The organism is Kordia sp. SMS9 (assembly GCF_003352465.1).
Taxonomy (GTDB): domain Bacteria; phylum Bacteroidota; class Bacteroidia; order Flavobacteriales; family Flavobacteriaceae; genus Kordia.
Window position 1 is genome coordinate 942058 of record NZ_CP031153.1, and the last position, 115343, is coordinate 1057400.

The window sequence follows — 115343 nt, forward strand, 5'->3', positions numbered from 1 at the left end:
ATTCTTCGAACGAAGTATTGTGTTTGGTCAATATTGCAAATATTCGCGCCAAGCTAAAACGCTATGGAAATGCATTGGACAGTTTTAATTCCGCTTTGAAAATTCTCAATGAAAAAGAAGCACCATTTTCGCCTCAAGATAAAGCTTCATTGTTAAGTTCACTTTTGGGAAAAGTGTTGTGTCTTGCTGAATTGAAACGATTTGACGAAGCCGAAGAAACGTATAAAAAAGGCATTGCGATTATTGATGAAGACTACAAAAAAAGCGTTGCGATTGCCGAAAAAAATAACTTAGAGATTTTTAAAGCACGTTTTAATATCAATTTAGGGAAAGTGTATTATGAAAAAGGAGAATATTTTAAATCGTTAGGCTTTTTACAAGAAGGAAAAGAAAAGCTGAAAAAAGCTGGCTTACAAAATAACTTATACATCACCGATTTTTACATTGCGCAGAATTTAAGCAAACAAGGAAAAAACGAAGAAGCTATGTTGCTTTTGGATGCCATTTTTAAACGTGCTGGTGAAGATAGTTATACCGACAGAATTGAAGAAATGTACACCTTAGCAGGTGATATTTCAAAGATTCAGAACAATAAAGAAAAGGAAGCTTTTTACCTCCGTGAGTTAAAAGATATTCTCCAGAAAAAAAGCGAAAAACAATCCGCAGCAAAAGATTTGTTATATGAAGATGACATTAAAAAATACGAGCTAGAAAATAAGAAACTTGCCAACGAAAACACCCAAAGCTTAGCAGACAAAAAAGTCATTATGATCGTTTCTATCGTGTTGGTTGGTTTGTTGATGATTGGATTTTTGGTGTATCACAAAAGAGCTAAATTAAAAGAGCAGAAATTTTTAGCCATTATTGATGCTATTTCTAAAAAGGCAACCGAACCAAAACCACTAAAAACCACACAAAATTCTGCTATTAAAGATGAAAAGGCAAAAGCAATTTTAGAAAAACTCTCTGCATTAGAAGAAACCCACTTTTACCTTTCGGAAAACGCCACCTTGCACAATACTGCAAAATTGCTTCAAACCAATACAACCTATTTATCTAAAGCCTTAAATGCTGTTAAAAAACAATCGTTTAGTCAATACCTCAATAAACTTCGCATTGAGTATGTGTTGGTGAAATTGAAAGAAGATGCGGTGTTTAGATCGTATACCATTCATGCCATTTCTAAAGAAATTGGATATAAAAGCGCCACTACTTTTATTAAAGAGTTTAAAAACAAAACAGGCTTAAATCCGTCGTACTACATTAAAAAAATTAAAGGTTAGCGCATTCATTTTGTTTAAATTTATAAATATGAACACGCTTCTGTTGTACTGAACATTGAAATATTCATACTTTGAAAATAAGTCTAACTTAAAAAAACAATTGTTATGAATTTAAAAAAAATTACACTTACAACACTGTTCTTATTTTGTATTTTCAACATAAGCGCACAAAACGTACAGTCAGCTGGTTATAATAATGTAGATATGCTTCTAACAGTAGCAGACTCCTTACAATACCAAAAGTTTGAGCTGACAACTGGAACTGACACGTATTATGCAAAGCCTTTTAAAAATTTGTTCATTAATATTGATCTTGATTATCAACCGACAGAAAATGTTACTAGCTATTTTAGATTAGAATTTAAGTTTACCAACCCTGAAAATGTTGGTAATGTTGGCACAACATCATTGGGAATTACCGCGCCAGTATTGATTCCACCTGTTAGTAAAAAGAAAGCTGAAAGAAAAGGTCCTTCAAATAGTTATACCTATCCATTCACCGCCGAAGTAGAATATCCTATTTTACCTATAACTTACGATGTAAACGTTAAACTATTGAAATACGCTACACAAAGGGATTATATAGATAAAACTCCTAATTTTAAGGTAAAGGATTCAATTAGTTTTTCGTTAATCGCAGAAGAATTTACGCCAAACCCTAATGAATTTGTGGTGGTAACTACGTATCCGAACCCAATTACAAATCAAATTACTATTATGTATGCTGAAAGTGGCACACAAAATCCAACAGCTGCACAAGAACCACTTGAGGTGGCTATTTTTGACAACACTGGCAATCCTGTAAGTCAACACACACTAATGAGTACTAGCTTCAACGACACTAGTATTTCTTATACGATGGACACTTCTCAACTTCAACCTGGCACCTATTACTTTCAACTCACACGCGCTGGTGAAACCACTATTAAAACTATTATAAAACAGTAATCTAAATTACAGTTAAAATAGCAAGCCATCTACACAAAAATGTAGATGGTTTTTTTATGTAAAAAAATGATTTATACAATTTTATAAATCTGAAAATGCTTCTCTTGTTTTGAGGAATATGCTCACATATCTTTGAGTTGTTCTTGATCGAGACAGGTCGCTTCCGAAAAACCTTAACAGAGTAGGAAATAATTAAATACATATCATTACTATGAAAAAAATCATTTTAAAACCACGTCATTTTATCCTTGTCTTTGCATTACTTGTAGGATCGTTATTCACAATTGGTTGTCAATCGGAAGATGTTACTAATAAAGACGATATACAGATTGAATCTACGACAAGCAAACGCGCTTTGGATCCGAATATTCCTTATGAACCAGACTTTACACCTCCCAATATTCCGAATCCTCCGATGATTGACGAACATTGTGTGGTGAGACTTGCCTATTTATCATATTCTGAAAGATGTCCTGAAAATGCCAGTGTTGTCAATTATTGGATCGGCGTTTTACGTTCACAAAGGTTCGAAGGATTGGCTGTCGGATTTATTACGGCTCCAGGAAATTTACAACGATGGGATCACCGTTATCGATCTTTTTTACACAGAAACAATATTACAAGTCACCAAATCAGTAAAACAGTATACATTGCGTATAGAGGCCTTTTATTGAGAGAACCTGATGTAAACGGCGGTGCTTACTGGACCAACGTTGAAAGAAATGTAGGACTTATTAATGTCGCACGCGGTATTGGAAATTCTCCTGAATTTGGAAGACGATTAAGTAGAATTTCAACAGAATGTAACAACGCAGCAAATCAGTGTACCTTTTAAATTATACCAATGTAATTATATCAAATCAAATTACGAACAGATAGTTCACAGCGGAATCCGAAAAGCTTGTAGAGTAGGAATAGTTTTAAAAATGCATCAATCATGAAAAAACGAAAAATTCAAAAGTTGGGTATCAACAAATCTGTAGTTTCTCAGCTTACCCAACTACAAATTACGGGTGGAGAAACACATTGTTGCCCAACAAACGTTCATACTTGTGCTAATACTTGTGCCAATACGTGCGCAAATACATGTGCAAACACTTGCCCAGCAGGTTGTGGTATTACAGGAGAATGTGGATCAGGAGGAGAATTATCCAGAAATTGTCCATTTCATCAAGTACCAAATTAAGGTTTTTTATTAATTGCGATTGAATGATTAGGGAAAGGCTGTCAATATATTTTGATGGTCTTTTCTACGTTGAAACGTACTGTAAAAAAAGAAGCTCGATCATCCGACCGAGCTCTCTTTTTTTATTAACCAACCAAAACTTTAATTATGAAAATCTTAAAGTTGCAAAAGGAAACCACTCGCTTTTGCACTGCAAATATAAGATGAGAATTTTATTATGCAAGCATAGTATTTTTACTTTAACACAATTTTTGTAATTAGAAATGTATTTCATTAGCAATTCTTAGTGAATATTCAATAGAATGTGATTTTTGTTGAGTATTTCTCAATATCATCTTACATTTCAAGTAAAACAAGGCATAAAAAAAGCCCGATCCTACGATCGAGCTTTTCTTTATTTATTAACCAACCAAAACTTTAAATTATGAAAATCTCTTTTCTTAAAGTTGCAAAAGGAAACCACTCGCTTTTGCACTGCAAATATAGAACGAGAATTATACTATGCAAGCATAGTATTTAACTTTAACACAATTTTTGTATTCAGAAACGTATTTCATAGAGTGTTTTTACAAAATTTTCAACATTCTTTTACTTTCTTTGAGAAATCAGCAACAATTTTACAATTTAACGGATTGGTGTTTTTAGATTATTTTAAGATTTTATAGCCTTCTAAGTTGCTAATTCCCCAATTTTTAAGCTCTTCTTTACTCCAAAGTGCCGGAAAAAAGATTCTTTTTTGATATTTTGGATGCATATACTTCTGCCAATCGCTTCCACCAGTAGCTGCTGCATTGCCTTTTTCAGAATTGATATATTTTGCCGCTGCATTGTAATGGTGCATTACCCAACTAATATTTACCGTATGATCGTAATGACGCATCGCATTGATTAAAGTTTTGTCATTTTGATAATCTCTTGGTAATTGCTTGAATTTTGTCCACAAATTGATCGTATTGTATTCTTTCATCCATGAAATGAGCTCTTTTTTGTATTTCTCATCAAAGTTGATCATCAGTTTGCTTCGCTTTCCTGTTTTATGATCGTTTCCTGCAACTTGCCAATACATATTGTTATACGCGTGTAGATACGGAGTTTCACGATCAATTGTGGTTCTAAATCTGTAATCAATCAAATTGATAAGTTCTGTGGAAGCAATTTCAATTTTTCGATATTGAACCGATTGAAAACCACTAGCTGGCGTCAATGCATCACGGAATTTAATGTATTGCTCCACTTCCATGCCTTCGCCCATAATATCAAACGAATTGGAAAGCAGATCAAAATAACGACTGATGCGCATTAAATGCATGACAAATTTTTCTGGTAAAATGTGCTCCGTATGGGCAATTTGTTGCATTTCCCATAGAATCATCTTAAAAATCAATTCGTTTACTTGATGATAGATAAGGAACACCATTTCATCTGGCAATTGTGTCCGTTGGGTTTGCAATCCTAAAAGTGCATCGAGCTGAATGAAATCCCAATATTTCATGGGTTCGGCGTGTAATAATCCTGAAAGATGTACGTCAGGATCTTGTCCCATATCCAAATATTTTTTGTCTATGGCAGCGAGTAATTCTTCTCTGGTCATGTTGTTGTTTTTTGGGAGAGAAAATCAAATAAAAACGTACACTTCGACTCGGCTCAGCGTACGTTCTTATTTGTTATATATTATAAAGTTCCGCGTGCGGCTTGTTCTCTTTCAATCGCTTCAAACAATGCTTTAAAGTTTCCTACACCAAACGATTGTGCGCCTTTACGCTGAATGACTTCAAAGAACATTGTGGGTCTGTCAACAATGGTTTTGGTAAAGATTTGCAATAGGTATCCTTCTTCATCACGATCAATTAAGATTCCATGTTTTCTAAGTTCATCTACATCTTCATCAATATCGCCCACGCGCTCTAATAAATCATCATAATAGGTTTCCGGAACGTATAAAAATTCTACACCGCGTTCGCGCATTTGCGAAACCGTTTCTATAATATTATCGGTTGCCACGGCAATATGTTGCACGCCTGCACCATTGTAAAAATCTAAGTATTCTTCAATTTGCGACTTCTTTTTTCCTTCCGCTGGCTCGTTGATAGGAAATTTGATACGTCCATTTCCATTGCTCATCACTTTACTCATCAACGCGGTAAAATCGGTAGAAATATCATCGTCCGTAAACGAGATAATTTGCGCAAAGCCCATTACTTTTGCATAAAATTCACACCATTCTTTCATTTTCCCCCAACCGACATTTCCAACCATGTGATCAATGAATTTTAGTCCAACTGGTTTGGGATTGTAATGCGATCCCCATTTTTGATATCCTGGCAAAAAGATGCCGTTGTAGTTTTTACGTTCTACAAAAATATGAACCGTTTCTCCGTATGTGTAAATTCCTGAACGTACTACATATCCGTTTTCATCTTCTTCTTTGGTGGGTTCCATGTAGGGTTTTGCGCCTCTTTTCGTCGTTTCTTCAAAGGCTTTTGTGGCATCTTCTACCCAAAGTGCTACTACTTTTACGCCATCGCCGTGTAAATCAATATGTTCGTTGATTTCGCCACCTTTTCCTAATGGAGTTGTTAAGACTAAGCGAATTTTATCTTGTTTTAATACGTACGAAACTCGGTCTGTCAAACCTGTTTCCAATCCTGCGTATGCTTCCGATTGAAAACCAAACGCCGTTTTGTAAAAATGCGCTGATTGTTTTGCATTTCCAACGTATAATTCTACATAATCAGTTCCTAAAAGCGGAAGAAAATCTTCTGCTTCTTCAAATAATTTTTTGAGTCCGTATTCGGTATTTTGTAAATCTTTTAAGTTTTTTATTTCTGCTGCCATGTTTTTATTTTTTTGTGCTTTCGCGAATTCGTAATTGTATGTTGTATCGTGTAAATGAAATCGAATATTTACCACATAGCGCGAACATGCGTTGCAATATTAGTTGTGTGTTGTTTCATTTTAAATTATTCTAACCAAGATTTAAAATAGTCTTCATCGGCAATTTTCATCGCTTCTTCGGTTACTTGTAACGGTTTGAATGTGTCTACCATCACCGCCAATTCTTCTGTTTCCGTCTGACCGATACTGCGTTCTACTGCTCCAGGATGTGGACCATGCGGAATTCCTGCTGGATGTAGCGAAATGTGTCCAGCATCAATATCGTTTCTACTCATAAAATCACCATCTACATAATATAATACCTCATCGCTGTCAATATTGCTGTGGTTATACGGCGCTGGAATGCTTTCAGGATGATAATCATACAATCTTGGCACAAATGAGCACACTACAAAAGCGTCTGTTTCAAAGGTTTGGTGTACTGGCGGCGGTTGGTGGATGCGTCCTGTAATGGGTTCAAAATCGTGAATGGAAAACGCGTACGGATAGTTATAGCCATCGTAGCCAATAACATCAAACGGATGCGTAGCGTAGATCATTTCAAAAATATCGCCTTGCTTTTTCACTTTGATGAGAAAGTCTCCTTTTTCGTCGTTGGTTTCTAGTTCATAAGGTCTTCTGATGTCACGTTCACAGAATGGTGAATGCTCTAAGAGTTGCCCAAACCAGTTTCGATAACGCTTTGGTGTGTAGATTGGTCGGTACGATTCTACAATGAACAAACGGTTGTCGTCTGTATCAAAGTCTATTTTGTAAATGATGCCGCGTGGAACTAATAAGTAATCTCCATATTTGAAATCCAAATTTCCAAGCATGGTGCGGAGTTTCCCTGTTCCTTTGTGGATAAAAATGAGTTCGTCTGCGTCTGTATTTTTGTAGAAATATTCACGTGTTGATTCTTGTGGAGCAGCCAAAATGATGTTGCAATCACTGTTGGTTAAGACTACTTTTCTGCTTTCCAAATAATCGGCTTCGGGCGGCACTTGAAATCCGCGGAAGCGATAAGATTGCATATTATTGGCTTTCGCAACTTTCGGTTTCACACTGTATTGCTTGCGAATTTCTTTTACTTGAGTTGGTCGGTGTTCGTGGTAACTATTGGTAGACATTCCGTCAAAACCAATCGTTCCAAAGAGTTGTTCATAATATAAATCGCCGTTGGGTTTTTTAAATATCGTGTGGCGTTTTGGTGGAATATTTCCTAGTGTATGATAAAAAGGCATATTGTTATTTTTTTTTGGACTCGTAAAAAATGCTGTGATAAGATATAGAAAAATGTGAAGAATTGCGTTCACATTTAGCAAAAAAACAACGCTGTCTTATTCAGGATTTCGCTTGATAAGATAGTGTAAATGCGCTAGTAAGTCGTTCCAAAAAGGTTTCACTTTTAATAGTTTAACAGATCATTTTTGATCATCTGTACACAAATATCGTAATTATTTGCTGATTTTTTGTGATTGAAGTCATGTTTGGGATTTATTTTGTTGATTGCCTGTGTCAAATTCAATATTTTTAAAAGGAGGCTTTCTTCATTTATGTTCAATACTTTATTTTTTGTATTTTAAGAGAAAAAACATCATATGCTCGATGTAATAGATGGTATCATAACTGATATTAAAAATAAAGCAATTGAAATTGGTCAAGGAATTGCTAAAATAGCAGAAATACTTAATCCAGTAAATCATGCAAAATACAATTCAACTTTTATCCTAAAAGAAACATTAGATCAAAAACGGAAAATACCTGGAACTCCTCAAAATTCTTCCAATTCTTGGAGTTTTGCTGCTGGAATCGATTACAAAAAACGATCAAATCATGAGAAGCACGCCGAACTATTTGGACTAAAAGATACAGGAAAACAATTTTATTTTTATTTGAAAAACGATGGTACTTCTCACTGGAAAATCAACGGAAAAACGCCTAAAACTGGTTCTCGATTCGGTGGAAGCAAAGCATTATCATACAATCGCAAGCGAAAAGGAGAATACGTTGACCTTCCTGCCTTTGACATGATTGCTTCAAGTGCAGACCGAGTAATTGCCAAGGCAAAAGATACAGATGTTTATTTTATGGCAATTCCAACGGAAGTGTATTATCATAAAACAGATAAAGGTAAGTTTTTAAAGTTGCGACAGTCTTTATTCAAACTCGATCCTGAATTATACAAAACAAACAGTATAAATGATATTATTAATACACTAACCATAAAAGATGATGACTATGAACATTTAGCTACAGTTCGTTTTCCCTTTTTTAAAGGTATATTTAAGGCTTTTAATGATACTTTTTTAAAAGTAATACTTACTTGGTTTACCTTGAATTTTCCTTTGCCTATTGTTATCGGATCCTTTGCTGCCACTTCTACTGAGAATTTCACACAACATCTTTTTGATCAAATTCCTGTAACCATTCCACCATTTATATGGATCGAAATTGACACAAGACCTTTTATGCAAAGTAAACCTTTCAATAAAAAATTCACCGACAGATATAAGGTTTACACACATGTACATTATAGAGAAGACGACGGTCCTTTAAAATTTGACGAGTATCGAAAGTCTATCGCATATCATAAAGTTCTCAGTATTGGTGTTGGGTTATCCCATTTACATGAACAGTACGAAGCTATTTATGGAGGTGAAATAGACGCACTTCAGAATGATGAAATTATGCTTGGGAATAGCCATGACACTTGGTATCGGTTTGCTAATGGACAATTTAGAGATGCTGGCGGTTGGATTGATGGAACGTGTATTTATTATTTATTAGTCCAAAATAAACACATCCGTGATGTTCCAAAACGCACTACTGATCCCAATTCTAAATGGAAAAATGTCTATTCTGTATTATGGGCAGATGAGCAATTTGGTTTTACAGAACGTTGGCGATCTGCTGAAATAGAAGATAACGAATTTAGCACACCGTTAAGTGTATATCATTTATTGAAAGTAGGAAAGTATCAAGATAAAATTACAGAAGCTTCTTTTTTCTCACCATTTAAAGAAGGCTTGATAAGAACGTTTAGTCGTATGACTGTAGCGCGTCAAATCGTTGTTGTCAATGGATTTGATAGTAGAACAAAACAGCACGAATTGTACACCTATCATTTGGCATGGGGAAATATTGACACACGCTGGAGAAAACGTGTGTTGGATTTTGCGCCAACTTCAAGAAAAGAGCATTTTTCAAGAGCAAAAACTTCTTATTTTATTCCTTCAAGAGTCAGTATTCGTGAAGATATGACGATTTCTATTGAAGGTGGAAAAATTATAGATGGTAAATTGATCAAAGGTTTTTGGGTGCAAAAATATTTACCTGCTGATAATGTAGAACGTGATACATACAATCATCATTGGGATTTTTTGTCAGAAAATGCATTTAACTTTCGAAATACACTATTCAGTCATTTTGGTGTGCTGTCGAAGGTATCTTCTCGAATTCAATTTTACGAAACAAGATTTCCTACTCGTGAAGATGCTACTGTGGTAAAAAACCATTTTAGCGCATCTTTTTTAGATAAGCAGAATGAATTTATGCCAGAAACTGATCAGTTACAATGGAGAGAAGCTGGCAAGCGATTAACAAGCATGACAGGTTCTGGTACTTGGGAATTTGTTCAGGGATTTTTTGGAGGACTACTTGGAATCTTTACAGATCCAGGGCAAACATTTAGGGACTTTCAAAACTATTTTTCGGAACGAGACATTAGCAAACCAAACCGAAAACCTATTTTTTCAAAATATCTGAGGTTACAATTTACAGATGCTGGACATTTTGGAGTTATTGCCACACATTTTGATAAACGAGAAGATAAAAATGTAACCATGGATCGTTATAAAAACGGACGCCTTAAAAAAGTGCGTTTGGAATTAGAAGCCAATCCAGGAAATACCAAAGTTTCTGTATCACTAAAGCGACATTGGTATAATTTTCCTGGCTTTCCAGCTCCTGCGCAAACACCGATGAGTCCACCCGAAGTAGAATTTACTACTTTAGTAGTCGTAGAACAGAAGGAAAGCTGTATTCTTAATATTTGGATTGGTTGCGCTCGCGATATTACACTAAAGAATATCGAAACTTTTGACAGCAAATATGGAAAACGCATTGTAGCTAGTAATGCTAAAAAAGGAGAACACTACAAAAGATGGTTGAAAGCTAACTTATTTAAAATGCACATTGGTATTCGTAGAGGCGCAAAAGTACATACAATAACAGAAACCTTACATGATGCTATTGACTCAGGCGGAAGAAATATTCGTTCTAATGCTCCGCATAGTTCATTGAACCGACCGCTTTTTATGTTTAATGTACAGATTAAAGTAGGTAAATTTTACGGTAAAATACTCAAACATCATCTCACAGAAAATAACAGGGTGATGCATGGACATAGTATTTGGTTTGAAGGTGTAACAGGTTTGGTGAATATTGCTGCAAAAACGGCCTTTGAAAAGCATCCTTTTAAAAAATGATGATGAAATATAGTTCTATAATAGAATTTAAAACCAAAATCCAATACTGAAATAGAGTTGATCTTGTTCTTCGTCTGGTGTCCAAGAATATTTGACTTGCAACGGACCAAAAAAGGTTTCCATTCCATAGCCAACTGCATATCCACTAAAGTCTGGATCGGTAAACCATTCGCCATTGTCAAAGATGTTGTTTCCAGCATTGGCGTAGTTTGCCGTGAAGTTTACATGATGTTTGGAAAGAAAATTATAATCTAAGGTAAGCGTTCCTTTTACAAAACTATCGCCTGCAAAACTGAGAAAGTCATATCCTAAAAAAGAAATGTAATTGTTGATAAAGTTGTTTCCAAATCCACCTAATACATAATCCAAAGAAGTGGTTCCAGGTTCGCCAAGTTTAAAACCGCCTTCCGATGAAATATTTAACGAAATATTACTGAATAACGGCGTTGCATAGCCAATTTTAGCGCTGGCGAGTGAAAATGGTTCAAAGTTTTTGTTGTAGTCTGAAGAATAAAGATACCAGTGAAAGTCTCCTGAAAAGAACAACCCATCCGAAGGAAAATATTTGTTGTCGTAGGTGTCTAATTTTAAAAACGCAAAGGTGCTTAAAAAGTCGCTGCGTTCAAAGATGGTTTCTTCCTGATTGTCATCACCAATGGTTTCTGAAGCAATTTTTAAACGTTTGTGTTCGCCACCAACGCCAAATACAAATTCTTCTCTAACTACCGTTTGGAAATACAGTTGATTGGTAAAGTCGGACACTTCTATGTCAATTCTGTTCAAGTTTGGATTGGAAGTATTGTCTGAAACCAAATCAAAATTCACACCACGTTCAAAGGTATTGAAACGTGATTTTATACCAATACTCCAATAATACCCTTTGTCAAGATAGTATTCAAAATTGTAACGAATGTTGTCGCCAATGATAAAATCGAGCGATGCTACATCATTTTGAAAGAATATTTTTTTCTTCGTTACATTGATTAAGCCAGCCGTTTTGTATACATCATCGTAATGTGCCGCTAACCGCAAAAACATGGTACTTGGTCGTTCTCGCAAATTGAGAACCATGTCTTGTGTACCATCTTCATTGTTCCATCGTTTGTAACGAATTCCTGTAAAGTTTCCTGTTGCCGCTAAATTCCCAATACCTTCCGTAAATTTTTTGAACGGTATTTTGGCAGGTGTTTTGAAACGAAGTTTTCCACGCACATACGAACGCGGAAAGTTTTCGCTCCCACGCAAGTGAATGTAATTAATCACAATAGAATCTTTGGCTTTTACAGGTACAATATTTCGCTTTTGTTGTTGCTGTGCCGCGATGGCTTTTAAAGCTTCCAACTGCACTATTCCTGCCGCTTCTCCTCTATCAATAAGTTCACTACCTTTATCGAAATCAATCACCGAGAAACCATTGATATTTGGGCGAATATATATGTCAGTTTGGGTGCGCTTGATTTTCATATCATTGATCGTACGGAAGTTATTGATTTGTGTTAGAATGCCTGTTGCCGATTGTAATTTTTCGCGTCCTGCCAAATCATCTTGTACATCTACACCAATAATAATGTCTATATTTTTTTCTTTTATTTCATGAATCGGATAGTTGTTTGTTACACCTCCATCAATCAGCAACCGATCGCCCATCGGAATAGGTTCAAAGAGAGATGGAAATGCGCCACTTGCGGTAATAGCATCCGGTAAATAGCCGTTTTCTAAGATGATTTGTTCGCCTTTTTCGATGTCGGAAGCAATACAGAGAAACGGAATTGGCAATTTTCTAAAATCGTCCACATTTTCTACATGTAAGAGCAATTGTGCTAGTTTGTTATATACGTTTTGTCCTTTGGAAATAGATGATGGAAAGGTCACTTTAAAGTTGTTAAACGGCAATGTGATTGCGTAGCGTTCTGCGTCTTCTTTTTCGTAAAATGTTTTGGCAGAACGCGGTAATTCATCTTGAATTAATAAATTTAAGTCTGTTTTTTTAAAGATGGAATCAATTTGTTTTCCTGTATATCCCGAAGCGTACAACGAACCAATGATGGCACCCATACTCGTTCCGCCTACATAATCCACACGAATGCCCAAACTGTCTATAATTTTGAGCGCACCAATATGTGCCAATCCTTTAGCACCGCCGCCACTCAACACCAAACCAACACGTACGTCTTGCTGTTTAGACGTGTCTGTTTTTTGTGCGAATGCAAGAGAAACACTCAATATTGTTATGCAGATGAACATCCATCGCTTCATATCTTGGCGCTATTTTTTTTGAAAGTTATCATATATTTTTTTTGCTCTGCTATTGCCTACAACTGCCGAAATTTCTTCGAGTGATGCTGCCGAGATTCGCTTGACCGATTTGAACTTCTTTAATAATTCTACAATGGTTTTTTCACCAATTCCCGGAATGGTTTCCAACTGTGAATTTAACGCAGAATTGCTTCGTTTATTTCTGTGGAATGTAATTCCGAATCGGTGTGCTTCGTTTCGTAAATGTTGTATGATTTTGAGCGATTCACTTTTTTTGTCTAAATATAACGGAATGGAATCACCTGGATAATAAATTTCTTCCAAACGCTTCGCAATTCCGATGATGGCTATTTTTCCACGCAATCCTAACGCATCTAAACTTTTTAACGATGAGGAAAGTTGCCCTTTTCCACCGTCAATTACGATGAGTTGTGGCAACGGTTGTTCTTCTTCTAATAAACGTTTGTATCGGCGATATACGACTTCTTCCATCGACGCAAAATCGTCTGGACCAACTACGGTTTTTATGTTGAAATGTCTGTATTCTTTTTTGCTGGGCTTTCCATTTTTAAAGACCACACATGCTGCCACAGGATTGCTTCCTTGAATGTTAGAGTTGTCAAAACATTCTATGTGTCGCGGTTCTTCCGAAAGGCGTAAATCCTTTTTCATTTGCGACATGATGCGATTGACATGTTTGTCTGGATCGGTCAGTTTTATTTGCTTGAACCGTTCTTGTCGGAAGTATTTTGCATTTCTAAGTGATAAGTCTAAAATACGTTTTTTGTCGCCTAGTTTTGGAACTGTAATTTTAAATTTTTCGCCTACTTCTACTTCAAAAGGTACGTAGAGTTCTTTGGAATTTGTTTGGAAACGTTGGTGGATTTCTGTGATTGCTAATTCTAGTAATTCCTTGTCAGTTTCATCCAGTTTTTTCTTGATTTCTAGCGTGTGCGAACGCACAATAGAACCTAACGAAAGTTGTAAAAAGTTGATATACCCAAAGCTTTCATCTGAAATGATGGAAAAGACATCAACATTGCTAATTTTTGGATTGACAATCGTCGATTTTACTTGGTAATTTTCTAGAATTTCTATTTTTTCCTTGACTTTTTGTGCTTGTTCAAATTCCATTGCTTCCGCGTGCGCTTTCATTTGCGCTTTGAATTGATGCAATGAATCTTTAAAATTTCCTTTGATAATTTCTCGGATTGCGACAATTTGGGCGTCGTAACTTTGTATGGTTTGATAACCTTCGCACGGTCCTAAACAATTGCCTAAATGATATTCCAAACAGACTTTGTATTTGCCAGCGTTTATTTTTTCGTGTGATAAATCGTAATTGCAGGTTCGCAACGGATAGAGTCCTTTGATCAGATCGAATAGTGTCCGAACCGTTTTCATACTGGTGTATGGACCAAAATATTCCGAACCATCTTTGATCATTTTTCGCGTGGGAAATACGCGTGGAAAACGTTCATTTTTGATACAAATCCACGGATAGGATTTGTCGTCTTTTAATAATACATTGTATCGTGGTTGGTATTTTTTGATGAGATTATTTTCCAGTAACAACGCATCTGTTTCCGTAGCTACCACAATATGTTTGATGGATTCAATTTTTTTGACCAACACACGTGTTTTTCCGTATTCGTGTTTTTTCGTAAAATATGAAGTTACGCGTTTTTTTAAATTTTTTGCCTTTCCCACATACAACAACTTTCCTTCTTTATCGTAGTATTGATACACACCAGGATTGGTTGGTAAGGTTTTGAGTTGTAATTCTAGGGTTTCGGTCATTTGGTAGTATTGAGTACTGAGCTATTAGTATTGAGATTTGTCTGTTTGTATATACTCTTGCATGATTTAAGAGTACACACAAAGTTAGGTGCATTTATTCCAAAAACAAAAGCATAACTAAATTACAATTTTTATTTTTGTGTTAAAATTAAGTTTATGTCAAAATCTGCCTTACGGAAGCAATATAAAACGATGCGAAATCAACTTTCTGATGAACAGGTTGATGATTTTAGCATGGCGATTGCCAATAATTTGTTGCGACTTCCGATTTGGGAAAAACAGTATTATCATTTGTTTCTCACGATTGCCGAACAGAAAGAGGTTGATACCGAGTTTATTTTGAATATTCTTTTAGGGAAAGATAAAGATGTTATCCTTTCTAAAAGTAATTTTGAAGATCATTCTTTGACACATTTCCTACTTACAGACAACACCGTGATTAAAAAGAATGCATATAACATTCCTGAACCTGTGGATGGAATTGAAGTGCCTTCTACCAAAATTGACGTGGTTTTTGTTCCGCTATTGGCGTATGATATAAATGGACATCGCATTGGGTATGGAAAAGGCTTTTACGATCGGTTTTTAGCCGAATGCAAAGATGATGTGATTAAAATTGGTTTGTCTTTTTTTCCACCAGAAACAACGGAATTCAGTACAGATTCAACAGATATTCAGTTGGATTTTTGTGTGACGCCTGAGCGATTTTTTGAGTTTTAACTAAATAGTATGATAAAATTAGTTCGTTTTATATTTTTAATTTCAAGTTATCACACATAAATTCTTAAATTTACAAATGTAATTTACTACAAAAATACTTCCTAATGAATAAAACTGTATCAAATCTAATTATTGGAATAATCAGTAGTTTAATCGCAACAATCTTATTGACTTTTTTTTCTTCAAAATTTGTTTCTTATTCATTTGAAATCCCTGTTTGGTTTTTAGTGGTACTAATCTTAATTTTAACCTTTACAATTACACTAATTGCTGTTTATTTTATTAAACGTCCAAAGAATGTCTTTTTACTATTATCCCAATCTATTCATAAACCTTTCTTTGGTATACTTACAGATAATATAATTATTGAATTGGAGTCTAGAAATATTAACGTTATTGTTATGCCTCCTTTAAGATCTTTATCTGTCGAAAGTCAGCATAAATGGTTAAGTAAAATTTTAAATGAAAAGTCTCTTTATTCCGCAGGGTTTATGGTAGCAAATGTTGATCCTGACAGAAAAAAAGTTTTTAAAAATTTTTGTAAAAAATTTAAAAAACCAATAATATTTTTAGATTCACAACCTCCTTTTGACTTACGTGATTATAATGATAAAAGTATATTTGTTGGAGTTGATCATAGTTTTGGAGGAGAAATGGCTGCTAAAGGAATGATTTACGAATTCGAGAAATTAAGAAAAAAAACTTTCAACGTTTTGGTAATCGCAACTAGGATTGTACCTGAAAGACAAAACTCTTTCAAAGAGTATTTTGATAAGAATAAAACTAAAGTTAACGTTAAGGTTATTGATACTGGTGATTTCTCAAGAGAAAGTGGGCGTAATATTTATAAACAATTTTTAGTTGATAATAATCCTTTAGACTATCAGGGTATTTTTTGTACTAATGATGAAATGGCTCTTGGAGTATTAGAATGTATTAATGAATTTAAAAATTTCCCTAAAGACAAGGTGATTTTAATTGGTTATGACGGAATTGAAGAAGCTATTTCAACTATTAATAATTTAGAAACTCCATTTAAGAATACAGTTAGTCAAGACACAAAAAAACTTTCAGAAATAGCCGTTGAAAAATTCATCAATATAAAATCAAGTAATTTCTCTAAATCCAAACATCTAATCAGGCCAAAACTTTATAAAAGTATTGAATAAATACGCTAATTCTAATTTATTCTTTAGGAGCTACCATTACTGTTTCTTCTACAACTTCTTTGTTTTCTTCTTTCTTCTTTTTAGGAAATGCTTTTTTGTTGAAGATGATCAATAAGGCAACTCCGACGGTAATGGCAGAATCGGCAATGTTGAATACAGGATCAAAGAATGTTAGGCGATCGCCACCCAACCACGGCATCCATTCGGGCCACGTGGTGTCGATTAGTGGAAAATGCAGCATGTCTACCACACGTCCGTAAAATACAGGTGCATAACCGCCTTCTTCGGGTAAGAAGCTTGCTATTTGCCCTTCACTTCCGTTAAAGATAACTCCGTAAAATACTGAATCAATGATGTTTCCTAACGCGCCTGCAAAGATGAGGGAAACGGCAATGATTAAGATCCTAGAACTGTGTTTTTTGACCGAATCGTACAGCCAATATCCAATTGCGGTGATGGCAAACAAACGGAATAAAGTAAGGAATAGTTTTCCATAACTTCCTGGAAGCTCTACGCCCCAAGCCATTCCTCTGTTTTCTACAAAAAGAATTTCAAACCAATCAAATACGATGATTTTATCGCCGATTGCAAAATTGGTTTTGATATATATTTTACTGATTTGATCAATGAGTAAGACCAAAACAATGATTCCAATAGCTTTTTTTAATGACATGTGTCGTGTAATTTCCCTAATTGTCCGCTAAAATAAGAATATTTTATCCTTTATTCGAAGAATACGTAATCTTTCCATTGTCTGCTTTTAATTCTACTTTTTTTCCTTTCTCATAAAAGACAATTTGTTGGTCTGACGCGGTTTCAAAAGTGGGTAATTTTTGTTTGATATAGTGAATGTCTCCTTTTTTGGTTTGGATGATGGCTTCTCCTTCCAATTCGTTCAAAGTGTAGTTTCCAGAAATCAATACTGCCCAGAATTTTTTGTAGTTTCCTTGCACATAGACTTGGGTTTCGTCACCTTCTAGCTGTACCTTGAGTTGCTTGGGAATGTATACATTCATCGTAATGGCAAATACTTTGTGCGCGCTAAGTTTGTCGTTTGGAAGCTGAAAATCTTCTGCCAGTTCGCAGGAAAGCTGAAGTTTTTTGTTTTTAGTGGAAGTAATGACATTGACATCTCGATAGTATTCGCCTTCCATGTGCGTTTCAATCTTTAGTACATTTTTGTTTGTGCTGTAGATGTTGAGCTGAAAGATTTTTGCCGTATGGATACGAATTTCTTCTACATCATTAATTGCTATGGTTTGTTGTGTTGTTTTTTGGGCGAAGCAACCACAATGCATAAATAGAAATAAAGGTACTATGAATATTATTTTTTTCATTTTTAGACTTACAGATTCTATTTAGAAAGCATCTCGGCTGCGCTCAATGTGACAAACAGTTGGTTTTAGACTCAAGAATAACGATTTTTTATATTGAACTCGTTAGTTTGCCTATTCAACTAAACTACTAAACCAAAAAAAAGCGCCCAATTGAGCGCTCTTTTCACTATATATGAGTGTTTATTTTTGCATGTTTTTAGCTTCAATGCTTAATGTAGCATGTGGCACTAATTTTAGACGCTCAGGATTGATCAATTTTCCAGTCACTCTGCAAATTCCATACGTTTTATTTTCAATACGGATGAGCGCATTTTTAAGATCGCGAATGAACTTTTCTTGACGAATGGCTAATTGCATGTTTTTTTCTTTCGACATCGTGGTTGATCCTTCTTCAAAAGCCTTAAATGTAGGCGAAGTATCATCTGTACCATTGTTGTGATCGTTCATATACGCACTTTTTAAAAGTTCTAAATCTTTTTGTGCTTGATCAATTTTATCTTGTATGATTTGCTTGAATTCTGCAAGCTGCTTGTCTGAGTATCTAATTTTAGTTTCTTCCATGATCTCTATATTTTTTTAATAAACAATACGGTATTTACTTCATCGAAAGCAATTTCTGTACCGGTATCTAGTTGATCTACAAAGTCTAATTGGTCTGTGAGTGTCTCTGTGGTGAGATAGTCCAAATTAGTATTGATTGCATCCACTAAATGTTCATCTTTTTGTAGCGTTACATGGATTTTATCCGTGACTTCAAACCCTGAATCTTTACGAGCGTTTTGAATTCTGTTGACAAGTTCTCTTGTAATTCCTTCTTTTCGCAATTCATCAGTTATGGTAACGTCTAACGCGACGGTAATTCCTCCCGAATTGGCTACTAACCAACCTTCTATATCTTGCGAAGTGATTTCCACTTCTGCTATATCTAATGTACTACTTTTTCCGTTAATTTCTATAGAGATTTTGCCTGTTTTTTCAATTTCGGCAATTTCTTCTTGTCCAAACTGCATAATTGCACCTGCAGCCGCTTTCATGTCTTTTCCAAATTTTGGTCCTAACACCTTAAAATTAGGCTTAATTTGCTTGACTAATATTCCCGATGCATCGTCTAACAATTCTACTTCTTTTACGTTTACTTCCGACTTGATTAATTCGGAAACAGCCGTAATTTCAGCTTTCGTTTGCGCATCTAATACAGGAATCATAATGCGTTGTAATGGTTGACGCACTTTGATCTTTTCTTTAGCTCTTAACGATAATACTAAGGAAGATATTGTTTGTGCGTTTTCCATTTTACGCTCTAGCGACTTGTCAATGAACGATTCGTCAAATTTTGGAAACTCTGCTAAATGTACACTTTCAAAGTTTTCTGTAGCTGTTGCTTTGGTTAAATCTTTGTAAAGTCTGTCCATATAAAAAGGAGCAATTGGCGCGCCAAGTTTTGCAACGGTTAGCATACACGTATACAACGTTTGGTATGCAGATATTTTGTCGTGTTGATAATCGCCTTTCCAGAATCTTCTTCTGCTTAATCGCACAAACCAGTTACTTAAATTTTCTTGCACAAATTCTGAGATCGCTCTTGCAGCTTTTGTCGGTTCGTAATCTGCATAGCTTTCATCTACATATTTGATGAGTGAATGCAGTTCTGAAAGAATCCAACGATCTATTTCTGGACGTTCGGCTACTGGAATTTCGTCTTCGCTGTAGCTGAAATTGTCAATGTTTGCATAGAGACAGAAGAATGAATATGTATTGTATAACGTTCCGAAGAATTTACGGCGAACTTCTGCAATTCCATCCAGATCAAATTTTAGATTGTCCCAAGGATTTGCATTGGAAATCATGTACCAACGTGTGGCATCTGGACCATATTGATCAAGCGTTGTAAATGGATCAACAGCGTTTCCGAGACGTTTGGACATTTTTTGACCATTTTTGTCTAACACCAATCCGTTGGAAACTACATTTTTATAGGCAACCGAATCAAATACCATGGTACCTATGGCGTGCAACGTATAAAACCAACCGCGTGTTTGATCGACACCTTCGGCGATGAAGTTTGCAGGATAGCTTTCGTTGTTGTCAATCAGTTCTTTGTTTTCAAACGGATAATGCCATTGTGCGTACGGCATTGAACCTGAATCGAACCACACATCAATTAAGTCACTTTCACGCTTCATCGGTTTTCCGGAAGGTGAAACTAGTGTAATTTGATCTACGATGTGCTTGTGCAAATCGACTTTGTCGTAGTTTTCTTCAGACATGTTGCCGACTTCAAAATTGGCATATACGTCTTTATTTTCTACGCCAGCATCCATCGCTTTTTGAATTTCTGCTTTTAATTCTGCCAACGAGCCAATGATCAATTCTTCTTTACCGTCTTCCGTACGCCAGATTGGTAGTGGAATTCCCCAATAACGTGATCGCGATAAGTTCCAGTCGTTTGCGCCTGCAATCCAGTTACCGAAACGGCCTTCACCTGTTGATTTCGGTTTCCAGTTGATGGTTTGGTTTAAGTCGTACATTCTATCTTTTACATCTGTGATTTTTATAAACCACGAATCTAACGGATAGTATAAGATTGGCTTGTCGGTACGCCAGCAGTTTGGATAACTGTGGACGTATTTTTCAACTTTAAATGCTTTGTTTTCTGTTTTTAGTTTGATGGCTAATTCGACATCTATTGATTTTTCGGGAGCTTCGCCATCGGCATAGTATTCATTTTTTACATATTTCCCGCCAAATTCGCCTAGTTCTGGTCTGAAACGACCTTGTAAATCTACTAAAGGCACCAAATTGTCATTTTCATCTTTTACAAGTAGCGGCGGAACTTCTGGTGTTGCTTCTTTGGCAACTTTTGCATCATCGGCACCAAATGTTGGCGCAGTGTGTACGATTCCAGTTCCGTCTTCCGTGGTAACGAAATCACCAGAAATTACTCTAAACGCATTTTCTGCATTTTTATAAGGAAGTGCGTAGGTGAGTAATTGCTCGTATTTGATGCCTACTAAATCGGTTCCTTTATGTTCACTTGTGATGAAATAAGGTATTTTTTTATCGTCTTGTTGGTAGGCTGAAACTTCTTCTAAGGTTTCTACTTGCGTGAATTTTTTACCCGCAAATTGCTTTCCAACCAAGTTTTTAGCCAATACTACATTTATAGGTTCAAACGTGTATTGATTGTATGTTTTTACAACCGCATAGTCAATTTTTGGTCCAACCGTTAATGCTGTGTTTGATGGCAATGTCCAAGGAGTTGTCGTCCACGCCAAAAAATGCACATCGCCTTCTATGCTTTGCAATGTTGCAGGTAGTGTTTCTTGGATCGCTTTGAATTGTGCTACAACAGTTGTATCAGTAACATCTTGATAGGTTCCAGGTTGATTTAATTCGTGTGAACTTAATCCTGTTCCTGCTTTTGGTGAATAGGGTTGAATGGTGTAGCCTTTGTACATCAATCCTTTGTCGTAGATTTGCTTTAACAACCACCACACACTTTCCATGTATTTCGGCTTGTAGGTAATGTATGGATCTTCCATATCTACCCAATATCCAGCTTTTCTGGTCATGTCGTTCCAGATATCTGTGTAGCGCATTACCGCTTCTTTACACGCTTCGTTGTATTCGTTTACAGATACTTTTGTACCAATGTCTTCTTTGGTGATATTGAGTTCTGATTCCACTTTCAATTCCACGGGAAGTCCGTGTGTATCCCAACCTGCTTTCCGTTTTACTTGGTATCCTTTGAGCGTTTTGTAGCGACAGAAAATATCTTTGATGGCTCTGGCTAATACGTGGTGAATTCCTGGTAATCCGTTTGCGGATGGTGGTCCTTCAAAAAACACGAATGATTCGGCACCTTCGCGCGAAGTGATACTTTTTTCAAAGATGTCGTTTTCTTCCCAATAGTTGAGTATTTCCTCAGCCACTACGGGTAAGTTTAGTCCTTTATACTCTGTAAATTTATTAGCCATTTTTTCTGCTCTGTATTGAATTTGCGAAATTAATGAATTTCATTGAATTGTAATGTGTTAAATAAAAAAAGACCACTTGGTTTTTCAAGTGGTCTTTTGTATTGTGTATGATTCTGATTTAGTTAATGACTAGTTTTTTGCTAATTTTTCCGCCTTCAGAATAGATACTTATTACGTATATACCACTTGCAACATTGTCAATAGGAATTCGAATGGTTTTTTCATCGACACCTTCTGTTATGGTACTTATTTGTTGCCCTAAAAGCGTATGCATGTCAATACTTTTTAACGCAAAGTTTGTATTATTTGTAATTACTAATTCGTCCGTTTTTGTATCTGTATACATTATGATTCCTTCTTCTAGGATAGCATTGTTGATACTTAATGCATTTTCTGGTTTGAATACCAAGGAATATTTATCATTGGTTTCTCCTAGCGCAATTGATACTTGGAAATCGCTTTCTCTTAGATTGTGTGTAGCTCCTGTGTAATTATCTTTAATGTAGATACCGACACTTTCGTCTATATTTTCGAGTGCATCTATCATGATGGTTCCACCACCGACAACTCTTGACACCAAACCAAGTGGCACTTCTCTGTCTAAATGTAAATTTTCTACTGCTTGAATGACATATTTTTCACTTTCAAGTGCCCAATACATATCATTTTCGGTAACTCCAATTGATTCTCCTTCGTATCCTAAATCGACTCCGTCTGTGGCATTTCTATCAAATGCGAGTAGTATTTGACGATGGAAACCTGCAGAATTCGTGTATCCTAAACGAATTTTTTGTCGATTGTCTGGACGAATACTCGCTGGTAAAGCTTCTGAATCAAATTCTAAATTTATTTCTTCTGAATTATTTTCAAATAATCCTGGATCAACGGATTCATCTCCAGTTTCTCTTAGAAAGATAGAAAATGTAGAATTCGGGTTTTCTCTAAGAAATACAGATGGATCTCCACGTTGCGCATTGTTGAATTCAACAGTAGTTGTAACACCATTTCCTGGATTTGTATCACCTTGCACAAAGAAACCTTGTCCAACTGGAATGAAGCGTCTTGGTGTTTTGGTTCCTGATCCTGTTTGACTTACTGATGGATGCGACATTGCTGGCGTTCCTCCACTTAATGTGTACGTAGCATATCCGCCTTGATAATCTAAAAGGGTGTGTGTGCCACCGCCCCAATGTTCCCAGAAAAATATGGTTCCTGAGGTAGCATCGTTTGCAATATTATCGTTAATGAAGTCGTCTGCATCTAAAGGAGATAAGTAAGGGTTTCCTACCAAGTATAAGTTTCCGTCATCTAAAGGTCCTACGGTGATGACACCATTGTTTGGTTTTCCTCTGAATACGTAGTTTTGTTCTTCTAATTCGTCTAACGTTGTTGAAACTCCTTTCATGGTGTATCCTTCTCCTGGTGATATGTTGCCTGTGTTTCGAACAAATTGCCACGCGCTGTAATCTTCATCAGCACCATTTACATATTTAAAAATCCATTCAGAACTGATGGTTAATGGCGATGTGTCACCGTCGTCTGCTGTGGTCCATGTAATGGCTGCTGGTGCACTTGACGTTGTACCATCATATAATACAGCTCCTAGTGTGAAATCTTGATTGTTAGCTGTCGTATTGATAGCACTTACTGGTGATGACCAATAATTATATGTATAGGTGCTTGCCGTTCCTTGCTGATCTTTTTCTACATAACCAGCACTTGTAACGTCTAAATCACTTCGTACAGTTTGCCTAAATTGACTTTCTCCGTTTAGGTCTATCACTCCATCTAAATTTGTATACCATGTATTGATAAGCTCAAATCCTGTTCCTGCGGTAATTGCATATGGAGATGTACTTGTCACCACCGGATTTGTACCTGTCATCGTGAGGGTAGCACCAGTATCTACTGTTAATCCTAAAGTTGAATAGTTTGCGCTTGCCGTCACATTATCTCGGATTTGCACAATAGACCAATTGATACTGTTTGCAGAAGGCGTATCCCACACCGTTCCAAATTCCCAAGTAGCATCATCTGTCCAGTTTCCATCTGCCACACTTACATAAGGCATTGGAGCTGTTTGCGGCACAAGACTTCCAATATTTTTCATGAAAAGTGTATTCGTATTCCCTGTTAAGTCTTGGATACGATTTCCAGTAATGGATGATATATCATAGTATCCTACCAAGGAAGACCAAGCTAAATTGGCTCCTGAGGTAAAGTCTTCAATATCCTTAGGAATTACAGATCCACGAACGTTACTCCCATTTTGTATGATTTCTTGATGTACCATTTCTCTGAGTTGATCTTCCGTTAAGGCAACATCGAATACTCTTATTTCGTCCACAAATCCTGTGAAAAAGTTCACATTATTAAATGTCCCTATTCGGAAAGGGTTTGTATTTGAGGCAATAGGATCTATTCCACCACCACCAATACGGAAACCATTTAAGTAGAAGTTTGCCAATGATGTACTTGTATTTACTATGATCGCAAAATGTGTCCAGTCGGTATTGGTATCTGAACCTACCCTTGGAATTCCACCAGTTACACCTTCTTGAATGGCTAAAAGTCCTCCACTCAAATAAAATCTGTACTGACCGCTAACGCCCAACATTTCTTGTATTGATATTGTTACAGGCTGTCCAGGGTTTCGAATCCAACCCATGACAGTATAGCTAGTTAATGAACGAGTTATTGGAGATTTGTCCTCTACAAAATCATCTACACCATCAAAGAATAGCGCGTTAGATCCTGTAACTGTTGTCGGTTCTCCTAACGTAAAAAATTGGCCATCGTCTAAGTTTACTCCCGTAAAGGTGAGCACACCTCCCACATTGGTTCCTTGATAATTTTCATACGCTGCAAAGGTATCAGTATCTGCAATGTATAGTTCTAAATCGTCTAAGTTTGATAGTCCGCTGCTACTCATATCAAATTCTAGTTCAACAGTTCCAATGTCGCTTGTACTTTCATGTGCATGCCATATTTTATTGAGCATACCCGCAGTACGTACAGGAAGTGTTGAGGTTTGAATAGTTTCCCCAAGCCCATTATTTCCAACAAGTAAGTATGTTAGGTTTGAATCGAATGAACCTGATTCTTTTGTCATTGTTAGTATGTCTTCTGGCCCTCTGTTAACGCTGGTAGATTGTGTTTGTACAAATTGTGAGTTATCGTCTCTAATAACTCCAAATATATTGTATCCATATCCTGCATTGGCACTACCATCCCAAATTATGGTTCCGTTAGAATCTACATAGTCCTTACTTGTTCCTGTATATCCAAATGCTGACGTTCCTGTTCCTGTAGTCCAGAAAAACTCATTGGCTCCTAAAGTGATTCCGTATTTTAGTGCTAAATACGATTCTACTCGTTCCATTTCGGCGGTAGACAAATCTCTATCATAGATAACAACTTCCGCAATGTCTCCATTGAATAAGAAGCCTGATCCTGTATTCACACTTGCTCTTCTAGCACCAATCAAAACATCAGATGCTATTGCACCATTGGAAATTCCTTCGTTGGTGGCTGCTGGATCTAAAACACCATTTAGATAAGGTGATAGTCTTGTAGAACTGACACCAGTATCTGATATGACACCTGCTGTAATTTTTGGTTCAACACGACCATAGATCGTTCCAAAACGTGTAGATGTGTTTGGTGAATCTGCATTATTTCTTCCAAGTGTGTGATGTAATACTTGATCCGTTACTCCAAACCAAACTTGATAGTTTCTGTCAAATTCATCTCCTTTTGAAACAACAGTTCCAAAGCTATTAGTTTGCACTACGGTAATAATAGTCATTTCATCTGTGAGTGGTTGTAAGTCTAATTGTGATGGATTTCCAAGATTTAGATATTGTGCTCCCGAAAATCGTAGTGTTGGATTAAAGTTTAGTCCATTACTGACAAGCTGCGCATCCGTAGTACCTTCGGAAGCTGCTGTAAAACCATTTGGTGATTGATCTGTCCAACTCGTTACATCGGTTCCTGATACCGTCGTTCCTACATTAGCTTTCATCCACAATTGTAAGTTGGTGGATATATTTCCTGGGCTTGGCACAGGCACTACTCCATCTGCTGCAATATTAAAAGAAAATGTTTGTTCTGCTATGTCAGGATCGTCATTCGCAATAATGATTTCTCCAGTAGCTGCACCTGCAACTGTAGGTTCATATTGTATTGTAAATGTAGTTGATTCTCCTGCTGATAGTATTAAATCTAAGGGTTGTGATAGGATGGTGAAATCTGTACTTGTTCCCACACCAAAACTAACAGGATCACTCGGCAATGTTAAATTGGTTGTCGTTCCATCATTGGTGATGGTAAACGTTCGAGTTATGAAACCTCCTGAAAGGAAGACACTCCCAAAATCTGTATGATCTGCTGTTGACGGCACGTTGATAGAACCATCTGGTATTTCCACAGCATTTCCTTCCACAACAATATCGGGAGGTAAAGAAGAGTTTATGATATTAACTGTATAATCCTCTACTTCTCCAAAAAGATACGATTCACATGCATTAAGAATAGTACCTCCATCTCCTTTCATTTGCACACGCATTCTTGTATTTCCTAATGTCGCAGCAATTGGAATTGTAAAATTCCCCGACACAGGAGTAAATGTTGTAGGCGCATCATTAAAGACTCTTTCACTCACGGCAAATACTCCATCTTGATTGTAATCAATCCATACAGAAAGTGCTTCTGCAAAAAAGCCTCCTGTCCATGTTTTTGTGATATTGATTGAATAGGTAGATCCTACATCCAAATCCGTAGGTGTTACAGATGTTGTAAAATCACTATAACCAGTAGCGGGCACACTAGCAGTTACATTAATCATTGTATTTAATTCCACTCTACTAATATATTCTGCTGTGGGATCAGGAGCTGTAAAACCCGAAGGTGGAACACAATATTGCGCACTCGCATAAGTGATGCTTAGCAATAACGCTAATAATGAGTAGGTTTTTTTCATAACTAAAGTAATTTAGGCAAGGTAAATTTATTCAATGTTAACTTAATTATATTTTCATGGTAGTATTAATCCATTAATTTAGATGAAAACTATGAATTAATCGGCATAAATATCGTAAAATTTTAACTTCTCTAAAAATCTGTAGTCTATTTCCTAACAAGCAAGACTTAAAAATTATAATTTAAACTGAGGATTAAATTTCTACCAGGCGCAGATATGCCCGAAGAATATACTCTGTAGCGTTGATCCGTAATATTTTCAAGAGAAGCCGTGATATTAATTTTCTCGTTGACTTCAAAATTTGATTTCGCATTGAATGTTACCCATGAAGGTGAGAAAGGGTTTCCATTTTCATCCGTAGCATATAAATACGCTTTGTTCCGTTCTGAAGGCGCTAAATTATTGTTGGTAATGGAACCGTTAAAGTTTGTAAAGATATCAAATTTTAATCGGTCTCCTTTGTAGATAAAATGCACATTTCCAAAAATAGGCGATACATGTCGTAATGGAACTCTAGTCCCGTCTGCCTGTTCTTCTTCTCCTCTTGGAATGGTAAGATCAGCGCTAACTTTTGTCCACTTGTCAAATTTTGCTGCAAAGCCAAATTCAAAACCGTATGTAAATACTTTTGAAGCATTTTGAATGGCTTGCACATTGCTCAATTCACCATTGTACATGATTTCCGTTTCACCATTGAGATTGAAATCTTTTCGAATTAAAGCATCGTCTAGCAAGGTATAGAATGCGGTAAAATTCAAATCAAAACTACTTCCAATTTTTTTCTGTATACCAAATTCTGCACTGTATGCATGCTCTGGAGTTAAATTAGGATTTGGCACAATAACTGAACCTGGTTCTGAGTCAAACACTTTTCCAATATCATCAATATTTGGTGCTCTAAAAGCCGTGCCTATGTTTGCGGTAATTTGCCATTTATTAGGCAACCAACTGAATCCGACACTTCCTGTAAATGCGCCTGTGTTGGTATTTGCTTCCGTGAATGGAAACGGGAAAAATGTAGTATCAAAATCTGCGTTTATAAGAATATGATTGTAACGCAACCCAGATTGTAAGGTAAATTTGGGATTGGGTTTGTATTCTAAACTCGCGTATGTTGCCATAGATTGCCAAGTAGCGCCATCGGGATAACGAGAAGCCGCATCTACAATTTCTCCTGTCGTAATGTTTTGGTTAAATCCATCTGAATGTACTTTATTGTAGACATATTCAAAACCGTAAAATGTTTTGAGTTTTGGGTTGAAGCGTTTTTCAAAGTCTAAACTAGACGAAATTGCATCTACTTTTTCTTTGGTGACACCTAAAATGATATCTTGAAAATTACGCCTGTTTCTGCTTTCTTCAAATCGTTGATAGGCATTGGTAAATTTTACATTATCGTAGTAAGTATTATTCCCTTTTTTCTGAGTTTGAAAATTCGCCATAAACCATCGTTGCGGTCCGTAATACCAATCGCCATAACGCAAGGTGTCATCGCGATATTCGATCAAACGATCGTATCGAGGAAAGTCTGACGTAGTTGAGTAATGCAAGCCCAAATCAAATTCCCAAATATCATCTGAGATCAATTTTATACGTTGCGCCAAATTCATTTGGTTGTATCCTGTAAATCGTTGATTGATTGGGTTTGAGTTGTTAATGACAACATCTTGTCCGTTGATGTTGGTTACATATTCTGGTCGCAAGTAGGCATCATTACCATTTCTTCCCATGCGCAAGTCCTCAAAATCGCTATAAGTGACACTCGTTAAAAACGCCCATTTTTTGAGTCCGATATTGATATCAAAATGTCCTGTTTTTTCATTGTTAGCCGTCGCATAACGCGTGTTGGCATTTCCTGAAATCCGTGTTTCTTCATTCCATGAAAGTTTGGGTGTTTTTGTGTAAAAGTTCATCACACCACCAATAGCGTCACTTCCATAAATAACGGAACCTGGTCCCAAAATGACTTCGGTATTGTTTACATTAAAAGGATCAATAGATATGACATTCTGCACATTTCCACCACGAAATATAGCATTGTTCATACGCACACCATCTACCGAAAGTAGCAGTCTGTTTGTAGAAAATCCTCTAATCATAGGACTTCCGCCACCAAGCTGACTTTTTTGTACAAATATTTTTCCGCTGCGTTCTAGTAAATCTGCTGCCGTTTGCGGTGTTGTATACGCAATTTCTTTGCTATTGATGCTGACAATTTTTTTAGGGATTTCCTTTTTATTTTGTTGCCATTTGGAAACTGAAATCACAATTTTAGATAACTCAGCCGTTTGTTTTACCAAGTAAACAATGTTTTTATTTTGGAGAATTTGTTGCTTTGTGAAGGTAACTGGCAAGTAGGAAATATGACGAAAAGTGATTTTCTCAGTATCTGAAAACTGACTAATATCAATCTTACCGCGAGCATTAGTAATGCCTCCTTTTGATTGATCAGCATTGTATACGTTCACGTTAGAGATGTTTCTATCGTTGACAATGTCTTTTACTTGAATTTCTTGACCAAAAAGAACTTGCGAAAAAATAAAAGCGACGATACCGACAAAACCTTTTATTTTACTTAAATACCTCATGTAACACTTCCATTGATTTTGGTTGCCTAAATCCCTGCAAATGTAATTTAAAATATTGAATGAATATTGCTAGAATTTCATTTCTTCTTTGCGAGGACAACTTTATGGTATTCTGCGCATCAAATTTTATGCCTAATAGCTGTTTGAAACATGTTAAATTTTCGCCCTTTATGCATTCGTTGAGCGTATTGTGATCAAAGAATTGCCCTTCTTGCAAATCGAAATATTCTTTGTGTATATTTTTTATTTCTGGAAAGAATCCAAAATACTTTGTTAAGTTGGTTAAAAATGCAAGGTGAAAGTTGGCTATTTCATCATGCACATCGAGCCACTGTAGCGCATTTTCTATAAATTGAAATAAGGCTTCGTTTTTTTCTTCTTCTTGAATGGAATAGTTTAATATTTCTGACAAGAACAACGCAATGGCACTTTTGTCTATTTGTGTGTGAATGGAAACGTATGGATAGACCGTTTTGACATCTTTTATGTATTCTAAACTGCCTTTATTTTTGTGATTGGCAACAATTTCAAGCTGCGTCAATGGTTGAAAATACGCAATTTTCAACTTGCCTTTTTTTGATTTGAGAATTCCGCGGAGTAAATAACTTTTGATACCATCAGAAGCCGTAAAACATTTTGCAATGACACTTGAATCGCCATATTTTATGGTAGAAATGACAATGGCTTTGGTGGTGACTAACATTTAACGAACAATCATCACTTTGGTGACTTTGGTTTCCGTACCATCTTCACTCGCAATTAAAATAAGATATACACCCGAAGCGACTTTGTGTCTTCCAAAGGCTGTTAAATCCCACAGTAAGGTTCCACCTTCCGCAGTCGCTTCAAAGACCAAGTTTCCTTCAATATCAGTTATTTTCACGTTGGCATTATTTGTTAATCCAGAAATGTTAAGATTTCCATTGAAGCCTGGTCGTACAGGATTTGGATACGCAAATACGTTGTCTAAACTTTCTTTTGGTGCAGTTGCCGTTCCTTGAAACGATAGCAATCCTTTTGCCGTGGCAATGTATACACGTCCCGATTCGGAATCAATTTCAATATTATTGACTGTATTTGTTGGCAAAGGCGAATTGTCTTTGGTGAAATGTGCAAGCGTTTCGGTAGCATCAGGCGACATGTAAAATACCCCAGAAGCCGAAGTCGCAATCCATTTGTTATTAGAACCGTCTACTTCAATGTCGGTTACCGTTTGTTCAAAAAGTAATTCTTTTGGCACACCATCTTCATCTACAATAATGATATCGTTGGATTGTGGATCGCTGTCATCAAAAATACCATCAATGCCAAAATATACACGAATTCCTCGTACGGTTCCAATCCACAAATTGCCAGATTTGTCTACGCTCAGCGCTCTCACATCCGTTGATGGCAAATTTCCTACTTCTTCCTCACTGATCGAGGTAAAACGAGAACCAGCGCTCCGTGTTTCATCAAACAATAAAACACCGTGATTTTGAGTCGCAATCGCTTTTAAGCCACCTTCACTAATTTCAATTTTAGACAATCCATTTTCTCCATTTAGAGGATCGCTAATCGCTTCCAAAACTGTATACGATTCCCATTGACCGCTACTTCGCAACACTTTGATTCCGTTGTCAACTTTAGAGTTTAACACCCAAAGATCTCCATTTACATCATATTTAGTTTCTCCAATTCGTATGTCAATGTAGGTTGGCACTCCAATATCAAGCGATTCCAAATCACTGTTGGTTGTGTTTAATATTTCTACTGGAGCATTGTCTTCCATTTTTAATATTCCCGAGAAAAAAGAACTTAAAAACACCTGGTTAGTATTTGCTGGATTTACCGTGGCATGTACAATACTTTTTGCATCAAAGTCTGGCGTATATGGAATGTTTGTCCAAGCCAAATCTTGCAGGTGACTTACACCTCTGTCATCTAACGGATACGGATCATATCCTGCGGTGTAGTCGCCATATACTACCCAAAGTTCATTTGGAATTGCTGTAATAGAAAATGTATTGTTTAGCAAAGGTCCGTCGGGTAGTATTTGATTTGCTGTAATGGGCATTGGAAATGTAGTTTCTAATATTCCTTGTTTTTCTGTGCCTAAGTATAGGGTATTTCCTAAAAGCAATGCAGAATTGAATTCTAACTCTGGATATTCTTCTAAGGTTTGAACGTTCACTACTTCATTAAGGTCTGCGTCATATATGTGAACTTCTTCATTGTGCACAACCATCATGTAGTTTTCCATTGCTTTAAAGTCTTCTAAAGGCGTTGCATATTGTGGAATTTGCGATAAGAATGAAAAAGCTGTACCATTAAATCTAAGCATTCTTCTAGTTAAAGTAATAGCGTATAAGTCTTCTCCAAAAGCGAGAACACCTCTCATATCAAACGTATTGATACGTTCCCATTCTGCAAAATCAATCAAATTATCATTATCAACAACCGCCCTAAATACGCCTATTTTTGTTGCTGCATATATATATTCTCCAAAAATAGTGGTTTGTCGTACTTCTATTTGACTTCCGTTGGGACCAATAAAATACGTGTCTCCAAATTCTAATGCATTGATATCATACAGTGAAATTCCAAAGTCTGTAGAAAGATATAAGGTATTGTTGTACTCTAAAATGTGATTAATGTTTTTTTCGTTGGGCGGAATGGTAGGCTTGTCAATAATATCTACTACTTTATTGATTTCTTCCGTATTAGGATCAAAAATTTCAATAAGTCCATTACGGTACCCAAGCACATACTTGTCTCCTGATTGACTGTAAAATGCAGTGCTTATTTCTTCTCCAGAAAGTCCATTGATAGTAGAATACTTAGCAATTTCATTCGTTTGCAAGTCATAAGTAAAGAACGAATTATCTGAAGCACCGTAAATTTTATCTGAACTTTGCGATATGTCAATCACTTTGTTATAGGAATAATGACCTAACCAAGAATTGTTAGCTGATTGTCCGTGCACCAAAACAGTACAAGTAAGCAATAACAAATACAAAATTTTCCTCATTCGTCTTTTTATTTTAATGTTGCTTTTGGGGTGTGCATGTGAACCAAATACATGGTTCCGTGGAAGAAAAACAACACTCATTTTAAAATATTTCACCAAATATATTTAATAATAACGTAAATGAATTGCTTATCATATATTAATGTCATAAAAAAAGCTTCCTACCATAGGAGTAGAAAGCTTTTTAATTATATTTTGAAAAATGTATTAGATAACTCCTTGTGCAATCATAGCATCAGCTACTTTTACAAAACCAGCAATATTGGCTCCTTTAACGTAATCAATAAATCCGTCATCATCTTTTCCGTATTTTTCACAAGCTGCATGAATATCTTTCATGATTTGCTTTAATTTTTCATCAACTTCTTCACGAGTCCAGCTGTAACGTAATGAATTTTGTGTCATTTCTAAACCAGACGTAGACACTCCACCTGCGTTTGATGCTTTTCCTGGTGCGAATAATATTTTGTTGTTTAAAAATATTTCGATCGCTTCTGGCGTAGATGGCATATTTGCACCTTCACTCACACAAATACAACCGTTATCTACCAATGTTTGCCCTTCTTCTCCGTTCAATTCATTTTGAGTAGCACATGGCAATGCAACGTCACACTTAATGCTCCAAGGTCTTTCTCCTTTGTGGAATGTTGCTGATGGATATTCATCTACATATTCGTGAATTCTTCCACGTTTTACATTCTTGAGCTCCATGATGAACGCTAATTTATCAGCATCAATTCCGTCAGCATCATGAATATATCCTGAAGAATCGGACATAGTGACTACTTTTGCTCCTAATTCCGTTGCTTTTTCTACAGCATACTGGGCTACATTTCCAGAACCTGAAACAAGTACCGTTTTTCCTTCAAACGATTCTCCTCTAGTTCCTAACATGCTTTGTGCAAAATACACATTTCCGTATCCTGTAGCTTCTGGACGAATTAACGATCCGCCCCAAGTAATTCCTTTTCCTGTAAGTACACCTGTAAATTCGTTGCGTAATTTTTTATACATTCCAAACATGTATCCAATTTCGCGTCCACCAACTCCGATGTCTCCCGCAGGTACATCTGTATCTGGCCCAATATGTCTAAATAATTCCGACATAAATGCTTGGCAGAAACGCATAATTTCAACATCAGATTTTCCTTTTGGATTAAAATCTGAACCACCTTTTCCACCGCCCATTGGAAGTGTTGTTAAGCTGTTTTTAAATACTTGCTCAAATGCTAAGAATTTAAGAATACTTAGGTTTACACTTGGGTGAAAACGCAATCCTCCTTTGTAAGGACCAATTGCAGAATTCATTTGAATTCTATATCCGCGATTTACTTGAATTTCTCCACTATCATCTACCCACTGCACTCTAAACATAATGACGCGCTCAGGCTCCACCATTCTTTCAAGTATCTTTGTTCCTTTATATTTTTCCTTACCTTCAATATAAGGGATTACAGCTTCCGCAACTTCCTGAACTGCTTGTAAAAATTCAGGTTCGTGTCCGTTTGTCTGCTTTACCAAGTCTAAAAAGTCTTTTACTTTTGCTTCCATAAACGAAGTTTGATTAACAAATTTTTATTAATATCATTATTTGACTGTGCAAATATACATTTAATTAAAAAAAAACAGTCTTTTTTTTACAATTTGACAATTATCTAACGTTTTCGTATATGATAAATTTAAGTAGCTTCATTACTGCTGTTCCGCATTAATAAACATTAGATAATACGGTTTTTGTTTTTTTGTTTTAAGGGTTTTTATATATTTGCTGTATTGCCTCATATAAATACTGGTTTATAACATGTTAAACAGAATCTGCCCTATCTACCTACTTTTCATGCTGATGTGTGTCGGGACAGTTCATGCTCAATTCGGATTTTCTCACGAAATCGGATTTATCATTGGACCAAATGCATTCCAGTCAGATTATGGAGAACGAAACGACTTTGAAACCAATATTGGAAATGTTGGAGCTGAATTTGGTATAGTTCACTACTTAAACTTCTCATACCGCGCTGAATGTAACTGCTTTACGCGATACACCTATTTTAATGACCATTTTAAAGTACGAAATGAATTGACCTATACAACGGTGAATTTGGAGCATTTTGGTCGTTATGTAGCTGATAATAAAGTATCGTTAACCGCACAGCAGTTGCGCGCCATGAATGGAAGTACGCGTGTTTTAAATTTAGGAACACAATTGGAGTTTTTCCCAAGAAGTATCCGTGAGTTTGAAAGCGGCGGTTATTTATTAGCGCCTTATGCAGCTTTAGGAGCACAATATCACTATTTTACACCAACTGTGCAGTCTGACCTAGGAAGATTGTTAGATCCAGGTGTATTGCCCGTAAAATATCAAAATGCATTCCAAAATGAATCAGGTTCTACTTGGTCTGTGGTGGCAAGTGTCGGAACACGGTATAAATTTACGGAAACATCCGATTTACTACTTGATTTACGTTGGAGGTATTATTTCTCAAACTGGGTGGATGGTTTGAATCCTGATGAAAATTTATATCCTGAAAACAAAGCAAACGACTGGAGTTTTGTCGTTAGTGTTGGGTATATTTATTACTTGAATTTTTAAAGAAAGACCTTATATATTAAAAACGCCATTCTGTCGAGAATGGTGTTTTTTTATGTGCCTATTTTTTTATTTTGAAAGTGCTTGCGCCAAATCTGCAATAAGATCATCTACATCTTCAATGCCAACGCTTAGGCGAATGAGTGAATCGACCACACCTGTTTTTTCGCGTTCCTCTTTCGGAATACTTGCATGCGTCATACTTGCGGGATGACCTGCCAACGACTCTACACCACCTAACGATTCTGCCAAAGTGAACACTTGTAAATTTTCTATAATTCTAATTGCCTGATCGTAATCGTTTCCTTTGGTGACAAAAGAAATCATTCCCCCAAAATCATCCATTTGCTTTTTGGCAATTTCATGATTCGGATGTGTTTCAAATCCTGGCCAATACACTGTTGAAATTTTCGGATGCTTTGCTAAATATTCCGCAATTGCTTTTCCATTTTCACAATGTCTTTGCATGCGCACATGCAAGGTTTTAATACCTCGTAATGCTAAAAAACTGTCCATTGGTCCACAAATAGCGCCACTCGCATTTTGAATGAAATACAATCGATCCGCAAGTGCTTTGTCTTTTACAATTAACGCGCCCATAATTAAATCACTGTGTCCGCCAATGTATTTGGTAACAGAATGCATCACAATATCAGCTCCTAAATCTAATGGGCGTTGTAAATATGGCGTGGCAAACGTATTGTCTACCGCTACTAATAAATTGTGCTTTTTCGCAATAGCAGAAGTCGCTTCAATATCAATAATATTCATCATCGGATTGGTAGGCGTTTCAATCCAAATTAGTTTGGTGTTTTCGTTAATATACGATTCAATACCCGCCGCATTTTCCATGCCAACAAAATGAAATTTGATCCCAAACGCTTCAAAAATTTTAGTAAACAAACGATAGGTTCCGCCGTACAAATCATTCGTAGAAATCACCTCATCACCCGATTTTAATAATTTCATTACAGCATCAATCGCCGCCAAACCCGAACCAAAAGCGAGTCCGTGCGTTCCGTTTTCCAAACTTGCAAAGGCGTTTTCAAGTGCATTTCGAGTCGGATTGTGCGTGCGTCCGTACTCATAACCTTTGTGTCCGCCAGGTGTACTTTGTGCAAAAGTGGATGTTTGATATATCGGCGGCATCACACTGCCATAGGCTTTGTCTGGTTCTTGTCCGCCGTGAATAGTTTTGGTATTGAATTTCATAAGTTTGGTGTCTGTGCTACAAATTTAACTTTTCATTTATAAGTTTTCAGATTATAGATGTACCTTTAACGATACTTAACTTTTTTATTAAAATGACGCATAAAAATAACAACTTCGCTATTTTTCTCCTGTTCACGTTTGTTTTATTGAGTACACAAGCATTTTCTCAAAATTTTACAAAACAAGATACCTTGCGTGGCTCTATTACGCCCGAACGTGCCTGGTGGGATTTAACACACTATCATCTAGACATTAAAGTCGATCCAACCGAGAGAACTATTTCAGGAAGCAACACGATTCAGTATAAGGTAGTAAAAAAAGGGCAAAAAACGCTTCAAGTTGATTTGCAACCGCCACTACAACTGACGAAAGCAATGCAAGATGGTGTAGAATTGCAAATTAGGCATGATGGAAATGCGCATTTTATTTATCTAGATAAAAAACAAGAATTAGGAAAAGTATATAGCGTCGAAGTTTTTTACGAAGGAAAACCAAAAGTTGCCAAAAGACCACCATGGGACGGCGGCATTACGTGGTCCAAAGACGCTAACGGATTGCCGTTTGTTGCTTCTTCCTGTCAAGGATTGGGTGCAAGTGTTTGGTGGCCGTGCAAAGATCACATGTACGATGAAGTAGACAGCATGAAAATTAGCGTGAATGTTCCTAAAAACTTAATGAATGTGTCTAACGGACGCTTGATTGGCGTGGACGAAAAGAAAGATGACACGAAAACCTATCATTGGAATGTGTTAAATCCAATTAATAATTATGGCGTGAATATTAATATTGGCGATTATGTACATTTTGGTGAAAAATATAAAGGCGAAAATGGCATGCTAGACATGGATTATTATGTACTGCGCGATAATTTAGAGAAAGCGAAAGTGCAATTTAAAGATGCCGCGCGTACTATGGAAGCGTTTGAACATTGGTTTGGACCGTATCCGTTTTATGAAGACAGTTACAAACTCGTGGAAGCGCCGTATTTGGGCATGGAACACCAAAGTTCAGTCACGTATGGAAATGGCTATAAAAACGGCTACAGAGGTTTCGATTTAAGCCGCACAGGTTGGGGAATGAAGTTCGATTTTATCATTGTGCATGAATCAGGACACGAATGGTTTGCCAATAATATTACCAATATTGACATTGCCGATATGTGGATTCACGAAAGTTTTACGGCGTATTCTGAAAATTTATTTTTAGATTATTTTTATGGGAAAGAAGCAAGTGCAGAATATGTAATTGGAACACGCAGAAGCATTGCCAACGACCGACCGATTATTGGAATGTACAATGTAAATCATGAAGGTTCGGGCGATATGTATTATAAAGGCTCCAACATGTTGCACACCATTCGTCAACTGGTTCGAGATGATTCGACATGGCGCAGTATTTTGCGAGGTTTAAACAAAGATTTTTACCATCAAACAGTGACCACACAACAGATTGAAGATTACATTAGTGAAAAATCAGGCATCAACTTATCAAAAGTATTCGATCAATATTTACGAACAACAAAAATTCCTGTATTGCGCTACAAAAGAAAAGATAACCAATTTGTATATCGTTGGGAAAATGTAGTTGATCATTTTGACATGAAGGTACAATTGGCACTGAATAACAAACTAGAATGGCTTTCACCAACAACCGAATGGCAAACAAAGAAACTTTCTGCCGAAGTTGCAACCGTAGAGCTAAATCCTAATTTTTATGTGATGCTAGAAGAAGTAAAATAATTTTTTAGCATTCTGTTAGCGCAAGTCTCAGCCTTGTGCTAGCTATCTATAATTACTTCCCAAATCTGGACGGTCTTCATAAAAATCTTCGAAAGTTTTATCCGTAGTATAATCATCTGTTAAGACTTTGTATACTGTAAAAATTAAAAGTCCTTGACCAAGTACAACCAAGAAAAATACAAGACCAAAAGGCATATTCATGGTGGCAAAAATAGTCACAGTGATAAGTATTAGCGTCGTAAGGCCTAATAAAAACATTGCATTGATTTTCATAACTCTTTTTTGTTTACAATTTAATAAAAAAAGTTAAACAAAACAACTTTTAGCCGTTAGCGCGAGTTTGAAACTCGCGCTAGCTAGCAGCAAAGTTATCTATCATATATCATTTACAAAATCCGAAAAAACTTGTTTGTGTCGTTCCAAATCCATGTTTGGAGATAATGCTACACGAGCAATATAATCTTTGTCACCTTCTTTTGTCGTTCCTTGTGTAGATGTTGCGGGAATCGTCCAATAACAGCCTTTTAGTTGTCCGTAACTCACACAATACTTACTTTCATTTGGAATTTCGGTAATCATCATGTGGATGAGTTTGTGATTCAATTTTCGTTTGTATGCTTCTCTTTCTTCTTCTGTTTCGCCTTTCGTCGGAAGGTCTAATGAAAATACCGAAGGTGTAAATCCTTCTGCTGCCAACTCTTCAGACACGAAATTGATGTTTGCTGTTGGTAAGATTTCTTCAATAAAATTGACAAATTCGCGTGTGTTTTTATATGCATCTGCAATGCGCTGAATCATAGAAGGCATTTGCTGCGCTAAAATTTTATATTGTAATGGAGTTGCCTCGTTATCGCAAAGCAATAAGTGTTTTTCTATTTTGTCAAACAACGTCGCTGCTTTTTCATTTCCAATACAGTATCCTGCCGTACACAAACCACCACTTGGAAATTTAGATCCGCTCATATAAGCAATAGAACGAACGGTTGATAATGTATTTCCTTCGCTTAAAAAATGTAAATTTGGACAAAACGTTTGATCTAAAATAAATACAGGTGCTACGGCAGTTGTGCCCGAAGCTGTTGTTCGTTTTTTATCTAATGTTGCTTGCAAAGCTTCCAAATCGGGAACTTCCAAACGTGGATTTGTTGGAATTTCTGCAATGATATACGGAATAGCATCATCTGCTGCCACTTCGTCCAAAACTGTATTGAGACTTTTCACCATCTCATTATTTCCATCTACGAGCAAATCGACAATCGCAACATTATCAATGCAAGCTGCTACACGTCTTGCTTGATCGTTGGTACCGCCATAACAATTGGTTGGCACAATGAATTTTATGTCTTTTCCTGGATGGTTTTCCAACGCATCATCAATCAATCCCATCATAATGGCATATTGAATAGACAATCCGCTAGAACCCACTAAGGCTTTCGTCTGTACATCTGTGATTTCTCTAATCGTATCCGTGACTAATTTTTTATCAGCTTCTAAAGTATGTAAACTTTCGTTAGAAGACTCGCCGATAATTTCTTTCAGTGCAACTAAACAATTGGCTGGCGTTATCGCAACTGTTTCACGTCTGCGCACATGCTGAATTTCAGAAAGGTAACTTTCGTCCTGTTCATTGTTTGCAATCAGCACACTTCCTAAAGTATCATGTATTTTTACGATAAAGTCAATATTTACAGTAAAGTTAACCGATTTAAATTGATCTTGTGAAGTTACTAAAACGGTACTTCCGTCAAACGCAGAAATACCTGTAAGCGTTGCTACTTTTTCAAGTTCAAAACGATAACCATACACATGTTTGATGGTTTCCACATCAAATCCTGTGGGCAGTTCGTCCGTGTAAATAATTCGTGTTTTTGTGTTTGACAGCAAGTTTTTTCTCAAAATTGCCAATACAGGAATTGTATCCGATTGAAAGCTAATGATGTTTTCGGGTTTGAGATTGTTCAACTTTGCAATTGTCCATTCCAACACACACGACAATGGATGACCTAAACGAATATAATCGTACGCCGTTGGCAATTCATTCAGTGTATGTGCTGAAAAATCATTTGCCAAATATAAATTTTCAAATTCCTCTAAAAATTCAACTTTAGCGAGTTTTTCGTGGTAAATATCCAATCGATGCGTTGTGAGTCGCGTCCAATCAGAAGGTATATTATGTAATACATTTTGTATATATGTGAGCGTTTTATGGCTTTCCATTCAGTTTTTCATTTGTAGCTGGTAAATATACAGCAAATTAGATTTTTTTTAGGTGTTATGAGTCGTGGTAAATTATAGATACTTTCTAAAAAATATGTTAAAGATACACGCGTCAGTTTCCTATGATTTTTTCTATAAAAAAACACTTGTTGAAGTGTAGTTAAAAGCTGTATTTTGAATTTCTACGATAGAATTCGCATTAAAATTACTCTTTTTTATCAGAAATGAATTTTCTTTGCAAAAGTTATACTAAACAAACCTCTTTTTAAAATCTGAATCCCGTGAAAAAAATATATCATTTAAGCACGTGCAACACTTGCCAACGCATTCTAAAAGAGTTACAACTATCAGACGATGTTGTGCTTCAAGACATTAAAACAGAAGCGATGACAGCGGAACAACTGGAAGAAATGCAAACACTTTCAGGAAGTTATGAAGCGTTGTTTAGCAAACGTGCGCGCTTGTACCGAGAAAAAGATTTAAAAAATCAAAACCTAACAGAAGACGATTATAAAAAATATATTTTAGAGCATTATACCTTTTTAAAGCGTCCTGTACTATTGGTAGATGATCAAATTTTTATTGGAAATACTGCCAAAACCGTCGCTGCAGCTAAAGAAGCACTTGCCTAATGCTATCTAAAAAAGCGTTTGCCTTTGTTGCTGCCTTTATGGTGCAAGTTTTTTATGGAGTCACATTCACATTTGCTTCCGATGTCATAAAAGGTGGCTACATAAAACCCTTCGGATTTATCTTATTGCGCGTCGCAGGCGCAGGATTGTTGTTTTGGTTGTTCAGTTTTTGGGGACCAAAAGAAAAAATTGAACCCAAGGATTATAGAACGTTCTTTTTAGGCGCCGTTTTCGGAATTGCCATCAATATGTTGTGCTTTTTCAAAGGTTTTGAATATACTACGCCGATTCACGCTTCCGTCATTATGGTGGTGGTGCCAATTATCGTATTGATCTTGTCTGCTATTTTTCTAAAGGAAAAAGTAATTCCCACCAAAATCATTGGAATTGTGTTAGGACTTTCGGGCGCGGTTGTGCTTAGTATGTACGGTAAAGCAACAGCAGATTCAACCAATATTCCATTGGGAAATTTCCTTGTATTTATCAATGCCGTTTCGTATAGTATTTACATCATTATCATTAAAAAACTCACCTACAAATACCATCCGATGACTTTTATCAAATGGTTGTTTTTGTTTGGAACCATTTTGGTATTGCCGTTTGGGTATTCACAATTAAGTGCGGTAGATTGGTCCACATTTTCGCCTTACATATTTTTTGAAGCCGGATTTGTAATTGTTGGGGCTACTTTTGCGACATATCTACTAAACCCACTAGCATTGCGCGAATTAAAAGCTTCTACCGTAACCACATTTTTGTACTTGCAGCCTGTCATTGCAGGAATTTTTGCCGTTATTGTAGGTAGTGATTCACTAGATTTGGTTAAAATTGTTGCTGCAGTTTTGATCTTTGCTGGCGTTTATTTGGTTACCCTAAACACAAAGAAAGCACGTAGATGAGTTATGCATCGCCCATTTTTTATAATACTATCAACGATATTCCTTCTGAGTATTGGGAACAATTAGGTTGTGGTACAAACACCTATTATACGCCCGAGTTTTTACGTACGTACGAACTAGCCAACGACGATATTGTATTTCGATACATTGTCATTGTGAACGCTCAAAAGGAAGCCGTTGCTTTTGCTTCCACACAAGTTGTGACGATTCCCATAGAAACCATTACGCAAAATATTAAAATTTCGGAGCGACTCAAAAGTGTCATCCATCGTTTATTTTGCAACAGTTCGCTCAAAATTATGTTCTGTGGAAATATTTTTTTGAGTGGCGAATACGGAACGTTTATCAAGAAAGATGAAGACACAAACGCGCTTTTTCACGAATTGGTAGCAGCGTTGAAAACCGTGATGAAAGATACCAAAAGACTGCACGGCGTTTTTGTGAAAGATTTTAAAGAAACATCACTAAAACTTACCGATCAATTGAAAGATTATGGCTATGTTCCCATGAAAGTGGAGCCCAACATGATCATTACACTCAATCCTGAATGGACCTCTTTTGACGATTATAAAGATGCTTTGAAATCGAAGTACAGAGTTAAAGCGAACAAAGCCGATAGCAAAAGTGATGCGCTTACCGTCAAAGAATTTACCTATCAAGAAATTGATCACTACAAAAGTGAATTGCAAGCCTTGTATGAAAACACGATTGCCAATGCCAATTTCAATGCACAAGTGTTGGATTTGGACACCTATATTTTACTCAAAAAAACCTTTGGTGATCAGTTTATTGTAAAAGGTTATTTTTTGGATGAAAAACTTGTCGGATTCTTATCTGCCATGCGCAATGGAGACAATCTCGACGCGCATTTTATTGGTTTAAATTATGATTTGAATAAAAACTACGCCATTTACCCAAGAATCTTAAACGATTATGTCCGTTTGGGTATTTTGCATGAAGCAAAACGCATCAACTTAGGCAGAACCGCTTCCGAAATAAAAAGCACACTCGGCGCCAAACCACAAGATTTGACCTGTTATTGTCGTCACAAAAGACCTTTGCTAAACAGTTTGATTCAACCTTTTATCAAGAATATTAAAATTAAAGATTTTAAAGAGCATTCGCCGTTTAAGGGAAAGACTGCTTAGCTTGTGCGATTTTAAAACGCGCACAAACATCAAAATTCAAATAATATAATCCGTATTCACAAAATTAGAAGCTCTTGTCTGTAATAATTCGTTTAAAATAGCATTGTTATAGTCATTGTCTTTGGAAGCGACAAAGGTTCTGATAGAAAACGAACGTAACGCATCATGCACGCTTAATGTTGCAACCGCAGAATCTTTTCGTCCCGTAAATGGATATACGTCTGGTCCACGTTGACACGAACTGTTCAAATTTACACGACATACCAAATTCACCAAGGTATCAATTAAGGGTGCTAAGGTTTTAACATCTTTGCCAAACAAACTCACTTGCTGCCCATAATTTGATTCCGCCATATCGTCCAATGGTTGTTCAATATCCGAAAAGGGAATCACAGGAATTACAGGTCCAAATTGCTCTTCTTCATACACGCGCATGTTTTTGGATACAGGATATAAAACAGCTGGAAAAATATAATTATCGGTTATTTCTCCTCCTTTTTCATTAATGATTTTTGCGCCTTTTTCCAACGCATCATCAATCAATTCTTGAATGTACGCTGGTTTATCAGGTTCTGGCAATGGTGTTAATTTGGCACCTTCTTCCCAAGGATTTCCAAATTTTAATGCGTCTACTTTTTCTGAGAATCGCTTGTTAAATTCTTCAATAATAGCTTCATGCACATACAATACTTTCAATGCCGTGCAACGCTGTCCGTTAAAAGAAGTCGTTCCCGCAATACATTCGCTGATTGCCAACTCTAAATCGGCATCTTTCAACACAATCGCTGGATTTTTTGCTTCCAACCCTAACACCATGCGCAAACGGTTACTTTTTGGATGTACACTTTGCAACGCATTCGCAGATTTACTATTTCCAATCAACGCCAACACATCTACACGACCATCTTTCATAATTGGAGAAGCGACCGTTCTTCCACGTCCGTATATAATATTTACCACACCTTTCGGGAAACTATTTTGAAACGCTTCCAACAACGGAGACAATAATAAAACGCCAAATTTTGCAGGTTTAAAAATCGTCGTATTTCCCATGATAATCGCAGGAATCAACAAGGCAAACGTTTCGTTGAGTGGATAATTATATGGTCCAAGACATAAAACTACGCCCAACGGTCCACGACGAATGTGCGCATGTACGCCACCGTGTTTTTCAAACTTCGCACTGTTGCGATCCATTTGTGTATAATCTTCAATGGTATCGTAAATATATTCTACAGTTCTATCGAATTCTTTTTCAGAATCGGCTAAATTTTTACCAATTTCCCACATGAGCAATTTGACTACTTCATCGCGCTTGGTTATCATTTGCTCTACAAACTTTTCCATACACGCAATTCGATCTACCACTTTCATGGTTGGCCATAATCCTTGTCCTTTGTTATATGCGGAAACTGCTGCGTTTAACGCTTCTAAAGCTTCCGTTTCGCCTAAAGTTGGAATGGTTCCTAACAAGGTTTTTTGGTATACTTCCGTAGAAGAAATCGTGGAATAGACTTCCGAGGTTTGTCCTGTCCACTTTTTCAATTCGCCATCAACGAGATAGGTATTTTGTGTAATGGTTTCTGTAATTTGATACTTTTCGGGAATGCTCATTAGCTTTTTTATTTTCTTCTTTTTCGATATAAATTTACTCAAAAAATAAGTTTAATAACTTGAATTTCAGTTTTTTGTGTCAACACTCACTTTTTAGTAATGTATTGTGATATTTTACTTGATAATCGAGATTTTCAGCGTCATGAAGATTTTACACCAAAAACTGAAATAAATCAGGTTTATCGTTTAGATAATCGCCATAGAAGTTACGCAATTTCATTTTCGTAATTAAGGCATCTAAATCTTCAGCGTGTTGCAATTGCAAACCTACAACGGCCGCACCATTTTCACGATTGGTCTTTTTGGTGTATTCAAAGTGTGTAATATCGTCAGTTGGACCTAAAATCTCTACTACAAATTCGCGTAACGCACCTGCACGCTGTGGAAATTTGATAATAAAGTAATGTTTTAAATTAGCATGAAGCAACGCGCGTTCTTTGATTTCAGCCGTTCGCGTAATGTCGTTGTTGCTTCCACTCACGACACACACCACATTTTTACCTTTGATTTCATCAGCATATTGCGATAATGCACATATACTTAATACTCCAGCAGGTTCTACAACTATTGCTTGCTTATTGTATAAATCTAAAATGGTTTGACACACATAGCCTTCATCAACGGTAACCATTTGGTGTAAATTTTCTTTGCAGATCGCAAAATTCAAATCGCCTACACGTTTGACAGCAGCACCGTCCACAAAGTTTTCAATATTCTTCAACCGAGTATTTCGTTGTTTTTCGATAGAAGTTGACATAGAAGGCGCACCTTTGGGTTCTACACCCATAATTTTCGTTGTAGGAGACAACATTTTGAACACGGAAGATAAGCCTGCAGATAAGCCGCCGCCGCCAACAGGTACAAATACATAATCAATTGGAGTTTCGAGTTGCTTCAAAATTTCCAATCCGATCGTAGCTTGTCCTTCAATCACTTTTTCATCATTAAACGGATGAATAAAGGTTTTGTTGAGTTGCTCTGATTGTTCTCTTGCCGCATGATATGCATCATCAAAAGTATCACCTATTAAAACCACTTCCACGTATTCTTCACCAAACATATTGACCTGTTCAATTTTTTGATTTGGTGTTGGCGTTGGCATAAAAATCGTGCCTTTTATCTGCAATAATTTACACGATAATGCCACACCTTGCGCATGATTTCCGGCACTTGCACATACAATTTCATTTTCAATCTGAGTGTTTGTCAAAGATGCCATTTTGTTATACGCACCGCGAATTTTGTACGAGCGGACTTGTTGTAAATCTTCTCGCTTTAAATAGACATTACAATCGTATTGCTTAGAGTAGTAATCATTATAACTCAAAGGCGTTACCGAAGCAATGCCTTTGAGTGTTTTCGCAGCGTTTTGAATCGCTGCTAACGTTGGAGCGTATGTTGTAGTGGTTGATTGCACAATGTGTTTTTTATATTATTTTTTCAAAAGTTATTCTCGATACAATTTTTATCTTCTTGATGATGTCAATCTGATAAAAACCACTCGAACTGACGTTTGATTAATTATCGTTTACCTTTAAATATGTATGCGTCACTTCGAGTGAAATTCTGAAAAAATTTTGTATCGAGAAGTGCTTGATTGTTCTAAATTTATATATAGTTTCATAGCTGTTCTCGATACTATTTTCTTTATTTCGACACGCTCAATGACAGAAAATCACTCGAACTGACGGATTCAGTATTGAAACTTAAAACAGCCTAACAAGTTTGTCTCAATACTCAATACTAGTATCTAACATCTTACATCTAAGCCACGACAGCTTTATCTTTCTGAACGGTTGTTTTTATTGTTTTCATGGCTGTCATCGCTGCACGTAAACGCTTTCCAACCGCTTCAATTGGGTGATTTCTGATGGCATCATTTACAGCGATTAAATCTAAATTATCAACTGAATTTGAGGCTGCAAATGGTTTCCCGATTACAGAAGTATTAACTGTTTCCATAAAGGGTTTTAACAAAGGTTTTGCGGCATGATCAAACAAATAACAACCGTATTCTGCCGTATCCGAGATTACTCGGTTCATTTCAAATAATTTTTTTCTAGCAATGGTATTCGCGATTAATGGCAATTCGTGTAACGATTCGTAATACGCTGAATCTTCTATAATTCCTGCGCTCACCATCGTTTCAAATGCCAATTCTACACCTGATTTTACAAAAGCTACCAACAAAGTTCCATGATCAAAGTATTCTTGTTCAGAAATATGATCCGTAGTCAAAGCTGTTTTTTCAAACGCCGTTTCGCCCGTTGCTTCACGCCATTTTAAAAGGTTTTTATCGTCATTTGCCCAATCTTCCATCATCGTTTCAGAAAAATGTCCTGAAATAATATCGTCCATGTGTTTTTCAAACAAAGGCTTCAAAATACTTTTGAGTTGTTCTGACAAGCCAAACGCTTTTATTTTTGCAGGATTAGACAAGCGATCCATCATATTAGTAATTCCGCCATGTTTCAAGGCTTCCGTGATGGTTTCCCAACCTAATTGAATGAGTTTTGCTGCATAATTTGCATCAACACCATCTGCGACCATTTTATCAAAAGCCAAAATAGAACCTGTTTGCAATACGCCACACAAAATGGTTTGTTCGCCCATTAAATCGCTTTTTACTTCTGCGATAAACGACGATTCCAACACACCAGCTCTGTGTCCGCCCGTCGCCACTGCATACGCTTTTGCTTGATCCCAACCTTTGTTTTCTGGATCGTTTTCTGGATGTACCGCAATTAACGTCGGAACTCCAAAACCACGTTTGTATTCTTCACGAACTTCCGTTCCTGGACATTTTGGCGCCACCATGATTACGGTGATATCTTCACGAACTTTCGTGCCTTCTTCCACAATATTGAAACCATGTGAATAGCTCAACGTCGCTCCTTTTTTCATCAAAGGCATCACAGATTTTACAACGTTTGTATGTTGTTTGTCTGGCGTCAAATTTAAGACTAAATCTGCCGTTGGAATGAGTTGTTTATAGGTTCCTACTTTGAAACCGTGCGACGTTGCGTTTTGGTATGAATTGCGTTCTTCATCAATGGCTGCTTGGCGTAATGCATACGAAATATCCAAGCCAGAATCGCGCATATTTAATCCTTGATTTAGTCCTTGAGCGCCGCAACCGACGATGACTATTTTTTTGTCTTTGAGTGCTTTCACGCCATCTCCGAATTCGGAAGCATCCATAAATCTACATTTTCCTAATTGTGCTAATTGTGCTCGTAATGGTAAGGTGTTAAAGTAATTTGACATGACTTTTTGTTTTTTGGAGTCTGGATTCTAAAACCTAGAGTCTAGACTTTTTTTATTCTATTATTTTTTATTTCAATGTTTATATGGAATCTGTCTAGAGTCTTGACTCTAGCATCTTGAATCCTTTTTAATGATTAATTGCTTCCAACATTTTCGATATTTTCATTTCTTCTTTGGAAACCGCAATGCGTCCTGAACGTGTAAATTGCATGATGCCGAACACGCTGAGTTCTCTGTATAAAAGTTCAATTTCTTCTTTGCGACCTGATTTTTCAATGACAAAGAATTGTTTGTTTACCGTAACAATTCGCGCATTGCTGTCTTTGATGATGTTTTGAATTTGTCGTTCTTCAAACAGCAAGTCCGATTTCATTTTGAAAATACACGATTCTTGGTAAATGATTTCATCTTCGGTATGATAATACGCTTTAATGACCTCAACTTGCTTTTCTATTTGCCCGATGATTTTCTTCATTTGCACTTCCGTGAGATTTACCACTAAAGTCCATTTTGATACGTTTTCAATTTCAGAAACCGACGAGTTAATGCTTTCAATATTGATATGTCTTCGCTGAAAGATCGCTGAAATTCTGTTCAACAATCCGATGTTATTTTCCGTGTATACCGAAACCGTAAATTGTTTGCTTTCTTGTTCCATATTAACTCAATCTTATGTCTGAAACCGATGCTCCTGTTGGGATCATTGGAAAAACGTTGTCTTCTTTTTCTACACATACTTCTAAAAAGTACGCTTCTTTACTTTCCATCATTTCTTGTACCGCTTCCGCTAATTCGTCTCGCTTCGTAACACGTCGAGCGTTTAAATAATACCCTTTCGCGATCGCTACAAAATCTGGATTTGTCATTTCGGTAGACGCATAGCGTTTGTCAAAAAACAATTGTTGCCATTGACGCACCATTCCCAAGAAATCATTATTTAACACCACAATTTTCACGGCGGCTTTTTGCTGAAAGATGGTTCCTAATTCTTGAATGGTCATTTGGTAACCGCCATCGCCACATACACAAACAACTTCACGTTCGGGTGCTGCCATTTTTGCGCCAATTGCTGCTGGCAAGCCAAATCCCATCGTTCCCAATCCGCCAGAAGTAATGTTACTTTTTGTCTGAGTAAAGTTTGCATAACGACAGGCAATCATTTGATGCTGACCAACGTCTGAAACAATCGCAGCTTCCCCTTTACTTTGTATATTAATTTCTTTCATCACTTCGCCCATGGTCAATCCTTCTTTTGTAGGGTGCAAGTCGTTTTTGATGACTTTTTCATATTCAATCGCATACAAATCGTCAAAAGCACGTCTCCAAATATCATGTGATTTCTCTTGGATGAAAGGTAAAACCGCAGCCAAACTCGCTTTTGCATCACCCAAAACGGCAACATCAGTTTTTACATTTTTATCTACTTCCGCAGGATCAATTTCGAAGTGAATTACTTTTGCTTGTTTTGCATACGTGGCTAAGTTTCCTGTAACACGATCATCGAAACGCATTCCGATGGCAATCAACACATCACATTCATTCGTTAATACATTTGGCGCATAATTTCCGTGCATTCCTACCATTCCGACATTTAGCGGATGTTCGGTTGGAATCGCTGAAACACCTAAGATTGTCCATGCAGCAGGAATTCCTGCTTTTTCAATAAACGCTTTAAATTCTTGTTCTGCTTTGCCTAAAATCACACCTTGTCCCCAAACTACCATTGGTTTTTTTGCTTTGTTGATCAAATCTGCAGCAGCTTTTAAAGAATTCTCGTCTGTTTCAGGCACAGCTTTGTAACTTCGGATTCCTGTGCATTTTTCATACGCAAAGTCAAATTCTTCAAATTGTGCATCTTTGGTAATATCGATCAATACTGGTCCTGGACGACCGCTTTTGGCAATGTAAAAGGCTTTTGCCATTACTTCTGGAATTTCAGAAGCTTTCGTAATTTGATGATTCCATTTGGTTACTGGCGTAGAAATTCCGACAATATCCGTTTCTTGAAACGCATCACTTCCCAACAAATGTGAACCCACTTGTCCTGTGATGCACACCATCGGCGTGGAATCAATTTGTGCATCAGCAATTCCTGTGATTAAGTTGGTGGCACCTGGACCTGAGGTCGCAATTGCCACACCTACTTTTCCAGAGATTCGTGCATAACCTTGCGCAGCATGTGTTGCTCCTTGCTCATGACGTGTTAATACATGATGAATTTGATCTTGGTACTTATACAATTCGTCATACACAGGCATAATGGCACCGCCAGGATACCCGTATAGCGTTTTTACACCTTCTGCCAACAGGCATTTTATGATCGCTTCGCTTCCTGAGAGACGTTCTGTTTGTTGTGGTGTTTCTTGTGTTGTTTGTATGGCTTTTGTTTCCATATTTTTTATGTTTTAGATTCCTGCTTTCATTTCGACTTCTCTCAATGAGCACGCAGGAATGACAAAAGAGTTCTTATTAGAATTCATCAGTAACACAACCTTTGGAAGCTGATGAAACTGTTTTTGCATATTTGTATAATACACCGCGTTCAAATTTGAGTGCTGGTGCTTTCCATTGTTTTCTACGTTCTTGAAGTTCTGTTTCATAGACTTCCAATCGTATGGTGTTCGTTTCTGCATCAATTGTGATGATATCGCCATCTTTTACCAATGCTAGTGTTCCGCCTTCTTGTGCTTCTGGTGTGATGTGTCCGACGACAAAACCATGTGTTCCTCCAGAAAAGCGTCCATCCGTAATGAGTGCGACATCTTTTCCTAAACCTGCGCCCATGATTGCGGCAGTTGGTTTTAGCATTTCTGGCATCCCTGGTCCGCCTTTTGGTCCTTCATACCGAATGACGACCACATCGCCTTTTTCTACTTTTCCGTCTCGGATTCCGTCATTGGCTTCGTATTCGCCTTCAAATACTTTGGCTTTTCCTATGAATTTTAACCCTTCTTTTCCTGTGATTTTTGCGACACTTCCTTCGCTTGCCAAGTTTCCATAGAGCATGCGTAAGTGTCCTGAGATTTTGATTGGGTTTTCCACAGGTTTGATTACATCTTGCCCTTCTGCTAAATCCTCTACATCTAGTAAGTTTTCTGCGATGGTTTTTCCAGTTACGGTCATACAATCGCCGTGTAATAATCCTTTTTTGAGAAGATATTTTAATACTGCTGGAATTCCGCCAACGGCATGCACATCTTCCATTAAGTATTTTCCGCTAGGTTTTAAGTCTGCTAGAAATGGCGTAGTGTCACTTATTTTTTGAAAGTCTGCTAGTGTAAAGTCTATTTGTGCAGCTCTCGCTATGGCGAGAAAGTGTAATACTGCGTTTGTAGATCCGCCGAGAATCGTTACCAATCGCACTGCATTTTCTAGTGATTTTCTTGTAATGATATCGGACGGTTTGATGTCTTTTTCTAGTAAAACGCGCATGGCTTCACCAGCTGCAACCGATTCTTCTTTTTTTGCATCACTCAACGCAGGATTTGACGAATTGAACGGCAAGGTCATTCCTAATGCTTCTATGGCAGAAGCCATCGTATTTGCCGTGTACATTCCGCCACAAGCGCCAGCACCTGGACATGCTTTTTCAACAATGTTTTGGTATTCTGTTTCGTCCATCGTGCCAGCTACTTTACTTCCCCACGCTTCAAAAGCTGAAACGACATCAAGTTTTTTTCCATTGTGACAACCTGAATCAATGGTTCCGCCATAGACCAAAATACTTGGGCGATTTAAGCGAATCATTGCCATGAGTGCACCAGGCATATTTTTATCACAACCAACAACCGTAATTAATCCGTCATAGCTCATGGCTTGCACCACCGTTTCCATAGAATCGGCAATGATGTCACGTGACGGCAATGAGTAACGCATTCCAGGTGTTCCCATCGAAATACCATCACTCACACCAATTGTGTTAAATATGAGACCGACAATGTCTTCATTTTTGGTTCCTTCTTTTGCCAGTTTTGCCAAATCGTTCAAATGCATGTTGCACGGATTTCCTTCGTATCCTGTACTGGCAATTCCGATGATGGGTTTAAAAAAGTCTTCTTTTGTTAATCCGATCGCGTGTAGCATCGCTTGTGCCGCAGGTTGCGTAGGATCTTGCGTGACTGTTTTGCTATATTTATTTAGGTTGTTCATAGTTATATCGCTTCTGATAGTTTTTGAGAGCGTTCACAAAGTACTTCTTGTTTGTAGAGTTGCATCAACTTGTAACCGAGAGACGCTTCCCACGAAAGTGGAAATGTATAATCATCTAACGACGCTAATCCGACAACTTCTGCTGCCGTTCCTGTAAAGAAAGCGCTGTCTGCTTGTTTGAGTTCCTCTAATGTAAAGTGTGTTTCTGCTACCGGAATTCCTTCTTCTTTACAGATTTCGATAATCGTAGAACGTGTAATTCCTGCCATGATGTGTCCGCGTTTTGGCGTATAGAGTTTGCCCTCTTTTTCCATGAATACGTTGGCGCCAGAGCATTCTGCTACATTTCCGTTCATGTCTAACAATAATGCTTCGTCATAGCCTGCTTTTTTAGCTTCATTTGTGGATAGAATGGAGTTTGTATAATGTCCTGTAATTTTTGCTTCTACAAAGCACGATTTTGGGTTTGGTCGTTGAAAACGAGATGTTTTTACTTTTAGAAGTTTGTCGCCCATGTATTTTCCCCATTCCCAACATTGAATCGTTAAAAACGATTCTTCAGCAGTTAGCAAGCTCATGTTGGCTCCTGTTACCAATATTGGACGAATGTAGGCGTCTTGCAGGTTGTTTTTTTCTAGTAAATTGTAGGTGATGTCTACTAATTCATCTACCGTGTAATCGCATGGAATTCCCATGACTTGGGCGCCATATTTTAAACGTTCGTAATGTTCGGCAGCTTTGAAGACTTTTGCGCCAAATTTTGTTTTGTAGGAGCGGATGCCTTCAAATACACCGTTTCCGTAGTGTAATGCTTGACTGTACAGGTTTCCTGAAGCCTTTTCAGGATGCATATATGCGCCGTTGTGGTAAATGATGCTGTCTTTTGTATAATACATGTTAGTGTGATTATGATTCGAATTTAATTTATTGTGATTCTTTTGTGAATTCGGTTTTAGAATTTCGCCTAAAACCAATTGTTATTTTTTTGATTTAATTTACTGATTTTCAGTATTTTATTTGTTGCTAAATACAATGCTCAACGTTTGATATTTTATTGTTTATGAAAGCTGAATATTGATTTCGCCTTTTAATATTCTTATTATGAGATCCCGCTCTACAGCGGGATTTGTTCAACTTGCAGTTTTAAGTGCATCCTTCGGATTTCTTAAAAACATTATCAATTTATATTCCTGCTTCTTGTTCAAACCCTCAGAATGTTTCATGAGATCCCGCTCTGCAGCGGGATTTGTTCAACTTACAGTTTTAAGTGCATCCTTCGGATTTCTTAAAAACATTATCAATTTATATTCCTGCTTCTTGTTCAAACCCTCAGAATGTTTCATGAGATCCCGCTCTGCAGCGGGATTTGTTCAACTTACAGTTTTAAGTGCATCCTTCGGATTTCTTAAAACTGAGTTTCACTAAAAAAGCCTGTATCGCAATTGATACAGGCTTTTGTTTTATACAGCACATCGTATCAACTCAAGTGGAGTTCATAATTATAATGACGATGACGATGATGCTGATGCTGATTATTTTGTTCATTTGTTTATAGTGTTTTGTTTTCGTTTTTTGAAAGACTATTCTCGATAGATTTTTTGTTTATTTCGACTGCGCTCAATATGACAAAAAACACTCGAATTGACGTCTTTCAAAAGTTTCACTAATAAATAAAGCCTTCCCGATTGAGGAAGGCTTTGTAAATTTTATAGTTAAAATAGCATCGCGTTCCTCATCGTAGTGATTGAATCACAATAATGTTGTTGACAATGATATTTTGTATTTGTTTGTTCATTTGTTGTATCAAATATTGTAAAAGTTTTTTTGGATTCCTAATGTTTTGTTGAAAATTGTTGTTGATTTTTCTGTCTTTGCAGGAGATTGTCTACAAAGTCGAATTGGTTTTTGTTACTAATCTTAATATAAGTCTGAATCATTTGTACTTAATACAAAACCCAAATCATGTACTGATAAAATACCCGAACGAAAATCAGATAACCTCGAACCTACATAGTATATCAATTCAGAATTAGGTCTCGGATCAATATCAAAAGTATTATCATAATAATAAATAATTCTAAAACTTCCATAAGGAGAATATAGATTAAAAAAAAGTAATCCTTTTGATTCATCCTTTCCAACAAATTCAATATCATAAACTCCACTAGATAATGCCATGATAGTTTTATTAAAATTACATATCTATAAAAAATAAGAATTTTATTTCATAAATAAATGAAAATACTTATTTCAGCCTACACTCGCGGCAAATCATTCTCATCCTTTAGTGGCAAATTAGAAGTTCCCATTAAGAACGCATCCACATGATGTGCGGCTTGGCGACCTTCGGAAATTGCCCAAACGATAAGCGATTGTCCTCTGCGCATATCGCCCGCCACGAAAATACCTGATTTGTTAGTCGCATAGTTTTTAGTCGTCGCTTTGATGTTGGTTCTGAAATCCATTTCTAAGTCAAATTCTTCAACTAAAGTTTTTTCAGCACCTGTAAATCCTAACGCAAGTAAGACCATATCACATTCCCAGAGTTTTTCTGTGTTTGGAATTTCATTGAGTTGTGGGCGTTCTCCTTCTTTGTAAATCCATTCGACTTGTACGGTTTTTAATCCTGTAAGATTTCCATCAATATCACTGATAAATTTCTTGGTTGCAACACTAAAAAAACGTTCCACGCCTTCTTGATGCGACGAGGTTTCTTTGAGTTTCATGGGCCAATATGGCCACGGTTGATGCGCAGGTCGTCCCACCGTTGGTTTGCTCAATATTTCAAAATTTGTCACAGATGTTGCGCCGTGACGATTGCTCGTTCCAATACAATCCGAACCTGTATCGCCACCGCCAATGACAATGACTTTTTTGTCTTTTGCCGAAATGATTTCCTCAAAATTTAGCAAACCTGCTACGTATTGATTGTTTTTCTTTAGGAAATCCATCGCCTGATACACGCCTTTAGCGTCAGCTCCATCTATAGGTAATTTTCTACGAATGGTTGCGCCGCCACAGAGTACAATGGCGTCAAAGTCTTCTTCTAGTTGCTTCGCGTTTACATTCACGCCTACGTGTGCATTTGTTTTAAAAGTAATTCCTTCTTCTTGTAGCACTTGCACGCGTCGATCAATAACCTGTTTTTCCATTTTGAAATCGGGAATTCCGTAGCGCAATAATCCGCCCACTTTTCCATCGCGCTCAAAAACAGTGACTGAATGCCCAGCGCGATTGAGTTGTTGTGCCGCTGCCAAACCAGCAGGTCCAGAACCTACGATGGCAACTGATTTTCCCGTTCTTATTTTTGGTGGATTTGCCACAATCCAGCCTTCCGCAAAAGCGGTTTCCACAATATTTTTTTCAATGTTTTCAATGCTTACCGGATCTTCGTTGATGCCTAATACACAGGCTTCTTCACATGGTGCAGGACATAAACGTCCTGTAAATTCGGGAAAGTTGTTTGTTTTGTGTAGTATTTCAGCCGCTTCTTTCCATTTTCCACGATAGACTTTGTCATTGAAATCGGGAATGAAATTTCCAAGCGGACAACCACTGTGGCAAAACGGAATGCCGCAATCCATACAACGCGCGCCTTGTTCTTGCAGTTTCTCCGTTTCGAGCGCAATGGTAAATTCTTTATAGTTTTTGATTCGCTTTTTAGGTGCTTCATACGCTTCATCTTGGCGTTTGTGCTCCATAAATCCTGTTATTTTCCCCATGTTTACGCTGTTTGAAGTTGTTCTTTTTCTAATCGCACTAATGCTTTTCGGTATTCTTCTGGCAATATTTTAATGAATTTTGGTAGATAGTTTTCAAAGTTGTCTAAAATTCGCTTTGCCAACGGACTTTCTGTTGCTTCATCATGATTTTGGAGGAGTTGTTTTAACTGTACTTTATCTTCCTCCAATTCCAATTTTTCAAGATTGAGCGTTTCTGAATTACAGTTTTGTTTGAACGTCTTTTCAGCATCCAACACATACGCGATTCCTCCGCTCATTCCTGCACCAAAATTGCGTCCTACTTTTCCTAGAATGACCGCAATTCCGCCTGTCATATATTCGCATCCATGATCGCCAATACCTTCTACAACCGCTTTTGCACCTGAGTTTCGTACACAGAAACGTTCGCCTGCTTTTCCATTGATATAAACTTCTCCCGAAGTGGCTCCATAGAGCGTTACATTTCCTGTAATAATATTGTCTTCAGGAATAATCGTAGACACTTTCGGAACTTTTATGATGAGTTTTCCGCCAGATAATCCTTTTCCCAAATAATCATTGGTGTTTCCATGAACGGTCATGCGAATTCCTTTGGTGGCAAACGCTCCAAAACTTTGTCCCGCAGACCCTTTAAAATCTATGTTGATCGTATCTTCAGGCAAACCTTCTGCACCGTATATTTTGGAGATTTCATTGCTCACAATGGCGCCGACAGCTCTGTCCATATTCGTAATATCGAGCTGTAAATCTGTTTTTTGTCTTCTGAATAATGCTTGATGCGCTTGCTTGATGATTTTAAAATCTAAGTGTGTTTCGAGTTGATGATCTTGTGTTTCTGTGTTATACAGTTTTACCTCATCTGAAACTTCTACTTTGTGTAGAATTGGTGTTAAGTCAATTCCCGAAGCTTTGTAATGTTCGATGGCTTTGTTACGGTTGAGTTTGTGAACTTGCCCCACCATTTCGTTCACTGTTTTAAATCCGAGTTTTGCCATGATTTCGCGTAATTCTTGTGCTACGAAATACATGTAATTCACTACGTGTTCTGGCTTTCCTTTGAATTTTTTTCGCAATTCAGGATTCTGCGTAGCAATTCCGACTGGACAGGTATTTAAGTGACATACGCGCATCATAATACAACCTGAAGCCACTAATGGCGCTGTAGCGAAACCGAACTCTTCTGCACCTAACAGACAGGCAATTGCTACATCGCGCCCTGTTTTGAGTTGTCCGTCACATTCCAACACGACACGATTTCGCAAATCGTTCATGACCAAGGTTTGTTGTGCTTCCGCGATTCCTAATTCCCAAGGCAAACCTGCGTGTTTTAGTGAGGTTAATGGAGAAGCGCCAGTGCCGCCGTCAAATCCAGAGATGAGAATGACATCTGCTTTGGCTTTGGCGACTCCAGCAGCAACCGTTCCGACACCAATTTCTGAGACTAGTTTTACATTGATGCGTGCTTCTCGATTTGCCGCTTTTACGTCGTATATGAGTTGTGATAAGTCTTCGATGGAATAGATATCGTGATGCGGCGGCGGCGAAATAAGTCCAACATACGGCGTGGAATTTCTCGTTTTGGCAATTTCTGGATTTACTTTTGGTCCAGGTAATTGTCCGCCTTCGCCAGGTTTCGCGCCTTGTGCAATTTTGATTTGAATTTCGTTTGCGCTCGTCAAGTAGTTAGAAGTCACGCCAAAACGTCCAGAAGCTACTTGTTTGATCGCAGAGTTTTTCCAGTCGCCTTGCGAACTTTTGTAGAAACGTTCTTGATCTTCTCCGCCTTCCCCAGAATTAGATTTTCCGCCGATTCGGTTCATGGCAATCGCTAGATTTTCGTGTGCTTCTTTGCTGATGGAACCATACGACATTGCGCCTGTTTTGAAGCGTTTTACAATTTCCGTCCACGGTTCTACTTCTTCTATTGGAATTGGATCAAATTGGTCAAATTCAAATAAACCTCTGATTGTCATCAAGTTTTTTGATTGATTGTTGATTAATTCCGAATATTCTTTGAAAGTGGATGCTTTGTTCGTTCGCACCGATTCTTGTAGTTTGGCTACCGTTAACGGATTGAACATGTGTTTTTCTTGTCCACGTCTCCATCGGTATTCGCCGCCAACTTCAATCGTGGTGTTGATGTCATTTTCTTGAAATGCTTTTTTGTGACGTTTTACAATTTCTTGTTCTATTTCGCGCAAGCCAATTCCTTGAATCCGTGTGGGCGTGTTTGGAAAGTATTTTTTGACTGTTGCTGAATTGATTCCGATACATTCAAATAGTTGCGATCCACGATAGGAATTTAAGGTTGAAATCCCGATTTTGTTCATGACTTTTAGAATGCCTTTTCCGATTGCTTTGTTGTAGTTTTTGATCGCTGCCAAATATTCTAGCTTTGTAATATCGCCATTTTTGACTTGTTTTTCCACGATTTCATTCACGATATACGGATTGACCGCGCTTGCGCCAAAACCAAATAGTAAGGCAAAATGATGCACTTCTCTTGGTTCAGCCGATTCAATGATGAGACTTACTTTGGAGCGTTTTTTCAGTTTGTGCAATGCATGATTTAAGTATGAGCAGGCTAATAATGCTGGAATTGGCGCGTGTTTTTCATCTACATATCTGTCTGATAAAATGATGATATTTGCGCCGTTTTCAATTGCTTTGGACGCTTTGTGCATGAGGTTTTCTAACGCAATTTCCAGTTCGTTTAAGCCGCGATTTACTTCGTACAACATCGAAATAGATTCTACCTTAAAATTCGGATTGCTATCGTAGTTTCGGATTTTGTCTAAATCGTGCTTGGAGATGACTGGATTTTGAATTTTGAGTTTTTTACAGTGTTCCGCATTGATGTCGAAAAGATTCACATCGCTTCCCAAGGTTAAACTGATGTCTGTGATCAATTCTTCACGCACACCATCTAACGGCGGATTCGTAACTTGTGCAAATAGTTGTTTGAAATAGTTATAGATGAGTTGTGGTCTTTCCGAGAGAATGGCGATTGGCGTATCGCTTCCCATGGAGCCAATCGGTTCTTTGGCGAGTTGTGCCATTGGCCGAATGATGATGTCTAAATCTTCTTGCGTGTATCCAAAGACAACTTCGCGTTTTTGCAATTCAATTTCTTTATATTTGATCGGTCCTTTTTTGGCTGATATTCCGCGTAAATGCACTAAGTTTTCGTTCAACCATTTTCTGTACGGATGTTTTGAAGCGATTGCTTCTTTTATTTCTTCATCATTGACAATTCGTCCTTCATTCATGTTTACCAAAAACATTTTCCCAGGTTCTAATCGCCCATGAAACGCTACATTTTCAGGTTTGATATCGACAACGCCTGTTTCCGACGACATGATGACGTTTCCGTGTTTTGTGACTGTATAACGCGATGGGCGCAATCCGTTTCTGTCCAAAACGGCACCAATGTAATTTCCGTCTGTAAACGGAATGGACGCGGGTCCATCCCAAGGTTCCATGAGGCAAGAATTGTATTCGTAAAACGCTTTTTTAGCATCGGACATGTTTGGGTTTTTCTCCCAAGCTTCAGGCACCAACATCATCATGGCTTCTGGTAGTGAACGCCCAGACATGAGCAGTAATTCTACCACCATATCTAAGGTAGCAGAATCTGATTTTCCGCGTAAAATTGTTGGTATTATTTTCTTGATATCATTGCCAAACAATGGGCTTTCGATAATTTCTTCACGAGAAAACATTCTGGAAACATTCCCGCGAAGGGTATTTATTTCTCCATTATGACAGATATATCGGAACGGTTGCGCCAAATCCCAAGTTGGGAACGTATTCGTTGAAAATCGCTGATGCACTAATGCCAATCGCGTATCCAAATCCGCATCAAATAAGTCCAAATAATATTCGTTGATATGTTCTGGTTTGAGCAAGCCTTTGAAAATGATAATTTTCGTGGACAGACTCGGAACATAGAAGAATTTCTGCTGCGATAGTTTGGAATTATATATGGTATGTTCCGTGATTTTTCGAGCGGCAAATAGTTTTAAGTTGAAGTCACGATCTGATTGTGTTTCACTCGTTTTCCCAATAAAAAGTTGTTTTACAAACGGTTCCGTTTCTTTGGCAATTTCGCCTAATATTGTACTATTTACAGGCACATCTCGCCAACCAATGAGTTGCAATCCTTGATTCTTGATTTCATTTTCAAAGACTTCAATACAGTATGCACGTTGATTGTTTTTTTGTGGAAGAAACACATTACTCACTGCATATTCGCCTGCATTTGGCAGTTTGAAATCGCATGATTTTTCAAAGAATTTGTGTGGAATGTCTATTAAGATTCCCGCGCCATCGCCTGTAACTCCATCCGCACTTACCGCACCACGATGTTCTAATTTTACTAGAATTTCCAACGCTTTGTGAATGATATCATTGGAACGTTTTCCCGTTAGACTACATATAAATCCCGCACCGCAATTGTCATGTTCAAATTCTGGTAAGTAGAGTCCTTGTTTTTTCAGCATCATCAAATTATTTGGAGGTTTTTTTTACACCTTATTTCGAGTCTAATATAGAAGCAAGAATCTTATAATAAAAAACGGGGAAACATTTTTCTCATATCCATAATTTAAAGCATTTTAAATGATAAAATCACATTTTTCAGGGTATTTATTGCCAAATATTCAATTGGGATAATTTCAATCGTAATTGTCAATAATTACGAAAACGTTTGCGAAAAAGCCCTTTAATTGATAAATAATTATTCTTTTAACAAAAAAATTGCGTTTTATTCAAATTTACAATTATGAAATAATTAAAAAACAATCTAAAATAAATTTAACCCTAAAAAAAATAGGGTATAAATTATAATATTCATAAAAATTTCATTTTTACCCCTATTTTTTTGAGGGTTAAATTAAAGTTTACATAGTTTTGGAAGCTAATAACTAACAATATAAAACTTATGAAAAATTTATTTACTCTTACATTGCTTTTAACAGCTTTTGTTTTAAGCGCACAGGAAAAACCAGATGCCTCTGAGAAAAAATTCAGCTTTGAAGGAAGTGTAGATGCATATTACAGAACCAATTTTACAGCTCCAAATGACGACAATCAAATTGCTCCTGGGACTTCATTTGTAGATACAGCAGGTTTTTCTTTAGGTATGGCTAATCTTATTGCCAGTTATGAAAAAGGGAAAATAGGTGGTGTAGCCGACTTAGTTTTTGGGCCAAGAGGTGAAGCTGCAAGTGCAACTGTGTTGAATCAGCTATATGCTTATTATAATATTAGTGAAAATACAAAACTTACTATTGGTAAGTTTAATACTTTTTTAGGGTATGAGGTTATTTCTCCGGTTGGAAACTTTAACTACAGTACTTCGTATTTATTTTCAAACGGTCCTTTTTCACACACTGGTTTGAAAGCTGATTTTACACTTTCTGAAGATTTTAGTTTAATGCTAGGTGTGTTCAATCAAACAGATGTTACTGAATTCAATCCTGATGGTAGTTATGCTGTTGGAGCACAATTAGGCTACAGCGATCAATTCTTAAACCTATTATATGACAAAGCTGGGTTAGGTTTTGAAATTGACTATACTGGAGGTTTTGATGCTACAGAAGATTTCTTTATTGGAATTAATGCAGCGTATGCAGATAATGAAGGTGAAGGATTTTATGGCGCAGCACTTTATCCACAATACAGCACTAGTGAAGCATTAACTATTGGCTTACGTGGAGAGTTTTTCCAAACACAGAGCGATGCAATAAGTGATGATCCTAGTGTATTTGCTGTAACACTTACAGGTAGCTATATCATTGAAGAAGATTTAATTATTAAGCCAGAACTAAGACTGGATAGTGGTTCTGAAGATATCTTTATTGACACCGATTTAATGCCGACAAAAAGCTTAGCATCTTTTGTTTTAGGTGCTATCTACAATTTTTAATCAAAAATAATTACTAATAATAAATACAATTATGATGGATAATTTTTTAACAATTTTGCCAAATATAATTACAATTCAAGATGCGGCTCCTGCCACAACTAAGGATATTGAAGCAGCTGTTACAGCAATTAACGGAGATTTAGGAATGTTATGGATGCTACTCTCAGGTATTTTAGTATTCTTTATGCAAGCTGGTTTTACATTGGTAGAATCAGGTATGACACGTTCTAAAAATGCGGTGAATATTGCCATGAAAAATGTGCTAGACATCTGTGTCGGTTCATTAACATATTGGCTTATAGGATATTCATTAATGTATGGTGACACAACTAATGGATGGTTTTTCTGGAGTGGTTTATTTCAAGGAGAAGGTGCTGATTTATTTTTCCAAACTATGTTTGCTGCGACCGCTGCGACTATTGTTTCTGGTGCTATTGCTGGTAGAACAAAATACTCTACGTATATCATTTTTTCTTTGGTTATGACAGCCGTAATTTATCCTATTTCTGGAGGATGGCAATGGCAAGGCGAAGGTTGGTTAACTGAACTTGGCTTTATTGACTTTGCAGGATCTTCCATTGTACACTCTGTTGGTGGTTGGGCTGCTTTGGTAGCTGCTATTTTAGTAGGTCCTCGTATTGGTAAGTTTGTAGAGGGAAAAGTAGTTGAAATTCCTGGTCACAACCAAATTATGGCAACTTTAGGTGTATTTATCTTATGGTTAGGTTGGTTTGGTTTTAATGGTGGATCTCAATTGGCTTGGGGCGGTGCTGATGCTATAGGTGCTTCTAATGTTGTATTAATAACCAATTTAGCTGCAGCAGCTGGTGGTTTAGCAGCATTAATTACTACTTGGATTTGGTATGGAAAACCTCACTTGGCGCAAACTTTAAATGGTGCACTTGCTGGTTTGGTAAGTATTACAGCAGGCTGTGGTAATATGACAAGCGGCGGTGCTGTTTTAGCTGGTTTAGTTGGTGGTATTTTGGTGGTATTTTCTATAGAATTTATTGAGAAAAAACTAAAAATTGATGATGCTATTGGTGCAGTTTCTGTGCATGGTGTTGTAGGTGCTTGGGGAACTCTAGTTATAGGACTTTGGGGCGTTAACGGAGATAAAGCCATTGGACTTTTTAATGGAGGAGGAGCTTCTCAGTTAGGGATACAAGCCACAGGTGTTTTAGCGTATGCTGTTTGGGCTATTACTTTATCTTTTATTGTTCTCTTTACACTTAAGAAAACCATTGGTTTACGTGTAAGTAAAGAAGTTGAAGAAAAAGGATTAGACTTATCAGAACATGGTACTATTGCGTATCCTGGGAAACGTGATAGAGGAGAATAATAATACCAATTTACATTTTAGTATATAAAAAAAGCCTTCGGAATAGTTATTCCAAAGGCTTTTTTTGTGCTAATATTCATCTAGTCATTTCTGAATGGCATTAAATTTGTATTTTTAGAAACAATCTTTAATAACACTACAATGAAAAAATATATCTACATGCTCCTTTTACTTCTTTTTTGTGTCACTTCTGTAGATGCGCAAGTTTGGAGACAGCTTCGTGGCGGTGGAAAAGGACAGGCTATTTGTAATGATAATGGCAAACTTTGGGTGATTGGCATGGGAAATAGTATTTTTTCATATAACGGTCGTTTGTGGCAAGAATATCCTGGAAACGGAAAAGCCATTGATATTGCCGTACATGATGGAACGCCGTATATTATTGGAGTGAATAATGGTATTTGGAAAGGAACTGGCTCAGGTTGGGTTCCGATGCCTGGCAATGGATTGGGAAAACGGATTTACAGCGATAACGGACAGTTGTGGTTGATTGGAGTGAATAATAATGTGTTTTCCTTTGATGGTCGCAATTGGAACTTGTATCCTGGCGGCGGTACAGCGATTGATATTGCTGCGCATAATGGAATTCCTTATATTATTTCAGAAGATGGTCGTATTTGGCGTGGAAACGGCATGGGTTGGATACAATTGCGCGGAAGAGGCATTGGTCAAAAGATTGCATGTGATCGAGATGGAACCGTTTGGGTGATTGGAATAAATAATGGAATTTTTCGTCATCGTCTGAATCGTTGGAATGAACATCTTAGAGGTGGAAAAGCGATAGACATCTCTGTAAACCAAGGTGTTCCTTTCATTATTGGCTTGAATCATTCGATTTGGCGAGGATAACAGTGATTTGATAAATATATAAAAGAGCTTGTCTCAAGAACCATAAGTTTTTAAGACAAGCTCTTTTTCTATTTTTATACCTTTATTATACCCAAGCATTGACAATTCCGCCCATAATAGCGAACGTGACAATCCAATATCCGACGTTGATAAGTATGTATTTGAACGATTTTTGTTCAAAGAGTGCATTGGTGACTAACACAGGCATGGCAATGAATAAAGCGGCTCCTATTCCATGTATGACGCCATGACCGAATGTATGAAATTGCGGATTGTTAATACTGTGTACTTCATCTGGTGGCATTCCTCCTGTGATTACAGATGTTGCATAGATAAAAAATATAGCGATAAACGCTAATACAACACTTAATCCAAAACGCAATGGCATGCCTTTTTGAGCTTGTGCTTCGGTAATGCCAGTTTCTTTCATCCAAGCTTTTCCAAATAGCGGACCGTACCATAAAAATCCGATGACGAGTGTAGAGAGTGCAGCTACTACGAGCGCAATCCAGTTAATATTTTCCATGTTAGTTAGTGTTAGTTATTAAAGTTTTTTTAAAAGGTGTAACTAAATGTACCTTTTTTTCACTAACTATCAAACAGTTACCTAATTTCTTATAGATATATACATTTATTATCTAGAATATATAGTTTCTTTCAAGTAGGCTGACAAAATTTTCAATTTCATTAATATTAGGCTTATCTGACCTATATTTATCTACTATAAAATCGTGTACATCTTTATTATTGAATTTTATTAATTCCTCTAAAAGTTTATAGTATACAGATGAATTTTTACCTTTAAATTCGGTTGTTTTTAATTCATTTACAATAAAACCTTGTAGTTCATCATTATATTCAGCTCGATGCCAATTGCATAAATAAAATATTGCTTCAAGATAATTTTTTTGAAAGCCCAAGGTGTAAATTGTTTTTTTATAATTGTCATCATAGACTCTATTTTCTAAAGCGCTGCTTAATAAAAACCTACTCGGATTTTCAGAAGTTAGTATGATTTTGTCAAGCTCCGATAAGGTTTCATCTTTTGCTTTTTTTGCATGTACTAAATTCCAATATCTGTGATAAAATTCGCTAGATATACTATCGGAACGCATAAGACAACCAGACATTGTTTTAATGGTTCTTTCGTCTTTTAGCAGGCTTTTAAAAATTTCTGGTAAGTTTTCGTATTCCTGTTCTATCAATGCCCAACTTGCATAACACACAACTACGGGATTTTTATGTGTTATTAATTGTAGCAATTGATGTGTGTTTGCCTTTTTGCTTAATTCTTGAAATCGTAGGTAGTTTTGCCCTTTTAAACCTCCAATTCCAACATGTTCATGTTCAACAATATTTGCATCTGAAATTTCAGTGACTAACGCATCTATATTTTGACTACAAGAGGTTATTGACGTTAAAATTAAAATTACAACTAGTATTTTTTTCATAATTACAAAGTATATTACAGTAAAACCTATTTTTCTTTGTAATAGTATCGCAATCAAAGAAAATTAAATGATTACACTAAATTTTCAGGCTTTTTGCCAAAACGACGTGTGTCTTCTTTGGTTAAGGTTTTGAAGGTTTTTGCACGTGGTACGTTACGTATGGCATCATTAAATTGTGTTGGTAAGCCAATGAGTTGACGCGTTTTTAGATCGATCCACGCGCCCATCATTTCGCAACTGGCAAAGTTTTTCCCATTCGCATCATAAAAATTATGAAGAAATTCAAAGAACATTCCGTCTTCGCTTAAACCGGCTACTTCCAAAGATACTTTTACAGGTTTCCCAGGAAAGGCTTCTTTGAAGTAATACATGTGTTCGTAAAACACGACCGGACCGATATTGTTTTTTGCTAATTCTTTTTGTGTAAAGCCATTTTCAATGAGAAATCCCATACGTGTATGACTCATAAAATTGATGTATGCTGAGTTGGCTAAGTGACGATTTGCATCTAAATCGCTCCAACGAATGTCAAATTCTTTAAAATACATTATATTTAGATTTTATTTTTTAGTTCCAAAAATAACATGCCAATAATAAAAAGTCATTACAATCCACCACTTATTTTTAAAAACGGTCATTTTTCAACCATTCATTCAGGTGTATACCGAAGTGTTTCTGGTGTATACCAAAAGCGGGAACGCATTACCTTGAGCGATCAAGATTTTATAGATTTGGACTGGAGTTTTGCCGCTTTTCATCAAAATGTTTCTAAACTTATTGTGATTTTACATGGTTTGGAAGGCAATGCGCAACGTGCTTATGTAAAAGGAACCGCTAAAATATTTAATCGCAATGGATATGATGCCGTTGCCATGAATTTTAGAAGTTGTAGTGGAGAACTCAATCGCTTGTTCAGGTCATATAACGCAGGTGCTACTGAAGATTTGCGAGAAGTTATAGAACATATTTTGACCAATTATCCACACTATAATCATATTGTATTGAAAGGATTTAGTTTGGGTGGAAATATGATGTTGAAATATTTAGGAGAACCAATTCGAGTTCCTAAAGAGATAAAAGCTGCCATTGCCATTTCCGTTCCGTGCCAGTTAGAAGGTTCGTTGAAGCAAATGAGACGTGTAGAAAACTATTTGTATAGCAGAATGTTTATTACACATTTACAAGAAAAATTAAAACGCAAGCATGAAGCTTTTCCGAGTTTAATCAAACTTGAAGATATTAAGAAAGCGAATTCCATGTTTCTTTTTGATAATTTGTACACTTCCAAAGCACATGGTTATAAAGACGCACAGGATTATTATGATAAGTGTTCTTCTAAACAGTTCATTCCTTATATTAAAATTCCAACCTTATTGATCAATGCTAAAAATGATTCGTTTTTGTCCAAATGTTGTTTTCCGATTGAAGAAGCGGAACAGAATGAACATTTTTATTTAGAGATGCCAAAATACGGTGGACATGTTGGTTTTTTTGATCGGAATGATGTCTATTACAACGAAAAAAGAGCGCTCAACTTTGCTACTTTGGCTTAAAGTGTGAGTTTTGTTGATGAATCCGTATGGCTTTTTGCGATAGTAAGATGCCAATTGCCAACGACATGAAAGCTCCAATTGAGATTCCTGGAATGAAGTCGATAAATAAAAAGAAATCATAGGTTCCATGAAAAGCAGTTGCCAATGCCAATCCGATGAGATTGAATTTGATGCGATTTCTGGAAAATTTAGCTTTTCCCATATAATATCCCATGATGATTCCAAATGTTGCGTGTGCAGGAACTGCCGTAAATGCTCTATAAATTGCGGTTTCTATTCCTCCTTGAAACGAATATGCGAGATTTTCCGTCACTGCAAAACCCATAGAAACCATAACTGCGTACATGATGCCATCATACGGTTCGTCAAATTCTTTGTGGCGTTGTGCAAAATAGCGTACAAAGATGTATTTGCTAAATTCTTCTACAAAAGCAACTACAATAAAGGCTTTACAAAACTGAATCCACCAAATTTCCAGTTCTAATTCCGGAAAATATTGTGAAGTTACTAAATGAGAAACGGAAGCAATTAAAATACTACCAATGGCTCCTAATAAAAAACAGATCATTAGTAGATGTCGCGGTTCTTTATCATATTTATCACTATAATAAATATAAACTATGATCAACAGTGCAGGAGCAATAGATAATAATATTAATGGCATTAGGTTATTTTCTCAAAAATATAAAAACAAGAGATAAAAAGAAACATTTCTTTGAGTTTAACATCTAAATGGTCTATGAAATATTCTGCGGAAGCGTAAAAATAATTTTTAGTAAAAGTCTTGAAACATACAGAATAGCACGTGATAAAACCAAGCTTTGTCGCTAATTTTACTATTTTTGCCGTATGATAAAGTCTATGACAGGATTCGGAAAGTCTGTAGAACAACTTCCGTCTAAAAAAATAACGATTGAGTTAAAATCACTCAACAGTAAAAGTTTAGATTTGAATGCGCGTATTCCTTCTTCCTATAGAGAGAAAGAATTGCTAATGCGCAAAACGATTGCCAAAACATTATTGCGCGGAAAGGTTGATTTTTCTTTGTATTTGGAGATGACTGCGGAAGAAACTTCGACCGTAATTAACAAAGCTGTTGTCACTGAATATATGCGTCAACTTCGCGATATTGAACCCAATGCAGATGATATAGAGTTGTTGAAAATGGTGGTACGAATGCCAGATTCATTGAAAACCGAACGTGAAGAGATTGACGAAAAGGAGTTTGAAGTGATTCAAAATGCACTGCAACACGCTATTGAACAATTGGACGAATATAGAATTGCCGAAGGAAAAGTGTTGGAAGAAGACTTTATGTTACGCATCACGAATATTTCTGAGTTGCTTCAAAAAGTAATTGGTATTGATGATGAACGCATGGCTTCTGTAAAAGTTCGATTGCGTCGCGCGTTGGATGATTTGAAAGAACAAGTAGATGAAAATCGTTTCGAACAGGAGTTAATTTATTATTTAGAAAAATTTGACATCACTGAAGAAAAAGTGCGTTTGGCAAATCACTTAGATTATTTTTCAAAGACTATTGATTCTCCAAATTCCAACGGAAAAAAACTCGGTTTCATCACGCAAGAAATTGGTCGTGAAATTAACACGATTGGTTCTAAATCCAATTACGCGCCTATGCAACAACTGGTCGTACAAATGAAGGACGAATTGGAGAAAATTAAAGAACAATTGCTAAACGTATTGTAATGAATAGAGGAAAACTGATTGTATTTGCCGCTCCTTCTGGTGCTGGAAAAACCACCATTGTTCACCATTTGTTAGGAATTCCTGAATTAAACTTAGAGTTTTCCATTTCGGCAGCTTCTCGCGAAAAGCGTGGGAATGAAGTAGATGGAAAAGATTATTATTTTTTAGCTCCGAAAGCGTTTAGACAAAAAATCAAAAACAATGAGTTTTTAGAATGGGAAGAAGTCTATCCTGAAAATTATTACGGTACGTTACAAACAGAAGTTGATCGTATTTGTGATGCTGGCAAGAATGTCATTTTTGATATTGATGTGGTTGGTGCGTTGCGTATCAAACGAAAGTTTCCCGAAGAAACACTCACCGTTTTTGTAGAACCGCCAAGTATCAATGAATTAATTAAACGCTTGAAAGGTAGAGACACGGAAAGTGACGAAAAAATTGACATGCGTGTTGCCAAAGCTGCGGTAGAAATGGCAACTGCGCCACAGTTTGATGTTCGAATTATGAATGACGATTTGGACAAAGCAAAAGCAGAAGCAGAACGTATTGTTGCTGCATTTGTAGGAATTGATAAAGCGTAAATCGTATGAAATGAGCCCAACAATTCGTGATACTAATTACTATATTTTATGGGCAAATTCCACCTGACGGAATTAATTAAATAAAAACATACAGATGAAAATTGGTTTGTATTTTGGAACCTTCAACCCAATTCATATTGGACATTTAGCGATTGCGAATCACATGGCAGAATTCAGTGATTTAGACGCTATTTGGATGGTAGTAACGCCACACAATCCGTTCAAGAAAAAAAGCTCGTTATTGGCAAACAATCATCGCTATGAAATGGTTATGATTGCTACGGAAAACTATCCAAAAATCAAACCGAGCAACATTGAGTTTGATTTGCCACAACCAAATTATACCGTACATACATTAGCACATTTACAAGAAAAATATCCAACCTATGAGTTTTGCTTGATTATGGGCGAAGACAATTTGAAAAGCTTGCACAAGTGGAAAAACTACGAAGTGATTTTGGAAAATCATGACATCTATGTGTATCCGCGCATTTCAACAGGAACTGTGGAGCATCAATTTGTAGAGCATCCAAAAATTCATCATGTTGCGGCACCAATTATGGAAATCTCTTCCACGTTTATCCGAAAAGCCGTTAAAAATCAGAAAAATATTCAACCTTTATTGCCTGCTAACGTTTGGAAATATATGGATGAAATGAATTTTTATAGAAGGTAATCTGGATTTATTAGATACGCTTCGCTGTTAGAATTTTGGTATCGTTTCGCTCTTGGTATGTTGGTACGTTTCTAAGTGAATCTTGAGTTTTGTTTGAAATGAATTGATACATTTTTAAATTTTCAAATTGCTACATTGTTAGACGCGCTTCGCTGTTAGGACACGCTTTGGCACTGTTAGCCTTTCTTTGATGCTGTCATTCCGCACTTTTGATGCGGAATCTCATACATTACAACTATTTTAGTTGAAGTTTTCAAGTGCGCTTTGAACTTGACTAATTCCTAATACCCAAAACCTAATGCCTAATATACTTTCGTGTAAAAATACTCTTCGTTGTTTTCCATATCGACCAATAACAATACATCATCGTCTTGATCTTTTATGTCTTTTAGTTCGTAACATTTGGAAGAATTGGCTTTATCATCTATAATTTTTACGAATAATGAATTAGATACGCCGTGCTTGTCACATGCTGTGGAAAGTGTGTAGTGATAGGGTTTGCTTTCTGTGTTTTCTGAATACGACTTTGCGATTCCATTTTGAAGAAATTCGATCGTATGCACAGGGTTTTCCTTTGATACCCAAGAACCTACAATCTCATTTTTTGGTGTTACAAAAGAAGTAACCACCATTAATATTACTAACAATATGGAAAGTGGAATAATGATTAATGGTCGATAACTTCTCATACTATTGGTTATTTATGACGCAATATTAGGAAGTTTTCAAGATACAACACAAGGGGATTTTTCCCCTTTTTCATGGTTTTTTCACTACGGCTTGCCTGTAAATTCTTTACAAAAAAAGTATGTTATTTTGCTAGTTTTCTACAATAGGAATTCGCAATACTTGTCCAGGATAGATCAAATTAGGATCTTTGAGCATCGGTTTGTTGGCTTCAAAAATTTCAGGATATTTCATAGCATTTCCATAATATTGTTGTGCGATTTTCCCCAGCGTATCTCCTTTAGAAACCGTGTGAAATTGCGCTTCTGGTGCTTGATGCTTCACGTCCATTTGATCGTTTACCATCGCAATTCCCATCGTATTTCCGACAACTAGAATTACTTTTTCTTTTGTAGATTGATCCATGGCTGTCCCAGAAATTGTTGCAGTATCTCCATCTAATGAAACACATAAATTTTCTACGTGTAAATCCAAATCGTGAATAGCTTCTGTAATGGCAGCTTCGGCTTTGGCACTTTCGTCAACGCTAGCGGTTGTACTTTCGGTAGTAGTTTCTGCCGTTTTTGAGCCGAATAATTTGTCTCCTACATCTTTTATAAAAGCGAATAAACTCATGTTTTTAGGTATTAGATTATGAGCTGTTTGTTTTTGAAACTTCTCAATACTTAGATCTGTCAACTAATTTATAAAAATAGCTTTGTAATTGAAAATGTTTTTGAGAATATGCCTTTCGGCAGAAGGAACTTTGAGCTTTGTTTTGCCTAGAATATGGATAAAAATAGAGTGAGATTTATTTTCAGAAATATCTGATTCAATTCAGCAAGACTCCGCTCTACAGCGGAGTTAGTTCGACTTGCACCATTGTATGCGCCTTCGGCTTTACAATAGTGAGTCTCACTAAAAAGAAACAGCCTTTACACGAGTGCAAAGACTGTTTCTAAACTAAATAACCAACCAAAGTCTTTATATTTTTATTTCTTAAAGTCTTCTTTGTTGAACACTTTATTGATAATTTTTTTACGTTTTTTATCGGTTTGTTTCAATTTGGTAGTGCTTCCATCGGTGGATGGTCGTAAAAACTGAATATAACCTCTTCCTTGAAACTCATAGGTTGTTCCTGAATCTGGATGAAATAACTCTATTGTTTCGTCATTAATAACGTTCAATTCAAAGTATTCATTGTCCAAGTAATCATAATCTAATGTTAAAACTTTCGAGTATGGATCGCCTTGTACATCATACACGGTATAAATTCCTTCATAATCGTATACTACATTGGCAACTGGCGTATCTGCAGGATCTGTAGATGATAAAAAAGTATCGTCATTTCCACCCGCTAAGAACGTTAAGAAGTTTTCATTGTCAAACTCATTCAACATGCCTTCTTGACTTGTAAATGTTTTATTCCACGCCGTAAATTCTTGTAATAAATAGTGAATGTTATCATAGAATACAAAGTCATAATCAAAATTTGAACGCTGATATCCTGTCAAGAAATAACTGGTATCTGTAAGACTATCATACAAACGGATTCTATTCACTCCAATTTGATCTACAAATAGTGGATAAAAACCATCAATATCATGATCAATATTTACGGTATCAAAATTCGTCCCAAAAACTCCCACATCAATTCCATAGCCATTTCCATTGGTTCCTATTCCCGAAATATTATTGTTGGCATACAACACACCGTTGATAAATGATACGGTAAATGCGCGTTGTAAAAATGGAACTTCGCCATTTCCTGTAGTTTGATTAATGTTTACATACCACAATTCATACGAGTTCAATAATTGATTTAACGAAATCCCTGGCTCGTCGATAATTGGGTCTTCTACCAAAACTTCTGTGTAACATGAAGTCATGGTAACACTAAATAGTGCCATTGCTAAAAGTAATTTTATAGTCTTCATAAGCCAATCGTTTAAAGTTGTTGTATAGTTACTGTCAAAACGTGTGCCAAAATGATAACTTACTGAGTATCAACCATGCTTTTAGAACGATATTTTTGTATTTTTGAATCATAGATCAACCTTTTATGGACAACGAATTAAAATACGCCGTTTTTGGAGCAGGAAGTTGGGCAACTGCCATCGTAAAAATGCTTTGTGAAAATTTAGACGAAGTTGGTTGGTATATGCGAAGTGTGTATACCAAAGAGCATTTACTAAAAGAACAACACAATCCAAGTTACTTGAGTTCGGTAGAATTTAATACGGATAAATTGAAATTAAGCAACGATTTTGATGAAATTGCTGCCTATGCTGATGTCTTAATTTTTGTGATTCCTTCCGCATTTATTTATGACGAATTGCAAAAGCTAACCGTTGATATTAAAGACAAAGTTGTTGTTTCTGCCGTCAAGGGAATCATTCCAGAATCGGGATTGTTAGTGGGCGAGCATTTTCATGACATTTATAAAATTCCTTTTGAAAATATTGCGGTAATTGCAGGTCCGTGTCATGCAGAAGAAGTCGCGCTGGAACGTTTGTCCTATTTAACGATTTCTTGTGCCGATCAAGAAAAAGCACAGACAATTGCAGATACATTATCGAGCAATTATATCAAAACAAAAATCAGCGATGATGTTATTGGTACGGAATACGCCGTAATGCTGAAAAATATTTATGCCATTGCTGCGGGAATTGCACACGGATTGGGTTACGGAGATAATTTCCAAAGTGTATTGATGAGCAATGCCATTCGCGAAATGAAACGTTTTATCAAAAAAGTACACAAGATGAAACGCAACATTAATAACTCTGCGTATTTGGGCGATTTACTCGTGACAGGCTATTCGGTTTTTTCTCGAAATCGGATGTTTGGAAACATGGTTGGAAAAGGCTACACGGTAAAATCTGCACAGATGGAAATGAACATGGTTGCCGAAGGATATTACGCTACCAAAAGTGCTTTTTTACTCAATCAAGAAAACGAAAAGAAAACACAAATTCCTATTATTGACGCGGTATACGCAATTTTATATCAGAACAAAAATCCTAAAAAAATCTTTAAGAAATTGACGGATAAGCTTGATTAGTTACAATGTAAAAGTGTATCAATTTTTTAATGTAGCAATGTTTTTTTGATTTGAAAATGTGCTAATTTGAAAATGTGCTAATTTGAAAATTGGTTTTTGCTTGCGCGGAAATGACTTCGGTAATTTTTAACGCTCCATTATATTTAGAAATGTCTTTGCGAGAATTTTGTAAAAATTCGTTGCAATCTGTCTCTTTGTGTCAAGAATTCTTTTTTCAATTACATACTTTGTAACGTCTTTTGCAATATCTCTGGATTTTTTTGGTTGTTCCAAAATAGAAGCAATGCAATCCTATTTTGATTAGGATATATTCTATAAAATACTGTTGTTTGTTTTGAGATCACTAGTGTTGTTGGTTGCATATTTCTTTCCTTCAATAATACTACAAGAAAGGTTTTCAATACACTCATTTACAAGATTGACAAAAGCGTTCACTTCTTTTAAAGTCCATTTTGATTTGATAAAATCTAACTCATCAAAATATGAATACTTGGCATACGATGTCCACGAAACAATTATTTTGGACATATATTACTTGGTAAGATTATATTTTTTACGCACATCTTCCATGACTTTGTCATGTGGAATAAGTTCACCTCGATCAGCTTGCGCGACACTTTCTGTAAGTAATTCTTGGATAGGAGTTGGCAATTCTTGGAAAGACTCTGGATGTTGCAACTTATTTTTTTGGGCAAAATCAAAAACCTCCTTTAAATAAGATACATTATCTGTATTTAAAAGCTGCATTATTTTATCTCTTAACTCTATTGCTCCCATTATTGTAAGTCTATACTATCAAATATACATAAATTATGGTAAATCAGTTATATATATTATTTGTTTGAAAATTAGTTTCAACTATTGCGTGAAGGATAGAGGCGACATCCTTTTTTGTTTTTGATACGTAATTACGAGGAGTTTGCGACGAAGTAATCTGCTACTAAAGAAACAGAGTGCCACAACAAGGTAGAAATTTGTCTTGCAATGACTGATTTCAAAAAAGATAGAGACGATAGCCTGACCGTTTTCGGGCACGCCATTATTTGTATTGAATGATTAAATGATGTTGTGAATTAGAAGTACTTCTCGATACAATTTTTCTCCATTTTATTACGAAAAACCACTCGAAGTGACGTGCAGGAATTATACAGTCTTACGTCTAAAAACGCACACTGAGCCTGTCGGAAGTGAAGCAAGTCTACTTCACCAAAATTCCTTTGGTATTCATCAGTGGAATCGGCTGAAAAGCGTTTTTGTTGATGGTGTTTTTTCTGAAAAGATACTTTTTGTCATACATCTTGTTTCCCTCAAAAAAGGTAACGCGAAATTCATTGTTCAATTCGAATACATCTTCCTGCATCCATTCGGCTTTGGCGTATGATTTTGCTGGTAATTTTGCCAGTTTGTGTCGCATGGTCGATGTTTCTCTGTCCGCATCGTAACCGCGTGAAACGATCAAAATCATTTCCAAATCTACGTCTTTGTCGTTGATAATGTACACATTCCAATCGTCCGTTTTGTAAATGTCGTTGTATTCTTGTACAACTGCCATATACACACCTTCAACTTTTGGAATTTCAATGTCTCTTTTCATACTGAATATCATTATGGGATTTCGTCATTGCGATACTTTTGTAAAAAAGTAGTGGCAATCTGTGTCTACAAAAAACAGATTACTTCGCTATGCTCGTAATGATGTTTTGATTACAACGCTGATTTGAATTGCGCTAAGAAACGCACATCATTTTCACTCAACAAACGAATGTCGCCAATTTGGTATAACAACATCGCAATACGATCAATTCCAACACCAAACGCAAAACCTGAATATTCCTCTGGATCAATGTCACAATTGGTCAATACATTCGGGTCAACCATTCCGCAACCGCCAATTTCTAACCAACCTGTTCCTTTGGTAATTTTATAATCGGTTTCCGTTTCCAATCCCCAATACACATCAATTTCTGCACTTGGCTCCGTGAATGGGAAATACGATGGACGCAAGCGAATTTGTGACTTGCCAAAGAGTTCTTTTGTAAAATGTTGAAGCGTTTGTTTTAAATCAGCAAAGCTTACTTCTTTGTCAATATACAAGCCTTCTACTTGGTGGAAAAAGCAGTGAGAACGTGCCGAAATCGCTTCATTACGATATACTCTTCCTGGAGAAATGGTACGAATTGGTGGTTTGTTATTTTCCATATAACGCACTTGCACCGAGCTTGTATGCGTTCGTAATAAAATATCAGGATTTGTTTGAATGAAAAACGTATCCTGCATATCGCGCGCTGGATGATATTCTGGAAGATTCAACGCCGTAAAGTTATGCCAATCGTCTTCAATTTCAGGTCCGTCAGACACATCAAAACCAATGCGAGAAAAGATATCGGTAATTTGATTTTTTACCAACGAGATCGGATGACGTGCCCCAATTTCAATTGGTTGTGCCGGACGTGTTAAATCGCCATACACACCTTTATCTTCTGCATTATTTTCCAACGCTTCTTTCAAGGCGTTGACTTTTTCTTGCGCAGCTTTTTGCAATTGGTTAACAACCTGGCCAAAATCTTTCTTCTGTTCGTTTGGAACATTTTTAAACTCCGCAAAAAACTGTTTGAGCAACCCTTTTTTACCTAAGTATTTGATTCTGAAATTTTCTATATCTTCTTTTGCTTGTGTTGTAAATTTTTCAACCTCAGCAATATGTTCCTTGATCTTATCTATCATGACGATATCTTGATTTAGCTTGCAAATTTAGAAAAAACTAGCTTATTGAATGTATTCCTTCTCTAAAAAGTAGTTGACAATGGCTTCTTTCATCAAAATAGTCTGTTCGCCAGCTTTCAATACAGGCAATTCTTCTTTGAATGTATAATGCGGCCAACCTTCGTCGTCAAAATAGTCGAATTCGTAATAGCCATACGGTTCCAACAGGCGACAAATAGCAATATGCATCAAGTTAACTTTATCATCTTTTTTGAACGCGCGATGAATTTGCCCAAGCTCTTGAACACCAATTAAATAAATAATTGCATCTAAATCGAGTGTATCGCCTTCTGCAAATTGAAGCGTTAATTTTTCAACTACGCTATTCCAACGTTGTTTTAATTCTTCGTCTCGTGCCATTTTTTCTTTCTTTTCCGCCGTAAAGGTACATAAGTTTGTGAAATTGTTTGTATTTCTTGGGGAAAGTTAGAGTTAGGTGAGAATGACTTAAAAAATTTCTAAAAAAAACCTAACTTCCTATTGAAATTAACCCTTGTCAACTTCGGGCAGTCGAGAAGCTAAACAAAATATACATTTCTATGGAATCTCTATAGCTTCGCAAGGTATTTTCAGTAATATTCGAAGTGACATTTGTACTTAAAAAAATCATACCAACCAATTTTACAGCATTTTAGCTTATATAGAAGCACAATAAAAAGTTACAAATAGTTGTTCTATATTTGTTAAAACTCGATACTTATGAATTTTATTGACATTATTTTAGGCGGTGTAATTGTATTTGGCTTTGCGCGCGGACTCATGAAAGGGCTTTTTGTGGAAATTGCTTCTCTTGTGGCGTTGGTTGTTGGATTGTACGGCGCGATTCACTTTTCGTACTTTGCTGGCGAGTTTTTAGTAGATAATTTCCCTTCTTGGGAAGAAAAATATGTCAATCTAGCCGCATTTGCCATTACTTTTATTGTAATTTTAGTCGCTGTTACTATGGCTGGAAAGTTATTGACAAAAGTTGCTGATTTTGCTTCGCTAGGAATTTTAAACAAGATTTTAGGTGGCGCTTTCGGCGGATTGAAAATGGCAGTGATTATTGGTGCTGCGTTGGTGTTTTTTGAACGTACCAATAATACGATGGAGTTTGTAGAACAAGACACCATTGAGGGTTCTGCATTGTATAAACCTGTAAAAAATGTTGGCGGATTTGTGTTTGCGTTTGTGTTAGAAGAAACTAATAAAAGTGATGTATTAAATTCTTTCAAAACCGATTCCTCCAAATCGACAGATGACAAAAAAGCGCAGGAAAACGATTTAAAAGAGATTGAAGAAAACGAAAACTAAACTGTATGTGTGAAAAATGTGTGTCGCCCGAAATTCAGCATGAGTTTCATGAGAGAACCATCAAACCTTTGCAGGCGAAGTTGACGCTAAAAACTTTGAAAAAGAAGCCAAATAACGTAACGAAAACCTAAAAAGAACTACTTATAGACCAAAATTACATTCCTATTTTATGTGTGAACATTGCTCCGGTTTTTCGACAGAACGTTTTTTTTCAGAAAAAGATTTTATGGCCTTTGAAAAAGCTTTGGAAAAAAAGCTTGTCGATGGTACGTTTGTCCGTATTGTAAACACGAATCAATTGGCGCAAAGTTCGCTAGAAACTACATTTCAATGTACGCATTGTGATACTGAATGGATTTTATCTGTCCCAGATACAGATAGCGAGTGGCAAGGTTATTTTTTACCAAATGATCAGTTGACCGAATACGAAGAATACGATTATCAATCTGAACAATCTACTTTCCAAACAAATTTTAAAGGTGGCAAAGGAAATTGTGGTTGCTGTTTGGGTCTGTTTTTAGGCTTCGTTTTCCTAATTATTTACATTGTGTACAGTTTCTTTGATTTTATTTTAGGCTTGTTTTTTTAGATAAACTGAATTATAGCGATCAAACAGCGAAAAATTAACTTCTATTTTCCAAAGAAGAAACCACATCTTCCACATTTTCCTTCACCCATTGTAAACACGCTTCAAAAGTATCATAGCAATCTGCTTCAGGAATTAAATCGGGAATAATGTCAATACGTTCCATCATATAACGCGGTTGTGCCGGAATGTTGACAAATAGTACTTTACAGTCGGCACTTTTTAAATCGACCAGAATATCTTCTAACGTATACAATCCTGATTGATCCATGTATTGCATTCGTCCCATACGAATAATTACTGTACGCGCAGTTTCGGGTAATTGTTTGGACAACGCTTGAATTTCACTAGTAGAACCAAAAAATAACGGTCCTTTGATGTGTTTGATAAAGACTTCTTCTTTTAAATTTTCTGGAAAATCCATTTCATCGTCCCAAGCTTCTTCGCGTAAGGTTTTAATGTCTGAACCTTTCGCAGTAATGTCACCAATTTTTTTCATAAACATCAACGACGCAATGACCAATCCGATGCCTACTGCATAAATTAAATCCCAAAAAGTAGACAATCCCAAGACAATTAACATAATTAGTACTTCCGAACTTAGTTGTAGCGGCCCTAATTTGATATCTTTTGGCAAACTCGGAATCGCTTTTAAACCTTTATAATCCATCACACCAATTCCTACGGTGATTAAAATTCCGGCTAAGACTGCTGCTGGAATTTGGGAAGCCACAGGTCCTAAGGATAATAGAATAATCAATAGCAACACACCGGCAATCATTCCTGATAAAGGTGTTTTTCCACCAGAATTGATATTGACAACCGTACGAATGGTAGCTCCGGCACCTGGAATTCCTCCAAAAACAGCGGCAATCGAGTTTCCAATTCCTTGTCCAATCAATTCCTTGTTAGGATTGTGTTTGGTTTTGGTCATATTGTCTGCCACAACACTCGTCAATAAGGAATCTATCGCGCCAAGCAACGCCAAGGTTAATGCCGTAAATATGTAAGGTGTTATGTTTGCAAAGCTAAATCCTGTAAAGATTTCCATATTTGGAACTGGCAAACCCGAAGGTATTTCTTCAATTTTTGCGTAATTCAAATCAAATCCTACGGAAATTCCAGACATTACCAACAAGGCAACTAACGTGCTTGGAATGGCTTTCGTAATTTTTTTAAAACCATAAATGATTACAATCGTTCCAACAACCAACATGACTTCTAGCCAAAGTGATTTTTTCTTTGGAGTTTCATCATTCGTTTGCCTAACATAAGTGTATGCTGACGGATTTTGCAGTTCTGCCATTAAGTTTTCCAACGCTCTTGGCAATACTTTAAACGTTCCTAAAACGCCTGAAGCATTATTTTTTGCCAAGGTTTTGGACTCTTTTAGGATGTCTTCTGCCGTGATTTCTTTTCCGCGCTTTACCGTTTCTTCAAAGTTTTCTAATACCAAAATACCTTCTTGCTCTTCAGCTCTTAAAATATCTTCTAAGATGACTTCTTCCGCTTGCCCTTTAAAGGTTTCTACATATACCATATCATCTTTTGGATAATAGCCTACAGCGGGCAGAATTTGTGTGATTAAGATGATGACACCAATTGCCGTCATAAAGCCTGAAACTACAGGATATGGAATGTATTTTATGTATTTTCCTAAACCGATAGCACCCAAACCAACTTGCATGATTCCTGCTAATAGAAAAACGGTTAAAATAGCTGGTAAAGCTTTGGTAACATCTCCGCCGTTGGCTGCAATAATGGCTGCAATGACTACCATACTTACGGCAGTCATCGGTGCTGTTGGTCCCGAAATTTGTGTGTTGGTTCCTCCAAATAAAGCGGCAAAGAAACTGATAAAAATAGCTCCGTATAATCCTGCACTTGGTCCTAAGCCTGAAGAAACTCCAAAAGCCAAAGCGAGCGGTAATGCAACGATTCCAGCAGTAATTCCTCCAAAAGCATCGCCCTTGATATTAGAGAATAGGTTTTTCATCAGTTAGTCATTTATAAGAGCAAATTGCCCATGATAGTTGGTATGAGGTGTAAAAATAAGGATTAAAACGAAATTTGACTATAATTCATTGACGTCTTCTGCAATGATCCAACCAATTTTTCCGTCGATGAGTTGAATTTTTTTCCAGTTGTCTACGGTATCTAAAACTTGTACTTTGGTTCCTTCGTGCAATACAAATACCTCATCACTACGCAAATTAGGTTCTGCTTTGACAGCCGTTTCTTTTGCAAATACAATTGCAGGACGATCTGCTTGTGCTTTTCCGTATTGCTGATATGCAATGGCAACGCTTCCTAAGATGAAGAGAAATGCAATGAAACTGATCAAAAAGTAGATTCGTTTTTTAAGTGTTTCATAGGAGAATTGATACAATAGAAATGAAATTACACATAAAAAGCCAAAAATAATCGCCATCCACGCCCATTGGTTGTAGGTAAAGGTGTTGGTAATCCTATTGACAAATTTTGAAAGCTGTGTTTTTGGTAACGGTTCAATGGCATCAATCGTCATATTTTTGGCAAATGCCAGATTGTTGATAATGTCTTCATCGTTTGGCGACAATTGCAATGCTTTTTCAAAATAGTAAATACTCGATCCAATTTCGTTGCTTTTGTAATATGCATTTCCAAGATTGTAATAGATCGCCGCAGAATGTTTGCCTGTTTTTAAAATAGCTTTGTATTGGGTAATGGCTTCTGGAAAGTTTCCATCATTGTATGCTTTGTTTGCCGCTTCAAAAGCAGTTGTATTTTCTTGTCCAAATACGAATGAAAAGCTAGAAATGAGCACGAAAAGTAAGTATGTTATTTTTGTCTTCATCTCTGTTATTTTAGTTGTTTGTCAATTTGCGAAATGGTGTGTACCGATTTCTCATAATCTTTGTTGATGGTTACGTTAGATGCTGGCGTGTAGCGCGCAAATTCGCAACTTTCTAACAAGGTGATAAATTCGTGAATAGTTGCTGAATTTACACTGCGTTCGGTGAGTAATTGACTTATTTTTTCTTTGCTAAACTCCGAAGTTTCAATGCGAAGTTTGGCACGCAAATAATTATGCAATCCGCGTTCTAACACTTCATAAAATGCTTCTTGATCGTTTAGTTTTTTCTTCGCTTCTGATAAGTATTTTTTCGCTAAGCGATTTGCCCTTCGTGTTTTATTTCCTTCAATATCATTATCAAACGCTCTCTTTTTTCTTCGCACAATTAAAATAATCGGAATAAAGAAGAAAGGTCCAAATAACAATCCGTAGAATAAGTTCGATTTGAAGAAATCTTCCGTTTCCACAGGCACTAAATTTGCATCTGTTTTTAAGAATCTGAATTGTGAACCGTTTGTGGTAACGAGTTGTTTTTGGGTTGCATTTTGATCGTTTGTATTTTCAGACGTTGCAGTATTTACAGGACCTTCAACGACATCAATAATAATTTCGTCAGAACGTAAGGTTTTGTATTTTTTATCAGAAGGATCAAAATACGAGAATGATACACTTGGTATCGGATATTTTCCTTTGAATTGTGGCACAACGGTGTAACTGTCAGAAATTTTTCCTTGCATTCCTCCAATTCGCGTTGTTACACGTTCTGTAAATTCAGGATCGTATACTTCTAAAGAACTTGGCAATTTCAGTTTTGGCAGTTCAAACAATTTTAGGTTTCCTTTCCCTGAGACTTCTATTTTTGCTTGCAACGATTCGGAGGCATTTAGTGATTGTTTGCTCGTGGTGACTTCAAAATTGAAATCGCCCACAGCACCAGCAAAGTTTTCAGGTTTTCCTGCTTCTGGTAATTTTTTGACATTCACTGTTCTTCGTGCAGATGAAACCGTTTTATGAACCGTTTCATAACGACGTCCAAATACGTCTCTACGATTGGTTGGCACTGAAATTTGTAAGTCGATTGAAAAAGGTTCTATGACTTGTTTTCCTGTTTTTTGTGGATATAACACAAAGCGTTTTAAGGTAACATAGGAATAATCTTCACCTTTGTACGTGGTTCGTTCGGCACGTCGCATTTGTGTTTGAATGCTTTGACTCCAAAAGTTATTGAATGTGGGTTTTCCGAGTTCGCGGTAATCATTGACAATGATGCCTGGCTTTACATACAATTTGTATGAGATTGTTACAGGCTCGTTCAAATACGGATTGCCTTTAGAGACTTCTGTGACCAAGTGCAAACCTTCGGAAATGGCAGTATCTGTACTATTGCCGTTTTGTGCGCCGTTTACAGCTTTGGTTACCGTGATTTTTACTGGTAAGGTTTTATACACTTGCCCATCAATTTCTACTTTTGCTTGTTTGATGGTAAAGGTTCCTTCCGCTTTTGGCTGTATGAAATACGTGTATGTTTTTGAGAAAGAGCGTTGTCCGTTATTCCACACATGACTCATAGACTGAATTGGTCCGCCAACAACACGAAATCCTGCAAAGCTTGGCGCGGTAAAATTGTCGCCGTCTCTGTCCATTTCAAAGTCAACTTTCAAACGTTCATTAACGCCTAGTTTCTTTTTACTAACTTTGGTTTCAAAAGTTACCTGCGCACTGATAGCACTTGAAAATAGTACAAATAGTAGTGTTGATATGTATGTTGTAAGTTTCATCGTTTGTAACGAACTTTTCTTCGTTTTTGTCTCTGTTTTTTTAATAATTACCAGTCTTTTTCAGCTTTTACTTTGACACCTTTTGCCTTTTTTTCGTTCAGTTTATCCTGCGTTTTCTTTTCCGCATTGTTCATTGCCTTCAACAAGCTTTTTACTTGTTGTGGCGACAACTGATTTGGCTTTGGCTGTCGTTGTTGCTCTTTGTTTTTATCGTCTTTTTGGTCTGCTTTTCCTTGACCGTCTTTGTTATCTTTTTGCTTCTTTTCTTTTTCTTGATCGCCTTCGCCATCTTTATTTTTGTCGTCCTTTCCGCCTTCGTCTTTTTCCTTGTCGCCTTGGTCTTCGTTTTTATCTTTTTGATCGTTTTTATCTTGATCTTTTTTGTCTTGCTCTTTTTCCTGCTCCTTTTTGTCCTTGTCTTTTTTATCCTTATCGTCGTCTTTCGGAGGATTTTTCTCAAGCATGTCTTTTGCAAGGGCAAAATTGTAACGCGTTTCATCATCCGATGGTTTGTTGCGCAATGCATTTTTGTACGCTACTACGGCTTTTTCATATTCTTTGTTGTTCATAAACACATTTCCCATATTGTGATATGCCTTGTGTTTATCAGCTTTCGTAGTTGCTACCTCAGCCGCTTGTTTGTATCGGTTGAACGCTTCTTCATAACTTTCATTTTCGTAGTAAACGTTTCCTAAGTTATACTTTGCTGCCACATTTTCGCCGTCTTTGGAGATCGCTTTTCGGTATTCGGCTTCTGCATCTATATAACTGCTGTCTTTGACTGCATTGTTTGCTTTGTACGTATAGTTTTTCGATTCATTTTTGAAGGCATCTACCTTTTCATTTTGTGCATACGATATGGAAATCGTCAACAATGCAAGCAATATGTTTTGTACATTTTTCATGATTCTTTTTCATTAAATAGGTTTAACTTTTGCAACCATGCTGTTTTTCGTTCTAATAGAAAAACATCGAACAGTAATAAGAAGATTCCCAAACCGAGAAACCATTGAAATTGGTCTTGGAATTCAGAGAATTTTTTCGCTTCAAATTCTGTTTTATTCATTGTAGACAGTCGATCCGTAATGAAGCTTACTGCATCTTCGGTGATCTTTCCATCTATATATTCGCCATCGCCTTCGGAGGCAATTTCTTTGAGTGTCTGTTCATTGAGTCGTGTAATGACGACTTCACCTTGCAAATCGCGTTTGAAGGATTCTACGATTCCGCGTCGTTTCAACGGAATGCGTCCGCCTTTTGTCGTTCCCACTCCGATGGTGTAGGTTTTGATGCCTTCTTTTGTTGCTTCGTCTGCCAATTTTCCTGCACCTCCTGTATGATCTTCTCCATCGGAAATGATGACCAATACACGATTGGTTTGTTCTACATCGTCATAATAGGTTTTTGCCAAACGAATGGCGTCATTGATGGCAGTTCCCTGCGATGATAACATGTCCGTGTTCAGATTTCCTAAGAACATTTTTGCGGCTGAAAAATCAGTGGTAATTGGTAATTGCGGAATGGCTCTTCCCGCGTAAGCGATAATACCTATACGATCGCTTCCCAAGTTATTGATGATTTCAGAGACAATTCGCTTTGCTTTGTCCAATCGGCTTGGAGAAATATCTTCTGCCAACATGCTTTTAGACACATCTACCGCGAATACAATATCGACACCTTCTCGTTTTACTGTTTCCAGTTTCGTGCCAATTTTTGGATTGACCAATGCTACAACTAAAGATCCGATTGCCAAACACCAAATCACTAATTTTAGAATAGGCTTAAAAGTAGATTTTTCTGGACTTAAACGTTCTAAGAGTTGTTTGTTGGCAAATTTACGTTGCGCGTTGCGTTTCCATAACTGCATGAGTATGAAAATCAACACCACAATTGGGATGATGATTAGTAAGTAAAAATATTTTTTTTCTTCTAACATAATTCGCTTTAGATAAAACTTCTAAATAAGGTTTTGCGCAATAAGATTTCTAACAGTAATAATATGCCTGCAAAAAAGACAAAGATCCTGAATTTTTCTTCATAATTGGTATAGCGAAATTCTTCAATTTCTGTCTTTTCCAACTTGTTGATTTCTTCATAGATTCCTGCTAATTTTTTACTATTCGTAGCTCTAAAATATTTTCCTCCAGTGGTTTTGGCAATTTGCTTTAATAGCTTTTCGTCAATTTTCACTTGCATGTTTCTGTATTGAAAAGAGCCATCTGGATTAATTGCAAATGGTGTGGATGCCATTCCGTTGGTTCCAATTCCGATGGTGTAGGTTTTGATACCATATTCTACTGCCAACTCGGAAGCAATTTGTGGTTCAATAAATCCTGCATTGTTTTCTCCGTCAGTTAATAGAATGATGACTTTACTTTTGGCTTTGCTATCTTTTAAACGATTGACAGCCGTTGCCAATCCCATTCCAATCGCTGTTCCACCTGTGAGTTCGCCATACTTAAATTTTATTTCTTTTAACGCATTTTGAATGATGTTTTTATCAGTGGTAATCGGTGTTTTGGTAAAACTTTCTCCTGCATATACAACCAATCCGATTCGGTCACTTGGTCTTCCTTCAATAAATTCAGCTGCCACTCTTTTTAGCGCCGCCAATCTGTTGGGTTTTAAATCTCTCGACAGCATACTTGCGGATACATCAATTGCCATGACAATGTCAATTCCCTTGTTGGTTTTGACTCTCGTGGAAACTTCTTTGGTTTGCGGACGCGCCAATGCAACAATTAATGCTGCAACTGCCAACATGCGCAATGCAAACAGTATTGGTTTTAGCTTTGGCAACATACTTTGCGTAGCTTTGAATCCTTGCAAACTTGACATTTTGACATCAGCCAACTGTTTTGGTTTTTTCCAAACATACCAAGCAATTGCTACTGGAATGAACAATAGCAACCAAAAAAATTGTGGATGTGCAAATGTATAATTATCGATCATTCGTCGTTTTCTTTTCTATTAGTGTGATGGAATTTAATATGCGATCCACCAACGTTTTTCCGTCTTCATCATCTTCTGCATACATCATCGTCAAGGTTTGTACGCCACGACCTTCTTGAAATATATAGGCTTCATATTCTCTTTCTTGCGTGCTACTGAATGGACTTAATGTGTCTACAAAAATTCCACTTCCATGTATTTTGAGTCCTTCAATACCTGTTGGCGATTCGTATTCTTCAGTAAATACCAAAAGTTCGGTAGCACCTTCATCTTCAAATTTCTTTAGAATTTTTTCTGCAATGTCATCCAAGGTAATTTCAGGTTGTTGCTTGAATGTCGTCACTGCCAAGTCAATGGAAAATGGTGCCAAATGACTTTGATAGCTGTATATATCTGTTTCCGAAATCGCTGACGCGGAGTCTTTTACTTTTATAGGCGTTATGCGTTTTAATACTTGCGGTGTGGAAATGGTAAAGTCAGCCGTTCCATATTTACTCGTAACCCATTCGTCTTCAAGCAAATCGCCCATAGAATGACCTACATACGTATTTTCTTTTACGTATTCCAAAGTTGCATAACCGACCAATCCGCCAAAAGCGATGATCATTCCCACAACTCCGATCACGGTATTTCTAAAACGTTGCTTTTTGCGTTGTTCTTCTAACAGTCGTAATTTATATTCTTCGTCTTTGCGCAATTCTTCTTCTGAGATTTCAGGAATAGCTTCTTTGGTTTCAACGACGATGTTTTCTACCAAATTACGATCGGCTTTTACAACGGCATCATCTGGTTTGGATTTCGCAAATTTTACCAAATCGGCTGTTTGCAGTACGTTTTTTAGATTTTTGATGGTTTCATCTTTCAAATCCAAATACCCTGCATCTTTTTGTGCTTCTATTTTACGAATCAATTCGGCCGTAGTACTTTCCAACGCATCAATGCGAACTTCTTCTTCGATATATTGACGCACAATGTTGGTGAGTTCAGAATAGTAGCCTTTGTATTCTGAATTGAGTAATAATCGTGATTTGTCCAACTCATTTAATTGCAACAAGGCGCGATCGTACGGAGGAATTTCAGCTTTTTTCTTTTTTTGCTGTTTCTCTCTTAGTTGTAATACAAAAAAGTAGAAATATGCGCCAAATAGTGCCATTAATCCTAAAACAATTAAGAGATATATCCACCAATTACTGCTGCCTTTATCAACGGCAGTGATTTTTTTGATGTCAAACATTTGCTGTTTTAGCGTATCTACAGGCACATCCGCCACAGCAACACGAATAGAATCGGTAAAGAATGCCTTTTCGTTGATGAGTATTTTTAGTTTTGGAATGTAATACGTTCCCGAATCAAATTGTGTGATTCCGTATTCTTTGATGAGATTGTAGTTCGCATCTTGCTTTACGGTATCCGTATCGTAGGCTTCCAACAATTCCAATGGCAAAAATAGATTGTTCCCTTCTGGAAACACAATTGTTGCCGTTGTATCTGCTTCTACCGAGAGTGAAAACTTGATTTCTTCTCCAATTTTGATTTGCGTAGAATCCACTTTCGCTGTCACTTTTTGCGCGAATGTTTGTGTGGCAAATAGACAAAAGAAAACCATCCATAAACCGCTCATTCGCTGGAATGCAAAACGTTTTGTAGATCGTTTTAATTTTGTATTTATATTTCGTAATTCGTACTTCATAATTGGCTTAGCCTCTTCGTTTAAAATAGCCTAATAATTTTTTTACATAACTTTCATCAACACTCGCACTGATGGTTCCTGCGCCACTTCTGGAAAATAATTCTTGAAAGTATTTTACTTTGTTTCTGTAATAGTTGGTGTAATTGTTTCGCACTTTTTTGGAACCTGTATTGACCAACATGGTTTCGCCGGTTTCGCTGTCGAGCATTTGTACAATTCCTAAGTTTGGAATGGTTTCTTCGCGTTGATCATAAATACGAATTCCCGTAAGGTCGTGTTTTTTTGCGGCAATTTTCAAGGTTTGCTCATATTCATCTGCAATAAAATCTGAAAGAATAAAGACAATTGCTTTTTTCTTCATGACGCTTGATAGAAATTTTAATGCTTGCGAGACATCTGTTTTGGTGCTTTTTGGCGTAAATTCTAACAGTTCACGAATAATGCGCAATACATGCGATTTTCCTTTTTTCGGCGGAATGAACAATTCAATATCATCTGAAAATAAAATCAGTCCAACTTTATCATTGTTTTGCATTGCTGAAAATGCCAACGTTGCCGAAATTTCGGTGATGGTTTCGTTTTTAAATTGTGCATTCGTTCCAAAAAGTTCAGATCCTGAGACATCCACCATCAACATCATTGTCAATTCACGTTCTTCTTCGAATACTTTGATGTACGGTTCGTTGTAGCGCGCGGTTACATTCCAATCAATATTTCGTACATCGTCACCAAATTGATACTGACGCACTTCGCTAAACGTCATTCCACGTCCTTTGAAGGTAGAATGGTATTCTCCTCCAAAAATGTGATCGCTCAATCGGCGCGTTTTAATTTCTATTTTTCGTACTTTTTTAAGTAACTCTTTCGTATCCATTGTTCAGCTTGATAAACATTCCGCATCTGATGCAGAATATTTTTGAAATAAAAACTTGGTTTCTTAGTGGTTTCCTGCCTTCGCAGGAATGACAAAATTTATTTATTAAGGAACTTCAATTTCGTTTACAATCTTGTTGATGATTTCTTCGGAAGTGATGTTTTCGGCTTCTGCTTCATAGGTAATTCCGATTCTGTGACGTAATACATCGTGTACTACAGCACGCACATCTTCTGGGATTACGTATCCTCTTCGTTTGATGAATGCATAACATTTAGCGGCATTGGCTAAGTTGATACTTCCACGAGGCGACGCTCCAAAACTGATTAATGGTTTTAAGTCTTCTAATTTGTATTTTTCTGGATATCGTGTAGCAAAAATGATATCTAAGATGTATTTTTCTATCTTTTCGTCCATGTAGACATCTTTGACAGCTTCTTGCGCTTTTAAGATTTGAGCTACAGAAACCACTGGATTTACAGTTTCATAACTTCCTTTTAAGTTGGCACGCATGATGAGTTGTTCTTCGTCCATTTTTGGATAATCAATCACTACTTTCAACATAAAACGGTCAACTTGTGCTTCTGGCAGCGGATACGTTCCTTCTTGTTCCACAGGATTTTGTGTTGCCATTACCAAGAAAGGTTTGTCTAAAATAAACGTTTCATCACCAATAGTTACTTGCTTTTCTTGCATCGCTTCTAACAATGCCGATTGTACTTTGGCTGGCGCACGGTTGATCTCATCTGCTAAGACAAAATTTGCAAAAATGGGTCCTTTTTTAATCGAGAAATCATTCTCTTTCATGTTATAGATGAGCGTTCCCACAACATCGGCTGGAAGTAAATCAGGCGTAAACTGAATTCTGCTAAAACTTCCTTGCACTGCTTTACTCAAGGTATTAATTGCCAAGGTTTTTGCCAGTCCAGGAACACCTTCTAGGAGAATGTGTCCTTTTCCAAGTAAACCAATTAATAAACGTTCTACCATGTGCTTTTGCCCAACGATGATTTTATTAATTTCCATCGTTAGTAAGTCGATAAAAGCACTTTCTTTTTCTATCTTTTCGTTAATGGCTCTAATATCTATTGTTTCTTCCATTTAGGTTCTTTTTTTGAGGCGTGAATTTATGAATCACTTTTAAGAGATGCAAATTGTTAAAATTATTCGTTTATTGCTGTTAATAATTGGTTAAAATATTGAGGATATTTATATATTGAACCCTTTAAAACTCAAAACTGTGTAAGATCGGGAACGATCTCATTTTTTTGTTGATAACGCAACGCTTTACAATTGCGCAATATGCCTGTTGTATTGGCATTTTTTGAATTAAATTTTATGGAATTATCTGGATTAGATTACAGCCTTATTTTTGGATTTTTTGCCATTGTTTTAGGCATTGGAATTTATGTTTCTAAAACTTCTGGGAAAAATAGTACAGAATATTTTTTATCAGGACGAAATATGCCTTGGTGGATTTTAGGAGTTTCGATGGTTGCCACTACATTTTCAACCGATACACCAAATTTTGTGACCGATATTGTTCGAAAAGACGGCGTTTCTTCCAATTGGGTTTGGTGGGCGTTTTTAATTACAGGCTTGTTGACGGTTTTTGTGTATGCAAAATTGTGGCGAAAATCGAACGTAGCAACCGATATAGAATTCTATGAATTGCGCTACGGCGGAAAACCTGCTAAATTTCTCCGTGGATTTCGTGCCGTGTATTTAGGCGTCATTTTCAACATCTTTGCCATGGCTGGAGTTACCTTAGCTGCCATTAAAATTGGTGGTGTCATGTTAGGCTTACAACCGTGGGAAACGGTTGTGTATGCAGGAGCAATTACTGTATTGTTCAGTGCTATTGGCGGATTTAAAGGCGTAATTTACACAGATTTTTTACTGTTTTTTGTGGCGATGGCAGGTGCCATTGGTGCGGCGTATTATTGTGTAAATCTTCCGGAAGTTGGTGGCTTACAAAATTTAATCACACATGAAAATGTAGCGAATAAGCTGAATATTTTTCCCGATTTTAATGATAAAGAAATCTTGATAACACTGATTATCATTCCGTTGGCGGTACAATGGTGGAGTTCTTGGTTTCCAGGCGCAGAGCCTGGCGGCGGCGGTTATATTGCACAACGCATGTTGGCAGCAAAAGATGAAAATCATGCCATTGGTGCAACTTTCTTTTTCAACATTATGCATTATGCCTTGCGTCCTTGGCCGTGGATTTTGGTTGCCTTAGCTTCGTTGGTCGTTTTTCCAGATATTGCCAGTATTCAAACGGCTTTTCCAAATATTCCAGCAGATAAATTAGGAAACGATTTGGCATATTCTGCAATGCTCACAAAATTGCCTAGCGGATTGTTAGGCTTGGTCTTAGCTTCACTTGTGGCAGCGTATATGTCTACGATTTCGACACACTTAAATTGGGGATCGTCTTATATTGTCAATGATTTTTATAAAACCACCATAAAAAAAGATGCTTCTGAAAAAGAACTGGTAAACGTTGGGCGAATTTCCACCGTAGTTCTCATGATTTTTAGTGCCATTTTTGCATTATTTCTACAGAATGCAAAACAGCTTTTTGATATTATTATCATGTTTGGAGCAGGAACTGGACTCATCTTTATTTTACGATGGTTTTGGTGGCGAATTAATGCTTGGAGCGAAATTTCGGCGATGATTGCTTCTGGTATTATTTCTATTTTATTTAAGTTAACTGTTGTTGGAAAAATCATGTTTACACATAAAGATGAAACGAGTGGTTTACTTGTAGAAGGTTGGATGCCAGAATATGCACAGTTTCCGTTAGTAGTACTTATTACTACAATTATTTGGCTGACAGTTACCTTCATGACACAACCTGAAACGAAAGAAACCTTATTCAACTTTTATAAAAAGATTCAACCTGGCGGACCTGGCTGGAATAAAACGATTGCGGATGCAGAAGCGGATGCAGTGCAAATTGTAACCGACACACAACCTTGGAATGTTCCTTCGGGAATTTTAGCCATGTTGGTTGCTATGGTTTTTATTTACAGTATTATGTTTGCGACAGGTTATTGGATTTATGGAGAAACGACACTAGCATTGACATTAACAGTTGTTGCTTTGAGTGCTGGATTTATTTTAACACGACTTTGGAAGAAAATTAGAGCGTCGGTGTTTTAGGCTAGACTTAATTAGAATATTAGACACGCTTCGCTTTGGTAGCGCTTACGCTCTTAGATTGTTTAAATTTCATCACACTGAACTTGACGCAAAAAGTTAACATTAATCTTCAAAAAAATCTAACGATCTAACATTCCAACAATCTAAATTGTCTGAAAACAAATTTGTATTTTTACGGTAAAATAGATAGACTTTGAAATCAAATTATTCAAGAATTATTGCAGGTACCATGACCTGGGGAATTTGGGGGAAACAACTCAACACTTCACAAATGATTGACCTGATGCATCATTGTAAAAATGCTGGAGTTACTACGTTCGATCACGCTGATATTTATGGTGGTTACACGACGGAAGCCGATTTTGGAAAAGCATTTGCCGAAAGTAAGATAGATCGTGAAAGCATCGAAATTATTTCTAAATGTGGCATTCAGTATCAAGCAGAAACACGTCAAAATTCCATTAAACATTACGATTATTCTGCGGAGTATATTATTTGGTCTGCAGAAACCTCACTGAAGCATTTACAAACTGAATATTTAGATCTGTTATTACTACACAGACCAAGTCCGTTGATGCATCCTGAGGAAGTTGCCAAAGCAATTGATCAATTGAAAACACAAGGAAAAATTAAGAATTTTGGAGTTTCCAACTTTACGCCATCACAAATGACGATGATTGGCACAAAGAATACAATTACTGCCAACCAAATTCAGTTTTCGTTGACTGATTTTGACGCGATGCACGATGGAACACTCGATTGTATGATGACCAATTCCATTTTACCAATGGCGTGGCAACCGCTGGGAAGTGTGTTTAGAGAAGAAACCGAACAAACAAAACGAATTCATACAGTTTTGGATACGCTTACAGAGAAATATAACGCTACCAAAGATCAATTGGTATTGGCGTGGATTTTAAAACATCCGTCAAATGTACATCCTGTGATTGGAACGACAACTAAAGAGCGAATTACGAACGCTGCAAAAGCCGTAGAAATTGATTTGTCACAGGAAGATTGGTTTTTGTTATTGGTGGAAAGTCAAGGACATAAAGTTCCGTAGCTTCGCAGTATTGAGATGTTAGTAGTGAGAATTGAGTTTAATTAAAATTATAGATTCCCGCTGGAGTTTATCTTGAGCGTAGTCGAAAGAGAAAATTATGAGTACAACAAAAACAGCTTTTATTACAGGTGCCACAAGCGGAATTGGACGCGAGATTGCGCGCGAATTTGCCAAACATGAAATTCGACTAATTTTGTGTGGGCGCAGACAAGAACGTTTGAACGAATTGCAAGCCGAATTGCGTTCGCACACAGAGGTGCATACCTTAAATTTTGATGTGCGCGATAAAGATAAAGTAGCTGCTGCAGTAGCGTCGTTACCAGCGAACTTTCAAAAGATTGATATTTTGATAAATAATGCTGGAAATGCACACGGTTTGGATCCGATTCAGAAAGGAAGTTTGGACGATTGGGACGCGATGTTGGATATTAATGTAAAAGGATTGTTGTATGTGAGCAACGCCATCATTCCGCAAATGGTGGAACGAAATGCTGGACAAATTCTCAATATTGGTTCTACGGCAGGAAAAGAAGTATATCCAAACGGAAATGTGTATTGTGCCAGCAAACATGCGGTGGATGCACTGAATCAAGGCATGCGACTGGATTTGAATGCACACGGAATTCGCGTGGGTGCTATCAATCCTGGATTGGTGGAAACGGAGTTTAGCGATGTGCGTTTTAAAGGTGATACAGATCGTGCGGAGAAAGTATATCAAGGCTTTCAACCGTTGACACCGAAAGATGTTGCCGAAACGGCGTATTTTATTGTCTCGCGACCTGCGCATGTAAATATTGCCGACTTGACAATGATGTGTACGGCGCAAGCTTCGAGTACGATTGTAAAGAAATCGTGATGAATAATCGATTGTATCAATTTTGGATAGATTTATCATCTAAATACACCGATGATACTATGTTTCTACAATATCATTGGGAAGAAATTAAAGGGTTTTATGGAGAAGAAAAGCGTCATTATCACAACCTAAATCATATTAGTCATATGTTGCACTTAGCAGAAAACGATCAAAAAGATTTGATTGATTATGACATTTTACAATTTGCCATTTGGTATCACGATATCGTCTACCGCGCTACGAAAAGTAACAATGAATTGAAAAGTGCTGAATTCGCTCAAAAAAGACTAAAAACATTACAAATTGATCCAAAAAAGATAGAAAATTGCACAAATTTGATCATTTCTACAAAAAAACATGAAATCCTAAATGCTCAAAATGAAGATAATGCCTATCTTTTGGACTGGGATTTGGCAATTTTAGGAACACCTTGGGAACGTTATCTTACATATACTCAAAACATTCGCAAGGAATATTCCATGTTTCCTGATTTTATGTATACAAAAGGAAGAAAGAAAGTATTGCAGCATTTTCTAGAACGTCCACGAATTTATTATACCGAAAAGTATCACAGTTTGTGGGAAACCATCGCTAGAGAAAATATTCAAAAAGAACTCAATTTGTTATGATTAATAAACGCCTTTTGATTAAAAACTTGCTCGCTCACAACGATGAGAATAGTTTTTATGACAAAAAGCGGAAGTTGAATATTGGCGAAAAAGAAGGTAAAGCAAAGTTTCTGAAACATATTTGTGCGCTTTCGAATAGCAATCCTAAAAACAATTCGTACATCGTGATTGGTGTGGAAGATGAAGACAATAAAATTGTTGGTGTGGATTTTTTTGACGATAGTAAAATTCAGAATTTAATCAATGCCTATTTAAAAAATCCGCCGATTGTACAGTATGAAAATATTTATTTTCCGCATTTGCCCAAAGGAAAAGTAGTCGGTTTGGTGACGATTCGACCAATTGATCAAATTACTTCACTTCGAAAGAATATTTGGAAATATTATGGCGGCTCTGTGTTTCTACGTGATGGCAGTATTTCCATGCCGAAAGTGTTTGATATTGAGATTACAGATGTGAATTCTGAAATTGTACAAAACATTGAAAAAAGCGCGCAGAATAATATCAAATTGACCTTGGATAGCGTGATCAATTTCATCACCAATGAACACAAAAATTTAGAATCGCATTATCAAGTTTTTAAAGAACAATTTATTGTGTGTTGGGCAGGAATCAAGCAAAAAACCGACGACAAAGTTTTCTATTCGCGCGTGGATATTGAATTGATCAACGAGCAAGTAAAATTATTTTATTCCGCATTAGATCAAGTTGAAATCACCTATAATGACGATGCTTTTACCATTGTGGAATACGTTCCATTGGGACTTCAAAATAAATACAAATACTATCCGCTGGAAAAAGTAACAATTACCTTCAAACCCAACGGAATGTACGCTATTGATACCAATTTAATTTTTGAAGCACCGCAATTCGACAAAAAAACCTTGCATCACATTTACAACACCAACAATGTGATTTTAGAAAAAATTCAAAAAAACATTCCCATCACCGAAAGTGAAGATCTTGATTTACGAAATTTACCTGCGACGTATATGATATGCTATTTGAATGGTTTTCACGAAGCTAAAAACAAACTCGATGAAGCAAAATTACTTCTAAAAAATTACGATAATGATATCTTCGAGTTGTACAAAGCGAGCATTCGTATTTTGCGGAAGATAAAGTACAATTAGGTTTTACATACTATTAATTATTAGAGGCATGAGAAAAAGTTTAAGTTATATCATATTAGGAATAGCCATTATAGCGTTTATCTATACTTTTATTAGAACAGGCGAAATAGGCACTTCATTTTTGATTGCTGGAATAGGTCTGGCATGGTTTCTATTTGAGAATATATTTGAATTGATTACGCTCTTTGGGCCAAAATCAAATAAGAAATCCAATGATGAAATACATCGAAAAGCTAAAGAAGCTTTGAAAAAGGTAACCGACAACAATCCTACACTGAGATAAAAAATCATCCTACTCTTATTAAAATCTTGCCGTAATAAATTCTCTCAAACTCACGTTAATTTGTACTTTTGCTGTATGATGCAAAACATTCGTGTAGCGGTAGACGCGGTCGTATTTGGATACAAAGACCATCAATTGAACGTGCTTTTAATCAAACGAAAAGTAGCGCCGTTTCAAGGTTCATGGGCATTGCCTGGCGGTTTGGTCTTAGAAAATGAAAGCTTAGAAACTGCCGTAGAACGTGAATTACAAGAAGAAACCAACGTCACTATTGATTATTTAGAGCAACTCTATTCGTTTGGAAAACCCGATCGCGATCCGCGAAATCGTGTCATTTCCGTTACGTATTTTGCCTTGGTAAAACCGTCGCATCATACCATAAAAGCGGATACAGATGCGCAAGATGTTGCGTGGTTTCCCATCAATGAATTGCCCGAATTGGCGTTTGATCATGCTATTATTTTAGACAAAGCCAAAACGCGCTTGCGCAACAAACTCACCTACGAACCAATTGGTTTTGACTTGCTTTCAACCAAATTTCTCTTTTCCGATTTAGAAAAGCTGTACATGACCATTTTAGAGAAAAAAATTGATCGTAGAAACTTCCGCAAAAAAATATTGAGTTTTGGCATCTTGGAAGAACTCGACGAAAAAGTTTCTGAAGGACGCGGAAGACCTGCTAATTTATTCCAATTCAACAAAAAACAATACTTCAAATTACAAAAAGAAGGATTCTTGTTTGATATAAAATAACTTGGGCGTGCCCGCAAACGGTCAGGCTCTCGGCAGTCGCTCTCTTCGAGGAGCTTCAACAAAGCCTCCATCCTTCACGCGAACTCCAGTTTCATTTATCATTGAGCAAAGTCGAAATGCCATCCTTCATGCAAAAAAACAATCATTCAATCATTCAATTTTCAAATCAATTAATGTAATTTTTACACAAAATAATTTGCAGAACTAAAAAAGCATTCTATATTTGCGTACAAATAACGCTAATATGAACTATGTACACTTAGATTCGGACTTTACTCCTTTTGGAACATCCATTGATTTTGAAACGTTTACATTTTCTGGAGGCGAACCACATATCAAAATAAAAGAAGCTGTAAAAGGTGCAATTACCATTACGCAACGTATTACAAGTTTCAATGATTTGGGAATGATTTTATTAGCAACCGATGCTTTACGAAGAATGAACGTAACAAAAATTAACCTATTCATTCCGTATGTTCCCGCAGCGCGTCAAGATCGTGTGATGGTTTCAGGAGAACCACTAAGCGTCAAAGTATATGCAGACATCATCAACAGTCAACACTATGAAAAAGTCACGGTGTTCGATCCGCATTCGGAAGTCACACCAGCGTTAGTAAACAATGTAGAAGTCATTGACAATCATGAATATGTAAAGCAATGTTTAAAAACCATAAAAGATGAAATCGTATTAATTTCTCCCGATGGTGGCGCGTTAAAAAAGATATACAAACTCTCTGCATATTTAGGAGGAATTGAAGTGATAGAATGTTCTAAAAAACGAGATGTACAAACAGGTGAATTATCTGGATTCACAGTCTATGCAGACGATTTACAAGGCAAAACAGGAGTCGTTATTGATGATATTTGCGATGGCGGCGGTACATTTTTAGGACTCGGAAAAGCATTGAAAGCAAAAAATGTGGGCGATGTACACTTAATCGTAAGTCACGGAATCTTCAACAAAGGATTTGAACAATTAGAAAGTATTTATAAAACCATTTTCACCACAAACTCATTTAGAGATGTGAAATCAAAACAAGTAGTACAAATTAACTTTTAGGTAATTGAATACAGAGCCAAGAGCCAAGAGCCAAGAGCCAAGAGCCAAGAGCCAAGATAAAAAATTCGTGAATTCGTGGTAAAAAACAATGAATGCATAATTTAAAATATAACATTGAGCATCTCGACTGCGCTCGATGTGACACATTTAAAATTAAAAAATAGAAATTATGAACTTATTAGAACGCTTACAAGGAGGAATAATTGGAGTTGCCACAGGTGATGCTTTGGGCGTTCCGTATGAGTTTCTCAGTAAAGAACGAATGCAACGATTTCCTGCCACTGACATGATTGGGCACGGAACACACCATCAACCCTTAGGAACTTGGTCAGACGATAGTTCACTTACGTTTTGTTTACTAGAAGGTTTGATTTCTGGATATAATACCAAAGTAATTGCACGAAAATTTGTTGCTTGGTTCGATCGCGCATATTGGTCGCCACACGGAAGTGTTTTTGATATCGGAATCTCAACGCGACAAGCAATTTACAGACTAGAACAAGGACATACACCCGAAATTTGTGGTGGAATGGACGAATATTCTAATGGAAATGGTTCGCTCATGCGAATTCTTCCATTGGTCTATTTCTTGAGAAATGAAGAAGATATTGAGGAACGCTATCGAATTGTAAAAGAAGTTTCTTCCATGACACATGCGCATTTTAGATCTGTATTTGCTTGTTTTATCTATGTTGAATATGGTTTGTTAGTATTGAACGGAACTGAGAAGTTTCAAGCGTATGCGAAAGTAAAGGAACATGTAAATTCTTTTATAAAAACACAAAATTTCAACGAAAAAGAAGTTGGGTTTTATTATGAAATTTTACAACAAGATATTTCAAAAAGAGATCCTGAGCGAATTAGCGGAAGCGGCTATGTTGTCAATTCCTTAGAAGCATCTTTGTGGTGCTTTTTAACAACTGATTCATACAAAGATTGTGTTTTAAAAGCGGTCAACTTAGGAGAAGACACAGATACCACTGCTGCAATTGCTGGTGGATTGGCAGGATTGTATTATGGATTTGATGCCATTCCTGAAACTTGGAAATTTCAATTAGCACGTTATGATGACATTCAGAACCTAATTGTTCGTTTCCATGAAAGTTTACTTTAAAATAAAGTGTGCTAACGATATAATTTAAAATTTAGCACACAACATTTAACATAAACAGAGAAAATGAAACACACATTACAACATATACAATATGAGTTCAACTCAAAAAAGCGGTTAAAATTCATCTTTTTTTGGGGACATCAACCTGCAAAAGATGGAAGCGTTACCAAAAGTTGTTTTAGTCAATGGTGGGAAGATGGTTTTACCGTTAAAAACGAAACTTTTAAAACAGCCGAACATTGGATGATGGCAGAAAAAGCGCGTATTTTTAACGATGAAGAAAAGCGAAATAAAGTTTTAACTGTAAATCATCCGCATGAAGCGAAACAACTAGGAAGAAAAGTCAAAAACTTTGATCCAGTTATTTGGGATGAACACAAATTCAACGTAGTTGTTGAAGGAAACCATCACAAGTTTTCACAACATGAACATTTACAGCAATTTTTACTAAACACCAAAAACAGAGTGTTAGTTGAAGCCAGTCCAAGAGATAAAATTTGGGGAATTGGTATGAGTGAAAACGATGAACATATAACAAATCCTAACCTGTGGAAAGGACAAAACTTATTAGGTTTCGCCTTGATGGAAGTTAGGGATCAATTGAAAAAAGATGCTGGCATAAAGAGCCAAGAGCCAAGAGCCAAGAGCCAAGAGCCAAGAGCCAAGAGCCAAGAGCCAAGAGCCAAGAGCCAAGAGCCAAGAGCCAAGAGCCAAGATAAAAAATTCGTGAATTCGTGGTAAAAAACAAAGAAGGAACAATTTAAAATAAAAAAACAATGAAACTTACCATACACGGATACTCAACCGCATTATATGCAACGTGGTATTATATAGAAGAATTAGGAATATTATTTGACGCAGGCGATGGTGTTTGTTCAAATTTATTAGGAAAAGCAGGAAAGATAAAACACGCGTTTATTTCACATGCCGATAGAGACCATTTGACAGGTTTATTGCAATTCAATCAATTATTTGCAGGTTTAAAACCAACTATTTACTATCCAAAAGATGCAGGTTCATTTCCGTTTCTAAACGACTTCTTTACCAAATTTGATCCACATAACTCAGGAACAACTTGGCAAGCTATTGAAAATAAGTCAAAGGTTTTGATCAAAAACTCAATGCATGTAGAAGCCATAGAAAACGGGCATGTCGTACAACCTAGTTTATTGAAAAGTTTAAGTTTCAAAGTATTTGAAACCAAACGAAAGCTCAAATCGGAATTTGTGAATTTGCATAAAGACGAATTGATTCAAATTAAAAAAGAACACGGAGATCAGTTCCTAACGAATGAAGTCAAAAGAAACGTTTTATCCTATTCTGGAGATACGCCAATTGAAAACTATGAACGCTATCACAACAGTGAAATTCTCATTCATGAAGCAACGTTTTTGACCAAAGAAGAAACAAATACAAAAGCATTTAAGAACAAACACAGTTCGTTAGATGAAGTATTTAAAATGGTTGCCAATATCAAGATAGACAAACTGATCTTAGGACATTTTTCATCGCGGTACGATCAACATGACATAGACAACGAAATTAAAAAACACATACAGAAGTACAACATTAAAATTCCCGTACATCGGATTCCTGTTGGAAAAGCTGTTAAAAATATGTTGGCGCAAGAGCCAATCAATTAAAATGAAAAAATCAACAAGAAAAATAAAAGCACTTGAAACCTTGGACATCCAAAAAAATGGAAGCTACTTGTTTCAAGGTGAGATTGTAGACATCAAAAACGCACATGAATATACAGTTGAAAACTCAAACTATTACACAAGTAAAAAATTAGACGAAATACTTTCAAATAGTACGTTAGATAAAAATTACAAAACACAATTTGAAGTTACAGATGAAACTTCTTTAAAAGCAATTTTACGATTGGCAAATGAAGAAAATATCATGTGTTTAAATTTTGCTTCCGCGAAAAATCCTGGTGGTGGATTCTTAAATGGTGCTTTGGCGCAAGAAGAAAGCTTAGCAATTGCTTCCAGTTTATATACAAGTCAAATGGAGAATTTCGAATTCTATGAAAACCATAGAAATAGGAAATCTTGTATCTATACAGACAACATGATTTACAGTCCAAAAGTACCTTTCTTTAGAGACAACAAAGGCGAATTAATAGAAAAACCTGTGTTATGTTCGGTAATTACATCCGCTGCGGTAAACCTCGGAGTAGTAAAAAGAGTAGAAGCGGAGAAAATTTCAAAGGTGCCTACAATCATGCGAACACGAATTGAAAAAGTGTTGGCTTTGTCCATTTTACACGGAAACGATACGCTCATTCTTGGCGCTTGGGGTTGTGGCGTTTTTCAAAACGATCCGGCGTTAATTGCGAAGCTTTTTAAAGAAGTATTGGAAACAACATTTAAAAATCAATTTAAAAAAGTGGTGTTTGCTATTTACTCAAGAAACGAAAAATTCATCACACCGTTTAAAGAAGAATTTGAAGTATGAAAACTTTATATAGACCTACAGGATTAAAAGAACTAGAACTGATTGCCGACATCAATTTTAAAGGATTTCCTCCTAGATTGGAATGGCAACCTATATTTTATCCTGTGTTAAACGAACAATATGCTATTGAAATTGCACAAAAGTGGAATACAAAAGATGAAAGTTCAGGCTATATTGGTATTGTAACTGCTTTTGATGTGAATGAACACTATCTTAATCAGTTTGAGGTACAAAACGTTGGAAGCGCTCATCATAATGAATTCTGGATTCCTGCTGAAGAACTAGAAAAATTCAATCAGCAAATTATGGGAGAAATTAGAGTTACAAAAGCATTCTTGGGAAAACAATTTGTTTTTACTGAGAATGAAGAAATCAACAAATTAATTAGAAAACATGAAATTAAACATACAAAACTATAAAGAACAGCTAAACGAATGGCCACAAAACGGACATCACATTATGGCACAATACGATGATGAAAAAATAATTGTATACCAATCGTATCGTCCTGCTATTGGACTTTTCGCTGCGAAACATCAATTTTTTGGTGGCCCTTTTAGCTTGGAACGCATGACGTGGATCAAACCCAATTTTTTGTGGATGATGTACCGAAATGGTTGGGGGAAAAAAGTGGGACAAGAAGTCGTTTTGGCAATTCACTTAAAGCGTGAAGCGTTTCAGAAATACTTGGAAAATGCCGTGCATTCTTCTTTTAAGTCTGAATTATACGAATCGCATGAAGCGTGGCAGAAAAAAGTAAAATCCTCCAATGTCCGTTTGCAATGGGATCCAGATCACGATCCGTATGGCGCAAAACTAGAACGCAGAGCGATTCAAATCGGAATTCGAAATCAGTTTATTCGTTCTTACGCAAAAGAAGATATCATCGAAATCGAAGATATCTCTGCGTTTGTGGCGGAACAATACGAATTCGTCAAAACAAATCAGCTAGAGAAGCTGCAAATTCCTGCAGAACGTCCTTTTGTACCAAAAGGCGACGAATTGCAGAAAAAATTACAATTACAATGAGTAAAAAAAATAAAAGTATCAGCAAATTTCTAAGTTATGTACTCAGGCACCATCCTGGGAAACTTGGAATTACACTCGATGAAAACGGTTGGACTTCCGTCGCCGTTTTACTCGAAAAAATAAACGTAGAACCATATTCGCTTTCTATGCAAGAACTAGAAGATGTAGTGGCAATGAATAACAAAAAACGCTTTGCTTTCAACGAAAACAAAACAATGATTAGAGCGAATCAAGGGCATTCTGTGGATATTGATTTGGCGTTGCAACCAAAAGAACCGCCAAGGTATCTATATCATGGAACAGTTGAAAAATTTATCAACTCCATTCAAGAAAAAGGATTGATCAAAGGAACACGACAACATGTCCATTTGAGCGTAGATAAAGAAACAGCTGTTAATGTTGGAAGTAGAAGAGGAAAACCAATCATTCTAACGGTAAGAAGTGGCGAAATGCATGCACAAAATCATGCGCTTTATCAATCAGAAAATGGTGTTTGGTTGATAGAAGCAGTTCCAAAGGAGTTTATTGAATTCTGATCAAAAATTATAGTATTTTAGAAGAAAATTTAAAATGAGAACACTTGCAATAGGAGACATACACGGAGGATTTAAAGCATTAATGCAAGTGCTAGAACGCGCCAATGTTACTACAGAAGATACCTTAATTTTTATGGGCGATTATGTAGATGGCTGGAGCGAATCTGCTGAATTAGTTGAGTTTCTCATACAATTAAACACCAAACAAAAATGTATTTTCATTCGTGGAAATCATGATGTTTGGTGTCATGAATGGTTGCTAGACGGACATGTTAATGATGTTTGGTACATGCACGGCGGAAAAGAAACCTTAGAAAGTTATGCGCGTGTTAAGTATGACAAACAACAACATTTAGAATTTTATGAAAACTTAGAAAACTACTATATTGACGAGCAAAATAGATTATTTCTTCATGCAGGATTTACCTCAATGCACGGTGTTTTAAAAGAGCATTATCAGAAGAATTTTTATTTTGACAGAACTTTAATAGAATCTGCTTTATTGGCTGAAAAAATTGGCGTAGAAAACCTCAGCAATCCACGATATGCGCCACAACGTTTTCAACATTACTACGAAATCTATATCGGTCATACGCCTACGTTAAACTTTAATTGTCATATTCCGATGAAAGCTCATAATTTATGGGACGTGGATACTGGTGCCGCTTTTACAGGCAACTTGTCTATCTTAGATATTGATACAAAAGAATTTTGGCAAAGCGATCCGCTTCCCGAATTATATCCTACCGAAAAAGGAAGAAACAAAATGCGTGTCGTTCGTAAAAAATGAACTACCTAAAAACTACATACTATTTTAATTTTGAAGATGAAATCATTCAAAAATTAGCAGCTTCCTATAAAGACAATACAAGTTCTGTCCAAGAAAAAGCGATTGCATTGTACAACAAAGTTCGTGACGATTGGAAATATGATCCGTACAGCATTAGTCTTTCAAAAGAGAACTTTCGCGCTAGCGTCATTGCTCAAAAATCAAGTGGAAACTGTGTTGAAAAATCAATTCTACTAATTGCCTGTTTAAGAGCTATAGAAATTCCTGCAAGACTGCATTTGGGAAAAGTAAAAAATCATATTGCTGTAGAACGACTTACAGAAAAATTTGGTTCAAACGAACTCACGCCACATGGAATGGTGAATGTTTTTTTAAACAATAAATGGTTAAAATTATCGCCCGCTTTTAATGCTTCTTTATGTAAAAAGTTCAAGGTTGCACCTTTGGAGTTTGATGGAGAAAACAATTCTTTTTTGCAACAATACAACAACCAAGGAAATCTATTCATGGAATATACAGACGATTATGGACATTTTGAAGATGTTCCGTTAGCATTCATGAAAAGAAATGTAAAAGAACATTATCCGCATATCTTTGACACCGATGAAAATATTACAGAATTTAAACTTTGAAACATTTTACGAATAACGTACTATGAAAAAAAGACAAATAGACATACTCTTTCTGCTATTATGTATAGCCTTATTATTTATACCCTTATGGGAAATGAGCTATAGATATCTTTGGGATTGGGATTTTGGAAATAAAGTCCATGGGAAAATAGAAAATTCAGGAATATTTAAAAATACTTGGGCAGCACTAACCAATGATAATGATTATATTCAAGTATACGGTTATCACATAAAATTTCCAGTGATATTTTTTGGAATACTGATACAATTCATACTCATATTCAAAAGAAAACTGATACAGCAAGCTGCTTCACTTTATGTAATAAGTATAATAGTATACGGAGTTAGTATGTATATATTTCTAGCAAGTTTTGACAGACACACAATGAACATAAATTTACAAATAGGATCGTTCTTGTTTTTTGCACTCATGATCATCGGAATCATTAAAGAAACGGTACGAATTAAAAAATAAAATTCAACTTCAAATCCCATAGTTTCAAACATTAAATCAATAAAATTCTTGTCAGTTTCAAAAAACATTTTATATTTGCGTATAATTAACGCAAAATAATATTCTTATGAATCCACTATTGCTGACAGACGGTTACAAACTCGGACACAAAGAACAATATCCGCAAGGAACCACAAAAGTATATTCAAACTGGACACCACGAAAAAGTAGAATTGAAAATATTGACAGCGTTGTCTTTTTTGGACTGCAATACTTCATCAAAGAATACCTTATCCAACAATTCAACACAGAATTCTTCCAACAACCAAAAGCAAAAGTCGTTACCGAATACAAAAAATATGTCGATCACTATTTAGGTGTCGATTACGATGTTTCACACATAGAAAATTTACACGATGTAGGCTACTTACCTATCGAAATTAAAGCGATACCCGAAGGAACCGAAGTTCCCATTCGTGTACCAATGTTTACGGTTGTCAACACACTTCCCGAATTTTTCTGGATTACAAATTACTTAGAAACACTCCTTTCCAATATCATTTGGCAACCGTGTACTTCAGCTACCATTGCAAAACAATACAAAACCATTTTAATGAAATACGGACAAGAAACCGATAAAGAAAATCGAGACTTTATCAACTGGCAAGGACACGATTTTTCCATGCGTGGTATGTCGGGAATAGAATCTTCAATTTTGAGCGGAATGGGACATGCACTGTCTTTTACAGGAAGTGACACGCTTCCCGTTACAATCAATTTGGAGAAATATTACAATACAGACGTCACCAAAGAATTGGTCATTGGAAGTGTCAACGCTACCGAACACAGCGTTATGTGTGCAGGAAGCAAAGACGACGAAATAGAAACTTTTAGACGTTTGTTAAGAACCTATCCAACAGGAATTCTCTCCGTTGTTTCAGATACGTGGGATTTGTGGAAAGTGCTTACCGAATATTTGCCACAACTGAAAGAAGAAATTCTAAACCGTGATGGAAAACTCGTCATTCGTCCCGATTCTGGAAATCCTGTCGATATTATCTGTGGATGCGAACACAAAAATAAAACGATTAGCAAAGGTGTTGTTGAAGTATTGTGGGAAGAATTTGGCGGAACGATCAATTCGCAAGGATACAAAGTATTGCATTCTAAAATTGGTGCTATTTACGGCGACAGTATCACGATAGACAGAGCAACCCAAATTTGTGAACGTTTGAAGCAAAAAGGGTTCGCTTCCACCAATGTGGTTTTGGGAATTGGAAGTTTTACCTATCAATACAACACACGTGATACATTTGGCTTTGCGATGAAAGCGACGTATGTAGAAATACACGGTGAAGGACATGCTATTTTTAAAGATCCAATTACAGATGATGGCACCAAAAAATCTGCAAAAGGGTTGATACAACTCTTTACCAAAAACGGAAAAATTACATTAAAAGATGAATGTTCTATTCAAGAAGAAAAAGAAGGCTTATTGACCACCGTTTTTAAAGATGGACAGCTATTGCGAGAACAATCACTACAAGAGATCAGAACCAATATCACGAAACCGACAAAAGATGTTAATTGTGAAAAAATAGCGACTATTGTAGATATTTAGTGGTACATTCGCGCACCATCCAAACCATCAAATCATGTCTATAAAAAATATTCGCTTAGAAGTCATGCAGACTATTGAAAAAGAAATCGATAGTTTCATGGAAAAATACCTAATTCCGCCAGAAAAAATATGGCAACCCACCGATTTTTTACCAAATTCTCAAGAAGATACGTTTTTTGATGAAGTGCATAAAATTCGTGAAGAAGCTAAAGAAATAGGATACGATTTATGGGTAGTTTTGGTGGGCGATACCATTACAGAAGAAGCATTACCAACCTACGAATCATGGTTGATGGATGTAGAAGGAATCAATCAACATGGAAATGACGGTAAAGATAATGGTTGGGCAAAATGGGTTCGTCATTGGACAGGAGAAGAAAATCGTCACGGCGATGTTTTAAATAAATATCTGTATTTATCTGGTCGTGTCAACATGCGCGAAATAGAAATTACAACACAACACATGATTAGTGATGGTTTTGATATTGGAACCGCAAACGATCCATATCGAAATTTTGTATACACCAGTTTCCAAGAATTAGCAACTAATATTTCACACAAGCGTGTGGGTCAACTCGCAAAAAAGCAAGGAAATGGATTGCTTGGAAAAATGTGTAATATGATTGCTGGTGACGAAATGAGACACCATTTGGCATATAGAGAATTTGTAAAAACGATTCTTAAGTACGATCCTAGCGAAATGATGTTGGCTTTTGAAGATATGATGCGTAAAAAAATCGTGATGCCAGCACAATTTGTCCGTGAATCGGGAGAAGCTATCGGAACTGCTTTTGAAAACTTTTCTAATGCTGCACAACGCATTGGCGTATATACAACACATGATTATATTGATATCCTACGAAAGTTAAATGCATATTGGGAAATTGATAAATTGAACGATTTAACAGATACCGCCAAAAAAGCACGTGATTACGTCATGAAATTACCAGATCGTATGGCGCGTATTGCGGATCGTGTGGCAATTCCAGAAGATATTACACGGTTTAAGTGGGTGGAAGCGAATGGAATGCTTTAGTTTTAGAGCGCTTCACTTCGACAAGCTCAGTGTGAACGCTGTTAGAAACTTTCAAAACAAATTAATAACAAAGAATCTCATGCTGAACTTTTAAGCTGAGTTTACCGAAGTTTGATCTAGCATTTTACATTTACAATTTATTAGATCGTCACTTAGAATGGTTTTTCTGCACATTGAGCGCAGTCGAAATGAAAGCAGATCTCGATACAAAAGCTCTTCGAAATTCCACTCGATCAGACGTTTGGAGAAAGTGATTAATCTTTCAATAAAAACATAAAAATCCGCTCTCGTAAGAAAGCGGATTTTTCAATTTTATATAATTCTATTGCTATTACAAATCAAACTTAATTCCTTGCGCTAATGGCAATTCAGTTGTATAGTTGATCGTATTGGTTTGTCTACGCATGTATATTTTCCAAGCATCAGATCCAGACTCGCGTCCGCCTCCTGTATCTTTTTCTCCACCAAAAGCGCCACCAATTTCTGCTCCAGACGTTCCAATATTTACATTGGCAATTCCACAATCAGATCCTGCAACAGATAAGAAACGTTCTGCTTCACGCAAATTGTTCGTCATCACCGCAGAAGATAAACCTTGCGCAACTCCATTTTGAACTTCAATGGCATTTTCAATAGTGCCACTATATTTTAGTAAGTATAAAACGGGTGCAAAGGTTTCATGCTGTACAATTTCAAAAGAATTATCAGCTTCCGCAATCGCAGGTTTTACATAACATCCACTTTCATAACCTTCACCTTCTAAAACACCACCTTCTACCACGATGTTTCCTCCTTCTGCAACTACTTTTTCCAAGGCAGCTTGGTATCCTTTTACCGCATCTTTGTCAATTAATGGGCCTACATGATTGTTTTCATCTAACGGATTACCAATACGCAATTGTCCATACGCAGCAACTACGGCATCTTTTACCGTATCGTATACAGATTCGTGAATAATCAATCTACGTGTAGAGGTACAACGTTGTCCTGCCGTTCCAACAGCTCCAAAAACAGCACCGATAACGGTCATTTTAATGTCTGCATCTGGCGTTACGATAATCGCATTGTTTCCACCTAATTCTAACAAAGACTTTCCTAAACGTCCTGCTACTTCTTTGGCAACAATTTTCCCCATTCGGGTAGATCCTGTCGCAGAAACTAACGGAATACGGGTATCTTTTGATAAAAATTCTCCCACTTTATAATCGCCATTTACCAAACAGCAAATTCCTTCTGGTAAGTTATTTTCTGCAAAAACCTCTGCAGCTATATTTTGACAAGCGACTCCACACATGGGAGTTTTTTCAGAAGGTTTCCACACACACACATCTCCACAGATCCAAGCCAACGCGGTATTCCACGCCCAAACAGCTACTGGGAAGTTAAATGCAGAAATAATTCCGACAACGCCTAATGGATGGTATTGTTCGTACATTCTGTGTCCTGGACGCTCCGAATGCATCGTAAGTCCGTGTAACTGACGTGATAATCCGACAGCGAAATCACAGATATCAATCATTTCTTGCACTTCTCCCAAACCTTCCTGGTATGATTTCCCCATTTCGTACGAAACCAATTTTCCAAGTGCTTCTTTTTTCTCTCTTAATTTTTCTCCAAACTGACGCACTACTTCTCCACGTTGTGGCGCTGGCATTGTTCTCCAAGTTTTAAAAGCGGAAGTGGCAGCTTCCATTACTTTTTCGTAATCTTCTTTTGTCGTCGATTTTACTTTTCCAATCAATTTTCCATCTACTGGAGAATACGATTCGATCAATTCTCCGTTTGAAAAATTGTTTGAACCTGTTGAAGTTCCTTCATTGATATCTTTTAAGCCTAGCGTGGCTAACGCTTCTTTGATTCCAAAATCAGTAGTCACTGCTCCCATTTATTTATAACTTTTTTTAGTTCTTTTGTTAAATTTCTGCGAAGATAGCACAATTCTATCAATCTTTTGTTGCACTAGGTGCGGTTTATCATTTCAATTCTAAGATGTTGTAATGGTATTCGGCACGAAGATATTTTTCATCTTTCTCAATATCTATTTTCAAGCTTTTCCGATGTTGATGCAATTGCAATCCTGTATTTTGTTCTTGTTTTATATTTACGATTTGGCTATATGTTGTTTCACTGTGTTGAATTAAGTTTTCTTTTAGTAAAAATGTATTTACATCAAAATAATACCACCAAATTGTATCACTATTTGGATACGTAACTTTAATGGCATGTGCGTTTGTTTTATCTTCCAATTGAACAATTCTTTCATAGGTTAAAGAAGCTTCCGTATCCAACAATTTGTACGGTTGCCATAATACGTATTGCGCTGCCATCATTTCCTTTTCAGCGGCTTCTACGATATCATCGTCCGTAATTTGATAGCCATTTTCAAAGACAAATGTTTCCGTTCCATCAAACACAATTCGTTTTTCAACGGTGCCTTCCATCCATATTACTTTAGAAGTAAATTCAGGTTGTAATGTATTTTGAAATTTTTGTGTAATTGTTTTTTCTACATTTCCAGAAGGTTCATAAAACGTAGTCGTTTTTTCGTAAGTCAATGTTTTGACGGTTTCCCAAGCGGCTTTCCCTCCATGGGCTTCTTCCAATGATTTTTCAATCACTTCAATGGCTGTTAATTTGGGTTCACAAGCATACAAGAAAGAAATTGTGAAACACAGTAGTAAAAAATAACTATTCTTCATCAGCAGTAAATCGTTCATCAACAGGCATCACATGTCCACAATTATCACAGGTCAATAATTCTTTAGAAGCATAAAAATCTTTAAAATGACCTAAAAAATCTTTTTCAACATCATGTAACGGAAATCGAACTTCATGTAATTTATGATTACAATTGTCACAATACCATTGCAAGCCATCCATTAAATTGGTTCCTTTTCGTTTGCGTTCTACCACCAATCCGATAGAATTTTCATGACGAACGGGCGAATGTGGCACACCTGCTGGATGCAAATACATATCGCCAGGTCCTAATTTCATGGTTTTCTTTTCGCCATCTTCTTGAATGTGTACTTCAATATTTCCTTCTAACTGGTAAAATAATTCTTCCGTTTCATTGTAATGATAATCCTTTCGCGCATTCGGTCCACCCACAATCATCACAATATAATCGCCCGATTCTTTGTACAAATTTTTATTTGCTACAGGTGGTTTTAATAAGTCTCTATTTTCTTCAACCCATTGATTCAGGTTAAATGGTTTTTGTATCGCCATACTGTTAGAATTTTAGATTTTAAAATTACACATTTTTTATCATCTTAAACTATTTATTCAATAATCGATGTTTAAAACTTTACATCTTATTTTATTGGGTTGCTATGAATGTCCTGCAAAAAAGTCTGACAAACTTGCCATGAAGCAATTTGGTATCTGTAGACTATCTAAAATATTGACATACAAGTGTTAAGTAAGGTAAAACCGTACGGTGCTAATTGTATAATTTTCTATCTTTTTTATATTAACTGAAAATATACTAATTATGAAAAAAAAGAAATTCGAAAAAAAGCTTGCATTAGGGAAAAAGCAAGTTTCTAATCTTGGTGGTGTACAAGGTGGTGCCGCAGCACAATCTCACATTTCATGTACTGTCGGTGGTGGAAACTGCACAAGTCAATTGGTAAAAACCTGCACTTGGTATAGCGAACTATACACAGCATGTACCTGTCCTCCTTCTTGGGATGGAAACTGTGGAGAATCTATTAATATTCCTTGTGAATATACGAGACAACCTAATTGTCCTGGAAATTCAAACTTCTTATGTGAGGCTTAACAAAAATCTATACATCATGAAAAAAAAGAATTTAAAAACATTATCACTTAAAAAATCGTCGATCTCAAACTTAAATGGTGGCGGACCTGTACCTATTCCTTTAACAATTAAAGGAACATTGTGTGACTTTACAATTGATATCAATACACAATGTCCAACCACTATGATTAGTGAATTGTATACAGCTTGTACGTGTCAACCAACTGATGGGTTTGATTGTGAATCATTCAACTTTCCATGCAAATAGTCTGTGAATATTCTTTGTCAACCCTAATTAATTTTAAAAAAGTAAAATCATGAAAAAAAAGAAAATACTAAAATCATTAACGTTGAAAAAAACCTCGGTTTCAAAACTCAATGGTGGCGCACAAGGCCCTTTTCCAATTCCGTTATCTAGAGATATTAGAGATTGTATACTAACGTTTGATCAATTTCAATGCACCACCACGGTTTGGGAAAGCGAACTAGGAACAGCTTGCCATTGCGAACCTTCTTGGGACTTCGCTTGTCAGCAATCTGTTGACATTCCTTGTGAAGCGTAAATAATAGACTTTACTAGAATCAAAAGCTCCAAAAGTAACATTTTGGAGCTTTTTTTATGTTTACTTGTGAATAAATATCTGAACAACAACAAGTTTTCCATCTTGAAATTATGTACATTTAAGCCACTAATCATCTCAAAATACTTATGAAAAAAACTCCTTTCACCCTACTCTTACTTATTTTTCTATTAAATAGTTGCGCTGAAAAATCTCCCAAAGAAAAAATATCCAAAGTTGATACAAAACAGGCAAATAGTATCGGATTGGTAATTCATGGTGGCGCAGGAACGATTTTAAAAAAGAACATGACGCCCGAAAAAGAAGCCGCTTACCAAGCAGCCTTGGAAAAAGCAGCCAAAAAAGGATATGAAATTCTTCAAAATGGCGGTTCAAGTGTAGATGCCGTAGAACAAACGATTCATATCTTAGAAAATTCACCATTATTCAACGCTGGAAAAGGGGCCGTATTTGCCAACAATGGCAACAATGAATTGGATGCTTCTATCATGGAAGGTAAAAATCTAAATGCTGGTGCGGTTGCTGGTGTGACCAATTTAAAAAACCCAATTTCTGCCGCTAGAAAGGTCATGGAAAACTCTGATCATGTTTTACTTGCCAGAAAAGGTGCTGAGGAATTTGCCGCTGCACAAGGTTTGGAAGTTGTGGACACCAGTTATTTTTATACAGAAGTACGCTACAAATCGCTACAAAGAGCCAAAGAAGGTGACAAAGACAAAGCGGCTTCCTACGATCCTTATATCAAAGATTATAAATACGGAACTGTTGGTTGTGTGGCGTTGGACAAAAACGGAAATCTTGCCGCAGGAACGTCTACTGGCGGAATGACCAACAAAAAATGGAATCGCATTGGAGATTCGCCAATCATTGGTGCAGGAACCTACGCCAACAATGAAACCTGTGCCGTTTCAGGAACGGGACATGGCGAATATTTTATCAGAGCGGCAGTAGCACACGACATTTCTGCGTTAATGGAATATAAAAACATGTCGTTGCAAGAAGCTGCAAAAGAAGTCATTCAAAACAAACTAAAAAATATGGGCGGCGATGGCGGAATTATTGCCATAGATGCGAAAGGAAACTTAGTTGCCGAATTCAATACTCCAGGAATGTACCGAGCGATGGTAGACGAAAAAGGAAATGTAACAGTTGGGATTTATAAAGAATAAACCAACGAATACGAGCCAATCGTACACGAATACTAGATACAGTACAACGAATACTCAAATAACTCCTAAATTATGAGAAAGTCTGTTTATTTTACCTCAAAAACCATCATGCGCAACATTACTTTTTGTCTCCTTTTTGGAGTATTTCTAAGCTTATTTTCTTGTGATACAGGAACTTCAGAAGCAGATAATATCTTTGAATTTAAAGATTATATTTATCAAACGACCGCAGGAACAGTTTCGGTAAAAGAACCAATTATCATCGGATTGCAAAAACAATTGCCCAACTTAGGTGATTCGGGAGAAATCTCAGCAGACCTCATCAATATCAGTCCAAAAGTAACGGGAAAACTATTCATTCAAAATAACAAAACCTTACGCTTTGAGCCTGATACAGTATTGCAACCCGACACGGAATATTCGGTTACGGTGAACTTAAAAGATATGTACGAAGATGTAAAAAAAGAATTTCACACCTATACGTTCGTATTTAAAACGGTAACGCCCAACTTTTCAATTACCACAAATGATTTGCAATCGTACTCCAAAGAATGGCAATACTTAAATGGAACCTTGCGCGCTGCAGACATCATTCCCACAGAAAAACTATCAGCACTACTTTCTGCCACGCAAGATGGAAAAGCATTAAATATTAAATGGGAACCTTCTGTGCTGAATAATACAACCTATGAATTTACAATTGACAGCATTCATCGATTGGAAGAAGATTCTAAAATCAATATTTCGTGGGTAGGAACTCCGATCAATGCCAAAGCAAAAGGCAAGACAGACTACATCATTTCTGGGAGAAATAACTTTTCCATCATTGGCGTTACAGTTTCACAAAATCCTGAGCAAAAAGTAAGCATCAATTTCAGTGATCCGTTATTAAAAAATCAAAACTTCGCGGGTTTAGTCACCCTAAAAAATCAAAAAAATAGCACCTATGTTACAGATGGAAACATCCTGAATATCTATCCGACAAATAGAATCAAAGGCAGTACAACGTTAGAAATTTTTCCAGGAATAAAAAACAAAGACAACTACAAGCTCAAAAAAAGCTTTACAAAAAGTGTGACGTTTGAACAGCAAAAACCACAATTGCGCTCCGTAAGCAAAGGTGTTATTTTACCAAACTCCAAAAACCTTACGTACAACTTTCAAGCGATCAACTTACAGTCAGTCGATGTACGCATCATCAAAATATATCAAGACAATGTATTGCAGTTTTTACAGGAAAATAGCATCAGCGACTTAAACCGATACAACATTCGCCGTGTGGGAAGACGCATTGCCAAGAAAACCATCAATCTTATTGAAAATACAGAAGACAATGACGGGCAATGGAAAACCTACGGAATTGATTTATCCACATTATTCACAGCAGAATCTGGCGCTATTTATCAAGTAGAAATTGGCTTTAAAAAAGAATATTCGCTGTATGCGTGTCAAGAAAGTGATGGCGCTACGACGGATAATTCTCGTTATCGCGGAGATAGTTACTATCAAAATCGAGAAGATGAAGAAGAAAACGAAGCAGCCTATTGGGACAATAAAATGTACGAATTTAGAAACTATCGTTACAACTGGAGAGATCGCGACAATCCTTGTACAGAATCCTATTATTTACAAGAACGTTTTCTCACCACAAACATTCTGGCTTCTGATTTAGGTGTAATTGTAAAAAGTGGTGAAAACAGATCGTATCATTTCGCGGTAAGCGATATTTTATCTACCGATCCTGTAAATAGTGCAAAAGTAACGCTCTACAATTACCAACAACAGGAAATCGCATCCAAACAAACAGATTCCGAAGGTCTCACAATTATTGATGCAGACAAAAACGCATACTTTGCCACCGTTTCCAAAGGCAATCAAATTACGTATGTAAAACTGAATGATGGCAGTTCCTTATCTATGAGTAAATTTGATGTGGCAGGGAAAAAAATCAAAAAAGGCATCAATGGATACATATATGGTGAACGTGGCGTTTGGCGTCCTGGCGATACATTGCACTTGGCTTTTGTATTGAATGATGCTGGAAATCCACTACCAAAAAATCATCCTGTAAAAATGGAAGTTACAGATGCTCGCGGCAAATTGATCTACAAAAACCTGCAAACGCAAGGTGTAGAGAACTTCTATAAATTTACAGTAGAAACGGACAGCGAAGCACCCACAGGAAATTGGCAAGCGCGTGTGAGTGTTGGTGGTGTGAATTTCTCTAAAACACTCAAAATAGAAACAGTAAAACCAAATCGTTTAAAGATCAATATTGATTTTGACGATGAAATTTTAGCCAATTCCAGACCGATTGAAGGAACACTCAATGCCGCTTGGTTGCACGGCGCGCCTGCAAAAAACTTAAAAGCCGAAGTCAACGTACGATTGACAAGTACCAAAACATCCTTCAAGAAATTTCCGAACTATGAATTCAACGATCCAACACGCCAATTTAATGCGGAAGAATTTGTCATGTTCAGAGGAAAACTAAACGAAGAAGGAACCGTTGCTATTTCTAAAAAAATAAACGTCGAAAAAAATGCACCAGGCATGTTGCGTGCGTCTTTCCTAACACGCGTATTTGAAAATGGTGGCGATTTCTCTATTGATGCATTCTCGAAAGATTTTGCTCCGTATATTTCGTTTGTCGGACTCAAATCGCCCGAACCAAAACAATACGGTTCATTCTACACGGATGAAGATAATACCTTTGAAATTGTAACGGTGGACGATCGCGGAAATCCAATCAAGCGTAACGGACTGAAAGTAAAAATCTATGAAATCAATTGGCGTTGGTGGT

Annotated in this window: 98 protein-coding genes (2 of these 98 only partly in view); 47 read left to right on the plus strand and 51 right to left on the minus strand. The window is 36.6% G+C overall.

Features of this window, described 5'->3' with window-relative positions; genetic code table 11:
• The 4 genes from KORDIASMS9_RS04180 to KORDIASMS9_RS04195 form a co-directional block, all read left to right on the plus strand.
• Window positions 1-1283: the 3' portion of a helix-turn-helix domain-containing protein gene (locus KORDIASMS9_RS04180; protein ID WP_114901636.1), read on the plus strand. Its footprint begins 493 nt before the window's first position; 1283 of the gene's 1776 nt are visible here — the last part of the coding sequence; the start codon falls outside the window, past its left edge; its stop codon occupies window positions 1281-1283.
• A 105-nt stretch (window positions 1284-1388) separates the two neighbouring features.
• A complete protein-coding gene (locus KORDIASMS9_RS04185) occupies window positions 1389-2231 on the plus strand; it encodes a T9SS type A sorting domain-containing protein (protein ID WP_114901637.1) in 843 nt (280 codons plus the stop codon).
• A 211-nt stretch (window positions 2232-2442) separates the two neighbouring features.
• Window positions 2443-3066: a hypothetical protein gene (locus KORDIASMS9_RS04190; RefSeq protein WP_114901638.1), complete on the plus strand. Its 624-nt coding sequence runs from the start codon at window positions 2443-2445 to the stop codon at window positions 3064-3066.
• Between the two features lie 102 nt (window positions 3067-3168).
• Window positions 3169-3417, plus strand: a complete 249-nt coding sequence (locus KORDIASMS9_RS04195) for a hypothetical protein (protein ID WP_114901639.1) — start codon at window positions 3169-3171, stop codon at window positions 3415-3417.
• Between the two features lie 646 nt (window positions 3418-4063).
• Here the strand turns inward: KORDIASMS9_RS04195 and KORDIASMS9_RS04200 are convergent.
• The 3 genes from KORDIASMS9_RS04200 to KORDIASMS9_RS04210 all read right to left on the minus strand — a co-directional run bounded on the left by KORDIASMS9_RS04200 (window position 4064) and on the right by KORDIASMS9_RS04210 (window position 7535).
• Window positions 4064-5008 (minus strand): tryptophan 2,3-dioxygenase family protein, encoded by a 945-nt coding sequence (locus tag KORDIASMS9_RS04200; protein ID WP_114901640.1) that lies wholly within the window; start codon window positions 5006-5008, stop codon window positions 4064-4066.
• An 80-nt stretch (window positions 5009-5088) separates the two neighbouring features.
• On the minus strand, window positions 5089-6252 hold the full coding sequence (gene hppD / locus KORDIASMS9_RS04205; protein WP_114905140.1) for a 4-hydroxyphenylpyruvate dioxygenase: 1164 nt from the start codon (window positions 6250-6252) through the stop codon (window positions 5089-5091).
• Window positions 6253-6377: 125 nt separating this feature from the next.
• Window positions 6378-7535, minus strand: coding sequence for a homogentisate 1,2-dioxygenase (locus tag KORDIASMS9_RS04210; RefSeq protein WP_114905141.1), 1158 nt, complete (start codon window positions 7533-7535; stop codon window positions 6378-6380).
• Between the two features lie 357 nt (window positions 7536-7892).
• On the opposite strand from KORDIASMS9_RS04210, the gene KORDIASMS9_RS04215 reads away from it, so the two are divergent.
• Window positions 7893-10781 (plus strand): hypothetical protein, encoded by a 2889-nt coding sequence (locus KORDIASMS9_RS04215; RefSeq protein ID WP_114901641.1) that lies wholly within the window; start codon window positions 7893-7895, stop codon window positions 10779-10781.
• A gap of 27 nt (window positions 10782-10808) precedes the next feature.
• Here KORDIASMS9_RS04215 and KORDIASMS9_RS04220 read toward each other — a convergent pair whose 3' ends face one another.
• Together KORDIASMS9_RS04220 and uvrC are read right to left on the minus strand one after the other, a co-directional pair.
• The gene (locus KORDIASMS9_RS04220) at window positions 10809-13037 is read right to left on the minus strand and encodes a patatin-like phospholipase family protein (protein ID WP_114901642.1); all 2229 of its coding nucleotides are present in this window, start codon (window positions 13035-13037) and stop codon (window positions 10809-10811) included.
• A gap of 9 nt (window positions 13038-13046) precedes the next feature.
• Window positions 13047-14837: an excinuclease ABC subunit UvrC gene (gene uvrC / locus KORDIASMS9_RS04225; RefSeq protein WP_114901643.1), complete on the minus strand. Its 1791-nt coding sequence runs from the start codon at window positions 14835-14837 to the stop codon at window positions 13047-13049.
• A gap of 156 nt (window positions 14838-14993) precedes the next feature.
• Between uvrC and KORDIASMS9_RS04230 the strand changes: the two genes are divergently transcribed.
• Window positions 14994-15557, plus strand: coding sequence for a 5-formyltetrahydrofolate cyclo-ligase (locus KORDIASMS9_RS04230; RefSeq protein WP_114901644.1), 564 nt, complete (start codon window positions 14994-14996; stop codon window positions 15555-15557).
• Window positions 15558-15661: 104 nt separating this feature from the next.
• On the plus strand, window positions 15662-16726 hold the full coding sequence (locus tag KORDIASMS9_RS04235; protein WP_114901645.1) for a substrate-binding domain-containing protein: 1065 nt from the start codon (window positions 15662-15664) through the stop codon (window positions 16724-16726).
• Window positions 16727-16742: 16 nt separating this feature from the next.
• Here KORDIASMS9_RS04235 and KORDIASMS9_RS04240 read toward each other — a convergent pair whose 3' ends face one another.
• The 9 genes from KORDIASMS9_RS04240 to gdhA form a co-directional block, all read right to left on the minus strand.
• Window positions 16743-17399: a lipoprotein signal peptidase gene (locus KORDIASMS9_RS04240; protein WP_114901646.1), complete on the minus strand. Its 657-nt coding sequence runs from the start codon at window positions 17397-17399 to the stop codon at window positions 16743-16745.
• 43 nt (window positions 17400-17442) lie between these two features.
• Window positions 17443-18063 (minus strand): hypothetical protein, encoded by a 621-nt coding sequence (locus KORDIASMS9_RS04245; protein WP_162819759.1) that lies wholly within the window; start codon window positions 18061-18063, stop codon window positions 17443-17445.
• Between the two features lie 180 nt (window positions 18064-18243).
• On the minus strand, window positions 18244-18624 hold the full coding sequence (locus KORDIASMS9_RS04250; protein ID WP_205318030.1) for a TraR/DksA C4-type zinc finger protein: 381 nt from the start codon (window positions 18622-18624) through the stop codon (window positions 18244-18246).
• Window positions 18625-18629: 5 nt separating this feature from the next.
• On the minus strand, window positions 18630-22040 hold the full coding sequence (ileS, locus tag KORDIASMS9_RS04255; RefSeq protein ID WP_114901649.1) for an isoleucine--tRNA ligase: 3411 nt from the start codon (window positions 22038-22040) through the stop codon (window positions 18630-18632).
• Window positions 22041-22158: 118 nt separating this feature from the next.
• A complete protein-coding gene (locus KORDIASMS9_RS04260) occupies window positions 22159-27021 on the minus strand; it encodes a GEVED domain-containing protein (RefSeq protein ID WP_114901650.1) in 4863 nt (1620 codons plus the stop codon).
• A gap of 167 nt (window positions 27022-27188) precedes the next feature.
• Window positions 27189-29609 carry a TonB-dependent siderophore receptor gene (locus KORDIASMS9_RS04265; protein ID WP_114901651.1) on the minus strand — a complete coding sequence of 807 codons (2421 nt, stop codon included), beginning with the start codon at window positions 29607-29609 and terminating at the stop codon, window positions 27189-27191.
• On the minus strand, window positions 29593-30312 hold the full coding sequence (recO, locus tag KORDIASMS9_RS04270) for a DNA repair protein RecO (RefSeq protein WP_114901652.1): 720 nt from the start codon (window positions 30310-30312) through the stop codon (window positions 29593-29595). Before recO ends, KORDIASMS9_RS04265 begins: the two co-directional genes overlap by 17 nt.
• Window positions 30313-32619: a two-component regulator propeller domain-containing protein gene (locus KORDIASMS9_RS04275; protein ID WP_162819760.1), complete on the minus strand. Its 2307-nt coding sequence runs from the start codon at window positions 32617-32619 to the stop codon at window positions 30313-30315. It lies immediately after the preceding gene.
• A 207-nt stretch (window positions 32620-32826) separates the two neighbouring features.
• Window positions 32827-34170 carry an NADP-specific glutamate dehydrogenase gene (gdhA, locus tag KORDIASMS9_RS04280; RefSeq protein ID WP_114901654.1) on the minus strand — a complete coding sequence of 448 codons (1344 nt, stop codon included), beginning with the start codon at window positions 34168-34170 and terminating at the stop codon, window positions 32827-32829.
• Window positions 34171-34420: 250 nt separating this feature from the next.
• Here gdhA and KORDIASMS9_RS04285 point away from each other — a divergent pair, with 250 nt between their 5' ends.
• Window positions 34421-35209, plus strand: a complete 789-nt coding sequence (locus KORDIASMS9_RS04285; protein WP_240321127.1) for a glutamate dehydrogenase — start codon at window positions 34421-34423, stop codon at window positions 35207-35209.
• Window positions 35210-35275: 66 nt separating this feature from the next.
• Here the strand turns inward: KORDIASMS9_RS04285 and KORDIASMS9_RS04290 are convergent, their stop codons facing one another.
• Window positions 35276-36418, minus strand: a complete 1143-nt coding sequence (locus KORDIASMS9_RS04290; protein ID WP_114901656.1) for a cystathionine gamma-synthase — start codon at window positions 36416-36418, stop codon at window positions 35276-35278.
• Window positions 36419-36510: 92 nt separating this feature from the next.
• Between KORDIASMS9_RS04290 and KORDIASMS9_RS04295 the strand changes: the two genes are divergently transcribed.
• Window positions 36511-38157 carry a M1 family metallopeptidase gene (locus KORDIASMS9_RS04295; RefSeq protein ID WP_114901657.1) on the plus strand — a complete coding sequence of 549 codons (1647 nt, stop codon included), beginning with the start codon at window positions 36511-36513 and terminating at the stop codon, window positions 38155-38157.
• Window positions 38158-38199: 42 nt separating this feature from the next.
• Here KORDIASMS9_RS04295 and KORDIASMS9_RS04300 read toward each other — a convergent pair whose 3' ends face one another.
• Both KORDIASMS9_RS04300 and KORDIASMS9_RS04305 read right to left on the minus strand, forming a co-directional pair.
• Window positions 38200-38430, minus strand: a complete 231-nt coding sequence (locus KORDIASMS9_RS04300; protein WP_114901658.1) for a hypothetical protein — start codon at window positions 38428-38430, stop codon at window positions 38200-38202.
• Between the two features lie 102 nt (window positions 38431-38532).
• Entirely contained in the window at window positions 38533-40374 is a 1842-nt protein-coding gene (locus tag KORDIASMS9_RS04305; RefSeq protein WP_114901659.1) for a PLP-dependent transferase, read from the minus strand.
• 281 nt (window positions 40375-40655) lie between these two features.
• Here KORDIASMS9_RS04305 and KORDIASMS9_RS04310 point away from each other — a divergent pair, with 281 nt between their 5' ends.
• Genes KORDIASMS9_RS04310 through KORDIASMS9_RS04320 form a run of 3 tightly spaced genes read left to right on the plus strand, consistent with a single transcriptional unit; the run spans window position 40656 to window position 43053 of the window.
• Window positions 40656-41006: an arsenate reductase family protein gene (locus KORDIASMS9_RS04310; protein WP_114901660.1), complete on the plus strand. Its 351-nt coding sequence runs from the start codon at window positions 40656-40658 to the stop codon at window positions 41004-41006.
• The gene (locus KORDIASMS9_RS04315; RefSeq protein WP_114901661.1) at window positions 41006-41905 is read left to right on the plus strand and encodes a DMT family transporter; all 900 of its coding nucleotides are present in this window, start codon (window positions 41006-41008) and stop codon (window positions 41903-41905) included. The genes KORDIASMS9_RS04310 and KORDIASMS9_RS04315 overlap by 1 nt, the downstream gene beginning before the upstream one ends.
• Window positions 41902-43053, plus strand: a complete 1152-nt coding sequence (locus KORDIASMS9_RS04320; RefSeq protein WP_114901662.1) for a peptidogalycan biosysnthesis protein — start codon at window positions 41902-41904, stop codon at window positions 43051-43053. Before KORDIASMS9_RS04315 ends, KORDIASMS9_RS04320 begins: the two co-directional genes overlap by 4 nt.
• A 36-nt stretch (window positions 43054-43089) precedes the next feature.
• Here the strand turns inward: KORDIASMS9_RS04320 and KORDIASMS9_RS04325 are convergent, their stop codons facing one another.
• The 10 genes from KORDIASMS9_RS04325 to gltB all read right to left on the minus strand — a co-directional run bounded on the left by KORDIASMS9_RS04325 (window position 43090) and on the right by gltB (window position 60310).
• A complete protein-coding gene (locus KORDIASMS9_RS04325; protein ID WP_114901663.1) occupies window positions 43090-44667 on the minus strand; it encodes an NADP-dependent glyceraldehyde-3-phosphate dehydrogenase in 1578 nt (525 codons plus the stop codon).
• A 151-nt stretch (window positions 44668-44818) separates the two neighbouring features.
• Window positions 44819-46084 (minus strand): threonine ammonia-lyase IlvA, encoded by a 1266-nt coding sequence (gene ilvA, locus KORDIASMS9_RS04330; protein WP_114901664.1) that lies wholly within the window; start codon window positions 46082-46084, stop codon window positions 44819-44821.
• A 347-nt stretch (window positions 46085-46431) separates the two neighbouring features.
• Window positions 46432-47934: a ketol-acid reductoisomerase gene (ilvC, locus tag KORDIASMS9_RS04335; RefSeq protein ID WP_114901665.1), complete on the minus strand. Its 1503-nt coding sequence runs from the start codon at window positions 47932-47934 to the stop codon at window positions 46432-46434.
• A 127-nt stretch (window positions 47935-48061) separates the two neighbouring features.
• A complete protein-coding gene (gene ilvN, locus KORDIASMS9_RS04340; RefSeq protein WP_114901666.1) occupies window positions 48062-48592 on the minus strand; it encodes an acetolactate synthase small subunit in 531 nt (176 codons plus the stop codon).
• 1 nt (window position 48593) lies between these two features.
• Complete coding sequence (gene ilvB / locus KORDIASMS9_RS04345; RefSeq protein WP_114901667.1) at window positions 48594-50327, minus strand: biosynthetic-type acetolactate synthase large subunit; 1734 nt, start codon at window positions 50325-50327, stop codon at window positions 48594-48596.
• A gap of 76 nt (window positions 50328-50403) precedes the next feature.
• Window positions 50404-52083: a dihydroxy-acid dehydratase gene (gene ilvD / locus KORDIASMS9_RS04350; RefSeq protein WP_114901668.1), complete on the minus strand. Its 1680-nt coding sequence runs from the start codon at window positions 52081-52083 to the stop codon at window positions 50404-50406.
• A 2-nt stretch (window positions 52084-52085) separates the two neighbouring features.
• Window positions 52086-52979 (minus strand): branched-chain amino acid transaminase, encoded by an 894-nt coding sequence (locus KORDIASMS9_RS04355; RefSeq protein ID WP_114901669.1) that lies wholly within the window; start codon window positions 52977-52979, stop codon window positions 52086-52088.
• Window positions 52980-54000: 1021 nt separating this feature from the next.
• Window positions 54001-54261, minus strand: a complete 261-nt coding sequence (locus KORDIASMS9_RS04360; protein WP_114901670.1) for a hypothetical protein — start codon at window positions 54259-54261, stop codon at window positions 54001-54003.
• Between the two features lie 77 nt (window positions 54262-54338).
• Window positions 54339-55805, minus strand: a complete 1467-nt coding sequence (locus KORDIASMS9_RS04365) for a glutamate synthase subunit beta (protein ID WP_114901671.1) — start codon at window positions 55803-55805, stop codon at window positions 54339-54341.
• Window positions 55806-55807: 2 nt separating this feature from the next.
• Window positions 55808-60310: a glutamate synthase large subunit gene (gene gltB / locus KORDIASMS9_RS04370; protein WP_114901672.1), complete on the minus strand. Its 4503-nt coding sequence runs from the start codon at window positions 60308-60310 to the stop codon at window positions 55808-55810.
• A gap of 437 nt (window positions 60311-60747) precedes the next feature.
• Between gltB and KORDIASMS9_RS04375 the strand changes: the two genes are divergently transcribed.
• The 3 genes from KORDIASMS9_RS04375 (at window position 60748) to KORDIASMS9_RS04385 (ending at window position 63925) form a co-directional block, all read left to right on the plus strand.
• On the plus strand, window positions 60748-61734 hold the full coding sequence (locus KORDIASMS9_RS04375; RefSeq protein WP_114901673.1) for a porin: 987 nt from the start codon (window positions 60748-60750) through the stop codon (window positions 61732-61734).
• 34 nt (window positions 61735-61768) lie between these two features.
• The gene (locus KORDIASMS9_RS04380; RefSeq protein ID WP_114905142.1) at window positions 61769-63076 is read left to right on the plus strand and encodes an ammonium transporter; all 1308 of its coding nucleotides are present in this window, start codon (window positions 61769-61771) and stop codon (window positions 63074-63076) included.
• A gap of 141 nt (window positions 63077-63217) precedes the next feature.
• Entirely contained in the window at window positions 63218-63925 is a 708-nt protein-coding gene (locus tag KORDIASMS9_RS04385; protein ID WP_114901674.1) for a hypothetical protein, read from the plus strand.
• A gap of 85 nt (window positions 63926-64010) precedes the next feature.
• On the opposite strand, the gene KORDIASMS9_RS04390 is transcribed toward KORDIASMS9_RS04385, so the two are convergent.
• From KORDIASMS9_RS04390 to KORDIASMS9_RS04400, 3 genes are all read right to left on the minus strand, one after another.
• A complete protein-coding gene (locus KORDIASMS9_RS04390) occupies window positions 64011-64451 on the minus strand; it encodes a DUF1761 domain-containing protein (protein ID WP_114901675.1) in 441 nt (146 codons plus the stop codon).
• A gap of 112 nt (window positions 64452-64563) precedes the next feature.
• Complete coding sequence (locus tag KORDIASMS9_RS04395; RefSeq protein WP_114901676.1) at window positions 64564-65376, minus strand: hypothetical protein; 813 nt, start codon at window positions 65374-65376, stop codon at window positions 64564-64566.
• A 71-nt stretch (window positions 65377-65447) separates the two neighbouring features.
• Complete coding sequence (locus KORDIASMS9_RS04400; protein ID WP_114901677.1) at window positions 65448-65924, minus strand: thioesterase family protein; 477 nt, start codon at window positions 65922-65924, stop codon at window positions 65448-65450.
• 36 nt (window positions 65925-65960) lie between these two features.
• Here KORDIASMS9_RS04400 and KORDIASMS9_RS04405 point away from each other — a divergent pair, with 36 nt between their 5' ends.
• Window positions 65961-66929, plus strand: a complete 969-nt coding sequence (locus tag KORDIASMS9_RS04405; RefSeq protein WP_114901678.1) for a YheT family hydrolase — start codon at window positions 65961-65963, stop codon at window positions 66927-66929.
• On the opposite strand, the gene KORDIASMS9_RS04410 is transcribed toward KORDIASMS9_RS04405, so the two are convergent.
• Window positions 66916-67593 (minus strand): PrsW family intramembrane metalloprotease, encoded by a 678-nt coding sequence (locus KORDIASMS9_RS04410; protein WP_114901679.1) that lies wholly within the window; start codon window positions 67591-67593, stop codon window positions 66916-66918. The genes KORDIASMS9_RS04405 and KORDIASMS9_RS04410 overlap by 14 nt on opposite strands.
• Window positions 67594-67778: 185 nt before the next feature.
• On the opposite strand from KORDIASMS9_RS04410, the gene KORDIASMS9_RS04415 reads away from it, so the two are divergent.
• The 3 genes from KORDIASMS9_RS04415 to nadD all read left to right on the plus strand — a co-directional run bounded on the left by KORDIASMS9_RS04415 (window position 67779) and on the right by nadD (window position 69896).
• Window positions 67779-68639, plus strand: coding sequence for a YicC/YloC family endoribonuclease (locus tag KORDIASMS9_RS04415; RefSeq protein WP_114901680.1), 861 nt, complete (start codon window positions 67779-67781; stop codon window positions 68637-68639).
• Window positions 68639-69220 carry a guanylate kinase gene (gmk, locus tag KORDIASMS9_RS04420; protein WP_114901681.1) on the plus strand — a complete coding sequence of 194 codons (582 nt, stop codon included), beginning with the start codon at window positions 68639-68641 and terminating at the stop codon, window positions 69218-69220. Before KORDIASMS9_RS04415 ends, gmk begins: the two co-directional genes overlap by 1 nt.
• A gap of 94 nt (window positions 69221-69314) precedes the next feature.
• The gene (gene nadD, locus KORDIASMS9_RS04425) at window positions 69315-69896 is read left to right on the plus strand and encodes a nicotinate (nicotinamide) nucleotide adenylyltransferase (protein ID WP_114901682.1); all 582 of its coding nucleotides are present in this window, start codon (window positions 69315-69317) and stop codon (window positions 69894-69896) included.
• A gap of 302 nt (window positions 69897-70198) precedes the next feature.
• Here the strand turns inward: nadD and KORDIASMS9_RS04430 are convergent, their stop codons facing one another.
• The 3 genes from KORDIASMS9_RS04430 to KORDIASMS9_RS04440 all read right to left on the minus strand — a co-directional run bounded on the left by KORDIASMS9_RS04430 (window position 70199) and on the right by KORDIASMS9_RS04440 (window position 72499).
• Entirely contained in the window at window positions 70199-70585 is a 387-nt protein-coding gene (locus KORDIASMS9_RS04430) for a hypothetical protein (RefSeq protein WP_114901683.1), read from the minus strand.
• Between the two features lie 130 nt (window positions 70586-70715).
• Window positions 70716-71198, minus strand: a complete 483-nt coding sequence (gene lysM, locus KORDIASMS9_RS04435) for a peptidoglycan-binding protein LysM (RefSeq protein ID WP_114901684.1) — start codon at window positions 71196-71198, stop codon at window positions 70716-70718.
• Between the two features lie 356 nt (window positions 71199-71554).
• Window positions 71555-72499 carry a nicotinic acid mononucleotide adenyltransferase gene (locus KORDIASMS9_RS04440; RefSeq protein WP_114901685.1) on the minus strand — a complete coding sequence of 315 codons (945 nt, stop codon included), beginning with the start codon at window positions 72497-72499 and terminating at the stop codon, window positions 71555-71557.
• A gap of 125 nt (window positions 72500-72624) precedes the next feature.
• Here KORDIASMS9_RS04440 and KORDIASMS9_RS04445 point away from each other — a divergent pair, with 125 nt between their 5' ends.
• On the plus strand, window positions 72625-73626 hold the full coding sequence (locus KORDIASMS9_RS04445; RefSeq protein ID WP_114901686.1) for an NAD(P)H-dependent glycerol-3-phosphate dehydrogenase: 1002 nt from the start codon (window positions 72625-72627) through the stop codon (window positions 73624-73626).
• Window positions 73627-73938: 312 nt separating this feature from the next.
• Here the strand turns inward: KORDIASMS9_RS04445 and KORDIASMS9_RS04450 are convergent, their stop codons facing one another.
• The 5 genes from KORDIASMS9_RS04450 to KORDIASMS9_RS04470 form a co-directional block, all read right to left on the minus strand.
• Window positions 73939-74154 carry a hypothetical protein gene (locus KORDIASMS9_RS04450; RefSeq protein ID WP_114901687.1) on the minus strand — a complete coding sequence of 72 codons (216 nt, stop codon included), beginning with the start codon at window positions 74152-74154 and terminating at the stop codon, window positions 73939-73941.
• A 3-nt stretch (window positions 74155-74157) separates the two neighbouring features.
• Window positions 74158-74403: a hypothetical protein gene (locus tag KORDIASMS9_RS04455; RefSeq protein WP_114901688.1), complete on the minus strand. Its 246-nt coding sequence runs from the start codon at window positions 74401-74403 to the stop codon at window positions 74158-74160.
• Between the two features lie 421 nt (window positions 74404-74824).
• Window positions 74825-75220: a hypothetical protein gene (locus KORDIASMS9_RS04460; RefSeq protein ID WP_114905143.1), complete on the minus strand. Its 396-nt coding sequence runs from the start codon at window positions 75218-75220 to the stop codon at window positions 74825-74827.
• Between the two features lie 110 nt (window positions 75221-75330).
• The gene (gene pheS / locus KORDIASMS9_RS04465) at window positions 75331-76350 is read right to left on the minus strand and encodes a phenylalanine--tRNA ligase subunit alpha (protein WP_114901689.1); all 1020 of its coding nucleotides are present in this window, start codon (window positions 76348-76350) and stop codon (window positions 75331-75333) included.
• Window positions 76351-76392: 42 nt separating this feature from the next.
• Window positions 76393-76749: a hypothetical protein gene (locus tag KORDIASMS9_RS04470; RefSeq protein WP_114901690.1), complete on the minus strand. Its 357-nt coding sequence runs from the start codon at window positions 76747-76749 to the stop codon at window positions 76393-76395.
• A 339-nt stretch (window positions 76750-77088) separates the two neighbouring features.
• Here KORDIASMS9_RS04470 and KORDIASMS9_RS04475 point away from each other — a divergent pair, with 339 nt between their 5' ends.
• Both KORDIASMS9_RS04475 and KORDIASMS9_RS04480 read left to right on the plus strand, forming a co-directional pair.
• Window positions 77089-77682: a CvpA family protein gene (locus tag KORDIASMS9_RS04475; RefSeq protein ID WP_114901691.1), complete on the plus strand. Its 594-nt coding sequence runs from the start codon at window positions 77089-77091 to the stop codon at window positions 77680-77682.
• 226 nt (window positions 77683-77908) lie between these two features.
• Entirely contained in the window at window positions 77909-78271 is a 363-nt protein-coding gene (locus KORDIASMS9_RS04480) for a hypothetical protein (RefSeq protein ID WP_162819761.1), read from the plus strand.
• A gap of 34 nt (window positions 78272-78305) precedes the next feature.
• Here KORDIASMS9_RS04480 and KORDIASMS9_RS04485 read toward each other — a convergent pair whose 3' ends face one another.
• The 9 genes from KORDIASMS9_RS04485 to KORDIASMS9_RS04525 form a co-directional block, all read right to left on the minus strand.
• Window positions 78306-80264 (minus strand): SulP family inorganic anion transporter, encoded by a 1959-nt coding sequence (locus KORDIASMS9_RS04485; RefSeq protein ID WP_114901693.1) that lies wholly within the window; start codon window positions 80262-80264, stop codon window positions 78306-78308.
• Window positions 80265-80342: 78 nt separating this feature from the next.
• Entirely contained in the window at window positions 80343-81104 is a 762-nt protein-coding gene (locus KORDIASMS9_RS04490) for a tetratricopeptide repeat protein (protein ID WP_114901694.1), read from the minus strand.
• Between the two features lie 5 nt (window positions 81105-81109).
• Window positions 81110-82882, minus strand: a complete 1773-nt coding sequence (locus KORDIASMS9_RS04495; protein WP_114901695.1) for a BatD family protein — start codon at window positions 82880-82882, stop codon at window positions 81110-81112.
• Window positions 82883-82929: 47 nt separating this feature from the next.
• A complete protein-coding gene (locus KORDIASMS9_RS04500) occupies window positions 82930-83787 on the minus strand; it encodes a tetratricopeptide repeat protein (protein ID WP_114901696.1) in 858 nt (285 codons plus the stop codon).
• Window positions 83784-84818 (minus strand): VWA domain-containing protein, encoded by a 1035-nt coding sequence (locus KORDIASMS9_RS04505; RefSeq protein ID WP_114901697.1) that lies wholly within the window; start codon window positions 84816-84818, stop codon window positions 83784-83786. The genes KORDIASMS9_RS04500 and KORDIASMS9_RS04505 overlap by 4 nt, the downstream gene beginning before the upstream one ends.
• Before the next feature lie 8 nt (window positions 84819-84826).
• Entirely contained in the window at window positions 84827-85834 is a 1008-nt protein-coding gene (locus tag KORDIASMS9_RS04510) for a VWA domain-containing protein (RefSeq protein ID WP_114901698.1), read from the minus strand.
• Window positions 85824-87524 (minus strand): hypothetical protein, encoded by a 1701-nt coding sequence (locus KORDIASMS9_RS04515; RefSeq protein WP_114901699.1) that lies wholly within the window; start codon window positions 87522-87524, stop codon window positions 85824-85826. The genes KORDIASMS9_RS04510 and KORDIASMS9_RS04515 overlap by 11 nt, the downstream gene beginning before the upstream one ends.
• A gap of 7 nt (window positions 87525-87531) precedes the next feature.
• A complete protein-coding gene (locus tag KORDIASMS9_RS04520; RefSeq protein WP_114901700.1) occupies window positions 87532-88398 on the minus strand; it encodes a DUF58 domain-containing protein in 867 nt (288 codons plus the stop codon).
• Between the two features lie 105 nt (window positions 88399-88503).
• A complete protein-coding gene (locus KORDIASMS9_RS04525; protein ID WP_114901701.1) occupies window positions 88504-89499 on the minus strand; it encodes a MoxR family ATPase in 996 nt (331 codons plus the stop codon).
• A 237-nt stretch (window positions 89500-89736) separates the two neighbouring features.
• On the opposite strand from KORDIASMS9_RS04525, the gene KORDIASMS9_RS04530 reads away from it, so the two are divergent.
• The 20 genes from KORDIASMS9_RS04530 (at window position 89737) to KORDIASMS9_RS04625 (ending at window position 107024) form a co-directional block, all read left to right on the plus strand.
• On the plus strand, window positions 89737-91572 hold the full coding sequence (locus KORDIASMS9_RS04530) for a sodium:solute symporter family protein (protein ID WP_114905144.1): 1836 nt from the start codon (window positions 89737-89739) through the stop codon (window positions 91570-91572).
• A 193-nt stretch (window positions 91573-91765) separates the two neighbouring features.
• Window positions 91766-92635: an aldo/keto reductase family oxidoreductase gene (locus KORDIASMS9_RS04535; RefSeq protein WP_114901702.1), complete on the plus strand. Its 870-nt coding sequence runs from the start codon at window positions 91766-91768 to the stop codon at window positions 92633-92635.
• 97 nt (window positions 92636-92732) lie between these two features.
• Window positions 92733-93491 (plus strand): SDR family NAD(P)-dependent oxidoreductase, encoded by a 759-nt coding sequence (locus tag KORDIASMS9_RS04540; RefSeq protein WP_114901703.1) that lies wholly within the window; start codon window positions 92733-92735, stop codon window positions 93489-93491.
• Between the two features lie 59 nt (window positions 93492-93550).
• Window positions 93551-94120, plus strand: a complete 570-nt coding sequence (locus KORDIASMS9_RS04545) for a hypothetical protein (protein ID WP_240321128.1) — start codon at window positions 93551-93553, stop codon at window positions 94118-94120.
• Entirely contained in the window at window positions 94117-95253 is a 1137-nt protein-coding gene (locus KORDIASMS9_RS04550) for an ATP-binding protein (RefSeq protein WP_114901705.1), read from the plus strand. Before KORDIASMS9_RS04545 ends, KORDIASMS9_RS04550 begins: the two co-directional genes overlap by 4 nt.
• A 28-nt stretch (window positions 95254-95281) precedes the next feature.
• Window positions 95282-95536, plus strand: a complete 255-nt coding sequence (locus tag KORDIASMS9_RS04555) for a hypothetical protein (protein WP_114901706.1) — start codon at window positions 95282-95284, stop codon at window positions 95534-95536.
• Window positions 95537-95614: 78 nt separating this feature from the next.
• Entirely contained in the window at window positions 95615-96289 is a 675-nt protein-coding gene (locus KORDIASMS9_RS04560) for an NUDIX domain-containing protein (RefSeq protein ID WP_114905145.1), read from the plus strand.
• Between the two features lie 244 nt (window positions 96290-96533).
• A complete protein-coding gene (gene prs, locus KORDIASMS9_RS04565) occupies window positions 96534-97349 on the plus strand; it encodes a ribose-phosphate diphosphokinase (RefSeq protein ID WP_114901707.1) in 816 nt (271 codons plus the stop codon).
• Window positions 97350-97518: 169 nt separating this feature from the next.
• Window positions 97519-98463 (plus strand): ADP-ribosylglycohydrolase family protein, encoded by a 945-nt coding sequence (locus KORDIASMS9_RS04570; RefSeq protein ID WP_114901708.1) that lies wholly within the window; start codon window positions 97519-97521, stop codon window positions 98461-98463.
• 63 nt (window positions 98464-98526) lie between these two features.
• Entirely contained in the window at window positions 98527-99204 is a 678-nt protein-coding gene (locus KORDIASMS9_RS04575; protein ID WP_114901709.1) for an NADAR family protein, read from the plus strand.
• 35 nt (window positions 99205-99239) lie between these two features.
• Complete coding sequence (locus tag KORDIASMS9_RS04580; protein ID WP_114901710.1) at window positions 99240-100106, plus strand: MBL fold metallo-hydrolase; 867 nt, start codon at window positions 99240-99242, stop codon at window positions 100104-100106.
• 1 nt (window position 100107) lies between these two features.
• A complete protein-coding gene (locus tag KORDIASMS9_RS04585) occupies window positions 100108-100926 on the plus strand; it encodes a TIGR02452 family protein (protein WP_114901711.1) in 819 nt (272 codons plus the stop codon).
• Entirely contained in the window at window positions 100923-101345 is a 423-nt protein-coding gene (locus KORDIASMS9_RS04590; RefSeq protein WP_114901712.1) for an ADP-ribosylation/crystallin J1, read from the plus strand. The genes KORDIASMS9_RS04585 and KORDIASMS9_RS04590 overlap by 4 nt, the downstream gene beginning before the upstream one ends.
• Window positions 101320-101955, plus strand: coding sequence for a DUF4291 domain-containing protein (locus tag KORDIASMS9_RS04595; protein ID WP_114901713.1), 636 nt, complete (start codon window positions 101320-101322; stop codon window positions 101953-101955). Before KORDIASMS9_RS04590 ends, KORDIASMS9_RS04595 begins: the two co-directional genes overlap by 26 nt.
• Window positions 101952-102491: an RNA 2'-phosphotransferase gene (locus KORDIASMS9_RS04600; protein ID WP_114901714.1), complete on the plus strand. Its 540-nt coding sequence runs from the start codon at window positions 101952-101954 to the stop codon at window positions 102489-102491. The genes KORDIASMS9_RS04595 and KORDIASMS9_RS04600 overlap by 4 nt, the downstream gene beginning before the upstream one ends.
• A 34-nt stretch (window positions 102492-102525) precedes the next feature.
• Entirely contained in the window at window positions 102526-103281 is a 756-nt protein-coding gene (locus KORDIASMS9_RS04605; protein ID WP_114901715.1) for a metallophosphoesterase, read from the plus strand.
• The gene (locus tag KORDIASMS9_RS04610) at window positions 103278-103913 is read left to right on the plus strand and encodes a transglutaminase family protein (protein ID WP_114901716.1); all 636 of its coding nucleotides are present in this window, start codon (window positions 103278-103280) and stop codon (window positions 103911-103913) included. Before KORDIASMS9_RS04605 ends, KORDIASMS9_RS04610 begins: the two co-directional genes overlap by 4 nt.
• A 94-nt stretch (window positions 103914-104007) precedes the next feature.
• On the plus strand, window positions 104008-104388 hold the full coding sequence (locus KORDIASMS9_RS04615; RefSeq protein ID WP_162819762.1) for a hypothetical protein: 381 nt from the start codon (window positions 104008-104010) through the stop codon (window positions 104386-104388).
• Between the two features lie 106 nt (window positions 104389-104494).
• Window positions 104495-105988 (plus strand): nicotinate phosphoribosyltransferase, encoded by a 1494-nt coding sequence (locus KORDIASMS9_RS04620; RefSeq protein WP_114901718.1) that lies wholly within the window; start codon window positions 104495-104497, stop codon window positions 105986-105988.
• A 34-nt stretch (window positions 105989-106022) separates the two neighbouring features.
• The gene (locus tag KORDIASMS9_RS04625; RefSeq protein WP_114901719.1) at window positions 106023-107024 is read left to right on the plus strand and encodes an acyl-ACP desaturase; all 1002 of its coding nucleotides are present in this window, start codon (window positions 106023-106025) and stop codon (window positions 107022-107024) included.
• Window positions 107025-107355: 331 nt separating this feature from the next.
• Here KORDIASMS9_RS04625 and KORDIASMS9_RS04630 read toward each other — a convergent pair whose 3' ends face one another.
• The 3 genes from KORDIASMS9_RS04630 to KORDIASMS9_RS04640 all read right to left on the minus strand — a co-directional run bounded on the left by KORDIASMS9_RS04630 (window position 107356) and on the right by KORDIASMS9_RS04640 (window position 110255).
• The gene (locus KORDIASMS9_RS04630; RefSeq protein WP_114901720.1) at window positions 107356-108909 is read right to left on the minus strand and encodes an aldehyde dehydrogenase family protein; all 1554 of its coding nucleotides are present in this window, start codon (window positions 108907-108909) and stop codon (window positions 107356-107358) included.
• 88 nt (window positions 108910-108997) lie between these two features.
• On the minus strand, window positions 108998-109723 hold the full coding sequence (locus KORDIASMS9_RS04635) for a hypothetical protein (protein ID WP_162819763.1): 726 nt from the start codon (window positions 109721-109723) through the stop codon (window positions 108998-109000).
• The gene (locus KORDIASMS9_RS04640; RefSeq protein ID WP_114901722.1) at window positions 109713-110255 is read right to left on the minus strand and encodes a 3-hydroxyanthranilate 3,4-dioxygenase; all 543 of its coding nucleotides are present in this window, start codon (window positions 110253-110255) and stop codon (window positions 109713-109715) included. The genes KORDIASMS9_RS04635 and KORDIASMS9_RS04640 overlap by 11 nt, the downstream gene beginning before the upstream one ends.
• Window positions 110256-110520: 265 nt before the next feature.
• On the opposite strand from KORDIASMS9_RS04640, the gene KORDIASMS9_RS04645 reads away from it, so the two are divergent.
• The 5 genes from KORDIASMS9_RS04645 to KORDIASMS9_RS04665 form a co-directional block, all read left to right on the plus strand.
• Window positions 110521-110811 (plus strand): class I lanthipeptide, encoded by a 291-nt coding sequence (locus tag KORDIASMS9_RS04645; protein ID WP_114901723.1) that lies wholly within the window; start codon window positions 110521-110523, stop codon window positions 110809-110811.
• A 16-nt stretch (window positions 110812-110827) separates the two neighbouring features.
• Complete coding sequence (locus KORDIASMS9_RS04650) at window positions 110828-111058, plus strand: hypothetical protein (RefSeq protein WP_114901724.1); 231 nt, start codon at window positions 110828-110830, stop codon at window positions 111056-111058.
• A 49-nt stretch (window positions 111059-111107) separates the two neighbouring features.
• Window positions 111108-111353, plus strand: a complete 246-nt coding sequence (locus KORDIASMS9_RS04655; RefSeq protein WP_114901725.1) for a hypothetical protein — start codon at window positions 111108-111110, stop codon at window positions 111351-111353.
• 146 nt (window positions 111354-111499) lie between these two features.
• Window positions 111500-112540 carry an isoaspartyl peptidase/L-asparaginase family protein gene (locus KORDIASMS9_RS04660; RefSeq protein ID WP_114901726.1) on the plus strand — a complete coding sequence of 347 codons (1041 nt, stop codon included), beginning with the start codon at window positions 111500-111502 and terminating at the stop codon, window positions 112538-112540.
• A gap of 72 nt (window positions 112541-112612) precedes the next feature.
• Window positions 112613-115343, plus strand: partial view of an alpha-2-macroglobulin gene (locus KORDIASMS9_RS04665; RefSeq protein WP_114901727.1) — the 5' portion only. The gene runs 2840 nt beyond the window's last position; 2731 of the gene's 5571 nt are visible here — the first part of the coding sequence; the start codon lies at window positions 112613-112615; its stop codon lies off the right edge, out of view.

What these genes read in the sequence shown, in the direction of transcription:
- KORDIASMS9_RS04400 (WP_114901677.1), bottom strand. Translation starts at nt 65,924, where the DNA reads ATGTATTTTAAAGAATTTGACATTCGTTGGAGCGATTTAGATGCAAAT.
- KORDIASMS9_RS04480 (WP_162819761.1), top strand. Translation starts at nt 77,909, where the DNA reads ATGGCCTTTGAAAAAGCTTTGGAAAAAAAGCTTGTCGATGGTACGTTT.
- ilvN (WP_114901666.1), bottom strand. Translation starts at nt 48,592, where the DNA reads ATGGAACAAGAAAGCAAACAATTTACGGTTTCGGTATACACGGAAAAT.
- KORDIASMS9_RS04625 (WP_114901719.1), top strand. Translation starts at nt 106,023, where the DNA reads ATGTCTATAAAAAATATTCGCTTAGAAGTCATGCAGACTATTGAAAAA.
- KORDIASMS9_RS04405 (WP_114901678.1), top strand. Translation starts at nt 65,961, where the DNA reads ATGCCAATAATAAAAAGTCATTACAATCCACCACTTATTTTTAAAAAC.
- KORDIASMS9_RS04620 (WP_114901718.1), top strand. Translation starts at nt 104,495, where the DNA reads ATGAATCCACTATTGCTGACAGACGGTTACAAACTCGGACACAAAGAA.
- KORDIASMS9_RS04500 (WP_114901696.1), bottom strand. Translation starts at nt 83,787, where the DNA reads ATGAAAAATGTACAAAACATATTGCTTGCATTGTTGACGATTTCCATA.
- KORDIASMS9_RS04450 (WP_114901687.1), bottom strand. Translation starts at nt 74,154, where the DNA reads ATGTCCAAAATAATTGTTTCGTGGACATCGTATGCCAAGTATTCATAT.
- KORDIASMS9_RS04600 (WP_114901714.1), top strand. Translation starts at nt 101,952, where the DNA reads ATGAGTAAAAAAAATAAAAGTATCAGCAAATTTCTAAGTTATGTACTC.
- KORDIASMS9_RS04630 (WP_114901720.1), bottom strand. Translation starts at nt 108,909, where the DNA reads ATGGGAGCAGTGACTACTGATTTTGGAATCAAAGAAGCGTTAGCCACG.
- KORDIASMS9_RS04470 (WP_114901690.1), bottom strand. Translation starts at nt 76,749, where the DNA reads ATGGCACGAGACGAAGAATTAAAACAACGTTGGAATAGCGTAGTTGAA.
- KORDIASMS9_RS04485 (WP_114901693.1), bottom strand. Translation starts at nt 80,264, where the DNA reads ATGAAAAACCTATTCTCTAATATCAAGGGCGATGCTTTTGGAGGAATT.
- KORDIASMS9_RS04295 (WP_114901657.1), top strand. Translation starts at nt 36,511, where the DNA reads ATGACGCATAAAAATAACAACTTCGCTATTTTTCTCCTGTTCACGTTT.
- KORDIASMS9_RS04460 (WP_114905143.1), bottom strand. Translation starts at nt 75,220, where the DNA reads ATGAAAAGAGACATTGAAATTCCAAAAGTTGAAGGTGTGTATATGGCA.
- KORDIASMS9_RS04250 (WP_205318030.1), bottom strand. Translation starts at nt 18,624, where the DNA reads ATGGAAGAAACTAAAATTAGATACTCAGACAAGCAGCTTGCAGAATTC.
- ilvB (WP_114901667.1), bottom strand. Translation starts at nt 50,327, where the DNA reads ATGGAAACAAAAGCCATACAAACAACACAAGAAACACCACAACAAACA.
- KORDIASMS9_RS04415 (WP_114901680.1), top strand. Translation starts at nt 67,779, where the DNA reads ATGATAAAGTCTATGACAGGATTCGGAAAGTCTGTAGAACAACTTCCG.
- KORDIASMS9_RS04215 (WP_114901641.1), top strand. Translation starts at nt 7,893, where the DNA reads ATGCTCGATGTAATAGATGGTATCATAACTGATATTAAAAATAAAGCA.
- KORDIASMS9_RS04385 (WP_114901674.1), top strand. Translation starts at nt 63,218, where the DNA reads ATGAAAAAATATATCTACATGCTCCTTTTACTTCTTTTTTGTGTCACT.
- KORDIASMS9_RS04520 (WP_114901700.1), bottom strand. Translation starts at nt 88,398, where the DNA reads ATGGATACGAAAGAGTTACTTAAAAAAGTACGAAAAATAGAAATTAAA.
- gmk (WP_114901681.1), top strand. Translation starts at nt 68,639, where the DNA reads ATGAATAGAGGAAAACTGATTGTATTTGCCGCTCCTTCTGGTGCTGGA.
- KORDIASMS9_RS04230 (WP_114901644.1), top strand. Translation starts at nt 14,994, where the DNA reads ATGTCAAAATCTGCCTTACGGAAGCAATATAAAACGATGCGAAATCAA.
- KORDIASMS9_RS04555 (WP_114901706.1), top strand. Translation starts at nt 95,282, where the DNA reads ATGAGAAAAAGTTTAAGTTATATCATATTAGGAATAGCCATTATAGCG.
- ileS (WP_114901649.1), bottom strand. Translation starts at nt 22,040, where the DNA reads ATGGCTAATAAATTTACAGAGTATAAAGGACTAAACTTACCCGTAGTG.
- KORDIASMS9_RS04655 (WP_114901725.1), top strand. Translation starts at nt 111,108, where the DNA reads ATGAAAAAAAAGAAAATACTAAAATCATTAACGTTGAAAAAAACCTCG.
- KORDIASMS9_RS04240 (WP_114901646.1), bottom strand. Translation starts at nt 17,399, where the DNA reads ATGTCATTAAAAAAAGCTATTGGAATCATTGTTTTGGTCTTACTCATT.
- KORDIASMS9_RS04495 (WP_114901695.1), bottom strand. Translation starts at nt 82,882, where the DNA reads ATGAAACTTACAACATACATATCAACACTACTATTTGTACTATTTTCA.
- recO (WP_114901652.1), bottom strand. Translation starts at nt 30,312, where the DNA reads ATGTTAGTCACCACCAAAGCCATTGTCATTTCTACCATAAAATATGGC.
- KORDIASMS9_RS04300 (WP_114901658.1), bottom strand. Translation starts at nt 38,430, where the DNA reads ATGAAAATCAATGCAATGTTTTTATTAGGCCTTACGACGCTAATACTT.
- uvrC (WP_114901643.1), bottom strand. Translation starts at nt 14,837, where the DNA reads ATGACCGAAACCCTAGAATTACAACTCAAAACCTTACCAACCAATCCT.
- KORDIASMS9_RS04615 (WP_162819762.1), top strand. Translation starts at nt 104,008, where the DNA reads ATGAGCTATAGATATCTTTGGGATTGGGATTTTGGAAATAAAGTCCAT.
- KORDIASMS9_RS04290 (WP_114901656.1), bottom strand. Translation starts at nt 36,418, where the DNA reads ATGAAATTCAATACCAAAACTATTCACGGCGGACAAGAACCAGACAAA.
- KORDIASMS9_RS04245 (WP_162819759.1), bottom strand. Translation starts at nt 18,063, where the DNA reads ATGAAAAAAATAATATTCATAGTACCTTTATTTCTATTTATGCATTGT.
- KORDIASMS9_RS04540 (WP_114901703.1), top strand. Translation starts at nt 92,733, where the DNA reads ATGAGTACAACAAAAACAGCTTTTATTACAGGTGCCACAAGCGGAATT.
- KORDIASMS9_RS04185 (WP_114901637.1), top strand. Translation starts at nt 1,389, where the DNA reads ATGAATTTAAAAAAAATTACACTTACAACACTGTTCTTATTTTGTATT.
- KORDIASMS9_RS04635 (WP_162819763.1), bottom strand. Translation starts at nt 109,723, where the DNA reads ATGAAGAATAGTTATTTTTTACTACTGTGTTTCACAATTTCTTTCTTG.
- KORDIASMS9_RS04650 (WP_114901724.1), top strand. Translation starts at nt 110,828, where the DNA reads ATGAAAAAAAAGAATTTAAAAACATTATCACTTAAAAAATCGTCGATC.
- KORDIASMS9_RS04190 (WP_114901638.1), top strand. Translation starts at nt 2,443, where the DNA reads ATGAAAAAAATCATTTTAAAACCACGTCATTTTATCCTTGTCTTTGCA.
- gltB (WP_114901672.1), bottom strand. Translation starts at nt 60,310, where the DNA reads ATGATGCTGAAAAAACAAGGACTCTACTTACCAGAATTTGAACATGAC.
- KORDIASMS9_RS04260 (WP_114901650.1), bottom strand. Translation starts at nt 27,021, where the DNA reads ATGAAAAAAACCTACTCATTATTAGCGTTATTGCTAAGCATCACTTAT.
- gdhA (WP_114901654.1), bottom strand. Translation starts at nt 34,170, where the DNA reads ATGGAAGCAAAAGTAAAAGACTTTTTAGACTTGGTAAAGCAGACAAAC.
- KORDIASMS9_RS04410 (WP_114901679.1), bottom strand. Translation starts at nt 67,593, where the DNA reads ATGCCATTAATATTATTATCTATTGCTCCTGCACTGTTGATCATAGTT.
- KORDIASMS9_RS04455 (WP_114901688.1), bottom strand. Translation starts at nt 74,403, where the DNA reads ATGGGAGCAATAGAGTTAAGAGATAAAATAATGCAGCTTTTAAATACA.
- ilvD (WP_114901668.1), bottom strand. Translation starts at nt 52,083, where the DNA reads ATGAACAACCTAAATAAATATAGCAAAACAGTCACGCAAGATCCTACG.
- KORDIASMS9_RS04660 (WP_114901726.1), top strand. Translation starts at nt 111,500, where the DNA reads ATGAAAAAAACTCCTTTCACCCTACTCTTACTTATTTTTCTATTAAAT.
- KORDIASMS9_RS04375 (WP_114901673.1), top strand. Translation starts at nt 60,748, where the DNA reads ATGAAAAATTTATTTACTCTTACATTGCTTTTAACAGCTTTTGTTTTA.
- pheS (WP_114901689.1), bottom strand. Translation starts at nt 76,350, where the DNA reads ATGATAGATAAGATCAAGGAACATATTGCTGAGGTTGAAAAATTTACA.
- KORDIASMS9_RS04530 (WP_114905144.1), top strand. Translation starts at nt 89,737, where the DNA reads ATGGAATTATCTGGATTAGATTACAGCCTTATTTTTGGATTTTTTGCC.
- KORDIASMS9_RS04440 (WP_114901685.1), bottom strand. Translation starts at nt 72,499, where the DNA reads ATGAAGACTATAAAATTACTTTTAGCAATGGCACTATTTAGTGTTACC.
- KORDIASMS9_RS04445 (WP_114901686.1), top strand. Translation starts at nt 72,625, where the DNA reads ATGGACAACGAATTAAAATACGCCGTTTTTGGAGCAGGAAGTTGGGCA.
- KORDIASMS9_RS04210 (WP_114905141.1), bottom strand. Translation starts at nt 7,535, where the DNA reads ATGCCTTTTTATCATACACTAGGAAATATTCCACCAAAACGCCACACG.
- KORDIASMS9_RS04585 (WP_114901711.1), top strand. Translation starts at nt 100,108, where the DNA reads ATGAAAAAATCAACAAGAAAAATAAAAGCACTTGAAACCTTGGACATC.
- KORDIASMS9_RS04610 (WP_114901716.1), top strand. Translation starts at nt 103,278, where the DNA reads ATGAACTACCTAAAAACTACATACTATTTTAATTTTGAAGATGAAATC.
- KORDIASMS9_RS04320 (WP_114901662.1), top strand. Translation starts at nt 41,902, where the DNA reads ATGAGTTATGCATCGCCCATTTTTTATAATACTATCAACGATATTCCT.
- KORDIASMS9_RS04220 (WP_114901642.1), bottom strand. Translation starts at nt 13,037, where the DNA reads ATGAAGCGATGGATGTTCATCTGCATAACAATATTGAGTGTTTCTCTT.
- prs (WP_114901707.1), top strand. Translation starts at nt 96,534, where the DNA reads ATGAACTATGTACACTTAGATTCGGACTTTACTCCTTTTGGAACATCC.
- KORDIASMS9_RS04645 (WP_114901723.1), top strand. Translation starts at nt 110,521, where the DNA reads ATGAAAAAAAAGAAATTCGAAAAAAAGCTTGCATTAGGGAAAAAGCAA.
- lysM (WP_114901684.1), bottom strand. Translation starts at nt 71,198, where the DNA reads ATGAGTTTATTCGCTTTTATAAAAGATGTAGGAGACAAATTATTCGGC.
- KORDIASMS9_RS04490 (WP_114901694.1), bottom strand. Translation starts at nt 81,104, where the DNA reads ATGAAGACAAAAATAACATACTTACTTTTCGTGCTCATTTCTAGCTTT.
- KORDIASMS9_RS04545 (WP_240321128.1), top strand. Translation starts at nt 93,551, where the DNA reads ATGTTTCTACAATATCATTGGGAAGAAATTAAAGGGTTTTATGGAGAA.
- hppD (WP_114905140.1), bottom strand. Translation starts at nt 6,252, where the DNA reads ATGGCAGCAGAAATAAAAAACTTAAAAGATTTACAAAATACCGAATAC.
- KORDIASMS9_RS04355 (WP_114901669.1), bottom strand. Translation starts at nt 52,979, where the DNA reads ATGTATTATACAAAAGACAGCATCATTTACCACAACGGCGCATATATG.
- KORDIASMS9_RS04510 (WP_114901698.1), bottom strand. Translation starts at nt 85,834, where the DNA reads ATGATCGATAATTATACATTTGCACATCCACAATTTTTTTGGTTGCTA.
- KORDIASMS9_RS04315 (WP_114901661.1), top strand. Translation starts at nt 41,006, where the DNA reads ATGCTATCTAAAAAAGCGTTTGCCTTTGTTGCTGCCTTTATGGTGCAA.
- KORDIASMS9_RS04360 (WP_114901670.1), bottom strand. Translation starts at nt 54,261, where the DNA reads ATGGCATTATCTAGTGGAGTTTATGATATTGAATTTGTTGGAAAGGAT.
- KORDIASMS9_RS04195 (WP_114901639.1), top strand. Translation starts at nt 3,169, where the DNA reads ATGAAAAAACGAAAAATTCAAAAGTTGGGTATCAACAAATCTGTAGTT.
- KORDIASMS9_RS04505 (WP_114901697.1), bottom strand. Translation starts at nt 84,818, where the DNA reads ATGTTAGAAGAAAAAAAATATTTTTACTTACTAATCATCATCCCAATT.
- KORDIASMS9_RS04575 (WP_114901709.1), top strand. Translation starts at nt 98,527, where the DNA reads ATGAAACACACATTACAACATATACAATATGAGTTCAACTCAAAAAAG.
- KORDIASMS9_RS04305 (WP_114901659.1), bottom strand. Translation starts at nt 40,374, where the DNA reads ATGGAAAGCCATAAAACGCTCACATATATACAAAATGTATTACATAAT.
- KORDIASMS9_RS04640 (WP_114901722.1), bottom strand. Translation starts at nt 110,255, where the DNA reads ATGGCGATACAAAAACCATTTAACCTGAATCAATGGGTTGAAGAAAAT.
- KORDIASMS9_RS04475 (WP_114901691.1), top strand. Translation starts at nt 77,089, where the DNA reads ATGAATTTTATTGACATTATTTTAGGCGGTGTAATTGTATTTGGCTTT.
- KORDIASMS9_RS04590 (WP_114901712.1), top strand. Translation starts at nt 100,923, where the DNA reads ATGAAAACTTTATATAGACCTACAGGATTAAAAGAACTAGAACTGATT.
- KORDIASMS9_RS04560 (WP_114905145.1), top strand. Translation starts at nt 95,615, where the DNA reads ATGCAAAACATTCGTGTAGCGGTAGACGCGGTCGTATTTGGATACAAA.
- KORDIASMS9_RS04285 (WP_240321127.1), top strand. Translation starts at nt 34,421, where the DNA reads ATGTTAAACAGAATCTGCCCTATCTACCTACTTTTCATGCTGATGTGT.
- KORDIASMS9_RS04265 (WP_114901651.1), bottom strand. Translation starts at nt 29,609, where the DNA reads ATGAGGTATTTAAGTAAAATAAAAGGTTTTGTCGGTATCGTCGCTTTT.
- KORDIASMS9_RS04580 (WP_114901710.1), top strand. Translation starts at nt 99,240, where the DNA reads ATGAAACTTACCATACACGGATACTCAACCGCATTATATGCAACGTGG.
- ilvC (WP_114901665.1), bottom strand. Translation starts at nt 47,934, where the DNA reads ATGTCAAATTACTTTAACACCTTACCATTACGAGCACAATTAGCACAA.
- nadD (WP_114901682.1), top strand. Translation starts at nt 69,315, where the DNA reads ATGAAAATTGGTTTGTATTTTGGAACCTTCAACCCAATTCATATTGGA.
- KORDIASMS9_RS04235 (WP_114901645.1), top strand. Translation starts at nt 15,662, where the DNA reads ATGAATAAAACTGTATCAAATCTAATTATTGGAATAATCAGTAGTTTA.
- KORDIASMS9_RS04595 (WP_114901713.1), top strand. Translation starts at nt 101,320, where the DNA reads ATGAAATTAAACATACAAAACTATAAAGAACAGCTAAACGAATGGCCA.
- KORDIASMS9_RS04380 (WP_114905142.1), top strand. Translation starts at nt 61,769, where the DNA reads ATGGATAATTTTTTAACAATTTTGCCAAATATAATTACAATTCAAGAT.
- KORDIASMS9_RS04605 (WP_114901715.1), top strand. Translation starts at nt 102,526, where the DNA reads ATGAGAACACTTGCAATAGGAGACATACACGGAGGATTTAAAGCATTA.
- KORDIASMS9_RS04550 (WP_114901705.1), top strand. Translation starts at nt 94,117, where the DNA reads ATGATTAATAAACGCCTTTTGATTAAAAACTTGCTCGCTCACAACGAT.
- KORDIASMS9_RS04325 (WP_114901663.1), bottom strand. Translation starts at nt 44,667, where the DNA reads ATGAGCATTCCCGAAAAGTATCAAATTACAGAAACCATTACACAAAAT.
- KORDIASMS9_RS04275 (WP_162819760.1), bottom strand. Translation starts at nt 32,619, where the DNA reads ATGAGGAAAATTTTGTATTTGTTATTGCTTACTTGTACTGTTTTGGTG.
- KORDIASMS9_RS04390 (WP_114901675.1), bottom strand. Translation starts at nt 64,451, where the DNA reads ATGGAAAATATTAACTGGATTGCGCTCGTAGTAGCTGCACTCTCTACA.
- KORDIASMS9_RS04515 (WP_114901699.1), bottom strand. Translation starts at nt 87,524, where the DNA reads ATGAAGTACGAATTACGAAATATAAATACAAAATTAAAACGATCTACA.
- KORDIASMS9_RS04200 (WP_114901640.1), bottom strand. Translation starts at nt 5,008, where the DNA reads ATGACCAGAGAAGAATTACTCGCTGCCATAGACAAAAAATATTTGGAT.
- KORDIASMS9_RS04525 (WP_114901701.1), bottom strand. Translation starts at nt 89,499, where the DNA reads ATGGAAGAAACAATAGATATTAGAGCCATTAACGAAAAGATAGAAAAA.
- KORDIASMS9_RS04365 (WP_114901671.1), bottom strand. Translation starts at nt 55,805, where the DNA reads ATGGGGAAAATAACAGGATTTATGGAGCACAAACGCCAAGATGAAGCG.
- KORDIASMS9_RS04570 (WP_114901708.1), top strand. Translation starts at nt 97,519, where the DNA reads ATGAACTTATTAGAACGCTTACAAGGAGGAATAATTGGAGTTGCCACA.
- KORDIASMS9_RS04395 (WP_114901676.1), bottom strand. Translation starts at nt 65,376, where the DNA reads ATGAAAAAAATACTAGTTGTAATTTTAATTTTAACGTCAATAACCTCT.
- KORDIASMS9_RS04430 (WP_114901683.1), bottom strand. Translation starts at nt 70,585, where the DNA reads ATGAGAAGTTATCGACCATTAATCATTATTCCACTTTCCATATTGTTA.